The organism is Planococcus sp. 11815, from assembly GCF_051096385.1.
GTDB lineage: Bacteria > Bacillota > Bacilli > Bacillales_A > Planococcaceae > Planococcus > Planococcus citreus.
Genome location: NZ_CP096991.1, coordinates 87501 through 202843 on the forward strand (window position 1 = coordinate 87501; position 115343 = coordinate 202843).

The following is a 115343-nucleotide window of genomic DNA, read 5'->3' on the forward strand; positions in this document are numbered from 1 at the left end:
ATACTCCCTAGTGACCGATAGTGAACCAGTACCGTGAGGGAAAGGTGAAAAGCACCCCGGAAGGGGAGTGAAATAGATCCTGAAACCGTGTGCCTACAAGTAGTTAGAGCCCGTTAATGGGTGATAGCGTGCCTTTTGTAGAATGAACCGGCGAGTTACGATTGCATGCAAGGTTAAGGTGAGAAGCCGGAGCCGCAGCGAAAGCGAGTCTGAATAGGGCGAGTGAGTATGCAGTTGTAGACCCGAAACCAGGTGATCTACCCATGTCCAGGGTGAAGGTAAGGTAACACTTACTGGAGGCCCGAACCCACGCACGTTGAAAAGTGCGGGGATGAGGTGTGGGTAGCGGAGAAATTCCAATCGAACCTGGAGATAGCTGGTTCTCTCCGAAATAGCTTTAGGGCTAGCCTCAAGAAGAGAATCCTGGAGGTAGAGCACTGTTTGGACTAGGGGCCCATCCCGGGTTACCGAATTCAGACAAACTCCGAATGCCAGTGATTTATGCTTGGGAGTCAGACTGCGAGTGATAAGATCCGTAGTCAAGAGGGAAACAGCCCAGACCACCAGCTAAGGTCCCCAAATATCCGTTAAGTGGAAAAGGATGTGGCGTTGCTTAGACAACCAGGATGTTGGCTTAGAAGCAGCCATCATTTAAAGAGTGCGTAATAGCTCACTGGTCGAGTGACACTGCGCCGAAAATGTACCGGGGCTAAACGGATTACCGAAGCTGTGGATGGACATCGTAGATGTCCGTGGTAGGAGAGCGTTCTAAGGGCGTTGAAGTCAGACCGGAAGGACTGGTGGAGCGCTTAGAAGTGAGAATGCCGGTATGAGTAACGAAAGACGGGTGAGAATCCCGTCCACCGAATGCCTAAGGTTTCCTGAGGAAGGCTCGTCCGCTCAGGGTTAGTCGGGACCTAAGTCGAGGCCGATAGGCGTAGACGATGGACAACAGGTTGATATTCCTGTACCACCTCCCCGCCGTTTGAGTAATGGGGGGACGCAGAAGGATAGGGTGAGCGTGCCGTTGGTTGTGCACGTCCAAGTTGTGAGATGAGAAACGAGGCAAATCCCGTTTCTATGTACATCAAGCAGTGATGGCAAGAGGTTTAACCTCAGAGTCCCTGATTTCACACTGCCAAGAAAAGCCTCTAGCGAGGCGGGAGGTGCCCGTACCGCAAACCGACACAGGTAGGCGAGAAGAGAATTCTAAGGTGAGCGAGTGAACTCTCGTTAAGGAACTCGGCAAAATGACCCCGTAACTTCGGGAGAAGGGGTGCTCTGGTAGGGTGTTAAAGCCCGAGAGAGCCGCAGTGAATAGGCCCAGGCGACTGTTTAGCAAAAACACAGGTCTCTGCAAAACCGTAAGGTGACGTATAGGGGCTGACGCCTGCCCGGTGCTGGAAGGTTAAGGGGAGTGCTTAGCGCAAGCGAAGGTGCGAACCGAAGCCCCAGTAAACGGCGGCCGTAACTATAACGGTCCTAAGGTAGCGAAATTCCTTGTCGGGTAAGTTCCGACCCGCACGAAAGGCGTAACGATCTGGGCACTGTCTCAACGAGAGACTCGGTGAAATTATAGTACCTGTGAAGATGCAGGTTACCCGCGACAGGACGGAAAGACCCCGTGGAGCTTTACTGTAGCCTGATATTGAATTTTGGTGCAACTTGTACAGGATAGGTAGGAGCCAGAGAACCCGGAGCGCCAGCTTCGGGGGAGGCGTCGGTGGGATACTACCCTGGTTGTATTGAACTTCTAACCCACAAGCCTTAGCGGCTTGGGAGACAGTGTCAGGCGGGCAGTTTGACTGGGGCGGTCGCCTCCTAAAGAGTAACGGAGGCGCTCAAAGGTTCCCTCAGAATGGTTGGAAATCATTCGCAGAGTGTAAAGGCACAAGGGAGCTTGACTGCGAGACGGACAGGTCGAGCAGGGTCGAAAGACGGACTTAGTGATCCGGTGGTTCCGCATGGAAGGGCCATCGCTCAACGGATAAAAGCTACCCCGGGGATAACAGGCTTATCTCCCCCAAGAGTCCACATCGACGGGGAGGTTTGGCACCTCGATGTCGGCTCATCGCATCCTGGGGCTGTAGTCGGTCCCAAGGGTTGGGCTGTTCGCCCATTAAAGCGGTACGCGAGCTGGGTTCAGAACGTCGTGAGACAGTTCGGTCCCTATCCGTCGCGGGCGCAGGAAATTTGAGAGGAGCTGTCCTTAGTACGAGAGGACCGGGATGGACACACCGCTGGTGTACCAGTTGTTCTGCCAAGAGCATCGCTGGGTAGCTATGTGTGGCCGGGATAAGTGCTGAAAGCATCTAAGCACGAAGCCCCCCTCAAGATGAGATTTCCCATTGCGCAAGCAAGTAAGATCCCTCAAAGACGATGAGGTAGATAGGTTCGGGGTGGAAGCGTGGCGACACGTGCAGCTGACGAATACTAATCGATCGAGGACTTAACCAACAAACTGAACATGCGTTTCCAATGTCGATTTATCCGGTTTTGAAAGAACAAGAATTTTTGTCTCCGGGCAAAAAAAGACTTGTAAAACTCGCCAGAGTTGGTATAATAAGACTTGTCTTTCAAAAACCTTATAGTCCAGTGATGATGGCAAAGAGGCCACACCCGTTCCCATCCCGAACACGGAAGTTAAGCTCTTTTGCGCCGATGGTAGTTGGGGGTTTCCCCCTGTGAGAGTAGGACGTCGCTGGGCATACATACGGAGGATTAGCTCAGCTGGGAGAGCATCTGCCTTACAAGCAGAGGGTCGGCGGTTCGATCCCGTCATCCTCCACCATTTTCACTCCATGCCGGAGTAGCTCAACTGGTAGAGCAACTGACTTGTAATCAGTAGGTTGAGGGTTCAAGTCCTTTCTCCGGCACCACTCATGTTTGAGCCATTAGCTCAGTTGGTAGAGCATCTGACTTTTAATCAGAGGGTCGAAGGTTCGAATCCTTCATGGCTCACCATTTTAATTTCATAATTGCCACGCGGGTGTGGCGGAACTGGCAGACGCACTAGACTTAGGATCTAGCGCCTTCGGGCGTGGGGGTTCGACTCCCTTCACCCGCACCAAGCGGAAGTAGTTCAGTGGTAGAACGCCACCTTGCCAAGGTGGAGGTCGCGGGTTCGACCCCCGTCTTCCGCTCCAATTTTTTATCTGTCCAATGCCCCGCCGGGGTGGCGGAACTGGCAGACGCACAGGACTTAAAATCCTGCGGTAGGTGACTACCGTACCGGTTCGATTCCGGTCCTCGGCACCAACTGTTTTATCAAATTTTATATTATGCGCCCGTAGCTCAATTGGATAGAGTACTTGACTACGAATCAAGCGGTTAGAGGTTCGAGTCCTCTCGGGCGCGCCATATTTTTGTCATCATCCTATTTAGTCGGGAAGTAGCTCAGCTTGGTAGAGCACTTGGTTTGGGACCAAGGGGTCGCAGGTTCGAATCCTGTCTTCCCGACCACTTTATGGGGCCTTAGCTCAGCTGGGAGAGCGCCTGCCTTGCACGCAGGAGGTCAGCGGTTCGATCCCGCTAGGCTCCACCATTTATTCCATTGAACCTTGAAAACTGAACAGCAAAACGTCAACAATACAGTCGCGAGTGATCGCGGCAAACGTACTGATCAGCTTCGGCAGATCAAGCGAATCGCGCGTCTTTCGGGACGGCGATACGCCAGCAACTATTGAGCAATCAATACTACTCTATAATGGAGAGTTTGATCCTGGCTCAGGACGAACGCTGGCGGCGTGCCTAATACATGCAAGTCGAGCGGAGATAGTGGAGCTTGCTCCATTATCTTAGCGGCGGACGGGTGAGTAACACGTGGGCAACCTGCCCTGCAGATCGGGATAACTCCGGGAAACCGGTGCTAATACCGAATAGTTTGCGGCCTCTCATGAGGCTGCACGGAAAGACGGTTTCGGCTGTCACTGCAGGATGGGCCCGCGGCGCATTAGCTAGTTGGTGAGGTAACGGCTCACCAAGGCCACGATGCGTAGCCGACCTGAGAGGGTGATCGGCCACACTGGGACTGAGACACGGCCCAGACTCCTACGGGAGGCAGCAGTAGGGAATCTTCCGCAATGGACGAAAGTCTGACGGAGCAACGCCGCGTGAGTGAAGAAGGTTTTCGGATCGTAAAACTCTGTTGTGAGGGAAGAACAAGTACCAAGTAACTACTGGTACCTTGACGGTACCTCACCAGAAAGCCACGGCTAACTACGTGCCAGCAGCCGCGGTAATACGTAGGTGGCAAGCGTTGTCCGGAATTATTGGGCGTAAAGCGCGCGCAGGCGGTCCTTTAAGTCTGATGTGAAAGCCCACGGCTCAACCGTGGAGGGTCATTGGAAACTGGGGGACTTGAGTGCAGAAGAGGAAAGTGGAATTCCACGTGTAGCGGTGAAATGCGTAGAGATGTGGAGGAACACCAGTGGCGAAGGCGACTTTCTGGTCTGTAACTGACGCTGAGGCGCGAAAGCGTGGGGAGCAAACAGGATTAGATACCCTGGTAGTCCACGCCGTAAACGATGAGTGCTAAGTGTTAGGGGGTTTCCGCCCCTTAGTGCTGCAGCTAACGCATTAAGCACTCCGCCTGGGGAGTACGGCCGCAAGGCTGAAACTCAAAGGAATTGACGGGGGCCCGCACAAGCGGTGGAGCATGTGGTTTAATTCGAAGCAACGCGAAGAACCTTACCAGGTCTTGACATCCCGCTGACCGCCTAGGAGACTAGGCTTTCCCTTCGGGGACAGCGGTGACAGGTGGTGCATGGTTGTCGTCAGCTCGTGTCGTGAGATGTTGGGTTAAGTCCCGCAACGAGCGCAACCCTTGATCTTAGTTGCCAGCATTCAGTTGGGCACTCTAAGGTGACTGCCGGTGACAAACCGGAGGAAGGTGGGGATGACGTCAAATCATCATGCCCCTTATGACCTGGGCTACACACGTGCTACAATGGACGGTACAAAGGGCTGCAAACCCGCGAGGGGGAGCCAATCCCAGAAAACCGTTCTCAGTTCGGATTGCAGGCTGCAACTCGCCTGCATGAAGCCGGAATCGCTAGTAATCGCGGATCAGCATGCCGCGGTGAATACGTTCCCGGGCCTTGTACACACCGCCCGTCACACCACGAGAGTTTGTAACACCCGAAGTCGGTGGGGTAACCCTTACGGGAGCCAGCCGCCGAAGGTGGGACAGATGATTGGGGTGAAGTCGTAACAAGGTAGCCGTATCGGAAGGTGCGGCTGGATCACCTCCTTTCTAAGGATAATATCGGAACCGATCTTCGGATCGGGTTGACGTTTTGCGTTCAGTTTTGAAGGTTCAGGAATCAACTCTGTTGATTTGTGTTTCTTCTATATAATAGATGATTTCTCAAGAGGGCCTATAGCTCAGCTGGTTAGAGCGCACGCCTGATAAGCGTGAGGTCGGTGGTTCGAGTCCACTTAGGCCCACCATATTTCCTCTTAGGGGCCTTAGCTCAGCTGGGAGAGCGCCTGCCTTGCACGCAGGAGGTCAGCGGTTCGATCCCGCTAGGCTCCACCAATACTTGTTCTTTGAAAACTGGATAGATCGACATTGATTAAGAAACAAGCATCAAGTAGCGTGATCGCTTTGCGATCAACTTATTTTTTTTGACCATTCAGTGGTTAAGTTAATAAGGGCGCACGGTGGATGCCTTGGCACTAGGAGCCGAAGAAGGACGGCACTAACACCGATATGCCTCGGGGAGCTGTAAGTGAGCTGTGATCCGGGGATTTCCGAATGGGGAAACCCACTGTTCGTAATGGAGCAGTATCCATGTGTGAATACATAGCACATGAGAAGGCAGACTCAGGGAACTGAAACATCTAAGTACCTGAAGGAAGAGAAAGCAAATGCGATTCCCCAAGTAGCGGCGAGCGAAACGGGATCAGCCCAAACCAGAAGGCTTGCCTTCTGGGGTTGTAGGACACTCTATACGGAGTTACAAAGGAACGGATTAAGCGAAGCGACCTGGAACGGTCCGCAAGACAGGGTAATAGCCCCGTAGCTGAAAGTTCGTTCCCTCCAGAGTGGATCCTGAGTACGGCGGAACACGAGAAATTCCGTCGGAATCCGGGAGGACCATCTCCCAAGGCTAAATACTCCCTAGTGACCGATAGTGAACCAGTACCGTGAGGGAAAGGTGAAAAGCACCCCGGAAGGGGAGTGAAATAGATCCTGAAACCGTGTGCCTACAAGTAGTTAGAGCCCGTTAATGGGTGATAGCGTGCCTTTTGTAGAATGAACCGGCGAGTTACGATTGCATGCAAGGTTAAGGTGAGAAGCCGGAGCCGCAGCGAAAGCGAGTCTGAATAGGGCGAGTGAGTATGCAGTTGTAGACCCGAAACCAGGTGATCTACCCATGTCCAGGGTGAAGGTAAGGTAACACTTACTGGAGGCCCGAACCCACGCACGTTGAAAAGTGCGGGGATGAGGTGTGGGTAGCGGAGAAATTCCAATCGAACCTGGAGATAGCTGGTTCTCTCCGAAATAGCTTTAGGGCTAGCCTCAAGAAGAGAATCCTGGAGGTAGAGCACTGTTTGGACTAGGGGCCCATCCCGGGTTACCGAATTCAGACAAACTCCGAATGCCAGTGATTTATGCTTGGGAGTCAGACTGCGAGTGATAAGATCCGTAGTCAAGAGGGAAACAGCCCAGACCACCAGCTAAGGTCCCCAAATATCCGTTAAGTGGAAAAGGATGTGGCGTTGCTTAGACAACCAGGATGTTGGCTTAGAAGCAGCCATCATTTAAAGAGTGCGTAATAGCTCACTGGTCGAGTGACACTGCGCCGAAAATGTACCGGGGCTAAACGGATTACCGAAGCTGTGGATGGACATCGTAGATGTCCGTGGTAGGAGAGCGTTCTAAGGGCGTTGAAGTCAGACCGGAAGGACTGGTGGAGCGCTTAGAAGTGAGAATGCCGGTATGAGTAACGAAAGACGGGTGAGAATCCCGTCCACCGAATGCCTAAGGTTTCCTGAGGAAGGCTCGTCCGCTCAGGGTTAGTCGGGACCTAAGTCGAGGCCGATAGGCGTAGACGATGGACAACAGGTTGATATTCCTGTACCACCTCCCCGCCGTTTGAGTAATGGGGGGACGCAGAAGGATAGGGTGAGCGTGCCGTTGGTTGTGCACGTCCAAGTTGTGAGATGAGAAACGAGGCAAATCCCGTTTCTATGTACATCAAGCAGTGATGGCAAGAGGTTTAACCTCAGAGTCCCTGATTTCACACTGCCAAGAAAAGCCTCTAGCGAGGCGGGAGGTGCCCGTACCGCAAACCGACACAGGTAGGCGAGAAGAGAATTCTAAGGTGAGCGAGTGAACTCTCGTTAAGGAACTCGGCAAAATGACCCCGTAACTTCGGGAGAAGGGGTGCTCTGGTAGGGTGTTAAAGCCCGAGAGAGCCGCAGTGAATAGGCCCAGGCGACTGTTTAGCAAAAACACAGGTCTCTGCAAAACCGTAAGGTGACGTATAGGGGCTGACGCCTGCCCGGTGCTGGAAGGTTAAGGGGAGTGCTTAGCGCAAGCGAAGGTGCGAACCGAAGCCCCAGTAAACGGCGGCCGTAACTATAACGGTCCTAAGGTAGCGAAATTCCTTGTCGGGTAAGTTCCGACCCGCACGAAAGGCGTAACGATCTGGGCACTGTCTCAACGAGAGACTCGGTGAAATTATAGTACCTGTGAAGATGCAGGTTACCCGCGACAGGACGGAAAGACCCCGTGGAGCTTTACTGTAGCCTGATATTGAATTTTGGTGCAACTTGTACAGGATAGGTAGGAGCCAGAGAACCCGGAGCGCCAGCTTCGGGGGAGGCGTCGGTGGGATACTACCCTGGTTGTATTGAACTTCTAACCCACAAGCCTTAGCGGCTTGGGAGACAGTGTCAGGCGGGCAGTTTGACTGGGGCGGTCGCCTCCTAAAGAGTAACGGAGGCGCTCAAAGGTTCCCTCAGAATGGTTGGAAATCATTCGCAGAGTGTAAAGGCACAAGGGAGCTTGACTGCGAGACGGACAGGTCGAGCAGGGTCGAAAGACGGACTTAGTGATCCGGTGGTTCCGCATGGAAGGGCCATCGCTCAACGGATAAAAGCTACCCCGGGGATAACAGGCTTATCTCCCCCAAGAGTCCACATCGACGGGGAGGTTTGGCACCTCGATGTCGGCTCATCGCATCCTGGGGCTGTAGTCGGTCCCAAGGGTTGGGCTGTTCGCCCATTAAAGCGGTACGCGAGCTGGGTTCAGAACGTCGTGAGACAGTTCGGTCCCTATCCGTCGCGGGCGCAGGAAATTTGAGAGGAGCTGTCCTTAGTACGAGAGGACCGGGATGGACACACCGCTGGTGTACCAGTTGTTCTGCCAAGAGCATCGCTGGGTAGCTATGTGTGGCCGGGATAAGTGCTGAAAGCATCTAAGCACGAAGCCCCCCTCAAGATGAGATTTCCCATTGCGCAAGCAAGTAAGATCCCTCAAAGACGATGAGGTAGATAGGTTCGGGGTGGAAGCGTGGCGACACGTGCAGCTGACGAATACTAATCGATCGAGGACTTAACCAACAAACTGAACATGCGTTTCCAATGTCGATTTATCCAGTTTTGAGCGAACAAGCTCAAGAGTCCAGTGATGATGGCAAAGAGGCCACACCCGTTCCCATCCCGAACACGGAAGTTAAGCTCTTTTGCGCCGATGGTAGTTGGGGGTTTCCCCCTGTGAGAGTAGGACGTCGCTGGGCAAGTAGAAAGGCCGTTACCGGTTCATTCCGGTAGCGGTCTTTTTTGTATTTCAAATTAAAAAAAGGATTGAAAATATAGTATAAAGGGAAAAAAGAACTGAGGTGAAAACTTATGAAAGCTGGTTATTACAAAGTGAAAACGGTCGAGAAAAGAACAGCATTATTAGTTTCATTAAAAGATTCTGCTGAACAATATACTTACCCCATTGCAGATTTTACTCATGATGTAAATAAAGGGGATATAGTAGAAGTTTGGCAAGAAGGCACCCGTTGGAGAACCAAGTATGTCGAAGAAAAAACTCGTTCGGTATCTAGTCATACTAAAGATTTTATGAAACGGATGATGGACGAAGAATGAGGAGTCTCGGGATATTCTACCCGAGACTTTTTCTATCTCAAACTAAGTATTTGATATCCGTAAAACGCTTATGTATAATTAAGTCAAATATAGTCAAAGTCAATCATTAGCGCATTTAAACGCTAAAGAGGTGAAAGCGATGCGGAATATTTCAGATATAATTGAAGGTTATTTAAAAGAGATTATCGAAATAAGCGGTAAGGATCATATTGAAATTAAACGAAGTGAGGTTGCTGAGAAATTTCAATGTGTTCCATCCCAAATTAATTATGTGATAAATACCAGATTCACATTAGATCGTGGATACTTAGTTGAAAGTAAGCGTGGTGGCGGAGGATATATTCGTATTAAGAAAGTACGCCTTCATAAGAAGTCAGATTTAATTGCTCAAATTATTAATAGGCTTGAAACTGGTGCTTCACAAACCATGGCCGAAGATATTGTGTGGAGGCTTTTAAGTGAAGATGTTATATCAAAGCGTGAAGCTAAATTGATTTTGAGTGCCATTGATCGTTCTACTCTCGGGCTGCCTCTTCCTGTACGAGATGAAGTACGAGCGCGGATTCTAGTGGCAATGCTGTTTACTATTCAATATGAGTCGAACGGGCAAGGAGTGATCAAGTGATTTGTGAACAATGTGGAGAACGGCCAGCTACAGTCATCGTGAAGCAAAACCAGCAGGGCCATTTAACAGAAAGACACCTCTGTCACGTTTGCGCGGCAGAAAATCATAATATCAGTTTTTCTTTTGACCAAGACCCAATGGCGATCCATAATCTATTAGCTAATTGGTTTCCGAAGCAGCAAGCCGCTGTGAGTCCTGTAAGAAAGGAAGTTCCAGCTTGCCCGTCTTGTGGATTTACTTTCCAAAAGTTTTTGAGTCTTGGTAAATTCGGCTGTGCTGAGTGTTATAGCACTTTCTCACCTCAGTTAATTGAGATTTTGAAACGAGTGCAAAATGGAAATACAGAACACACAGGGAAGATTCCTGCTTCTTATGGAACGACGTTGAAAATTAAAAAAGAAATTGAAGAATTGAGAAAGCAAATGCAGGCTGCGATACAAGATGAGAACTTTGAAGAAGCTGCAAGGCTACGAGATCAAGTAAAGGCCTTGAATGAAAAGCTTGAAGGAGGTGGGGACGTTGGCGATTGACCGTTTCCTTCAACCCCGTGCGAGCAGTTGGATGGCTAATAACGGTGAACATGTTGATATAGCTATGAGTACGAGAATCCGATTGGCACGGAATTTAGACGAGTTTAAATTTCCATATGCATTTTCCGAGGATGAGGCGTTGAAAGTTGATAAAGCCGTTTCCTCGGTATTACTGGATAAGGGAAAGGAAGTTGGATACGGGTTTACTCATATCAATATTGAGGAATTAAATGACCTGCAGCGTGAAGTGTTGGTAGAAAAACATTTAATTAGCCCTTATTTAGCGAACAGTCAGCATTCCAGTGCCGTATTATTATCGGATGAAGAAGAGCTTAGCATTATGGTCAATGAAGAAGATCATATGCGGATTCAAAGTTTGCAGTCAGGCTTTCATTTGCAGGAAGCATATGACATAGCGAATAAAATGGATTCGCTTTTGGAAGAAAATCTTTCATACGCTTTTCATGAGAAATTTGGTTATTTGACCAGTTGCCCTACAAACACCGGTACAGGAATGCGTGCTTCTGTCATGCTTCATTTGCCAGCTTTAACGATGTCCCATCAAATCAACCGGATCATCCCGGCTATATCCCGTCTGGGGATGGTTGTTAGAGGGATTTACGGAGAAGGAAGTGAAGCGCTTGGTAATGTATACCAGATTTCTAACCAAGTAACATTGGGGAAATCGGAGTATGAGATTTTGCAGGATTTGCAAAACATGACCGAGCAGATTATTGAACAGGAACGAAGAGCAAGGGAAGCGTTGAATGCGAATTCTCCGCTGCTCCTTGAAGATAGGGTGTACCGGTCGTTAGGTGTCCTGACTCACGCCCGTCTGTTGAATACGGAAGAAGCCGCTACCTGTTTATCAGATGTGAGACTTGGCATCGACCTTCATCTAATTACGGATGTAGACATGTCGATACTGAATGAATTGATGGTCTTTATGCAACCTGCGTTTTTGCAGCAGTATGCGGGACGACCATTGGAAGCGAAGGAACGTGACCTGGCCCGGGCGGAATTGTTCCGGGAGAGGTTAGCTGATAACGGGATAAATACAAAAGGAGAGGATTTTGCATGATGTTCAACCGATTTACACAACGCGCACAAAAAGTTCTTCAATTAGCCCAAGAAGAGGCAATCCGTATGAAGCACGAATCAATCGGAACTGAGCATATTTTGCTTGGTTTGATCCGAGAAGGCGGCGGAATCGCTGCAAAAGCACTTGAAGCAATTGAAGTGAATACACAATTGATCGAAGACGGTGTCAAAGAACTGGTCGGTGTCGGAGAAAAAGATGTCGGTCCGATTGTTCATTATACGCCGCGGGCTAAAAAAGTGATCGAGCTGTCGGTTGATGAATCCCGCAAGCTTGGCCACTCTTATATCGGAACAGAGCATTTATTGCTTGCTTTAATCCGTGAAGGCGAAGGAGTCGCTGCACGTGTACTTGGAAATGCCGGTGTCAGCTTGAATAAAGCGCGCCAGCAAGTATTGCAGCTGCTTGGCAGCAACGAGCAAGCATCGACTGGCACGAGCCCAAATGCTTCTGCCAATACACCAACTTTGGATGGCTTGGCACGCGACTTGACGCAAGTTGCGCGCGAAGGTAGCTTGGATCCGGTGATTGGGCGCAGTGACGAAATCACGCGTGTGATTGAAGTATTGAGCCGCAGAACGAAAAACAACCCGGTATTGATCGGGGAGCCTGGCGTTGGTAAAACAGCCATCGCAGAAGGGCTTGCACAACAGATTGTTAACAATGAAATTCCAGAAACATTGCGCGATAAACGCGTGATGGTGCTTGATATGGGGACAGTCGTTGCCGGAACGAAATACCGCGGTGAATTTGAAGACCGTTTGAAAAAGGTAATGGATGAAATCCGCCAAGCGGGCAATGTCATTCTCTTCATCGATGAGCTTCATACATTGATCGGGGCTGGCGGAGCTGAAGGAGCGATCGATGCTTCGAATATCTTGAAACCATCGCTTGCACGTGGTGAATTGCAGTGCATCGGTGCCACCACGCTGGATGAGTACCGCAAGTACATCGAGAAAGATGCAGCACTTGAACGCCGTTTCCAGCCGATTCAAGTGGATGAGCCGACGGTTGAGGAATCAATCGAGATCATTAAAGGCTTGCGCGACCGTTACGAAGCGCATCACCGCGTGAAAATTACTGATGAAGCGATTGTTGCGGCAGCGAAAATGTCTGACCGTTATATTTCCGACCGTTTCTTGCCGGATAAAGCGATCGATTTGATCGATGAGGCCGGTTCGAAAGTGCGTTTGCGTTCGTATACGACTCCACCCGATTTGAAAGAGCTTGAAGCCCGTCTTGAGGCTGCGCGTTCTGAAAAGAATGAAGCGGTGCAGAGCCAGGAATTCGAAAAAGCGGCTTCTCTTCGTGATGCCGAGCAGAAGTTGAAAGATGAGCTCGACCAGACGAAGAAAGAATGGAAAGAAAAGCAAGGCAAAGAAGAGTCTGAAGTGACAGTAGAAGATATCGCAAAAGTCGTCTCTATGTGGACAGGCGTGCCGGTATCGAGATTGGCGCAGACAGAATCCGATAAATTGCTTAATTTGGAGCAGATTCTTCATAGCCGTGTAATCGGCCAAGATGAAGCGGTGACTTCGATTTCGAAAGCGATTCGCCGTGCGCGTGCCGGGTTGAAAGATCCGAAGCGTCCGATTGGCTCGTTCATTTTCCTAGGGCCAACAGGCGTTGGTAAAACCGAGCTTGCGAAAGCTTTGGCGGAGTCGATGTTCGGGGATGAAGATGCGATGATCCGCATCGATATGTCCGAGTACATGGAACGCCATACGACTTCACGCCTTGTCGGTTCGCCTCCAGGCTATGTCGGCTATGAAGAAGGCGGCCAACTGACGGAGAAAGTCCGCAGAAAGCCATATTCAGTGGTCTTGCTTGATGAAATTGAGAAAGCTCACCCTGAAGTCTTCAATATCCTCTTGCAAGTGCTTGAAGATGGGCATTTGACAGACTCCAAAGGTCGCCGTGTCGATTTCCGTAATACGGTTATCATTATGACGTCGAACGTCGGTGCACAGGAATTGAAATACAATAAGTATGTTGGCTTTAACTTGGAAGATTCGAAGACGGATTATAAAGACATGAAGGGCAAAATGCTTGCGGAATTGAAGAAAGCGTTCCGTCCTGAATTCTTGAACCGTGTCGATGATATGATTGTCTTCCATTCACTTGAAAAGAACGATTTGCGCAAGATTGTCGAGCTGATGACACAGCAATTGACGGACCGTTTAAAAGAACAGGACATCGATTTGGAGCTGACAGAAGCAGCGCTTGATAAAATTGCCAAAGAGGGGTATGATCCGGAATACGGAGCACGTCCTTTGCGCCGCTCACTTCAAAAACATGTCGAAGACCGTTTGTCTGAAGAGTTGTTGAAAGGTACAGCAATTGCCGGGCAAAAAATCATTTTCGATGTACAGGGTGATGAATTCATTGTCCGTACGAATGAAGGGGCCGTAGAGAAATCGTAACGATATCCCGCCCGCCGGATATGTCTCCGGCGGGCTTTTTCTATATATAGGAGGTAACTATGGCAAAGAAAAAAATAAAGTTCATCTGCCAATCCTGCGGTTATGAGTCTGCAAAATGGATGGGGAAATGCCCAGGTTGTGCGGCATGGAATACGATGACAGAAGAAACGGAAGTTGCAGCACCGAAAGGCACAAGGGGCGCATTCCAGCATAGCGCCCCGCAAATTGCCCAAAAAGCGACACCGATCAATTCGATTGAAACGAAAGAAGAGCCAAGGACGAAAACGGAAATGGAAGAATTGAACCGCGTGCTCGGCGGCGGGATTGTTTCCGGTTCGCTTGTTTTGATTGGGGGCGACCCGGGGATCGGGAAATCAACTTTGCTGTTGCAAGTCTCGGCGCTTCTTGCGAAAGCTGGCAAGAAAGTGTTGTATATTTCAGGTGAGGAGTCAATTCGCCAGACGAAAATGCGTGCGGAGCGGCTGGATGCGGTTTCGGGAGACTTGTTGATTTTTGCGGAAACCAATTTGGAGCTGATCCATCATACAATTGAGGAAGTAGAGCCGGATTTCGTTATTGTCGATTCGATTCAGACGGTTTATCATCCGGAAGTGACATCAGCGCCCGGCAGCGTGACGCAAGTGCGTGAAAGCACGGCGGAATTGATGCGGGTGGCGAAAACGAAAAACATCGCGATTTTCCTGGTCGGCCACGTGACGAAAGAAGGGCAGATTGCCGGGCCTCGTATTTTGGAGCATATGGTCGATACAGTACTTTATTTTGAAGGGGAACGGCATCACACATACCGTATTTTGCGCAGTGTCAAAAACCGCTTCGGTTCGACGAACGAAATTGCGATTTTTGAAATGCTGCAAGGTGGATTGAAGGAAGTATTGAATCCGTCCGAGTTGTTTTTACAGGAACGTTCAAGCGGGACAGCGGGATCGACGGTTGTCGCTTCCATGGAAGGAACACGGCCGATATTGGTGGAAATCCAGGCGCTGGTGACGCCGTCGAGCTTTAATTATCCGAAGCGGATGGCGACTGGGATTGACCAAAACCGGGTATCATTATTAATGGCGGTGCTTGAGAAGCGTGTCGGCTTGATGCTGCAGTCGCAGGATGCATATATTAAAGTGGCGGGCGGCGTGAAGCTGGATGAGCCGGCGATCGATTTGGCAGTGCTCGCGAGTATTGTCTCGAGTTTCCGGGATATTGCACCGAAAGTGGATGATTGTATTATCGGTGAAGTCGGGTTGACCGGAGAGGTGCGCCGTGTGTCGCGCATTGAACAGCGCGTGCAGGAAGCGGCGAAACTGGGCTTTAAGCGTGCCATCATCCCGAAATCGAATATGGGCGGTTGGGATTTTCCGGAAGGAATCCGCGTCGTTGGTGTTGAAACTATAAACGAGGCGCTGAAGGAATTATTCCCTCAACAATAAGGGGGCAGCAATGCCTCTTTTTTTCTATTATTGGAAGGGTAAGGTTATGCAGAGAGTTTCATAATTAAAACGTGTATAATATCAAGAGAAGGAGGTGGAATAGATGCTTCGAAAAATTATTCAGCTATTGTTTTTATTAGTAGGCGCTACGGTTGGAATTTTGTTTTTGCCATATGCTTTTGAACTTATTTCTATCTCTAATAATCCTTGGATCAACAACCCGTATGTCGCTGCCATTATCGGTGCTGCGATTTTTTATGTATTGTCATTATTGTTTGTCGATTCGATTGTCCATTTCATGAAATGGATGGAGGGCAAACTGCTCCATGCCCCGACAGCGGATTTACTGTTTGGCTCGCTTGGGATGATTATTGGCTTGGTGGTTGCCTTTTTGATCGGCTTTGCCTTAAATACCATTGATGTGCCATTAATTGCGACAGTGGCGCCGATCATTCTTTCCGTTGTTCTCGGCTATTTGGGATTCCAGGTCGGTTTCCAAAAACGCGATGAACTGACGGGGATGCTCGCGCCTGCCAAACTTTCTAACGGCAAAAAGCCGGAAGATGAACCGGTGGAAAAATCGGTGTATAAATTGCTCGATACGAGCGTCATCATCGATGGGCGGATTGCGGATATTTCAGAGACCGGATTTATGGAAGGGACGTTCGTCGTGCCGCAATTTGTCATTGCAGAGCTTCAGCACATTGCGGATTCGTCCGACACGTTGAAGCGTACACGCGGCAGACGGGGACTCGATATCCTGAAGCGCCTGCAGACAGAGCGCGTAGGGGCGATCATGATTACGGAAGAGGATTTTGGCGATGCGGCTGAAGTCGATATGAAGCTCATGCGCGCAGCCCAGAAAATGGGCGGGAAAGTTGTGACAAATGATTTTAATTTGAATAAAGTGTGTGAGCTCCATAATGTGCCGGTCTTGAATATCAATGATCTCGCCAATGCCGTGAAGCCTGTCGTCATACCGGGCGAGGAAATGCACGTGGTCGTCATTAAAGATGGCAAAGAGCAAAATCAAGGGGTCGCGTATTTGGATGATGGCACGATGATTGTCATCGAAGAAGGCAAAGGCCATATTGGCGAAGCGATCGACGTCGTAGTGACAAGCGTATTGCAGACTTCTGCAGGACGGATGATTTTTGCCAAGCCTAAAGGTCTGGCTGTGAAGAAAAATGGATCAAAAAAATAAAGGATGTCTGTCATGAAATATACAGTCGTATTGCCTGCTGCTGGCAGCGGGAAACGAATGAAAGCCGACCGCAATAAATTATTGCTTGAACTCTCCGGCAAACCGATTTTCATTTATACATTGGAAGTGTTCGACCGGGACCCAGATTGTGAGGGCATGTGGCTTGCGGTTAAAGAAGATGAGCGCGAACTGATCGAGAAGTATGTCGAGCATTATGGAATCAAGAAAGTCAAAGGCTATGCAGCAGGTGGAGCGGAGCGGCAAGACAGCGTGCGCGCGGGCCTTGAAATGGCAAGACAATCCGAAGTCGTGCTCGTGCATGACGCTGCGCGGCCGTTCATCAGCCCAGCTGTCATTCGCGAGTTGGTGGAGCGGGCAAATGAATCTGGCGCTGCGATTGCCGGCGTGCCGGTAAAAGACACGATCAAAAAAGTTCGCGAAGGCGTCATTACCGAAACGGTGGATCGTGCGGAGCTGTGGATGATCCAGACGCCGCAGGCATTCCGTTACAAACTCTTGATGGAAGCGGCGCAACGGGCGCAAGCCGACGGGTTCCTCGGGACGGACGAGGCGATGCTTGTCGAACGGACGGGACACCCGGTGCAGATTGTCGAAAGTACGTATGAGAACGTCAAGATGACGACACCGGATGATTTGATTTATGGAAAAGCGATTCTTGAGAGTCGATTACAGGAGGAATAATCATGATACGAATTGGACAAGGATACGATGTGCATCAATTGGCAGAAGGGCGCCCGTTTATTTTAGGCGGCGTTGAAATCGAACACGACCGCGGGCTTCTCGGCCATTCGGATGCGGATGTGCTATTGCATACGATCACGGACGCAGCACTCGGCGCAATCGGCGGGGGAGACATCGGCAAGCATTTCCCGGACACTGACCCGGAATTTAAAGATGCCGATTCCAAGAAATTGCTGACGCATATTTGGGAATACGTCAAAGAGCAGGGTTATGAACTCGGCAATGTCGATTGCACGGTCATTGCGCAAAAACCGAAGCTTGCGCCTTATATCGAGCAAATACGCGCATCGATTGCGGAGCTATTGGAAGCGGATATTTCGCAAGTGAACGTCAAAGCGACGACATCCGAACATCTCGGCTTTACCGGCCGGGAAGAGGGAATCGCGGCGCTCGCGGTCATTTTATTGAATCAGCGCCCGCTTTCGCTGGACGTTCCGGAGTGATAGAATAACTAAAGGATTAAGGCAATTTTAGGAGGAAACCAAATGACACAAGAAACACGCGTACGCTATGCACCGAGCCCGACCGGCCATTTACATATCGGCGGAGCCCGCACAGCGCTATTTAATTATTTATATGCTCGCCATATGAATGGCAAATTCATCGTCCGCATCGAAGACACGGATACTGCCCGCAATATTGAAACGGGCGTCATGTCCCAGATTGACAACTTGAAATGGCTCGGCATCGAGCACGACGAGTCGATCGACGTGGGCGGAGAATACGGCCCATATCGCCAGATGGAGCGTTTGGATATTTACAAAAAATATGCTGATGAGCTATTGGAAAAAGGCGATATCTACAAATGCTTCTGTACGCCGGATACGCTTGAGAAAGAACGTGAAGCCCAGCGCGCCTCTGGTGTTGCGGCACCTCAGTACAGCGGGACTTGCCGCAATTTGACGGCCGAAGAAGTGGCTGAAAAAGAAGCGGCTGGCGAGACCTATTCCCTTCGCATGAAAGTGCCGGCGGACGTCACGTATAAATTCGATGACATGGTGCGCGGCGAGATTTCATTCGAATCAAAAGATGTCGGCGACTGGGTTGTCGTGAAGACGAACGGCATTCCGACGTATAACTTCGCAGTGGTCATTGATGACCATTTGATGAAGATCACCCACGTATTCCGTGGCGAAGAGCATTTGTCGAACACGCCGAAACAGCAAATGGTCTACGATTCGTTCGGCTGGGATCATCCAACTTACGGACACATGACCTTGATCGTCAACGAAGATCGCAAGAAGCTATCGAAGCGCGACGAGTCGATTATCCAGTTCATTTCCCAGTACAAAGACCTTGGCTATATTCCGGAAGCGCTGTTTAACTTCTTTGCGCTGCTCGGCTGGTCTCCAGAAGGCGAAGAAGAGATCTTCTCGAAAGAAGAATTGATCCGCATTTTCGACACCGAGCGTTTGTCGAAATCGCCGTCGATGTTCGATAAGCAAAAATTGACGTGGATGAACAACCAATACATCAAGCAAATGTCGCTTGAAGAAGTGGTGGGACTAGCATTGCCGCATCTTCAAAAAGCAGGCAAGCTGCCGGAGGAATTATCGGAAGAGCAAGCGCAGTGGGCAGAGAAATTGATCGCCTTGTACCATGACCAATTGAGCTTCGGTGCAGAAATCGTCGAGTTGTCCGACTTGTTCTTTACGGACGATCTTCATTACGGCGAAGCCGAAAAAGAAGTCTTGAGTGGCGAACAAGTACCGGAAGTCATGGCGGCTTTCAAAGAGCAGCTAGCTTCTTTAGACGCGTTCGAACCGGCTGAAATCAAATCCGCGATCAAAGCGGTACAAAAAGCGACTGGCCATAAAGGGAAAAACCTCTTCATGCCGATCCGCGTCGTAACGACAGGGCAGACACACGGCCCGGAATTGCCGGATGCGATTTCGCTTCTAGGCAAGGAAAAAGCGATTGCGCGCGTTGCCCAATACGCAGGGGCATAAAGTTTTGACTTATACGCATAAGCGTGTACAATGAATTTACCAATTATCAAAACGTTGACGGGAAGAAGTAAGGAAAGCATGCTCCAAAGAGAGGGTCATCACCGGCTGTAAGTGACCTGTGCCGCTGCGTTCCTGAAATGCCTCCCCGAGTGCTGAGTCGAAACGAGTAGACCAGACGTTTGCCTGCGTTAAAGGCTTCGAGAGAAAAGGACATGTCCTTTTAATCAGAGTGGAACCGCGCGGGAAAGCGTCTCTGTCAAGCAATTGACAGGGGCGCTTTTTATATTGGAACAGAAAGGAGAATGCCGGATGTGGAAATTATTGAAAGAAGATATTGATGTTATTTTTGAACAAGACCCTGCTGCCCGCAGTTATTTTGAAGTGGTGCTGACGTATGCCGGACTGCATGCCATCTGGGCCCACCGTTTGGCGCATTTCTTCTTCAAGAAGAAGCTGTTTTTCATCGCGAGGGCGATTTCCCAGATCAGCCGCTTTTTCACAGGAATTGAAATCCATCCAGGCGCCGTCATCGGCCGTCGGTTGTTTATCGACCATGGCATGGGTGTCGTCGTCGGGGAAACCTGTGAAATCGGAAACGATGTGACGCTTTATCAAGGCGTTACACTTGGGGGAACCGGTAAAGAGCGCGGGAAACGCCATCCGACACTCGCAGATAACGTGCTGGTCGCGACAGGCGCCAAAGTGCTCGGCTCGATTACGGTAGGCGAAAACTCCAAAGTCGGAGCGGGATCGGTCGTTTTGAAAGACGTGCCGCCGAATTCGACGGTTGTCGGCATCCCAGGAAAAGTCGTCATTCAGGACGGCGTTAAAGTAAAGAACAGAGACTTGAACCACCAGAACATGCCGGATCCGGTCATGGATAAATGCGATGGCATGGAAATGAAAATCGCTGCCTTGCAGCGTGAAGTGGAACAATTGAAAAGAGAAAATAACCAGCAGCAGGAAGAAGGGAAGTTATTATGAGTATCCAGATTTTTAATTCATTGACGCGCCAAAAAGAAGCGTTCGTGCCGCTTGAAGAAGGCAAAGTGAAAATGTATGTGTGCGGCCCGACTGTCTACAACTACATCCATATCGGCAACGCGCGTCCGGTCATTGTTTATGATACAGTGCGCCGTTACTTGGAATACCGCGGGTACGACGTAAAATATGTATCGAATTTCACGGATGTCGACGATAAATTAATCAAAGCGGCAAATGAACTTGGCGAGGAAGTGCCGGAAATTGCAGAACGCTTTATCACTGCATATTTCGACAACACGAAAGCACTCGGCTGCGCAGAAGCAGATGTCCATCCGCGTGTTACGGGGCATATGCCGCAAATCGTGGAGTTTATTGAAGCGCTCATCGAAAAAGGCTATGCCTATGAATCGCAAGGCGATGTGTATTACCATACACGTAAATTCGATGGATATGGGAAATTATCCCATCAGTCGGTAGATGAATTGAAAGTCGGCGCCCGTATCGAAGCTGGCGATAAAAAACAGGATGCCCTGGATTTCGTATTATGGAAAGCGGCAAAACCTGGCGAAATTTCCTGGGAAAGCCCATGGGGCAAAGGACGCCCGGGCTGGCATATCGAATGCTCGGTGATGGCAAGGGAACACCTTGGCGATACGATCGATATCCATGCCGGCGGGCAGGATTTGACGTTCCCACACCATGAAAATGAAATCGCCCAATCGGAAGCTTATACGGGCAAGCCGTTTGCGCGTTATTGGATGCATAACGGGTATATTAATATTGAAAACGAAAAAATGTCCAAGTCCTTGAATAACTTCGTATTGGTCAATGACATTCTAAAAGAACTTGACCCGCAAGTATTGCGTTTGTTTATGCTGTCGGTTCATTATCGCCATCCGATCAATTACTCCAAAGGATTGGTAGAAGACGCAAAAGCCGGGATGGAGCGGATCCGTACGGCGTATGGCAATGTTAAACACCGCTTGGAGAATTCAGCCGGCCTTGGCGACCATAACGATATTTGGCTGTCGAAAATCGAAGCGATCAAGCAGGAATTCATCGAAACAATGGACGATGATTTCAATACGGCGAATGCCATCTCAAAGCTGTTCGACCTGTCGAAACTTGCGAATACTTACTTGCTTGAGAAACAGACGGCTGAACCGGTTCTTCAAACTTTCATCGATGTGTTCGATGAGTTGGTGGAAGTTCTTGGCTTGCCGTTTGCGCAATCGGAGCTTTTGGATGCGGAAATTGAAGCATTATTGGAAGAGCGTATCGAAGCACGCAAAAACCGTGATTTCGCAAGATCGGATGAAATCCGCGACCAATTGAAAGAACAGAACATCATTTTGGAAGATACAGCGCAAGGTACACGCTGGAAGAGAGGCTAATCGGCATGGTATTGAGAAAACAAGACGTTGATCAATTGAATGCCTTGGCACTCGCTTATATGGGAGATGCCGTTTACGAGACGGCAGTGCGTGCACACTTGCTTCACGCGGGCCGCGTCAAGCCGAATATCCTTCACCGGTCTTCGACGGCGTTCGTTTCGGCTAAGTCCCAGGCGTTCATTTTGAAGCGCTTTGTTGATGAAGGCGTCCTGACTGAAACGGAGCTTGCCATCATGCGGAGGGGCCGCAATGCAAAATCCGGTTCGGTACCGAGAAATACCGATGTCCAGACCTATAATTTCAGCACCGCCTTTGAAGCGGTGCTCGGCTGGTTGTATTTAAAAGAAGAGCAGGAGCGGCTGGATGAGTTGATCAATTATGCCATCAGTATCGCTGAAGAGCCGAGAGGAGTGGTCAAATGACGGAGGAAACACCTGAAATCATCGGAGGCAAAAATCCGGTGCTAGAAGCGTTGCGCGCCAAGCGCGACATCAATAAAATCTGGGTCGCGGAAGGCGTCCAGAAAAAAGGCATTGCAGAACTTCTGCAATTGGCAAAAGAACAAAAAGTACTGGTGCAGTTTGTCCCGAAGAAGAAAATCGATGGGCTGACTGATACCAATCACCAGGGAATTGCCGCAGCAGTCGCGGCGTACCGCTATGCAGAACTGGAAGAGTTGTTCGCGAAAGCCCAGGACAAGCAAGAAGATCCGTTCTTCCTCATCCTCGATGAACTGGAAGACCCGCATAATCTTGGGTCGATCATGCGCACGGCAGATGCCGTGGGCGCCCACGGCTTGATCATCCCGCAGCGCCGTGCAGTCGGTTTGACCGGCGTCGTAGCGAAATCATCGACCGGGGCGATTGAGCACGTGCCGGTTGTGCGCGTTAATAATTTGTCTCAGACGGTCGATGAATTGAAAAAGCGCGGCGTATGGATCGCCGGCACCGACGCCAAAGAATCGGTGGACTACCGGCGCATGGATGCGACCTTGCCGCTTGCCGTCATCATCGGCAGCGAAGGCAAAGGCATGAGCCGCATCTTGCGCGATAAATGCGACTTCCTTTATCAATTGCCGATGGTCGGCCATGTGACTTCGTTGAATGCATCGGTGGCTGCCAGCCTGTTGATGTATGAAGTCTACCGCAAGCGCCATCCAATCGGGTGATGCCATGAATATTCTGCTGGTAGATGGTTATAACATCATTGGCGATTGGGCAGAACTAACAGCGCTGAAGAAAGAACGCCTGGCAGACGCGCGCGACCGGTTGATCGAACGGATGGCCGAATATCAAGGGTTCAAAGGGTGGCGCGTCATCATTGTGTTCGATGCCCATCTGGTGCCCGGCATCGAAGCGAAAAATTTGCACAGCGAAGTGGAAGTCATTTTCACCCGTTCCAGCGAGACGGCCGATGAACGGATTGAAAAGCTGGCGATCAGCCTGAATAGCCGGCGCGACCAAATTTACGTCGCCACATCCGACTCGACCGAACAATGGGTGATTTTTGCTAAAGGAGCTTTGCGCATCTCCGCGCGTGAATTGGAAATCGAGATGGAGGAAATTGACAAGCGCATTGCAAAGAAAGTGCGTGAGATCCAAGAGCAGCGCTCCATCTCCAAGATTCCACTTGAAGGAGAAGTGGCAGAAATTTTCGAAAAATGGCGACGAGGCCTCAAATGAACTGTTGACGCTCAAATTTTTCTTCCTGTATACTGGAAATATCGAGGCTCACCCAATCGGAGGGATCACCCGTGGAAAATTTTGAGCAAGTTCGCAACCGTAACTTTACTGAAATGGCAGATGAAGAACTTGTCGGTCTGGTCCATAGCGGCAACACGGAAGCCTTGGATTTTCTTATCACCAAGTTCCGTCCGTTTGTGCGGATGAAAGCCCGTTCCTATTTTCTCATTGGCGCAGATAAAGAAGACATCATCCAAGAAGGCATGATCGGCTTGTACAAAGCGATCCGTGACTTCAGGAGCGATAAACTGTCTTCATTCCGCGCATTTGCAGAGCTATGCATCGTCCGCCAGATCATCACGGCGATCAAGACAGCCACTCGCCAGAAGCATATCCCGCTGAATTCCTATGTCTCTCTCGACAAGCCGATCTACGATGAAGAGTCGGACCGGACATTGATGGATGTGCTTGCCGGAAGCGGCGCGGACGACCCGGAAGAATTGATGATCCATAATGAAGAATTCCGGTACATGGAAGGCAAAATGGATGAAGTGTTGAGTGAACTGGAACGTGAAGTGTTGACGCTATATCTCGATGGGCAGTCTTATCAGGAAATCTCTGAAAAGCTGGAACGGCATGTAAAATCAATCGATAATGCCTTGCAGCGGGTCAAGCGGAAACTTGAGCGGCATCTGCAGGCGAGTGAAAGCCGGTCCTCGTAAGTACTATTGACAGCAAGTTTTTATGATGATACTCTTGAAAAAGCTGTAAAATAGAGCAAGGTGAGAATAATGGCTAAAAAAATCGTGTTGAGCTGCTCGAAATGTGCTTCCCGCAATTATGCGGTACCTGCGAAAGCGGATTCAAGCACACGTTTGGAACTCAAAAAATTCTGTGCTCATTGCAACGAGCATACCGTGCATAAACAAACGAAATAGTATTACTTTGAATGCCGGACGATATAGAGTGATTTTGAAATTCGGAGGTTTTTACGATAATGGGTAACATTGGCGATTTCTTTAAAAATGTCGTTTCGGAAATGAGAAAAGTCAGCTGGCCAAAACGCAAGGAATTGACGCGCTATACAATCGTCGTCTTGTCAACGGTCATCTTCATGGCTCTTTTCTTCGCATTGATCGATACCGGCATATCGGAATTATTCCGTTGGTTCCTGGCACTGTAACACAGTCATAAGAATAACGAAAAATAGCCCGTCATTCCATGGAACGGGTTTTTTCATTTGTAAAAAAGGAGGGATGGACGCTTAGTCCGCTCGAATATGGAGAAAAATTGGTATGTAGTCCATACGTATTCCGGTTATGAAAATAAGGTAAAAGCGAACCTGGAAAAGCGCGTAGAAACAATGGGAATGGAAGATTTGATCTTCCGCGTCATCATCCCTGAAGAACAGGAAACAGATTTCAAAGACGGCAAAAAACGCACAGTCATGCGCAAAACCTTCCCGGGTTACGTGCTAGTAGAACTAGTCATGACAGATGAGTCCTGGTATGTCGTCCGCAATACGCCGGGTGTGACCGGATTTATCGGTTCATCGGGCGGGGGAGCAAAACCGACACCACTTCTTGAAGAGGAAGTCGATTTCATCCTCAAGCAGATGGGCATGACCGAACGCAAAGTGGATATCGATTTTGCAGTCGCGGATACAGTCGAAGTCATGGAAGGGCCATTCGCCAACTTCCAAGGGAAAGTCGAAGAGATCGACGATACAAAAGGCAAAGTCAAAGTGTCGATCGACATCTTCGGGCGCGAAACGAAAATGGAGCTCGATTTCGAGCAGGTCCAAAAAGTATAACAACGCCTCTTGCTATTTTTTTGCAATGGTGGTATCATTTCATAGGTCAGACTGCCAAAGCGCAGCATCTGTACAAACCAATTAATTCTATCAACGAAAATCAAGTTGACGGACAGATATGAGTGGGAGGGGCAACCCTATTACCACATCACGGACTTAAGGAGGTGTGTTTCGTGGCTAAAAAAGTAGTTAAAGTCGTAAAATTGCAGATCCCTGCAGCAAAAGCTAACCCAGCGCCGCCAGTAGGACCAGCACTAGGTCAAGCAGGCGTCAACATCATGGGCTTCTGTAAAGAATTTAACGCGCGTACTGCTGAACAAGCAGGACTTATTATTCCGGTTGAGATTTCGGTATTTGAAGACCGTTCATTTACTTTCATTACGAAAACTCCGCCAGCTGCAGTTCTATTGAAGAAAGCAGCAGGTATTGAATCAGGTTCAGGTGAACCGAACCGCAATAAAGTAGCGACTGTGAAACGCGACCAAGTTCGCGAAATCGCAGAAACTAAAATGCCAGATCTAAATGCCGCTTCAGTTGAAGCTGCAATGTTGATGGTTGAAGGTACTGCTCGCAGCATGGGCATTACAATCGAAGACTAATTTCAAGAAGTTGTTTTTGGATGGGTTGCGCAGTTCAACGCGAACAGCGCAGCCCTTAATCGTGGGAGGTTCAATCCGTTAGACCACAACAAGGAGGACGTTTAAAATGGCTAAAACAGGCAAAAAGCTGCAAGAAGCAGCAAAACTGATCGACCGTTCTAAGCTCTACGAAGCGAAAGAAGCTATCGAACTTGCAAAAAAGGCAAGCACAGTTAACTTCGACGCTACTGTAGAAGTCGCTTTCCGCCTAGGAATCGACACGCGTAAAAATGACCAGCAAATCCGTGGGGCAGTCGTGCTTCCAAACGGTACTGGTAAAACTCAAAGCGTTTTGGTTTTCGCTAAAGGCGATAAACTGAGAGAAGCTCAAGAAGCAGGCGCTGACTATGTCGGCGATGCTGAGTACATCCAAAAAATCCAACAAGGCTGGTTCGAATTCGACGTTATCGTCGCTACTCCGGACATGATGGGCGAAGTTGGTAAACTTGGACGCGTTCTTGGACCAAAAGGCTTGATGCCAAACCCGAAAACAGGAACTGTTACATTTGATGTAGCGAAAGCTGTTGAGGAAATCAAGGCTGGTAAAGTGGAATACCGTGCAGAAAAATCCGGTATCATTCACGCGCCGATCGGCAAAGTGTCTTTCGAAGACGACAAACTTGCTGAGAACTTGCAAGCAATCTATGACGTGATCTTGAAAGCTAAGCCATCTGCTGCTAAAGGCACGTACATGAAATCACTAAACGTAACGACTACAATGGGACCTGCTGTCAAAGTAGACCCTGCAAAAGTAGTAGTTAAATAAAATATTGACATTCTTTCACAACTTCGCTATACTGGCGAAGTTGTGAAATAACCATTTGTACCGCAGACAGTAGGGGCGGCTTGCCGCTTAATGAATCCCTGCCGAGGACATGATGAATTCAGATTCCATCTTAATTGATGCTGATTTTATGCCTCTGTGTCTGTACTGGACCAGAGGCTTTTCTTATGGACGGACGGTATGAATGACAAATCTATAGGAGGTGCCCACATGAGCAAAGCAATTGAAACGAAAAAAGTTGTTGTGCAAACAATCGCTGACAAATTCAACGCTGCTGCATCGGTTGTCGTTGTTGACTATCGCGGTTTGAACGTTGCCCAACTTACAGAACTTCGTAAACAGCTTCGTGAGGAAGGCATCGAGTTTAAAGTTTACAAAAACTCCATGACTCGCCGCGCGACAGAAGTTCACGGCCTTGAAGCGATCAACGAACACTTCACAGGACCGAACGCTATCGCATTCTCGAACGAAGACGTCGTTGCTCCAGCGCGAATCATCAACGATTTCGCAAAAGGCAACGAAGCACTAGAAATTAAAGCCGGTATCATCGAAGGCAATGTTGCATCTGCAGATGAAATGAAAGCTCTTGCTGAACTTCCATCACGCGATGGCCTATTGTCTATGCTACTCAGCGTACTACAAGCTCCAGTCCGCAACTTCGCTGCTACTACAAAAGCAGTTGCAGACCAAAAAGAAGAACAGGGCGCTTAATCTCTTAGCATCCTGAGTACGACAAAAAATTACCTATCATAGGAGGAAATTATAATGACACAAGAACAAATTCTAGAAGCAATCAAAGAAATGACAATTCTTCAACTTAACGACCTAGTAAAAGCAATCGAAGACGAGTTCGGCGTAACTGCTGCTGCTCCAGTTGCTGCAGCTGCTGCTGGTGGCGCTGCTGAAGAAGAGCAAACTGAGTTCGACGTAATCCTTAACTCTGCTGGCGACCAAAAAATCAAAGTCATCAAAGTTGTTCGCGAAGTTACAGGCCTTGGCTTGAAAGAAGCGAAAGGTCTTGTTGACGAAGCTCCTAAAGCTCTTAAAGAAGGCGCTACTAAAGAAGAAGCTGAAGAAATCAAAGCTAAACTTGAAGAAGTTGGCGCTTCTGTAGAATTTAAATAATTCACCTATATTATAAGAAAGAAAGCTCGTCAGTATTCACCGACGGGCTTTTTCTTCTTTTTAAATCCAATCCAGTGAGAACTTGAGATTGTATGATGGAAGGAGGGCTCCGTATGTCCCAACACTATTATTCCAAAAATCCTCAAACTAAAAGCAAACCCCAAGAGTGGACCTACACATTGCGGGGCGAGACGTTCCGGTTTCAAACGGATTCAGGCGTTTTCAGTAAAAATGATGTCGATTTCGGTTCGCGGCTATTGATTGAGGCGTTTGATGAACCGTCTGTAGAAGGGCCTATCCTCGATGTGGGTTGCGGGTATGGACCGATCGGAATGGCTATCGCCAAAGCATTTCCACAAAGACATGTGCACATGGTGGACATTAATGCCAGAGCCATTGAACTCGCACAAAAAAACACCGTGTTAAACGGTGTTGAAAATGTTTCAGTCTATGAAAGCGACGGCTTGTCCAATGTTGAGCAACAAGGATTCGGCGCTATTTTAACAAATCCGCCAATTCGTGCGGGTAAAGAGACGATTTTCCGGTTTTATGAAGAAGCGTATGCAAAACTTCTGGCTTCCGGATCGTTATGGGTTGTCATACAGAAAAAGCAGGGAGCCCCTTCGACTCAGGAGAAATTGCAGGAGTTGTTTGGCGACGTCCGGGTCGCTAATAAGAAGAAAGGTTACTTTATTTTCGAGGCCAGAAAAGTTTGACTTGACAAAACGCCTGTGATATTATAATAAAATGCAAAAAATATTATTTTGAGGTCGTTTGCCCTTTTTCGGGCAGAGCATGGCGGCCAGTTTTAACATGTGTAAACCGAAAATGAGCTCATATGCGGTCTCGTTTTCTTTTTGTCTTTTCGATATCATACACTATTTTACAGATATCGCAAAGTCCTATAATCGTTTTATTGAGGGGTGAATAAGTTGACAGGTCAACTAGTTCAGTACGGTCAGCATCGTCAACGCAGAAGTTTTTCGAGAATCAGTGAAGTTCTAGATCTCCCGAATCTGATTGAGATCCAATCGTCTTCTTACGAATGGTTCTTAGAAGAGGGGCTTCGTGAAATGTTCCGCGACATTTCACCAATCGAAGATTTCACAGGAAACCTTTCCTTGGAATTCGTCGACTACAGCCTAGCGGATCCTAAGTACCCGGTTGATGAATCGAAAGAACGGGACGTTACTTACGCAGCACCACTTCGCGTAAAAGTGCGTCTTCACAACAAAGAAACGGATGAAGTGAAAGAACAGGATGTCTTCATGGGTGATTTCCCATTGATGACGGAGACTGGAACTTTCGTCATCAACGGCGCAGAGCGCGTCATCGTTTCGCAATTAGTCCGCTCGCCAAGTGTTTATTTCCACGACAAGACAGATAAAAACGGCAAACGAGGTTTTGGCGCTACTGTCATTCCAAATCGTGGTGCATGGCTTGAGTATGAAACCGATGCAAAAGATGTCGTATACGTACGTATCGACCGCACACGCAAATTGCCTGTAACGGTTCTTCTGCGTGCATTAGGCTTTGGTTCCGATCAGGAAATCATTGAATTGCTCGGCGATAACGAGTATTTGCAAAACACTTTGGAAAAAGATAACACCGAAAACACGGAAAAAGCGCTTCTTGAAATTTACGAGCGCCTTCGTCCTGGAGAGCCACCGACAGTAGAGAGCGCTAAGAGCTTACTTTACTCGCGTTTCTTCGACCCAAAACGCTATGACTTGGCGAATGTCGGCCGTTACAAGATGAACAAAAAGCTTCATATTAAAAACCGCTTGTTTAATCAGACGATTGCAGAAACACTCGTCGATCCTGAAACGGGCGAAATTTTAGTAGAAGCTGGAACTGTTATTGACCGCCGTGTCCTTGACCGCTTGATCCCTAATTTGGAGAATGGCGTTGGTTTCCATACCGTTTCCCAAGCTGGAGGCGTTCTTGAAGACGACGTAACACTTCAATCCATTAAAATCTATGCGCCAAATGACGATGAGCAAAAAGAAATCACTGTCATCAGCAATGCATATATCGAAGACAAGATCAAAAACGTAACGCCTGCGGATATCATCTCGTCTATCAGCTACTTCTTCAACTTGCTGCATGGCGTCGGCAACACAGATGATATTGACCACCTAGGTAACCGTCGTCTGCGTTCAGTTGGCGAACTTCTACAGAACCAATTCCGTATCGGTTTGTCCCGTATGGAGCGCGTGGTGCGCGAGCGTATGTCGATCAACGACACGCAATCGATCGTACCGCAGCAATTGATCAATATCCGCCCGGTTATTGCATCGATTAAAGAGTTCTTCGGCAGCTCCCAATTGTCCCAGTTCATGGACCAAACGAACCCGCTTGCTGAATTGACGCATAAACGCCGTCTATCTGCGCTTGGGCCCGGTGGTTTGACACGTGAACGCGCCGGCTTTGAAGTGCGTGACGTTCACTACTCTCACTACGGCCGCATGTGCCCGATCGAAACGCCTGAGGGCCCGAACATCGGCTTGATCAACACGCTTTCAACATTTGCCAAAGTGAATAAATTCGGATTCATCGAAACACCTTATCGCCGCGTCGATCCGGAGACGAATAAAGTCACCGACCAAATCGACTATTTAACGGCTGATGAAGAAGACAACTATGTTGTCGCTCAGGCGAATTCGCGCTTGAATGAAGACGGATCGTTTGTCGAAGAAGAAGTCGTTGCCCGCTTCCGCGGTGAGAACACTGTTTACAGCCGTTCTAGCATCGATTATATGGATGTTTCTCCAAAACAAGTCGTGTCTGTTGCGACTGCTTGTATTCCGTTCCTTGAAAACGATGACTCCAACCGTGCATTGATGGGAGCGAACATGCAACGTCAAGCTGTGCCTCTATTGAATCCAGAAGCTCCGTTTGTCGGAACTGGCATGGAGCACTTGGCTGCACGTGATTCAGGTGCTGCCGTAATCGCGAAGCATGGCGGAATTGTCGAATTCGTTGAAGCGAAAGAAATCCGCGTTCGCCGCATCGAAAACGTAGAAGGCAATGAAGTCAAAGGCGATGTGGATACGTACCGCCTGCAAAAATTCATCCGTTCAAACCAAGGTACCAGCTATAACCAGCGCCCGATCGTCAAAGTCGGCGATCGTGTAGAAAAACGCGATATCCTGGCCGATGGACCTTCAATGGAACGCGGCGAAATGGCACTTGGCCGTAACGTGCTTGTCGGATTCATGACTTGGGATGGCTTTAACTATGAGGATGCGATCATCATGAGTGAGCGCCTCGTTAAAGATGACGTCTACACGTCAGTCCATATTGAAGAATACGAATCCGATTCCCGTGATACAAAACTCGGGCCTGAAGAAATCACGCGCGATATCCCGAACGTCGGCGAAGATGCTTTGCGCAACTTAGACGACCGCGGCATCATCCGTGTCGGTGCTGAAGTGAAAGATGGCGACATCCTAGTCGGTAAAGTAACGCCTAAAGGGGTTACGGAACTGACAGCGGAAGAACGCCTGCTTCATGCAATCTTCGGTGAAAAAGCGCGTGAAGTACGCGATACTTCCTTGCGTGTGCCTCACGGTGCAGGCGGGATCGTACTTGATGTGAAAATCTTCAACCGTGAAGACGGCGACGAATTGCCGCCGGGCGTCAACCAATTGGTACGTGCTTATATTGTCCAAAAACGGAAAATCTCCGTCGGGGACAAGATGGCCGGACGTCACGGGAACAAAGGTGTTATTTCCCGCATCTTGCCGGAAGAAGACATGCCGTTCATGCCGGATGGCACGCCGATCGATATCATGTTGAACCCGCTTGGTGTTCCGTCCCGTATGAATATCGGGCAGGTGCTTGAACTTCACCTTGGGATGGCTTCTCGTTCCCTAGGCCTTCACATGGCATCATCCGTATTTGATGGCGCGAATGAAGAAGATGTCTGGGAAACAATGGAAGAAGCCGGGATGCCACGCGACGGAAAAACCATCCTTTATGATGGCCGCTCCGGTGAGCCATTCGACAACCGCGTATCTGTCGGGATCATGTACATGATTAAACTGGCACACATGGTTGACGATAAACTCCATGCACGTTCAACTGGACCTTACTCACTCGTTACGCAACAGCCACTCGGTGGTAAAGCGCAATTTGGCGGTCAGCGTTTCGGGGAGATGGAAGTTTGGGCACTTGAAGCATACGGTGCTGCGCATACACTCCAAGAAATCTTGACAGTTAAATCAGATGACGTGGTCGGCCGTGTGAAAACGTACGAAGCGATTGTCAAAGGTGAAAGTGTTCCAGAACCAAGCGTTCCGGAATCCTTCAAAGTATTGATCAAAGAGCTTCAAAGTTTGGGCATGGACGTTAAGATGCTCACAATCGACGATGAAGAAATCGAATTGCGCGATTTGGATGAAGAAGACGATCTTCAACCTGCAGATTCACTGAATATCCTGCCGATCGCTGACGAAGAATCACCAGTAGGCACGATTGAATAACGTATATATAGAAAAAACCGTCCGGCATAGCGCCGGGCGGAAACTTATCGATTTAGCCATAAACGAGGAAGAGCCGTACAGAAACTCGAGACAAAAGGGAGGTAGGCTCCTTGATAGATGTAAATAATTTTGAGTATATGAAAATCGGATTGGCATCACCCGATAAAATTCGCTCATGGTCCTATGGGGAAGTCAAGAAACCAGAAACAATCAACTACCGTACGTTAAAGCCTGAAAAAGACGGTTTGTTCTGTGAACGTATTTTCGGTCCTACAAAAGACTGGGAATGCCATTGCGGAAAATACAAACGCGTCCGTTATAAAGGCGTCGTCTGTGATCGCTGTGGCGTCGAAGTAACCCGTTCAAAAGTGCGCCGTGAGCGCATGGGCCATATCGAGCTTGCAGCACCGGTTTCCCATATTTGGTATTTCAAAGGAATTCCAAGCCGCATGGGTCTTATCTTGGATATGTCCCCGCGTTCTTTGGAAGAAGTTATCTATTTTGCTTCTTATGTAGTCATCGATCCGGCGGATACGCCGCTCGAGAAAAAACAATTGCTTTCCGAAAAAGAATATCGCGCATACCGTGATAAATTCGGCAAGAAGTTCCAAGCAGCAATGGGTGCTGAAGCGATCAAACGTTTGCTTCAGGAAATTGACTTGGAACGCGAAACAGATGCGTTGAAAGAAGAACTAAAATCTGCACAAGGCCAGCGCCGCACACGTGCGATCAAACGCCTTGAAGTAGTAGAGTCTTTCCGCAACTCTGGAAACAACCCGGATTGGATGATTTTGGATGTCCTTCCTGTCATCCCGCCGGAATTGCGTCCGATGGTTCAGCTAGACGGTGGCCGTTTTGCGACTTCTGACTTGAACGACCTTTACCGCCGTGTCATCAACCGCAACAACCGCCTCAAGCGTTTGCTTGACCTTGGTGCGCCAAGCATCATCGTTCAGAACGAAAAACGCATGCTTCAAGAAGCGGTTGATGCCTTGATCGACAATGGCCGTCGCGGCCGTCCGGTTACAGGTCCTGGTAACCGCCCATTGAAATCTCTTTCTCATATGTTGAAAGGGAAACAAGGGCGTTTCCGCCAGAACTTGCTCGGAAAACGTGTCGATTACTCGGGACGTTCTGTAATCGTCGTAGGGCCGAACTTGAAGATGTATCAATGCGGCTTGCCTAAAGGCATGGCAATTGAACTCTTTAAGCCGTTCGTCATGAAAGAATTGGTTGAACGCGGTCTCGCGCACAACATTAAGAGCGCGAAGCGTAAAATCGAACGTCTCCATTCGGAAGTTTGGGATGTACTTGAAGATGTTATCAAGGAGCACCCGGTTCTATTGAACCGCGCACCGACACTTCACAGACTCGGTATCCAAGCATTTGAACCGACACTTGTCGAAGGTAAGGCCATCCGCCTTCACCCACTCGTTTGTACGGCTTATAACGCCGACTTTGATGGTGACCAAATGGCTGTCCACGTACCGCTTTCATCTGAAGCGCAAGCAGAAGCTCGTCTTCTAATGCTTGCAGCACAGAACATCTTGAACCCGAAAGATGGAAAACCGGTCGTAACGCCTTCACAGGATATGGTTCTTGGAAACTATTACCTGACGCTGGAGCGCAAAGGCGCAACAGGCGAAGGGGCTACGTTCTCCGGATCCGAAGAAGTATTGATTGCTTACCAAACTGGACATGTGCATCTGCACACGCGTATCGCGGTTCAGGCTGGATCTGTAAACAACCCGACGTTTACGGAAGAACAAAACAAAATGCTTCTTTTGACGACAGTCGGAAAAGTGATTTTCAATGAAATTCTTCCGGAATCGTTCCCTTATATCAATGAACCGACCGATTACAACCTGCAAGTGGAAACGCCAGCGAAATACTTCGTCCCAACAACGACGGATGTTCGCAAGCATATCCAGGAGTCAGAACTTGTAACGCCGTTCAAGAAGAAGATTCTTGGGGAAATCATTGCAGAAGTGTTCAAACGTTTCCATATTACGGAAACTTCGCGGATGCTTGACCGCATGAAGAGCCTTGGATTCAAATATTCTACACAAGCCGGCATCACGGTTGGTGTGGCGGATATCGTCGTTTTGCCAGACAAAGGTGAAATTTTAGTTGAAGCCCAAAACAATGTAGATAAAGTGATGAAGCAATTCCGCCGTGGTTTGATTACGGAAGAAGAGCGCTACACACGCGTTATCTCATATTGGAGCAATGCAAAAGATATCATCCAGGAAAAACTGATGGCATCCCTTGATACGCTAAACCCGATCTACATGATGAGTGATTCCGGAGCCCGTGGTAACGCGTCCAACTTCACGCAGCTTGCGGGTATGCGCGGACTCATGGCCAACCCGGCCGGCCGCATCATCGAACTTCCGATCAAATCTTCATTCCGTGAAGGTCTGACGGTACTCGAATATTTCATCTCGACTCACGGTGCACGTAAAGGTCTTGCCGATACAGCATTGAAAACAGCTGACTCCGGTTACTTGACTCGCCGTCTTGTCGATGTTGCACAAGATGCTATCGTACGCGAAAATGATTGCGGAACTGACCGTGGTTTATTGGTTGGTGCACTCATGGAAGGCACGGAAGTTATCGAAGAGCTTGAAGAACGGATTGTCGGCCGTCATGCTAAGAAAACGGTCCGTCATCCAGAAACAAAAGAAGTGATTGTAGAAAGAGACGCACTTATTACGCAAGACTTGGCGCGCCTCGTAATCGAAGCCGGCATCAAAGAAGTGACGATCCGCTCTGCTTTCACTTGTAATACAAAACACGGCATTTGCAAAAAATGCTACGGTACGAACCTTGCTACAGGCGACGAAGTGGAAGTCGGCGAAGCAGTCGGAATCATCGCTGCCCAGTCAATCGGTGAGCCAGGTACGCAGCTTACAATGCGTACATTCCACACAGGCGGTGTAGCAGGAGACGATATCACACAAGGTTTGCCGCGTATCCAGGAAATCTTCGAATCCAGAAATCCGAAAGGGCAAGCTGTTATTTCTGAAATCACCGGTACGATTACCGAGATTGATGAAATTCGCGAAGGCCAGAAGGAAATCACGATTCAAGGCGATGTGGAAACACGCAAATACTTGGCGCCTTATAATGCACGTTTGAAAGTTCAAGTAGATGATACGATTCAGCGCGGTGAAGTGCTGACAGACGGTTCTATCGATCCGAAGCAATTGCTTCAGGTCAAAGAAGTTCAATCTGTTCAATTGTATCTATTGAAAGAAGTTCAAAAAGTTTACCGCATGCAAGGGGTAGAAATCGGCGATAAGCACGTTGAAGTTATGGTTCGTCAAATGTTCCGTAAAGTCCGCGTCATTGAAGCCGGAGATACTGACTTGCTGCCAGGCTCTCTTCTTGATATTCACCAGTTCACAGAAGCGAATGAAAAAGCAGTGCTTGCCGGCAATATGCCAGCAACTAGCCGACCTGTCATCCTTGGGATCACGAAAGCTTCCCTGGAAACAGAATCATTCTTGTCTGCTGCATCCTTCCAAGAAACGACTCGTGTCCTTACCGATGCGGCGATTAAAGGAAAACGCGACGAGCTTCTCGGACTGAAAGAGAATGTCATTATCGGAAAACTGGTTCCAGCAGGGACTGGCATGCAACGCTACCGCCAGATCGAAATCGAGCAGAGCGAAAAAGCTCAGCAAGAAGAGATTGTCGGAAGCGAATCATAAGTTAAAAAAACTAATCCGGGAGAGCGATGAGCTCCCCCGGACTTTTTTTGCAATTTTGGTTGACAGTAACGCATAGTGAATGATAGTATATTAAGGGTTGATGATTATCGATCTTTGCATGTCAGGAACATGATCGTCAGGTACTAAGCAAAAACAGTAAAAGCGTTCAGCTTTGCTGGATGTAGCCATGATGGCATTACTGGATACCGGTTTTTGTGTGAAATCACAAAGACTTTGTTTTTTACCCAAAAATGAACCACCTGGATATGTGGTATTAGAACACCTTTTGAGAGGAGGAAAAATCGATGCCTACAATTAACCAATTGGTTAACAAGCCTCGTAAACCAAAAAGCACTAAATCAGACTCACCAGCGTTGAACAAGGGGTATAACAGCTTCAAGAAAGCACAGACTAACTTGAGCGCTCCACAAAAACGCGGCGTCTGCACACGTGTTGGAACGATGACACCGAAAAAACCAAACTCCGCATTGCGTAAATACGCGCGTGTACGTTTGACAAACCAAATTGAGGTCAATGCATATATCGGCGGCGAAGGTCACAACCTTCAAGAGCACAGTGTTGTTCTTATCCGCGGAGGACGCGTAAAAGACCTTCCGGGTGTACGTTACCACGTTGTACGCGGCGCACTTGATACTGCTGGAGTAAACGGCCGTATGCAAGGACGCTCTAAATATGGAACAAAACGCCCTAAAGCAAAAAAATAATAACAATGAATTAACGATAGTTTTCGTTGAAAGGAGGAACATACATGCCTCGTAAAGGTCCTGTAGCTAAACGTGACGTGTTGCCAGATCCGATTTATAGTTCGAAATTGGTAACTCGTTTAATTAACAAATTGATGGTTGACGGAAAAAGAGGTACTTCACAAAAGATCCTCTACGGTGCGTTCGAACTAATTAAAGAACGCAGCGGGAAAGATCCGATCGAAGTATTCGAACAAGCGTTGGAAAACATCATGCCGGTTCTTGAAGTTCGCGCTCGCCGTGTTGGTGGAGCTAACTACCAAGTACCAGTTGAAGTTCGTCCAGAACGCCGTACGACTCTTGGACTTCGCTACCTAGTGAACTACTCACGTCTACGTGGGGAAAAAACTATGGAAGAGCGTCTAGCTAACGAAATCCTAGATGCTGCTAACAACACTGGTGCTTCCGTCAAAAAACGTGAAGATATCCACAAAATGGCAGAAGCCAACAAAGCATTTGCTCATTACCGCTGGTAAATTCTTGCGAAACTTAAAATCTTATTTCGAGACGGAAGGAGAAAGACCATATGCCTAGAGAGTTCTCCTTAGACCATACACGTAATATCGGAATCATGGCTCACATCGATGCCGGTAAAACGACTACTACGGAGCGTATTTTGTATTACACAGGCCGTATCCACAAAATCGGCGAAACGCATGAAGGTGCTTCTCAAATGGACTGGATGGAGCAGGAGCAAGAGCGTGGAATCACGATCACATCTGCTGCGACAACAGCTTCATGGGAAGGCCACCGCGTTAACATCATCGATACTCCAGGACACGTAGACTTCACAGTTGAAGTTGAACGTTCACTGCGCGTACTTGATGGTGCTGTAACGGTTCTTGATGCCCAATCAGGCGTTGAGCCCCAAACAGAAACTGTATGGCGTCAAGCGACAACATACGGAGTACCGCGTTTGGTATTCATTAACAAAATGGATAAAATCGGCGCTGACTTCCTGTATTCAGTAGGCACTCTTCACGATCGCCTGCAAGCTAACGCACACCCGATTCAATTGCCAATCGGCGCAGAAGACGAGTTCTCAGGGATCATTGACCTTGTAAACATGACCGCGCGCTTCTATGCGAACGATTTGGGAACTGAAATCACTGAAGGCGAAATTCCTGAAGAGTACAAGGAGCTTGCTGACGAGTGGCACACGAAACTACTCGAAGGCGTTGCTGAGCTTGATGAAGACTTGATGGAAAAATACCTTGGTGGCGAAGAAATTACTGTTGATGAACTTAAAGCTGCAATCCGTAAAGGAACGCTTGACGTTGAGTTCTATCCAGTAGTTTGCGGAACTGCTTTCAAAAACAAAGGGGTTCAATTGATGCTTGATGCAGTAATTGATTACCTCCCATCACCACTAGATGTACCGCCAATGACAGCACTTCGTCCGGATTCAGACGAAGAAGTATTGCGTAAAGCATCTGAAGACGAGCCTTTCTCTGCTCTGGCATTTAAAGTAATGACAGACCCATATGTAGGGAAATTGACGTTCTTCCGTGTTTACTCTGGTACTTTGAAATCTGGTTCATACGTACAAAACTCTTCAAAAGGCAAGCGTGAGCGCGTAGGACGTATCCTGCAAATGCACGCCAACTCCCGCGAAGAGATCGCTGAAGTATATTGCGGGGATATCGCTGCTGCGATCGGCCTAAAAGATACTTCTACAGGCGATACGCTATGCGACGAAAAAGACCAAGTAATTCTTGAGCGCATGGTCTTCCCGGAACCGGTTATCTCACTTTCAGTAGAGCCGAAATCCAAAGCGGACCAAGACAAGATGGGCCAAGCCCTTGCGAAATTGCAAGAAGAAGACCCAACTTTCCGTGCGCATACAGACCAGGAAACTGGTCAAACGATCATCGCAGGTATGGGTGAGCTTCACCTTGATATCCTAGTTGACCGTATGAGACGCGAATTCAACGTTGAAGCAAACGTCGGAGCTCCTCAGGTATCTTACCGTGAGACATTCCGCCAGTCTGCAAAAGTTGAAGGGAAGTTCGTACGTCAATCCGGTGGCCGTGGTCAGTTCGGACACGTTTGGATCGAATTCTCTCCAAACGAAGAAGGCGCTGGCTTTGAGTTCGAAAATGGAATTGTCGGTGGTGTTGTTCCACGTGAATACATCCCAGCAGTTGAAGCGGGTCTTCGCGACTCTCTTGATAACGGTGTAGTTGCCGGTTATCCATTGGTAGACATTAAAGCACGTTTGTTCGACGGATCTTACCATGATGTTGACTCCAACGAGATGGCGTTTAAAGTTGCTGCTTCAATGGCACTGAAAAACGCTGTATCAAAAGTTAACCCGGTAATCCTTGAGCCGATCATGAAAGTTGAAATTGTAATCCCTGAAGAATACCTTGGCGATATCATGGGTGACGTTACGTCTCGCCGTGGACGCGTAGAAGGTATGGACGCTCGCGGAAACGCACAAGTTGTCCGTTCAATGGTTCCACTTTCTGAAATGTTCGGTTATGCAACAAACTTGCGTTCTAACACGCAAGGACGCGGTGTGTTCTCTATGCACTTCGATCACTATGAAGAAGTGCCGAAATCCATCGCTGAAGAAATTATCAAGAAAAATAAAGGCCAATAATTGAATTTTGACCTTTAATCAAGTATAAATAGTTTGTACGCCCAATCTGCGGTTTATTTCGGCAGCTTGGGTACTCAAACTACTACTATTAACTTACATTCTGAGGAGGATTTTTCTAATGGGTAAAGCTAAATTTGACCGTTCTAAAACACACGCTAACATTGGTACAATCGGACACGTTGACCATGGTAAAACAACTTTGACTGCAGCAATCGCTACAGTTCTTGCTAGAGCATCAGGCGGGGAAGCTCGTTCTTACGACCAAATCGATAACGCACCTGAAGAAAAAGAGCGCGGTATCACAATCAACACTTCTCACGTTGAGTACGAAACTGAAACACGCCACTATGCACACGTTGACTGCCCAGGTCACGCTGACTATGTTAAAAACATGATCACTGGTGCTGCACAAATGGACGGCGGGATCCTAGTAGTATCTGCTGCTGACGGCCCAATGCCACAAACTCGTGAGCACATCTTGCTTTCACGTCAAGTAGGCGTACCTTACCTTGTAGTATTCATGAACAAATGCGACATGGTAGACGACGAAGAGCTTCTTGAGCTAGTTGAAATGGAAGTTCGCGACCTATTGTCTGAATATGACTTCCCTGGCGATGACATCCCAGTCATCAAAGGTTCTGCGCTTAAAGCCCTTGAAGGCGAGCCAGAATGGGAAGAAAAAATTCTTGAGTTGATGGCTGCTGTTGATGAGTACATCCCAACTCCAGAACGCGACACTGACAAGCCATTCATGATGCCAGTTGAGGACGTATTCTCAATCACTGGCCGTGGTACAGTTGCAACTGGCCGTGTTGAGCGTGGACAAATCAAAGTCGGCGACAACGTTGACATCATCGGTATCAACGAAGAAGCTAAATCTACAACTGTTACAGGTGTAGAAATGTTCCGCAAATTGCTTGACTATGCTGAAGCTGGCGACAACATTGGCGCACTTCTTCGCGGAGTTTCCCGTGACGACATCCAGCGTGGACAAGTTCTTGCTAAACCAGGCACAATCACTCCACATACAACTTTCAAAGCTGAAGTTTATGTTCTTTCAAAAGAAGAGGGTGGACGTCACACTCCATTCTTCACAAACTACCGTCCGCAGTTCTACTTCCGTACAACTGACGTAACTGGCGTTTGTAACCTTCCTGAAGGAGTAGAAATGGTTATGCCTGGCGATAACATCGAAATGGATGTTGAGCTTATCTCACCAATCGCTCTTGAAGAAGGTACTAAGTTCTCTATCCGTGAGGGTGGACGTACTGTAGGCGCTGGCGTTGTAGCTTCTATCCAGAAGTAATTCGCCTGTGCTTAAATCCCCCAACTCATTATGAGTTGGGGGATTTTTTTGTGTTCTTTTTTAACTAAAGATGAACATTGCGTGGCAGTGAGATGAGGTTTAAAGGCTGAATGATCCATGAGCATGCCGAAGAATTTTTATTAAAATCTATTAGTTAAGAGAAGCTTATCCTTTTTTTATACGCAATATATCGCATTTTCATAAAATATTCAAACTTTTTTAAAAACATTTTAAACCGCGCCACGACAACAATGTAAACGGATACAAATGATTTCAATGTTCAGAATTAGCAAAAAAATCGCATTTTGTTTGTTGACACCCTTTGGAATAGGCGATATGATAGCAACAATTTAACAGAACAAAGCATTTACAGCGCAATCCCCATAAAAAATTTCGGAGAAAGAAGTGGACATCATGACTGAACAAGTAATCTATATGAATGGTGAATTTGTAAAAAAAGAAGATGCCAAGGTTTCGGTTTATGATCATGGCTTCCTATATGGCGACGGAGTTTTCGAAGGCATTCGTTCATACAACGGAAATGTCTTTCGTTTAGAAGAACATCTGGAGCGCCTTTACGATTCGGCTAAATCAGTGATGCTTGAAATTCCGCATACTTTCGAAGAAATGACGCAGCTGGTCGTAGAAACGCTCCGGCAAAACAAATTGAAGGATGCGTATATTCGCTTAGTCGTCTCACGCGGAGTCGGGAATCTCGGGCTCGATCCATTCAGTTGTGCAAAGCCGAATGTCATCGTCATCGCAGAGCCGCTTTCTTTATTCCCGAAAGCCTTATACGACAGCGGCATTGAAATCGTCTCGGTTGCTTCCAGAAGAAGCCGCTCAGACGTCCTTAGCCCGAAAGTGAAATCACTGAACTATATGAACAACATCCTAGTGAAGATTGAAGCTAGCCTGGCGGGTGTCTCTGAAGCACTCATGCTGAACGATCAAGGCTATGTGGCTGAAGGATCGGCCGATAATATCTTCATTGTCCGCAAAAACAAATTGCTGACGCCTCCTGGTTATGTAGGGGCGCTTGAAGGGATTACGCGCAACGCCATCATGGAAGTCGCAGCTGAAAAAGGTTACCAAATGGAAGAAGGCGTCTTTACCAGACACGATGTCTATGTCGCAGACGAAGTGTTCCTGACAGGGACGGCAGCAGAAGTCATCGCCGTCATCAAAGTGGATGGACGCGTGATCGGCGACGGCAAGCCAGGACCTGTCACGAATGACCTGTTAGAAGCATTCCGTGAGCTGGTGCAGCAAGACGGCGTTAAAGTGTATAACGAAGAACATCTAAACGTAGTATAAATTCATATGATCAATTCAATGACGAGGTTAAAGCAAATGGAATACAGCATTCACAGAGAGCCGGGGCGGTGGAAGCCGGCAATGCTGCCAGATGCGACATCCCCTCTGAGTGGAATGCTGAACGGCTTCGGCCTTTTAGGTGTTCCCGGTGACTGCAAGCGACGAGTTATCGTTATCAGCGGATAAGCAATTATCCAAGAGGCTGCAAATCGCAGTGAAATAGGGTGGTACCATGAAGCTTTTTCATCCCTATGCAAAGAAGATGTCTTCTTTGTGTAGGGATGGAAAAGCTTTTTCATTTGCTACTTCCGAAGACTTAAGAAGAAGGAGGCGGAAAGATTGGGAGTAAACGTAAAGGTCAGAGAAGAACTCAAACAAGGATTATCCGGCAGCGGGGCAGACGTATTAATTCAATCATTGAAACAGCAGGGTGTTGAGATCATTTTTGGCTACCCAGGAGGTGCGGTTCTGCCAATCTACGACGCTTTGCATCGTAACCCGATCCGTCACATATTAGCGAGACACGAACAAGGTGCGATCCATGCGGCGGAAGGCTACGCCAGAGTTTCCGGAAAAGCAGGAGTGGTCATTGCAACGTCAGGCCCTGGGGCGACGAACCTCGTCACCGGGATTGCGGATGCCATGCTCGATTCATTGCCACTCGTCATCTTCACCGGGCAAGTTGCTACATCGGTCATCGGAACAGATGCTTTCCAAGAAGCGGATATCGTCAGCATCACACAGCCGATCACAAAGCATAATTACCAAGTGAAAAAAGCGGAAGACTTGCCGCGGATCATTAAAGAAGCATTCTTCATCGCTTCAACAGGGCGCCCGGGACCGGTCGTCGTCGATATCCCGAAAGACGTGTCGACGATGCTGTTCGCTGGAAGTGAAGAACAGGCGGATGCAGATGTGTACTTGCCAGGCTATCAACCGACCATCTCGCCGAATTATCTGCAGATCCAAAAAGCAGTGCAATTGCTGTCCAAAGCGAAAAAGCCTGTGATTCTAGCGGGTGCCGGGGTATTGGCAGCGAGAGCTTCCGAAGAGCTTCAAGCATTTGCAGAACATCATCAAATCCCGATCGTGAACACCCTGCTGGGGCTTGGAACAGTCGGTGGCGACCATGAATTGTTCCTCGGCATGGGCGGCATGCACGGAACGTATGCAGCGAACACGGCAATTTGCGAATGTGATGTCTTACTCAACATCGGGGCCCGTTTTGACGACAGGCTCACCGGCAATTTGGCATCATTCGCGCCGAACGCAGAAGTTATCCATATCGATATCGATCCTGCAGAAATCGGGAAGAACGTTCCGACAGCCATTCCGATCGTGTCGGATGCCAAAGCAGCATTGGTCGAGCTATTGAAAAGCAATTTCGAAAGCCCGGACACAGAAGAATGGCGCGGCAAGCTCAATGCTTACCAAGAAGCTTACCCGCTTCAGTATCACCAAAAAGAACGAAAAGGCATCATGCCTCAACAAGCCGTCGAATTGATTCATCGTTTGACTGGAGGCGACGCGATCGTCACGACGGATGTCGGACAGCACCAAATGTGGACGGCTCAGTATTACCGCTTCAACAACCCGCATAACTGGGTGACATCCGGCGGGCTTGGAACGATGGGCTTCGGTTTCCCGGCAGCGATCGGGGCGAAGTTCGCAAGACCGGAAGAAACGGTGGTGGCTGTCGTCGGCGATGCCGGCTTCCAGATGACTTTACAGGAATTGTCGCTATTGCAGGAATACCGCTTGCCGGTGAAAATCGTCATCTTGAACAATCAAAGCCTTGGGATGGTTCGCCAGTGGCAAGAAACCTTCTATGAGGAACGTTATTCCCAATCGATGATGCCCGTGCAGCCGGATTTCGTAAAACTGGCAGCCGCTTATGATCTCGACGGCTATAAAGTCGAAACGATGGAAGAAGCGGAAGAAGTATTCAAAAAAGCGTTTGAATCAGATGGCCCAGCGCTCATCGATTGCCGGGTAATCCAACTTGAATGTGTGTACCCGATGGTAGCGCCAGGCAAAGGGCTCAACGAAATGATCGGGGTGAAAGGCGAATGAAGCGAGTAATCACAACGACGGTCATCAACCAGAGCGGCGTCTTGAACCGAGTCACCGGGCTGTTGATGAAACGCCAATTCAATATTGAAAGCATTTCAGTCGGACATACCGAGCAAGCAGGCATATCCAAAATGACTTTCGTCGTCAATGTGGAAGATAAAGGGAAGCTGGAGCAATTGCTCAAACAGCTGCAAAAGCAGATCGACGTGTTGAAAGTCAATGACATTACCGATAAGGCGATGGTCATGAGAGAACTCGCATTGATTAAAGTGGTCGCACCGCCCGCAGCGCGCAGCGAGATCTACAGCATCGTCGAACCTTTCCGCGCGACAGTGGTCGATATGAGCAAAAACGTCACCACGTTCCAAGTAACAGGCGACCCTGAGAAAATCGAAGCCTTCATCGATTTGATGAAGCCATACGGCATCAAAGAATTAACAAGAACCGGAGTATCCGCTTTTGTCAGAGAAACGCAAAAAGCCCATACACCGCAATTGAACATCCTTTAAACTAAAACCCCAAACCCTGAGGAGGAAATTAAAAATGGCAAAAATGTATTATAACCAAGACGTAAACGACCAGGCACTAAAAGGACAAACAATCGCGGTGATTGGCTACGGTTCACAAGGCCATGCCCATGCACAAAACTTAAATGATTCTGGATTCAAAGTAGTGGTCGGCGTAAGGCCCGGCAAATCATTCGATCAGGCAAAAGCAGACGGCCTGGAAGTGGCGACAGTAGCGGAAGCCGCGCAAGCAGGCGACGTCATCATGGTACTCGTGCCGGATGAGCGCCAGACGCAAATCTACGAAGAATCGATCAAGCCGCATCTCACGGCTGGAAAATCACTCGTCTTTGCACACGGGTTCAATGTTCATTTCAACCAAATCGTGCCGCCGAAAGATGTGGACGTGTTCCTTGTCGCCCCTAAAGGCCCGGGACATCTTGTCCGCAGAACGTTCGAAGCAGGAGCAGGCGTACCGGCATTGTTCGCAGTACATCAAGATGTCTCCGGCAATGCAAAAGATACTGCTTTAGCTTACGCAAAAGGCGTCGGCGCTGCACGTGCGGGAATCTTGGAGACGACGTTCAAGGAAGAAACAGAAACGGATCTATTCGGTGAACAAGCTGTTCTTTGCGGCGGGGTGACTTCACTCGTCAAAGCCGGATTCGAGACATTAGTGGAAGCAGGCTATCAGCCGGAACTGGCATACTTCGAATGCTTGCACGAACTGAAATTGATTGTTGACCTCATGTATGAAGGCGGCATGTCCGGCATGCGCTACTCGATCTCCGATACAGCGCAATGGGGTGACTTCGTCTCCGGCCCGCGCATTGTCGATGCCGATACAAAAGCCCGCATGAAAGACGTCTTGACGGATATCCAAACCGGCAAGTTCGCCAAAGGCTGGTTGCTTGAGAACCAATTGAACCGCCCCGAATTCACGGCGATCGAAAACGCGGAAGCGGAACACCAAATCGAACAAGTCGGTCGCGAGTTGCGTGCCATGATGCCATTCGTCAATGAAAACAAAAAACCAAAAGAGGTGGCTGCTAATGTCTCAAATTGATATTTTCGATACGACACTACGGGACGGAGAACAGTCGGCCGGGATCAACTTGAATACAGCTGAGAAAATCGAAATCGCCCGCCAGCTCGAACGTCTAGGCGTGACGATTATCGAATCGGGGTTCCCGGCTTCATCGCCAGGAGACTTCGACGCAGTGCAGCGGATAGCCGGTACGGTGAAGAACTCTATCGTAACGGGACTGTCCCGCTCCATGAAAGCGGATATCGACCGGACATGGGAAGCCTTGAAGGGAGCGGAACAACCGCATATCCACATCTTCTTGGCAACGTCCCCTATCCATATGGAACATAAATTGATGAAATCACCGGAACAGGTCGTCGACATCGCCGTCGAATCTGTCCGTTATGCGAAGAAATTCTTCCCGCTCGTCCAGTGGTCAGCGGAAGATGCCTCAAGATCCGACCCGGAATTCTTGGCGCACATCATCAAGAAAGTCATCGAAGCAGGCGCGACGACAGTCAATCTGCCGGATACGGTAGGTTATGCGACACCTGAAGAATACGGGGCGATGTTCCGTTATATGACGGAAAACGTACCGGGCATCGAAAACGTCAAGCTGTCCGCGCATTGCCATAACGATTTGGGCATGGCGACAGCGAACACGCTTGCTGCGATTGAAAACGGCGCGACGCAAGTCGAAGGCACGATCAATGGCATCGGTGAACGCGCAGGGAACGTCGCGTTGGAAGAAATTGCCGTGGCGCTCCATATCCGCAAGCAATTCTACGAAATCGAAACCGGCATTAATTTGAACGAAATTAAACGCTCGAGCCAATTGGTCAGCCAATTGACCGGCAGCATCATCCAGCCGAATAAAGCAGTGGTCGGGAAGAACGCTTTTGCCCATGAATCAGGCATCCACCAGGACGGCATGCTGAAAAACCCGTTGACCTATGAAATCATCACGCCGGAATTGATTGGCGATGCTGCGACTGAACTGGTGCTTGGCAAACATTCCGGCAGACACGCATTCCGCGACCGTGCGGTGAAGATGGGCTTCGAATTGCCTGACGCTAAATTGAATGAAGCATTTATCGAGTTCAAGAAACTTGCGGACCGCAAAAAACAGATCACAGAAGACGATTTGTTTGTGTTGCTAACAGACCAGCAAATCAATGACACCGAAACACCTATCTATGAGCTGGAAAGCGTGCAGGTTCAGTACGGCACAGCGAACATCCCGACGGCGACAGCATCCGCCATTGGCCCGGACGGCACCGCGATTCACGAAGCGGCAACCGGATCCGGATCGGTCGAAGCGATATTCAATACACTTGAACGCATCGTCGAAGGCAAAGTGCACATCCTGGACTACCGTGTAACATCTATCGGCAAAGGCCGCGATGCACTCGGCGAAGCCGTTATCAATATGAGCTATGACGGAGAGACCGTAACAGGCCGCGACGTCGCACAGGATGTGTTGGAAGCGACCGCAAAAGCCTATTTCAACGCAGTGAACCGCCAGCTCGTGAAACAAGGAAATAAAACGAAAATCCAAGCAGTATAAAAAGCAAACCCACAGAGGAGGAATTACTATGGAAAAGACAATCGCAGTATTGCCAGGAGACGGCATCGGACCAGAAGTAACAGAGGCGGCAGTAAAGGTGCTAAAATCCATTGCGATGCGCTATGGGCACACATTCCATTGGAAATTCGCGGCGATCGGGGGAGCGGCGGTCGATGAATCCGGCAGCCCGCTGCCGAAAGAAACCGTTGAAGCGTGTGAAGCGAGCGATGCCATCCTCCTCGGTGCGGTAGGCGGCCCGAAATGGGACAACAATCCCGCAGAACAGCGCCCGGAAAAAGGGCTGTTGAATATCCGTAAACACTTCGATTTGTTTGCCAACGTCCGTCCAGTCAAGGCGGTACCGGCACTTCTCGGATCTTCCCCATTAAAAGAAGAGATCGCGCGTGAAGTGGACATGGTCATCGTCCGCGAATTGACTGGCGGCTTGTATTTCGGTGAACCGAAACGCCATAATGAAAAATCCGCAGTCGATACACTCGTCTACACGCGAACAGAAATTGAGCGCATCGTCGACCAGGCATTCGAAATGGCCCGTTCGCGCCGCGGCAAATTGGCTTCCGTCGACAAAGCAAACGTCCTGGAATCGAGCAAGCTTTGGAGAAAAGTCGTTGAAGAACGCAAGGCCGGTTATCCGGACGTGGAAGTTGAGCATATGCTGGTCGATTCGGCTGCCATGAAATTGATCACTAACCCACGGGCATTCGATGTCTTGGTCACAGAGAATATGTTCGGCGATATCTTGAGCGACGAAGCATCGGTCATCACCGGCTCACTCGGCATGCTGCCGTCAGCGAGCATCCGTTCAGATGGCTTCGGCTTGTATGAACCGGTACACGGCTCGGCACCGGATATCGCAGGGCAAAACAAAGCGAACCCATCGGCTGCGATGTTGTCGGCAGCGATGATGCTGCGCCAGTCGTTCGGCATGGATTCAGAAGCATCGTCGATTGAAGATGCGGTCATGAGTGTCCTTGAAGATGGTTATTGCACAGGCGATTTGTCAGCTTGCGGCAATAAAGTCATCTCAACGGAACGCTTCGTGGAAAAAGTCATCGAAGAATTGGAACGGGAATTCGTGTCGGAACACATCATGTTTTCCTACGTGTAAATGGAAGGGGCACTCTGCTATGGCAAAAACGATTATTGAAAAAATCTGGGAACAGCATATTGTATTCGAAGAGCCGGGAAAACCCGACCTGTTGTATATCGACCTTCATCTCCTGCATGAAGTTACTTCCCCGCAGGCGTTTGAAGGCTTGCGCCTGAACGGCCGAAAAGTGCGGCGTCCGGATCTGTGCTTTGCGACGATGGACCATAACGTGCCGACGCGCAATCGCTCAGTGATCAAAGACCCGATTTCCCGCAAGCAAATCAAGACGCTTCAGGAAAACTGTGATGAGTTCGGGGTGCCGCTTGCTGGGATCAATCACCCCGACCAAGGCATCGTCCACGTCATCGGGCCGGAACTCGGCCTTACACAACCCGGCAAGACGATTGTCTGCGGCGATAGCCATACGTCCACTCACGGAGCATTCGGCGCGTTGGCATTCGGCATCGGCACAAGTGAAGTAGAGCATGTGTTGTCGACGCAGACGCTTTGGCAGTCCAAGCCGAAAACGATGGAAATCCGCATCGACGGAGAGCTTGGCTTCGGTGTTTCCGCAAAAGACGTCATTCTCGCGATCATCTCGAAATACGGCGTCGATATGGGGACAGGGCATATCATTGAATACACCGGGGAAGCGATCCGCAATTTATCGATGGAAGAACGCATGACGATCTGCAATATGTCCATCGAAGCGGGTGCACGCGCCGGCCTTGTCAGCCCAGACGAAACAACAGTCGAGTATTTGCGCGGCAGAAGAAACGTCCCAGAAGGTGATGCGTTCGAACAAGAAGCCGAACGTTGGCTGGCGCTCGCGACAGATGAAGGCGCGAGCTACGACGTGTCGCACACGATCCATGCGGACGACATTTCTCCATTCGTTACATGGGGCACCAACCCGTCGATGGGTTCAGGTATTGCCGAACACGTGCCGACAGCGGCAGATTACGACAAGCAAGAAGACCGGGATGCTTTGCGCCAAGCGCTTGCTTATATGCAATTGGAAGAAGGCGCCCCGTTGTCATCCATCGCGATCCAGCATGTCTTTATCGGCTCATGCACGAATGCCCGCCTCAGCGATTTGCGGGCAGCGAGTGAAATTGTCAAAGGCAGAACGGTGCATCCGTCGGTGACGGCGATTGTCGTACCGGGCTCTGAAACCGTCAAGCGTGCAGCTGAAGCGGAAGGGCTTGACCGAGTGTTCTTGCAGGCAGGCTTTGAATGGCGCGAGACAGGCTGCAGCATGTGCCTGGCAATGAATGAGGATGCTGTTCCGTCAGGCGAGCGTTGCGCATCCACTTCGAACCGCAATTTTGAAGGGCGCCAAGGCGCAGGCTCCATGACGCATTTGGTGTCACCTGTGATGGCGGCAGCTGCGGCGATTGAAGGTCATTTGACGGATGTCCGCAATTATATGAAAGAACCTGTGCCCTCGGCATAACGGAAGGAGGAACTGAATTTGAAACCCATCAATGAAATCTCGAGCGTCTTAACGCCGCTCGACCGCAAAAACGTCGATACCGACCAAATCATTTCAAAGGAATTCCTCAAGCGCATCGAGCGCACAGGGTTCGGGAAGTATTTGTTCTATCATTGGCGCTTTCATTCAGACGGCACGCCTAATCAAGATTTTGTCTTGAACGACCCCCGCTTCCAAAGCTCCGAGATCCTTGTGGCGCAGGAAAACTTCGGCTGCGGCTCGTCTCGTGAACACGCGCCATGGGCCATACTGGACTACGGTTTCCGTGTCGTCATCTCGCCGAGTTATGCGGATATCTTCTATAATAACTGTGTGAAGAATGGCATCTTGCCGATCCGCCTCGAAGAAGCGGAAGTGGCTGCCTTGCTGGAAAAAGGCAAACAGGCGCCTTACCGTCTTGATGTCGACTTGAAACACCAAACGGTGACAGCAGAAGACGGCGCCAGCTATTCATTCGACATCGATCCGTACTGGAAAGAAATGCTGTTGAACGGCTGGGATGAAATCGCCTTGACGATTCAATACGATTCCTATATCCAGGCATACGAAGAAAAAACGCAGCAAGCCCAATAAAGCACTGCCGCTCTTTGCCTTTGGGCAGGGAGCGTTTTTTTTGTGCCATTCAGGAGCGGTTTTGCTGTGTTGACATCATTGTACAGATTTGTTACTTTAGTAAAGGACTTTAACGCTTTAGCAAACTAAAGGAGAAATGAACAATGAATGCAGTTATTATCGCCGTTTTAGTGATGCTCATATTGAGCTTGCTTCGTGTCAACGTCGTCTTTGCCTTATTGATCGGCGCACTCGCCGGAGGGCTTAGCGGAGGGCTTAGCTTCACTGAAACTTTGACTTCCTATACAGATGGTCTTGGTGCAGGGGCGACCATTGCACTGAGCTACGCCATGCTCGGCGGATTCGCTGTTGCGATTTCGCGTACCGGCATACCGGAATTGCTCGTTGCCGGTGTATTGAAACTGGTCAATAAAGAAGGGGAGGCGACGCGCGAGAACTTAGCGAAGGCGCTTATCATCTTTGCGCTGTTCGCGATGGCGATCTTCTCGCAAAACCTGATTCCTATTCACATTGCCTTTATCCCGCTCTTGGTGCCGCCGATTCTGCACATTCTGAATGAATTGCGCATCGACCGCCGCCTTATCGCCTCGGTGCTGACATTCGGCCTGACGGCGCCATATATTTTATTGCCGTATGGCTTCGGGTTGATCTTCCATGAGATTCTCGCCACGCAGATGGAACTCGCGGGCATGCCGATCGATATGGCGGATATCCCGAAAGCGATGGCATTGCCAGTCGCTGGCCTATTCCTCGGCTTAGTCGTTGCGGTTTTCATTTCTTACCGCAAGCCGCGTGATTATCGGACTGTGGAAGCAGCTACTACTATAGAAGAAACTCCAAAACGGACCGCTTCCGTTAAAGACATTATCGTGACGGTGATCGCCTTGATCGCAGCGCTCTTCGCACAGATCCAAAGCGACTCGATGATCATCGGCGCACTTGCCGGGATTCTCATCCTTTACGTCTTCGGTGCAATGAAATGGAAAGAAGCGGACGATGTTCTGACGGCAGGCATGCGCATGATGGCCTTCATCGGTTTTGTCATGATCTCGGCGAACGGATTCGCTTCGGTCATCCAAGCGACTGGTGCCATCGATTCGCTCGTTGAAAATGCCGCGAGCATCTTCGGCGACAATAAAGGCCTAGCAGCACTCGCGATGTTGATCGTCGGGCTGTTCGTCACGATGGGCATCGGATCGTCGTTCTCGACGATCCCGATCATCGCAGCGATATTTGTTCCGCTAAGTGTCGAGTTCGGTTTCTCGACGATGGCGATCATCGCTTTGATTGGGACAGCAGGCGCGCTCGGCGATGCCGGGTCGCCAGCTTCCGACTCGACGCTTGGGCCGACAGCTGGCTTGAACGTCGATGGCCAGCACAATCACATCTGGGATACGGTCGTCCCGACGTTCATCCATTACAATATCCCGCTCGTGTTATTTGGCTGGATTGCAGTCATGTTCCTGGGATGAGTCCGAAAGATTTCGACTATTACCGTATCGGTTGAAACTGAAAAGAATCCTGCTATACTAGTAAAAGCGAATGAAAAAGAATTTCGTGCAAAGTCTTGCGGAATTCTTTTTTATTTTGTATAATGGTGAATGTTGGTCTTTGACTGCGAAGAAGCGAGAGGTTACCGACACACCCGGCCGCTTTGCCATGGCGAGTGTGAGGAAAATTTTCGTGGAGAAGTCTATCCCAAAAATAGGCGAAAAGGGAGGGAAAATAATGGCAAAACAAAAAATTCGTATCCGTTTGAAAGCATATGATCACAGAATCTTGGATCAGTCTGCTGAAAAGATTGTTGAAACTGCTAAACGTTCAGGTGCTAGCGTATCGGGTCCGATACCGTTGCCGACTGAGAAGTCTGTTTACACAATCTTGCGAGCTGTCCACAAATATAAAGATGCTCGCGAACAATTCGAAATGCGCACACACAAACGTCTGATCGATATCGTTAATCCGACACCACAGACTGTTGACGCGCTAATGAAACTGGATCTACCATCCGGCGTTGATATTGAAATCAAACTATAATTGGTAAACGAAAATAATAAACATAAAATTTTGCAGGAGGTGTGACGACATGACCAAAGGAATCTTAGGTAGAAAAATCGGTATGACGCAAGTTTTTGCTGAGAACGGTGATTTGATCCCTGTAACTGTAATCGAAGCTGCTCCAAACGTAGTGCTTCAGAAAAAAACAGTTGAAGTGGATGGCTACGAATCGGTACAACTTGGTTTTGATGACAAACGCGAGAAGCTTTCGAACAAACCAGAGAAAGGCCACGTAGCGAAAGCAAACACTGCTCCTAAGCGCTTCATTCGCGAACTTCGCAATGTAAACTTAGCTGATTACGAGATTGGTCAGGAAGTCAAAGTAGATGTATTCGCAGAAGGCGATGTAGTAGATGTAACAGGAACTACGAAAGGTAAAGGTTTCCAAGGTGTTATTAAACGCCACGGACAATCACGCGGACCAATGACTCACGGTTCACGTTACCACCGTCGTCCTGGTTCAATGGGGCCTGTTGCTCCGAACCGCGTATTCAAACAGAAGAAATTGCCTGGTCAAATGGGCGGCAACACGGTCACTATCCAAAACCTTCACATCGTGAAAGTGGATGCTGAGCGCAACTTGCTTCTTATTAAAGGGAATGTTCCTGGCGCACGTAAATCATTAATCCGTGTTAAGTCGGCTATCAAAGCTAACTAATCACATTTAAGGGAAGGAGGAAACAAGAATGCCTAAAGTAGCGTTACTAAACCAAACTGGTTCACAAGTTGGCGACATCGAATTGAACGATCTTGTCTTCGGCATTGAACCAAATGAATCTGTACTTTTCGATGCAGTCGTTGCACAACGTGCTTCATTGCGTCAAGGTAACCATAAAGTAAAAAACCGTTCTGAAGTAGCTGGTGGCGGAAGAAAGCCATGGAAGCAAAAAGGAACTGGACGTGCCCGTCAAGGTTCGATCCGTTCACCACAATGGCGCGGAGGCGGAGTCGTATTCGGCCCAACACCACGCAGCTATAGCTACAAACTTCCGAAAAAAGTCCGTCGCTTGGCTCTTCGTTCTGCATTGTCTTCGGCTCTAGCAAACGAAAACCTGATGGTACTTGAAGGATTGGCTTTCGACGCACCGAAAACTAAGGAATTCACGAAACTCGTGACTGACTTGTCTGTCGGCAAGAAAGCATTATTCGTAACAGCTGACCTTGATGAGAACGTGGCACTATCTGCACGCAACATCAAAGGCATGACAGTTGTTCCGGCAAACGGAATCAACGTATTGGACTTGCTTGGCCATGACAAAGTTGTCATGACTAAAGGAGCCGTAGAAAAAATCGAGGAGGTGCTTGGTTAATGGAAGCACGTGACATTCTAAAGCGTCCAGTCATTACCGAGCGTTCTTCTGAGGTAATGGCGGAGAAGAAGTACACTTTTGAAGTGGACGTTCGCGCTAACAAAACTCAAGTTAAACATGCAGTTCAGGAAGTCTTCGGCGTTCAAGTTGAGAAAGTCAACATCATGAACTACAAAGGCAAATTCAAACGCATGGGCAAACACGCAGGCTACACGAACAAACGCCGTAAAGCGATCGTGAAATTGACTGCTGATTCAAAAGACATCGAACTATTCGAAATGTAATTGCATAAGTTCTGAACAAGAACTAATCAAAGAAGGAGGGAAACAACGTGGGGATTAGAAAATATAAACCTACCACTAACGGTCGTCGTAACATGACTAGTTCGGATTTCGCTGAAATCACAACGAACAAGCCTGAAAAGTCGCTTTTGCAACCGACGAAGCGTAAAGGCGGCCGTAATAACCAAGGTAAAATCACTGTACGCCACCACGGGGGCGGACATAAGCGCCAATACCGCGTAATTGATTTTAAACGTAACAAAGATGGCATTCCAGGTCGCGTTGCTACGATCGAATACGATCCGAACCGTTCTGCGAACATCGCACTTATCCATTACGCTGACGGAGAAAAACGTTACATCCTTGCACCTAAAGGTGTTCAGGTTGATACGCAAATCATGTCAGGACCAGAAGCAGACATCAAAGCAGGTAATGCTTTGCCGTTGCTTAACATCCCAATGGGTTCTACAATCCACAACATCGAGTTGAAACCAGGCGGAGGCGGCCAATTGGTACGTTCTGCAGGAGCTTCAGCACAGGTGCTTGGTAAAGAAGGAAAATACGTAACAGTTCGCTTGCAATCAGGTGAAGTTCGCATGATCCTTGCTACTTGCCGCGCAACTATCGGCGCTGTCGGTAACGAGCAGCACGAATTGATCAACATCGGTAAAGCAGGACGTAACCGCTGGAAGGGCAATCGTCCAACTGTCCGCGGATCTGTTATGAACCCGAACGATCACCCACACGGTGGTGGTGAAGGACGTTCGCCAATCGGACGTAAATCTCCAATGTCTCCATGGGGCAAACCAACTCTTGGATACAAAACACGTAAGAAAACGAACAAATCCGATAAATTCATCGTACGTCGCCGCAAAAAATAATTTGATTTCGCTGCGGTTCACCGAAAGAACCGTGGTGCAATCACGAAGGGAGGATCCCAAATGGGTCGCAGCTTGAAAAAAGGACCTTTTGTAGACGATCATCTTATGAAGAAAGTCGAAGCGCAAAAGGAATCTGAGAAAAAACAAGTGATCAAAACTTGGTCTCGCCGTTCTACAATTTTCCCGACATTCATCGGGCTAACAATTGCAGTATACGATGGCCACAAACACATCCCTGTATACGTGACTGAAGATATGGTAGGCCATAAACTTGGTGAATTTGCCCCAACGCGCAAATACGCAAGCCATGGTGCAGACGATAAGAAAACAAGACGTTAATTGAGAGGAGGATTTCCCCATGCAAGCAAAAGCTGTTGCTAGAACAGTACGTATTGCTCCTCGTAAAGTCCGTTTAGTAGTAGATTTAATCCGAGGCAAGCAAATCGGTGAAGCGGTCGCAATTTTGAACCACACTCCTAAAGCAGCATCCATTGTTGTTGAGAAGTTGTTGAAATCTGCAGCTGCTAACGCTGAACACAATTACGAAATGAACATCGAGAACCTTGTCATCAGCGAAGTATTCGTTGACGAAGGGCCGACTTTGAAGCGTTTCCGTCCACGTGCAATGGGACGCGCAAGCGCGATCAACAAACGCACAAGCCACATCACACTAGTGGTATCTGAGAAGAAGGAGGGATAATTCGTGGGACAAAAAATTCATCCAATTGGAATGCGAATCGGAATCATCCGTGATTGGGAGTCGAAATGGTACGCTGAAAAAGACTACGCGACACTCCTTCACGAAGATTTGAAAATCCGTGAATACATCGAAACACGTTTGAAAGAAGCTTCAGTTTCGAAAATCGAAATCGAGCGCGCTGCAAACCGTGTGAACGTTACAATCCACACTGCTAAGCCAGGTATGGTAATCGGTAAAGGTGGCTCTGAAGTAGAAGTACTTCGTACGCAACTGAACGCGATGACTGGCAAGCGTGTCCACATCAACATCGTAGAAATCAAAAGAGCTGACCTTGATGCGAAATTGGTCGCTGAAGGAATCGCACGCCAGCTAGAAAACCGTGCATCTTTCCGCCGTGCTCAAAAACAAACGATCCAACGTACTATGCGTGCAGGCGCTAAAGGGATCAAAACTCAAGTATCTGGACGTCTAGGCGGAGCTGACATTGCCCGTGCTGAGTCCTATAGCGAAGGAACTGTTCCGCTCCATACATTGCGCGCAGACATCGACTATGCGCACGCTGAAGCAGACACTACTTATGGTAAGCTTGGCGTAAAAGTATGGATCTACCGCGGTGAAGTCCTTCCAACCAAGAAGAATTCTGAGGAAGGAGGCAAATAATATGTTATTGCCAAAACGCGTAAAATATCGTCGTGAACACCGTGGCAAGATGCGCGGAGAAGCGAAAGGCGGCAAAGAAGTCGCATTCGGCGAATATGGCCTGCAGGCTCTTGAGTCTTCATGGATCACTAACCGCCAAATCGAATCTGCCCGTATCGCTATGACACGTTACATGAAACGTGGCGGTAAAGTCTGGATCAAGATTTTCCCTCACAAGCCATACACGAAAAAGCCTCTTGAAGTACGGATGGGTTCCGGTAAAGGTTCACCTGAAGGCTGGGTAGCGGTAGTAAAAACTGGTAAAATTATGTTCGAAATCGCTGGAGTATCTGAAGAAGTTGCACGCGAAGCATTGCGTCTTGCCTCTCACAAATTGCCAGTGAAAACGAAATTCGTAAAACGCGAAGAAATTGGTGGTGAATCGAATGAAAGCTAATGAAATCCGTGACCTAACCACTGCTGAAATCGAACAAAAAGTGAAATCACTGAAAGAAGAGCTTTTCAACCTTCGCTTCCAATTGGCTACTGGTCAATTAGAAAATACGGCTCGCATCCGCGAAGTACGTAAAGCGATTGCCCGTATGAAAACTGTGATTCATGAAAGAGAACTCAGTGGCAACAACTGATAATTCGAGAGGAGGTTGCAAGTATGTCTGAGCGTAACCAACGCAAAGTATACACAGGCCGCGTCGTGTCTGACAAAATGGACAAAACCGTTACAGTAATGGTTGAAACTCAAAAAAAGCACGCGCTTTATGGCAAACGTGTAAAATACTCTAAGAAATTCAAGACTCATGATGAGAACAACGAAGCGAAAATGGGCGACATCGTTCGCATCATGGAAACTCGTCCGCTATCAGCTACAAAACGTTTCCGTTTAGTGGAAATCGTCGAAAAAGCTGTCATCATCTAATTTAAATAAGTTCGGAATCCTAAAAGTTCCGGAGGGAGGTTACCTAAGTGATCCAACAGGAAAGTCGTTTAAAAGTTGCAGACAACTCGGGTGCTCGTGAAGTACTTACGATTAAAGTGCTTGGTGGTTCTGGTCGCAAGACAGCAAACATCGGTGACGTAATCGTTTGTACCGTGAAAAAAGCAACACCAGGTGGCGTTGTTAAGAAAGGTGAAGTCGTTAAGGCTGTCATCGTTCGCACGAAAAGCGGAGCTCGCCGTAAAGACGGTACTTACATCAAATTTGATGAAAATGCATGTGTGATTATCCGCGACGATAAAGGTCCACGCGGAACACGTATCTTCGGACCAGTTGCACGTGAACTTCGTGACAACAACTTCATGAAGATCGTTTCACTTGCTCCTGAAGTTCTATAAAACATCCAACGTGCGATACCAAGGAGGTGCGACAGAATGCATGTAAAAAAAGGCGATACAGTTAAGGTCATCTCTGGTAAAGACAAAGGCAAAACAGGAGTTGTTTTGACTGCTCTACCTAAGAAAGACCGTGTGCTCGTTGAAGGTGTTAACATCGTCAAAAAGCATACAAAACCGAACCAGGCAAGCCCGCAAGGCGGAATTGTCAGCCAAGAAGCTGCGATCCACGTTTCTAACGTGATGGTAGTTGACCCTAAATCCGGCGAGCCGACTCGCGTAGGATACAAAATGGAAGACGGCAAAAAAGTTCGTGTTGCAAAAAAATCCGGTGAAAAATTAGATAAATAAAATTCCTGAATGAGGGGAGGTACAAACATGAACCGCCTACAAGAAAAATATGTGAACGAAATCACTCCTGCTCTAGTGAGCAAGTTTGAATATTCCTCAGTAATGCAGGCACCAAAAGTTGACAAGATCGTTATCAACATGGGTGTCGGTGAAGCTGTACAAAACACAAAATCACTTGATTCTGCTGTTGAAGAATTGCAGACGATCACTGGTCAAAAGCCAGTCATCACAAAAGCTAAGAAATCTATCGCTGGCTTCCGCCTTCGTGAAGGTATGCCAATCGGATGTAAAGTTACACTACGCGGTGAGCGTATGTATGACTTCCTGGATAAATTGATTGCTATCTCACTACCACGTGTTCGTGACTTCCGTGGCGTATCGAAAAAATCTTTCGACGGACGCGGCAACTACACACTTGGTGTGAAAGAACAATTGATCTTCCCTGAAATCGATTATGATAAAGTTTCTAAAGTACGCGGTATGGATATCGTAATTGTGACAACTGCGAACTCTGATGAAGAAGCTCGTGAGTTATTGACACAATTCGGTATGCCGTTCCAAAAGTAAAGATGAGGGAGGCGTAAACGTGGCTAAAAAATCGATGATTGCTAAACAAAAACGCACGCCAAAGTATAAAGTACAAGAGTACACTCGCTGTGAACGATGCGGACGTCCGCATTCAGTACTGCGCAAATTCAAACTTTGCCGTATTTGTTTCCGTGAACTTGCATATGTGGGACAAATTCCTGGCGTCAAAAAAGCCAGCTGGTAATCCCCTAAATTGGGAAGGAGGTAAATGTAATGACAATGACAGATCCGATTGCAGATATGCTGACACGCATTCGTAATGCAAACATGGTTCGTCACGAGAAATTGGAGCTTCCGGCTTCCAACGTGAAAAAAGACATCGCTGAAATCCTGAAGCGTGAAGGTTTCGTACGTGACGTAGAATATGTTGAAGATGATAAACAAGGCATGATCCGCATTTTCCTTAAATACGGTGCCAACAACGAACGCGTCATCACTGGCTTGAAACGCATTTCAAAACCAGGACTACGTGTATACGCTAAAACTGACGAGGTGCCTCGTGTACTAAACGGTCTTGGAATCGCTCTAGTATCGACATCACAAGGTTTGGTAACTGATAAAGAAGCCCGCGCGAAAAAAGTCGGCGGCGAAATCATAGCTTACGTTTGGTAAGAAGCAACAAACGAATGGAGGTGCAACAGAATGTCACGTGTAGGTAAAAAACCAATCGAGGTTCCTGCTAACGTTACCGTTACTGTCGAAAACGACAATAACGTAACTGTAAAAGGGCCTAAAGGCGAGCTTACTCGCTCGTTTAACTCAGATATCACAATCACGCAGGAAGATAATGTTTTGACATTGTCACGCCCATCAGATTCCAAAGACCACCGCACAATCCACGGCACAACCCGTGCATTGCTCGCGAACATGGTTACTGGAGTATCTGAAGGCTTCTCCCGCTCACTTGAACTAGTCGGTGTAGGTTACCGTGCCCAGCTACAAGGCAAGAAATTGGTCTTGAACGTTGGATACTCTCATCCGGTGGAATTCACTCCGGAAGAAGGAATCGAAATCGAAGTACAAGGCAACACGAAAGTCGTCGTTAAAGGGATCAACAAAGAGATGGTCGGAGCACTTGCTTCAAACATCCGTGCTACTCGCCCGCCAGAGCCGTATAAAGGCAAAGGGATCCGTTACGAAGACGAAAAAGTTCGCCGCAAAGAAGGTAAAACAGGTAAATAATGCTGCTTAGGCAGGCTGAAAGGAGTGACCTCAGTGATTACGAAACTCGATAAAAATGCATCCCGTAAAAAACGTCACGCTCGCGTACGTTCTAAAATCACGGGAACAGCTGAACGTCCACGCTTGAACGTTTTCCGTTCAAACAAATACATCTACGCTCAATTGATCGACGATGTAAACGGCGTAACGCTTGCTAGCGCATCATCTGCAGATAAAGATTTTTCTCTTGAAACAAAAGGCAACGTCGAAGCGGCTGCTCAAGTCGGCGAAACGATTGCAAAACGCGCAGTAGAAAACGGCTTGAAATCAGTTGTTTTTGACCGCGGTGGTTATCTATATCATGGCCGTGTGAAAGCTTTGGCTGAATCTGCCCGTGAAAACGGCTTAGAATTCTAAAAGAAGGAGGGACCCATATAATGCGTCGTATTGATCCAAACAAACTTGAACTTGAAGAACGCGTAGTTACGATTAACCGCGTAGCGAAAGTTGTAAAAGGTGGACGTCGTTTCCGTTTCTCCGCATTGGTTGTTGTAGGCGACAAAAATGGTAAAGTCGGTTTTGGTACTGGGAAAGCACAAGAAGTTCCAGAAGCAATCCGTAAAGCTATTGAAGATGCGAAGAAGAACTTAATCGAAGTACCTATGGTTAAAGGTACTACTCCACATCTAGTAACTGGGCGCTTCGGTGCCGGCTCGATTCTTATCAAACCTGCTTCACCAGGTACTGGTGTTATTGCTGGTGGTCCTGTTCGTGCGGTACTAGAGCTTGCAGGAGTACAAGACATCTTGTCTAAATCTCTTGGTTCTAACACACCGATCAACATGGTCCGTGCTACTATCAACGGTTTGACTCAACTGAAGAGCGCTGATGAAGTTGCAAAACTTCGCGGCAAAACTACAGAAGAGTTATTCCAATAAGGGAGGGAAATTAGATGGCTACTAAACTAGAAATTACCCTCACTAAGTCAGTGATCGGTTCAAAACCGACACAACGTAAAACAGTCCAGTCACTAGGCCTGCGCAAGATGCATCAAACAGTTGAGCACCAAGACAACGCGGCAGTTCGCGGAATGCTTGATAAAGTCGCTCACTTAGTTACTATTAAAGAAGTTTAATCCCTGATTTCTATAGAAGGAGGTGCCAACCACATGAAACTTCACGAATTAAAACCAGCAGAAGGTTCACGCAGCTCACGCAAGCGTATCGGACGCGGAATCGGTTCAGGTACTGGTAAAACAGCCGGTAAAGGTCACAAAGGTCAAAAAGCCCGTTCAGGCGGCGGTGTCCGTCCAGGATTCGAGGGTGGTCAAAACCCATTGTTCCGTCGTTTGCCGAAGCGTGGATTCACGAACATCAACCGTAAAGACTACACTGTTGTAAACCTTGACGTGTTGAACCGTTTTGAAGAAGGCACAGAAATTACACCTGCATTGTTGATCGAAACAGGTGTTGTGAGCAAGGAGCGTTCTGGTATCAAGATCCTTGGTAACGGAAGCTTGGACAAGAAATTGTCCGTACAAGCCCACAAATTCTCTGCATCAGCTAAAGAAGCTATTGAAGCTGCCGGCGGTCAAACCGAGGTGCTTTAATGTTTCAGACAATCTCTAATCTTATGCGCGTATCTGATATTCGAAATAAAATTTTCTTTACTTTAGCAATGCTCATCATCTTCCGTATCGGGACATTCGTTCCGGTGCCGAACGTTGATGCGTCAGTACTCCAAGCTACTGATCAGATGGGTCTGATCGGCTTCTTGAATACTTTCGGTGGAGGCGCCCTTGCCAACTTCTCGATTTTGGCGATGGGAATCATGCCTTATATCACAGCATCGATCATCGTGCAGCTTCTGCAAATGGATGTTGTGCCGAAATTTGCTGAGTGGGCGAAACAAGGCGAAGTCGGAAGACGGAAACTTGCTCAATTCACTCGTTACTTTACAATCGTTCTTGCGTTTATCCAGGCGATCGGCATGTCTTATGGTTTCAATCAAATGTACGGAGGTACATTGATCCAAGACGATTCGATTGCGACGTATGTAGTAATCGCCATCGTACTGACAGCAGGAACAGCATTTCTATTGTGGCTTGGTGAGCAGATCACGGCAAAAGGCGTGGGGAACGGTATTTCGATTATCATCTTCGCAGGGATTGTCGCTGCAGTACCAGGAGCAATCAACCAACTTTATGCGCAGCAGATCCAAGGAGCTGGCGACCAGCTTCCGATCAACATTGCCATTATGGCATTGCTTGCACTCGCAGTTGTTGCAATTACTGTATTGGTCATTTACGTCCAACAAGCGTTGCGTAAAATCCCGATCCAGTATGCCAAACGTGTCGCTGGCCGTGGCCAGAGCTCGAATGGGCAGCAAACGCATTTACCTTTGAAAGTAAACGCGGCCGGAGTTATCCCGGTAATCTTTGCAGTGGCGTTCATCATCACGCCGCAAACTATCGCTTCTTTCTTTGGTGCCAACGCGTTTACGGAGGCAATCCAGAATACGTTTGATTACACGCGTCCTGTCGGCATGATCATTTATGTCGCCTTGATCATTGCATTCACGTATTTCTATGCATTCATTCAGGTTAATCCTGAAAACGTGGCGGACAACTTGAAAAAGCAAGGTGCATATATTCCGGGAATCCGTCCGGGTAAAAATACGCAAGATTATTTAACAAGTGTGCTTTACCGCTTAACGTTTGTGGGAGCGATCTTCCTCTCCGTTATCTCGGTTCTGCCAATTTTCTTCATCAATATCGCAAACCTGCCTCAATCTGCACAGATTGGCGGCACCAGTTTGCTGATTGTCGTCGGGGTAGCCCTGGAGACGATGAAGCAATTGGAATCACAACTTGTGAAACGTCATTACAAAGGCTTTATGAAATAATCAATGGAGAGGAACGTGAAAACGTTCCTTATCCACTTGTCTGAGGGGGCAAAACGTATGAACATTGTGTTGATGGGTCTACCAGGTGCCGGCAAAGGCACGCAAGCAGACGAAATTGTCAAGAAGTACGACATCCCTCATATTTCGACAGGCGACATGTTCCGTGCAGCTATCAAAGGCGGCACGGCGCTGGGCCTGGAAGCAAAGTCGTTCATGGATCAAGGTGCCTTGGTGCCTGACGAAGTGACGATCGGTATCGTCCGAGAGCGACTCAGCCAACCGGACTGTGAGAAAGGCTTCCTCTTGGACGGCTTTCCACGCACAGTCCCTCAAGCTGAGGCGCTGGAATCTCTTCTGGCTGATCTTGGCAAACGAATCGAGCATGTCGTAAACATCCAAGTTGAACAAGACGAATTGATTGCACGTTTAACAGGCCGTTGGATTTGCAAAGTTTGTGGAACTGCTTACCATACTGTCTTCAATCCTCCTGCTGTTGCAGGTGTGTGCGATAAAGATGGTGGAGAGCTCTACCAACGCGAAGACGACAAGCCTGAAACCGTCACGAAGCGTTTAGAAGTTAACATGCAACAAACTCAGCCGCTTCTCGACTTCTATGAAGACAAGAACGTGCTGACCAATATAGATGGACAGCAGGACATTGATAAAGTATTTGCTGACATTGATGCTCTTCTAAAGGGCGACCGAGGTTAAGTCCCGGCGCCGGGCGCAGTTAGTTGCCTCCATGTGGCTTTAAGGAGCACCGGAGATATGAATTTTCGAGAGCTGCAAAAGCAAACAAGGCTTGATTATATGAAACCGGTGAGGCTCGTTGCTCCGTGCAATTCCGCACCGGAGGTAGTATAATGGGTTTCGTGGAAGCATCTGTGTAACGGGTTTGGAACTCATCCAAGGCAGTCCGGGCAGTCGAGGATACGTGGGTCAGACTGGCTCAACCGGAACCCCCGAACTCCGCTGTCATAAGTGGGGAGAGGAACCCGGAGAAGGTCTTTCAAATGTCACTCATGAATTCCTGGTGAATGGATAAGAATTATTCAATCAGCAAATACTGTTTGAAGATGAGTACCTGATTTGTATACAGAAGGGAGACTGGGTCGATGGCGAAAGACGATGTAATTGAAATCGAGGGAACAGTCATTGAGACTTTGCCCAACGCGATGTTTAAAGTGGAGCTTGAAAATGGCCATACGATTCTTGCGCACGTATCAGGCAAGATTCGCATGCATTTCATCCGCATTCTGCCAGGAGATAAAGTAACAGTAGAACTTTCTCCTTACGATTTAACACGCGGTCGCATCACATACCGTTTTAAATAATCTTTTGCACTCCGGACTACTAAGGAGGTTGGGTTAGATGAAAGTGAGACCATCTGTTAAGCCGATCTGCGAAAAATGTAAAGTTATTCGCAGAAACGGTAAAGTAATGGTAATCTGTGAAAATCCGAAACACAAACAAAGACAAGGTTAATAAAGAAGGAGGTGCATCGCACACATGGCACGTATTTCTGGTGTTGACATTCCGCGCGACAAACGCGTTGTAATTTCATTGACTTATATCTACGGTGTTGGGAAAACGACTGCTCAGAAAGTTCTTTCTGGTGCTGGTGTTTCTGAAGAGACTCGCGTTCGCGATCTTACAGAAGACGAGTTGAACAATATCCGTGAACAATTGGATCAGTACAAAATCGAAGGTGACCTTCGCCGTGAAGTTTCCATGAACATCAAACGTTTGATGGAAATCGCTAGCTTCCGTGGTATCCGCCACCGTCGCGGTCTTCCGGTTCGTGGTCAAAATACGAAGAACAACGCGCGTACGCGTAAAGGTCCTCGTAAAACTGTAGCTAACAAGAAAAAATAATCAGTAAAGGAGGTTGTTTCTTAACATGGCACGTAAACAACAAACTCGTAAGCGTCGTGTGAAAAAGAATATCGAATCCGGTATTGCTCACATCCGCTCAACATTCAATAACACAATTGTTACGATCACTGATATGCAAGGTAACGCAGTATCATGGTCTTCGGCTGGGGCTCTAGGATTCCGTGGTTCACGTAAATCCACTCCATTCGCTGCCCAAATGGCTGCTGAAACTGCTGCAAAAACTTCCATGGAACATGGTTTGAAAACTTTGGAAGTAACTGTTAAAGGTCCTGGTTCAGGTCGCGAAGCTGCTATCCGTGCGCTTCAAGCTGCTGGATTGGAAGTTACTGCAATTAGAGACGTAACTCCAGTTCCTCACAACGGCTGCCGCCCGCCAAAACGCCGTCGCGTATAATCGTTGGTCTGAGTAGGATTTTTGAACATCACGACTTACTAAATGTGTTCTGAATCGTAGCGAAAGTCTGTGACTATCGAATTCTTATGCAACGAAAATACCGACGTTTTGAAGGAGGGTAAACTGAATGCTCGAAATAGAAAAACCAAAAATTGAAACGGTTGAGATCGACAGCAATGCCAAATATGGCAAATTCGTTGTTGAACCCCTTGAGCGTGGATATGGTACCACTTTAGGTAACTCCTTACGTCGAATCCTACTTTCATCTTTACCTGGCGCAGCTGTTACTTCGATCCAAATTGATGGCGTTTTGCATGAATTCTCCACTGTCGAAGGTGTAGAAGAAGATGTAGCCTCTATCATTTTGAATATCAAGAAGCTCGCTTTGAAAATTTACTCTGACGAAGAAAAAGTCATTGAAATTGATGTAAAAGGTGACGGAACGGTTACGGCTGCAGATATCACTCACGATAGTGACGTGGAAATTCTGAATCCGGATCTATATATTGCAACAATCGCGAAAGACGGCCACTTGCGCATGCGCATGTATGCTAACCGCGGCCGTGGGTATGCCCGTGCAGATCAGAACAAACGTGAAGATCTTCCGATCGGCGTCATCCCGATTGACTCTATTTACACGCCAGTTTCACGCGTCAATTTCCAAGTGGAAAATACCCGTGTGGGCCAACTCGCTCATTTCGATAAATTAACCCTCGATGTCTGGACAGATGGAAGCATCGGTCCCAAAGAGGCAATTGCGCTTGGCGCGAAAATTTTCACTGAACATCTGAACATCTTCGTAGGATTGACGGATGAGGCTCAAACAGCTGAAATCATGGTTGAAAAAGAAGAAGACCAAAAAGAGAAAGTGCTTGAGATGACTATCGAAGAGCTTGATCTTTCTGTTCGTTCTTATAACTGCCTGAAACGTGCTGGCATTAACACTGTCCACGAATTGGCCAACAAGTCGGAAGACGACATGATGAAAGTTCGTAACCTCGGACGCAAATCACTTGAAGAAGTGAAAGTGAAGTTGGAAGATCTAGGTCTTGGCCTTCGTAAAGAAGACTGATTGCCCGATTCTTTCTGAACTATTCAACAAAGGAGGGAAACTTCAATGAGAAAACTTCAACGTACAAGTTCTCAACGTAAAGCGCTTTTGCGTGACCTTACGACTGACCTAATCGTTCACGAGCGCATTCAGACAACTGAAGCCCGTGCTAAAGAAGTCCGTTCAACTGTAGAAAAAATGATCACGCTTGGTAAGCGCGGAGACATCCACGCACGCCGTAAAGCTGCAGCATACATTCGCCGTGAACTCGTGACTTCGACTGACGAAGAAGGCAACGAAAACACAATCTTTGCTTTGCAAAAATTGTTTGATGATGTAGCACCACGTTACGCTGACCGTCAAGGCGGCTACACGCGCATCATGAAAATGGGGCCTCGTCGCGGAGATGGCGCACCAATCGTAATTATTGAATTGGTTTAATCAGTTGAAGAGGGTTCATAGCCCTCTTCTTTTAGCATCATGATTTATACGACAATATGAAAAGCTGAGTGTTATGATGAGCGAGCCTTCGGGCGGCGTCTCGTCTAGCTCTACGCACCTCATTCAACCGGCGGCTTAAGCACCCGCAGGAGCCATAGAGACAGAAAAGCGCATACTCTGAATGAGGTGCGCGCTTTTTTTATTTAATGATCAATTAATTTTCAGTGTTGATATTCCATAGAAGGGAATATGAGCAGTGTAAGTTAAGCGTGGCTAAAGAATTCCCGTTTTACAGCACATAAGAGCAGAGTAGAGAAAGTTTAGAGGAGGCTTCAACACATGAAAGGAACCATTTTGTCATTTGAACAAGTGACATTCACATACGTACCGGAAGACGAGTCGGTCAAGCCGGCCGTCTCGGACCTATCGTTCTCGATTGGCGAAGGCGAATGGGTGGCGCTTGTCGGACACAACGGCTCGGGCAAGTCGACAATCGCCAAATTGATGAACGGCTTATTGTTCCCGCAGCAAGGAACAGTCAAAGCGATGGGACTGACAATGTCTGAAGAAAGCTTGTGGGACATCCGCTCGCAGATGGGCATGGTGTTTCAAAATCCAGACAACCAATTCGTCGGGGCAACGGTGCAGGATGACGTAGCGTTTGCGCTCGAAAATAACGGCGTCCCTCATGAAGAAATGGTGGTGCGTGTCCGCGAATCTTTGCAGCAAGTGAAGATGGCGGATTACCTTGACCATGAACCGCATCACTTATCCGGCGGGCAAAAGCAGCGCGTGGCAATTGCCGGGGCACTGGCTTTGCGTCCGCGGCTGCTCATTTTGGATGAAGCCACATCGATGCTCGACCCGCAAGGCCGCCGGGAGGTCATCGAGACGATCCGTGAGCTTCGTGAAGCGACGGGCCTCACTGTGTTGTCGATTACCCATGACCTGGAGGAAGCCGCGCTCGCTGACCGTGTGCTGGTGATGAGTGCCGGGCATAAACAAATGGAAGGCACACCCGATGAAGTATTTTCTTCCGGCGAAGAGCTGACGGAGATGGGGTTGGATCTGCCATTTGCGATGCGGATGGCCGGGTTACTGAAACAAGCCGGAGTGCCGATGACCGGCGAATCTATGACAGAACATGAGCTGGTGGAGGAATTATGGACATATTACTCAAGCAAGTAGGATATAGCTATGCAAAAGACACCCCTTTTGAAAAGCGTGCGTTGACGGATGTCACGCTGCACATACCTTCGGGCTCTTACACAGCGATCATCGGGCATACGGGTTCCGGGAAATCGACCGTGCTGCAGCATTTGAATGCCTTACTGCAGCCGACAGAAGGCAGTGTGCTGATCGGCGAGCGGAAAATCGAAGCAGGGACAAAAGCGAAAAATTTGCGAGAGGTGCGAAAAAAAGTCGGCATCGTCTTCCAGTTTCCCGAACAGCAGCTGTTTGATGAAACAGTCCTGAAAGACATCATGTTCGGCCCGCTGAACTTCGGTGTGCCAGAAGAGGAAGCGCGCATACGGGCCATCGCATTGGTCGAACAGCTTGGACTTCCGGAAGATGTGCTGGAGAAATCACCTTTTGACTTATCGGGCGGGCAAATGCGCCGCGTCGCCATAGCAGGCGTTCTGGCAATGGAGCCGGATGTCTTGGTACTCGATGAACCGACAGCAGGACTTGACCCGCGCGGACGCCGGGAAATCATGGATTTGTTTTACCGCCTGCATCAAGAGAAGGGCTTAACGACTGTGCTTGTCACACATAGCATGGAAGATGCGGCGCGTTATGCGGATACAGTGGCCATCATGCACAGCGGCAAATGCGTCGCGACAGGCGATGTGCGCGAAGTCTTCGCCAATGAAGAGCAGCTCGGCGATTACCGGCTGGAGCCGCCGCGCACCGTGCGCATGCAGCGGGAGTTTGAAGAGAAAACCGGCTTAACTCTTGATGAGCTAGCGCTGACCGAAGAGGCGTTGGCGCAGTCCATTGCGCAAGCGCTCAAGGAAGGGCGTGAGCTGAAATGATGGAAAAAATGATTTTCGGACGCTTTATCCCGGGGGATTCGGTCGTCCACCGGCTGGACCCAAGAGCCAAAATCCTGTTCGTCTTTTTGTTCATTGCGATCGTTTTTATCGCGAATAATGCTATTACGTATGCGATTTTGCTCGGATTTACATTACTTTCCGTGTTTTTATCGAAAATCCGGCTATATTTCTTAATTAACGGCTTGAAACCTGTCTTCATCTTAATGGCCTTTACGTTTTTCCTGCATTTATTCTTTACCGAAGGCGGGGCATTGCTTTTCAGTGTCGGTTTTGTAGATGTCTATGAAGAGGGGCTGCGGCAAGGGATATTCATCTCGATCCGTTTCCTGGTCTTGGTGTTCATGACCAGTATCCTGACATTAACGACTTCACCGATTTCGATCACGGATGGCATAGAAGTATTGCTTGGGCCATTCAAGCGCGTTAAACTGCCGGTCCACGAACTGGCGTTGATGATGTCGATTTCACTGCGGTTCATCCCGACCTTGATGGATGAAACCGGAAAGATCCTAAAAGCGCAAATGGCACGCGGCTCGGATATTGGTTCTGGCCCGATCAAAGAACGTATCAAAGCCGTCGTGCCGCTATTGATTCCGTTGTTTGTCAGTGCCTTTAAACGGGCAGAAGATTTAGCGACTGCCATGGAAGTGAGAGGCTACCGCGGAGGCGAAGGCCGTACGCGTTACCGCCAGCTCAACTGGCGCATTATGGACACATTGAGCCTATTGCTGCTCGTTGGATTTGCCGGATTGCTCTGGTATTTCCGGAGTTAACCAAAAGAGATGGCGATTCACTTAATTGGATTACGAAAGCTGCATTAAAAGGAGAGACCTCATGAAACGAATGAAAGCGACAATTGCCTATGACGGCAGCGGATTTGCAGGCTACCAAATCCAGCTGAAAACCCGTACCGTTCAACTGGAGCTGTTGCGCGCGTTGAAAGAATTGCATAAAGGCGAACCGGTCGAAGTGGTGGCAAGCGGACGGACAGACTCCGGGGTGCATGCGACAGGGCAAGTGATCCATTTCGATACGCCGTTTTCCATGCCGAAAGAGTCCTGGGTGCGTGCGCTCAATGTGCGCCTGCCCCAGGACATCCAAGTCTATGATATCGAAGAAGCAGATGCGGATTTCCATGCCCGCTACCACGCCAAAGGCAAGATTTACCGGTATAAATGGAACCGCGGCAAGCTCATCAACCCGTTCAGCCGCAACCATCTCGTCCACGTGCCGCAGCAAATCGATGTGGGACGCATGGAAAAAGCGGGGCAAGCGTTTATCGGCACCCATGATTTTTCCAGTTTTTGTGCGGCGAATACCAATGTCGTCGACAAAGTAAGAACGATCTGGCGGATTGATTTTGAAGAACATGGCGAGGAATTGCATATGGTCATCGAAGGATCCGGTTTTCTTTATAACATGGTGCGCATTATTGCAGGCACTTTGCTCGAAGTCGGATTAAATAGAAGAGAACCGGAAGAATTGGCTGACATCATTGCGGCTTGTGACCGCGACGCTGCCGGCAAAACCGCAGCAGCACACGGTTTATACTTGGAAAAAGTGCATTACTGAAGGCGAAGCAACTTTTCCTGGTGTTTTTCTAAATGTCCTTGACTTAAAGCGTAATCCGTTATATGATGATGTATGGTATTTTCATTACCCCCACGATATGCCCCGGAAGGTTATTTGTGTTAAGGGATAAGGAAAACACGGAACAACGGAACCAACATGGAACACTTGGAACTGAATTCTAAAAAAATGAGACGATTCATTAGGAGGACAATATACATGCGTACAACATTCATGGCTAAAGGTCACGAAGTAGAGCGTAAATGGTTGGTTGTCGATGCAGAAGGGCAAACTCTTGGACGTTTGGCTTCTGAAGTCGCTTCAATCTTGCGCGGGAAATACAAACCAACATTCACACCGAACGTCGACACTGGCGATCACGTCATCATCATCAATGCTGACAAAATCCACTTGACTGGTAAAAAACTTACCGACAAAATCTACTACCGCCACACGCAATACACAGGCGGACTTAAGCAGCGCACAGCACTTGAAATGCGCACGAAATACCCTACAAAAATGCTTGAACTAGCGATCAAAGGCATGCTTCCAAAGAACTCTTTGGGCCGCCAAACATTCAAGAAATTGCATGTATACGCTGGACCAGAGCACAACCACCAAGCACAACAGCCTGAAGCTTACACGCTTCGCGGATAATAATCAGTAAATAAGAGGAGGATACACCTTTGGCACAAGTTCAATATATCGGTACAGGTCGCCGTAAAAACTCAACAGCTCGCGTACGTTTGGTACCAGGAGATGGTACGATCACAATCAACAACCGTGACGTATCTGACTACGTTCCATACGAAACGCTTGAGCAAATCATCAAACAACCACTAGTAACTACTGAAACTCTTGGTAGCTACGATGTATTGGTAAACGTAAAAGGCGGCGGGTTCACTGGACAAGCCGGCGCAATCCGTCACGGAATCGCACGCGCTCTACTTACAGTAGACCCAGAATTCCGCGGAGCACTTAAATCTGCTGGATTCCTAACACGTGACCCACGTATGAAAGAACGTAAAAAATACGGTCTTAAAGCGGCACGTCGCGCACCTCAGTTCTCAAAACGTTAATTTTACCTTTCAAAAGCACTTTCCGGTTTTCCGGAAGGTGCTTTTTTGTGTGTTGGCGAACTCTATAGTAAACCAAAAAGGAGTGGATGGAATGAACCGCATTAATTTGATCTGCCTGGGCGTTCAGGATATGGAAAGGTCTGTGAAGTTTTACCGGGATGAACTGGGCTTCCAAACGGATGAAAAGAGTGATAAACCGGACATCATTTTCTTCAACACTTCAGGTACCAAATTGGAGCTATATCCTTTAGAGGAATTGGCAAAAGACATCGACGCAGAAAATCCGCCCGTGAAAACCGGCTTCTCTGGAATCACCTTGGCCTATAATGCCAAATCACGGGAGGAAGTGGACCAAGTCATGGAATTAGCGAGAAAAGCGGGAGCGGTGATCGTGAAACAACCTGTTGATGTCTTTTGGGGAGGGTATTCGGGTTATTTCCAAGACCCCGATGGCTACTACTGGGAAGTCGCATATGGCCCTGATTTCACATTTGATGCACACGACATGCTCGACTTCGACCGCAATGAATAGAGGCATAGAAGATGCCACGCAGCGAAAAGCCTGAATGGATTTAAAAACGCTTTCACTATGTTATACTGGACTGTAGCAAAAGTGATAAGGAGTGTAGTGGAATGTTAAGTGAAACACAAGTGCGAGAAGCAGTCGGAGCTCTAGAAGATCCGTTTTTACATAGAACCCTGTCGGAAACAAACGGCATCTTGTCGGTAAAAATCAAAGAAGAGAAAAAATACGTCAGTGTGAAATTGGCCATCGCCAAAACGAACACGCCGGAACAAATGCAGCTTCAGATGAAAGTGGTCGATGCCATCAAGGGAGTTGGCGCTGACTCTGTCGGCATCCGTTTCGAAGAATTGCCGCCAGAAGCATTGGCACAGTTCCGCGGGACCGCGAATGAGTCTGAAGCACAAGACTTATTGTCTCCATTGAACAAAGTGGAATTCATCTCTATCGCCAGCGGTAAAGGCGGCGTCGGGAAATCGACCGTTTCCGTCAACTTGGCGATTGCGCTTGCGCGTGCAGGCAAAAAAGTTGGGCTCGTTGACGCAGATATCTACGGCTTCAGTGTGCCGGACATGATGGGCATCGATAAAGCACCGGTTGTCCGTGGCGATACGATCATCCCGGTCGAGCGCTTCGGCGTCAAAGTGATTTCCATGGGCTTCTTCGTCGAAGACAATATGCCTGTCGTATGGCGTGGCCCAATGCTCGGGAAAGTTTTGGACCAGTTCTTCCGCGATGTGGAGTGGGGAGATCTTGATTACCTACTATTGGACTTGCCGCCAGGGACAGGGGATGTCGCACTCGATATCCACCAAATGCTTCCTGCTTCTAAAGAAATTGTCGTCACAACGCCGCATCCAACCGCAGCATTTGTAGCAGCACGTGCAGGAGCGATGGCTTTGCAAACCAATCACGAAGTATTGGGAGTCGTCGAGAACATGTCGTGGTTTGAAAGCCAAGGATCCGGCAAAAAAGAATACATCTTCGGAAAAGGCGGCGGGGCAAAGCTCGCTGAAGAATTACAATCTCCATTGCTCGGACAGATTCCGCTTGGCCAGCCGGACTGGGATGAAAATGATTTCGCTCCATCTGTCTACGCAGAAGATCACCCAACCGGAAAGATTTATGGAGAGATTGCCCAACAAGTCCTCCAGCAATTCGCGAATAAAGAGAACAAGCAATAAAACATACTATCCGGAAACCGGCTTTCGGTTTCCGGATTTTTATATAGGCAGTAAAAGACTTTCAAGGTTTGTTCACAACTCCTCCTGCAGATAGAAGGGTTTGTTGATACAATCGAAAGGAACTTTAAATTAACGGAGGCAATATACGTGACTATACGAAATTGGGTTAAGTTTGCATTGACTGCATTATTGATAGGCGGAGGGATTACCGGGCTTCTCGGAATTTTCATCCGCTGGAACGATGTCTTCGCCGAAGCTGCACGGAATGGGCAATGGGGAGAATTCATCGCGGGCTTTGTCTGGATGATTGTCGTCGGACTCACCATGAGCTTGATTGCGCAGATGGGCTTCTTCGCCTATTTGACGATTCACCAGTTCGGCCATAATATGTTCCGCTCGCTGCGGCTATGGAATTGGGTACAGCTCTTGATCATCGCCATCGTCATCTTCGACTTGATTGTGTTCCGTTTCCTGCCGAACGTCGAGACGGGCGGGCAAGGATTCCTTTATGGAACACTGCTATTCATTTTATTGGCAGTATCGCTCACAACAGCGTACTTCAAAGCGAAATGGACAGCGAAGTCAGCATTCATTTCAGCGTTGTTTTTCATGATTGTCGTTACGACACTGGAATGGCTGCCGGCTTTAATGGTAAGAGCGGGTAATGTAGACAGCTGGGTAACCTTGTTGTTGTTCCCATTGCTTGCAGTGAACGCTTACCAACTTCTTGCCTTGCCGAAGTATAACGAGAAGTCTGAAGAGGACCGTTTGAAACTTGAAGCTCGCCGGGCTGCGAGAAAAGCACAGGCTGCTGAAGGAAAGAAATGATTTTTCAGAAAAGTCCCGCTTTCTGCCTCTAGGGCAGGGAGCGGGATTTTTTGTTTTAAATGACTTTTTCGTCTGCAGCAAGAAACGCTTTACCTATAGGGTTTAGAGGATGTTTTGAATAGATTTTAAGAAGCTGAAAAGTTCTTTTGAAAAAAGTTTGGTAAATCCGTTGACATATATTTAAACATGCTTTAATATAATAAAAGTCGTCAGGAACGACAGCAAACATGAACCTTGAAAACTGAACAGCAAAACGTCAACAATACAGTCGCGAGTGATCGCGGCAAACGTACTGATCAGCTTCGGCAGATCAAGCGAATCGCGCGTCTTTCGGGACGGCGATACGCCAGCAACTATTGAGCAATCAATACTACTCTATAATGGAGAGTTTGATCCTGGCTCAGGACGAACGCTGGCGGCGTGCCTAATACATGCAAGTCGAGCGGAGATAGTGGAGCTTGCTCCATTATCTTAGCGGCGGACGGGTGAGTAACACGTGGGCAACCTGCCCTGCAGATCGGGATAACTCCGGGAAACCGGTGCTAATACCGAATAGTTTGCGGCCTCTCATGGGGCTGCACGGAAAGACGGTTTCGGCTGTCACTGCAGGATGGGCCCGCGGCGCATTAGCTAGTTGGTGAGGTAACGGCTCACCAAGGCCACGATGCGTAGCCGACCTGAGAGGGTGATCGGCCACACTGGGACTGAGACACGGCCCAGACTCCTACGGGAGGCAGCAGTAGGGAATCTTCCGCAATGGACGAAAGTCTGACGGAGCAACGCCGCGTGAGTGAAGAAGGTTTTCGGATCGTAAAACTCTGTTGTGAGGGAAGAACAAGTACCAACTAACTACTGGTACCTTGACGGTACCTCACCAGAAAGCCACGGCTAACTACGTGCCAGCAGCCGCGGTAATACGTAGGTGGCAAGCGTTGTCCGGAATTATTGGGCGTAAAGCGCGCGCAGGCGGTCCTTTAAGTCTGATGTGAAAGCCCACGGCTCAACCGTGGAGGGTCATTGGAAACTGGGGGACTTGAGTGCAGAAGAGGAAAGTGGAATTCCACGTGTAGCGGTGAAATGCGTAGAGATGTGGAGGAACACCAGTGGCGAAGGCGACTTTCTGGTCTGTAACTGACGCTGAGGCGCGAAAGCGTGGGGAGCAAACAGGATTAGATACCCTGGTAGTCCACGCCGTAAACGATGAGTGCTAAGTGTTAGGGGGTTTCCGCCCCTTAGTGCTGCAGCTAACGCATTAAGCACTCCGCCTGGGGAGTACGGCCGCAAGGCTGAAACTCAAAGGAATTGACGGGGGCCCGCACAAGCGGTGGAGCATGTGGTTTAATTCGAAGCAACGCGAAGAACCTTACCAGGTCTTGACATCCCGCTGACCGCCTAGGAGACTAGGCTTTCCCTTCGGGGACAGCGGTGACAGGTGGTGCATGGTTGTCGTCAGCTCGTGTCGTGAGATGTTGGGTTAAGTCCCGCAACGAGCGCAACCCTTGATCTTAGTTGCCAGCATTCAGTTGGGCACTCTAAGGTGACTGCCGGTGACAAACCGGAGGAAGGTGGGGATGACGTCAAATCATCATGCCCCTTATGACCTGGGCTACACACGTGCTACAATGGACGGTACAAAGGGCTGCAAACCCGCGAGGGGGAGCCAATCCCAGAAAACCGTTCTCAGTTCGGATTGCAGGCTGCAACTCGCCTGCATGAAGCCGGAATCGCTAGTAATCGCGGATCAGCATGCCGCGGTGAATACGTTCCCGGGCCTTGTACACACCGCCCGTCACACCACGAGAGTTTGTAACACCCGAAGTCGGTGGGGTAACCCTTACGGGAGCCAGCCGCCGAAGGTGGGACAGATGATTGGGGTGAAGTCGTAACAAGGTAGCCGTATCGGAAGGTGCGGCTGGATCACCTCCTTTCTAAGGATAATATCGGAACCGATTCTCACGAATCGGGTTGACGTTTTGCGTTCAGTTTTGAAGGTTCACTCCGCAAGGATTGACTTTCAAACTTGTTCTTTGAAAACTGGATAGATCGACATTGATTAAGAAACAAGCATCAAGTAGCGTGATCGCTTTGCGATCAACTTATTTTTTTTGACCATTCAGTGGTTAAGTTAATAAGGGCGCACGGTGGATGCCTTGGCACTAGGAGCCGAAGAAGGACGGCACTAACACCGATATGCCTCGGGGAGCTGTAAGTGAGCTGGGATCCGGGGATTTCCGAATGGGGAAACCCACTGTTCGTAATGGAGCAGTATCCATGTGTGAATACATAGCACATGAGAAGGCAGACTCAGGGAACTGAAACATCTAAGTACCTGAAGGAAGAGAAAGCAAATGCGATTCCCCAAGTAGCGGCGAGCGAAACGGGATCAGCCCAAACCAGAAGGCTTGCCTTCTGGGGTTGTAGGACACTCTATACGGAGTTACAAAGGAACGGATTAAGCGAAGCGACCTGGAACGGTCCGCAAGATAGGGTAATAGCCCCGTAGCTGAAAGTTCGTTCCCTCCAGAGTGGATCCTGAGTACGGCGGAACACGAGAAATTCCGTCGGAATCCGGGAGGACCATCTCCCAAGGCTAAATACTCCCTAGTGACCGATAGTGAACCAGTACCGTGAGGGAAAGGTGAAAAGCACCCCGGAAGGGGAGTGAAATAGATCCTGAAACCGTGTGCCTACAAGTAGTTAGAGCCCGTTAATGGGTGATAGCGTGCCTTTTGTAGAATGAACCGGCGAGTTACGATTGCATGCAAGGTTAAGGTGAGAAGCCGGAGCCGCAGCGAAAGCGAGTCTGAATAGGGCGAGTGAGTATGCAGTTGTAGACCCGAAACCAGGTGATCTACCCATGTCCAGGGTGAAGGTAAGGTAACACTTACTGGAGGCCCGAACCCACGCACGTTGAAAAGTGCGGGGATGAGGTGTGGGTAGCGGAGAAATTCCAATCGAACCTGGAGATAGCTGGTTCTCTCCGAAATAGCTTTAGGGCTAGCCTCAAGAAGAGAATCCTGGAGGTAGAGCACTGTTTGGACTAGGGGCCCATCCCGGGTTACCGAATTCAGACAAACTCCGAATGCCAGTGATTTATGCTTGGGAGTCAGACTGCGAGTGATAAGATCCGTAGTCAAGAGGGAAACAGCCCAGACCACCAGCTAAGGTCCCCAAATATCCGTTAAGTGGAAAAGGATGTGGCGTTGCTTAGACAACCAGGATGTTGGCTTAGAAGCAGCCATCATTTAAAGAGTGCGTAATAGCTCACTGGTCGAGTGACACTGCGCCGAAAATGTACCGGGGCTAAACGGATTACCGAAGCTGTGGATGGACATCGTAGATGTCCGTGGTAGGAGAGCGTTCTAAGGGCGTTGAAGTCAGACCGGAAGGACTGGTGGAGCGCTTAGAAGTGAGAATGCCGGTATGAGTAACGAAAGACGGGTGAGAATCCCGTCCACCGAATGCCTAAGGTTTCCTGAGGAAGGCTCGTCCGCTCAGGGTTAGTCGGGACCTAAGTCGAGGCCGATAGGCGTAGACGATGGACAACAGGTTGATATTCCTGTACCACCTCCCCGCCGTTTGAGTAATGGGGGGACGCAGAAGGATAGGGTGAGCGTGCCGTTGGTTGTGCACGTCCAAGTTGTGAGATGAGAAACGAGGCAAATCCCGTTTCTATGTACATCAAGCAGTGATGGCAAGAGGTTTAACCTCAGAGTCCCTGATTTCACACTGCCAAGAAAAGCCTCTAGCGAGGCGGGAGGTGCCCGTACCGCAAACCGACACAGGTAGGCGAGAAGAGAATTCTAAGGTGAGCGAGTGAACTCTCGTTAAGGAACTCGGCAAAATGACCCCGTAACTTCGGGAGAAGGGGTGCTCTGGTAGGGTGAATAGCCCGAGAGAGCCGCAGTGAATAGGCCCAGGCGACTGTTTAGCAAAAACACAGGTCTCTGCAAAACCGTAAGGTGACGTATAGGGGCTGACGCCTGCCCGGTGCTGGAAGGTTAAGGGGAGTGCTTAGCGCAAGCGAAGGTGCGAACCGAAGCCCCAGTAAACGGCGGCCGTAACTATAACGGTCCTAAGGTAGCGAAATTCCTTGTCGGGTAAGTTCCGACCCGCACGAAAGGCGTAACGATCTGGGCACTGTCTCAACGAGAGACTCGGTGAAATTATAGTACCTGTGAAGATGCAGGTTACCCGCGACAGGACGGAAAGACCCCGTGGAGCTTTACTGTAGCCTGATATTGAATTTTGGTGCAACTTGTACAGGATAGGTAGGAGCCAGAGAACCCGGAGCGCCAGCTTCGGGGGAGGCGTCGGTGGGATACTACCCTGGTTGTATTGAACTTCTAACCCACAAGCCTTAGCGGCTTGGGAGACAGTGTCAGGCGGGCAGTTTGACTGGGGCGGTCGCCTCCTAAAGAGTAACGGAGGCGCTCAAAGGTTCCCTCAGAATGGTTGGAAATCATTCGCAGAGTGTAAAGGCACAAGGGAGCTTGACTGCGAGACGGACAGGTCGAGCAGGGTCGAAAGACGGACTTAGTGATCCGGTGGTTCCGCATGGAAGGGCCATCGCTCAACGGATAAAAGCTACCCCGGGGATAACAGGCTTATCTCCCCCAAGAGTCCACATCGACGGGGAGGTTTGGCACCTCGATGTCGGCTCATCGCATCCTGGGGCTGTAGTCGGTCCCAAGGGTTGGGCTGTTCGCCCATTAAAGCGGTACGCGAGCTGGGTTCAGAACGTCGTGAGACAGTTCGGTCCCTATCCGTCGCGGGCGCAGGAAATTTGAGAGGAGCTGTCCTTAGTACGAGAGGACCGGGATGGACACACCGCTGGTGTACCAGTTGTTCTGCCAAGAGCATCGCTGGGTAGCTATGTGTGGCCGGGATAAGTGCTGAAAGCATCTAAGCACGAAGCCCCCCTCAAGATGAGATTTCCCATTGCGCAAGCAAGTAAGATCCCTCAAAGACGATGAGGTAGATAGGTTCGGGGTGGAAGCGTGGCGACACGTGCAGCTGACGAATACTAATCGATCGAGGACTTAACCAACAAACTGAAACGCAAGTTTCCCACAATGTCGATTTATCCAGTTTTGAGCGAACAAGCTCAAGAGTCCAGTGATGATGGCAAAGAGGCCACACCCGTTCCCATCCCGAACACGGAAGTTAAGCTCTTTTGCGCCGATGGTAGTTGGGGGTTTCCCCCTGTGAGAGTAGGACGTCGCTGGGCAATCATCTTTTTTTACTTTGTACCGAGATTTCCTTTTACCTTGCTTCCATAGCTCAGCAGGTAGAGTGCTTCCATGGTAAGGAAGAGGTCACCGGTTCGAACCCGGTTGGAAGCTTTTGATTCATTAAAGTTTCTTTACATCGGAAACTGTTTTCTTTATAATTTTTTTGTAAGGCCCCTTGGTCAAGCGGTTAAGACACCGCCCTTTCACGGCGGTAACACGGGTTCGAATCCCGTAGGGGTCACCATTCACGGAGGATTAGCTCAGCTGGGAGAGCATCTGCCTTACAAGCAGAGGGTCGGCGGTTCGATCCCGTCATCCTCCACCATGTATCCATTTAGGCTATTAATCGAATAACGGTGGGGTAGCGAAGTGGCTAAACGCGGCGGACTGTAAATCCGCTCCTTCGGGTTCGGCAGTTCGAATCTGCCCCCCACCACCAGTTTTTTATTGCTTTGGGGTATAGCCAAGCGGTAAGGCAACGGGTTTTGATCCCGTCATGCCCTGGTTCGAATCCAGGTACCCCAGCCATTTTTTATTTTGAGCCATTAGCTCAGTTGGTAGAGCATCTGACTTTTAATCAGAGGGTCGAAGGTTCGAATCCTTCATGGCTCATTTATCTTTGCGCATTTTTCGCGCGGGGCCTTAGCTCAGCTGGGAGAGCGCGACGCTGGCAGCGTCGAGGTCAGGGGTTCGAGCCCCCTAGGCTCCATTGTTCCATGTGCAATCCATGTGTAAAAAGCCCGTATCCATTCAATTGGATACGGGCTTTTTTTAGTTTCCGATATATTCCGATTGTGGCCGGAAAATCACGTTATCGTGCTGCTGTTCGATGGCATGGGCAGTCCAGCCGACGATCCGTGCGATGCTGAAGGTTGGGGTGAATAGTTCAGGCGGCATTTGAATGGACCTCATAATCGCTGCTGCATAAAATTCTACATTGGTATAAAGGGCACGTCCTGGTTTTCGTTCATTTAGCAATTGGGTGATTTTATTTTCGGCTATGACTGCAAGGTTCAGCCAAGGGTCTTCTTGCTGCAGCTGCTGGCATTTTTCACGGAGCAGAATAGCGCGCGGATCTTCTGTACGATATACACGGTGACCGAAGCCCATGATTTTCTCACCTTGTGCCAGTTTTTGTTCAATGACTGGATTAATCCTTTCGGGATACTGGATTTCATCAAGCAATTCAAGCACACCGGACGGAGCGCCTCCATGTAAAGGACCCTTCATCGTACCGATTGCAGAAACGATGGCAGCGCTTAAGTCGGATTCGGTGGAAATGGTGACACGGCCAGCAAAAGTGGATGCATTCATGCCGTGTTCCATCGTTAAGTTCAAATAGGTTTCCAAGGCTTCAGTTTGTGCGTGTGTCGGTACTTGCCCTTTGATCATCCATAGATAGTTTGCAGTATGGCCCAGGTCGCTTCTTGGCGTGACGAATTCCTGTCCGGTGCTTTGCCGGTATAGAAGAGCCGTCATTACCGGAAGTGCAGCAGTAAGGGCAATGGCTTGCTGTTGGCTCGCCAATTCTTTGAATTCGGCATGCTGATAAGCCGAGACGAGGGTCCGCATTCCGTCCATCAACGAAGTCTCTTTTGGCAGGGCCTGTGTGATACTCATGAGATAATTCGGCAAACGACGATAGGATTTTAATTGTTCCGTGAGGCTTGCGAGTTCTTCTTTTGAAGCATGATGGCCATGCCAGAGAAAGTAAGCTGTTTGTTCGAAGTTTTTTCCTACAATTACTTCATTGACCAATTTTCCACGGTAACGGAGTTCACCCTTATCCCCTTCGACAGATGCAATGGCAGTTTGAACGGCGACAATGCCTTTAAGGCCTTTTTGAAACATGGAAATTCCTCCTTTTTTTCAAGTATAAGTTGCAGCTTTAATTATGAAAATTAAAGATTTATAATTAAGATAATTAAAAAAACTAATTGAAAGGAGATATGAAATGGAGATGCAATGGCTGAGAACCTTTGCAGATGCTGCGGAAACCTTGAATTTCCGTAAGACGTCCGAACGCTTGATGCTGTCACAGCCGAGTGTGACGGTGCATATTCGGCAATTGGAAGAGTATTTGGGGATTCGCTTGTTCGATCGCATCAAGAACCGTGTGTTGTTAACTGAGGAAGGGCGCCATTTTAAACAGCAGACAGAAACATTGATAGAAAAATTCGATTCGACAGCCGATGAGCTTCAATCATTTGCCCAAGGCTACCGGCGAAAATGGACCATCGCAATCTCTCCGTTAATGGCAGAGACGGTGCTGCCATATATCCTAAAGTCGTTTACGAAAGCACATCCGGACCTTGAGCTGGTTATTCGTGTGGAAGAGTCGGAAGCGATTGAAGTACTGGTAGAGAGCGGGGAAGTGTCTGCTGGCATATCGGCTTTGCTGCCGGTAAAACGAGTGATTCTCCATGAAGTGGTTTATGAAGATCCTTTACTGCTCATTGTGCCGAGGGATGCTTATGATGATGAACGGGGCCCAGTGGTTTCGGGAGAAGAGGTATTGCAGCGGAACTTTATCTTCACGCATCATCATCCCGTTTTTTGGGAAGAGCTGCTGGTGAAATTGCGCGTGCAGCTGCCGGGCATCCGTACGATGAAAGTGACGCAGGCCTATATTGCGAAAAAGTTTATCCAGGAAGGGCTCGGCGTTTCATTTTTGCCGAAGTCGATGGTGCGCCGTGAGCTGATTGAAGGGCGTTTGATGGAAGCGCGTTTTGACTTGTTCCCGTTGCCCACTGTTGCGACGTATTTCCTGTCCCTCAGCATGGGGGAACTGGAGAAAGATTTTTTGAGCCGTGTGCAATCGGTTTATTTCCGGTGAGTTGAAGAAGCGATAGTTTTATTGAAAATGGCGAATTTGACGGATGCACTGGTATACTGCAGATAAGGAGGGGATGGATATGTATATTGAACAGCGTAATATTCGGCTTCGTTTGCTGAAACGTGAGGATTTTGAGGCATTATGGGCGCTTTATACACCGGACATCTTCGAATATATGCTGACTAAGGTGGAACGTTTCGAAGATTTAGAAGCGTGGTTATCGGCTGGAATGAACCAATCCAATGTCCTGGTATTTGCCGTGGAGCTTCCGGAAAGTGGTGAGATTGTCGGCACCACCCGCATTTATTCGATTGACGATACGAACAAGAGTTGTGAAATTGGAGCGACTTTCTATAGCGAAAAAGCACAGCGCACCCATGTCAATACGGCCGTCAAACATGCGCTGCTAGGCTATTGCTTCGAAGAACGGGAGATGATCCGCGTCCAGTTCAAAACCGATGCTGAAAATATCCGTTCCCAAAAATCGATCGAACGGATAGGAGCGGTGAAAGAAGGGCATTTGCGCAACGAACGAATCCGCTCGACAGGTGAACCAAGAGATGCCATTGTCTATTCCATCATTGATCGTGAATGGCCGGAAGTGAAAAAATCACTGGAAGAAAAAATGAATAAATATTCGGAATAATGTCAGGTTGAGCCAAGAGAACCTCAGAGGGTACAATAAATGTATCTTACTGAGGGGGTATAAAATAATGAATAAATTAAATGTTTCTATTATAGGTGTACCAATGGACCACGGGCAAATGCGCCGCGGCGTCGATATGGGGCCAAGCGCAATCCGTTACGCGGGCGTAGTGGACCGTATTGAAAATCTCGGGCATGAAGTAAATGACGAAGGCGATATCCAAATCCGCAAAGCGGACGGCAAAGTGGATGAAAACACCAATTTGCGCAATATGGACGTAATTACCGAAGCGACAGAAGCACTTGGAGAAACCGTTTCAGGCGTAGCCAAAGCCGGGAATTTTCCATTAGTATTGGGTGGCGACCATAGTATTGCGATCGGAACGCTTGCCGGCATTTCAGAGCATTACGAGAATTTGGGCGTCATCTGGTATGATGCGCATGCGGATATGAACACGAGTGAAACGTCGCCATCAGGCAATATTCACGGCATGCCGCTTGCGGCGAGCTTTGGGCATGGCCATGAGAAATTGACGAACATCCGCGGTTACTCGCCAAAAGTGAAGCCGGAAAACATTGTCATCATCGGGGCGCGTTCTGTCGATCCAGGTGAGCGTGAATTGATCAAAGAGCACGGCATCAAAGTGTTCAGCATGCACGAAATCGACAAAATGGGCATGGATCATGTTATGCAGGAGTCGATCCGCTATTTGCGTGAAGAGCGTAAAACGGACGGTGTCCATTTGTCGCTCGACCTCGATGGCATCGATCCGATGTATACACCAGGTGTCGGTACGCCGGTACCAGGCGGCATTAGTTACCGCGAAAGCCATTTGGCGATGGAAATGCTGTTTGATGCAGGATTGATCACTTCTGCAGAATTTGTTGAAGTCAACCCGATCCTCGATGAAAAGAACCGTACAGCAGATGTGGCGGTCGCATTGATCGGTTCATTGCTTGGTGAAAAATTAGTATAAGAATAAAGCGACTGTCCGGAATTTCCGGGCAGCTTTTTTTAATTTTGCGGAATGTATAGGGGATTAGGAAGAAGGGTGTAGGACTGTCAGACAGCACATTGCATGATTCTTATCAGCGAAATAATAAACTGATGAATTCATTCAAAGAACTGGAAATTGGCTGGTTTTTTCTGGGGATGGTTTGATAGGATAGAAGAAGAGAAAAAAATGAAACCTTTTCAGAACTGGACCGTATATAAAAGACAGCCGCATGGCGGAGGGAAATGAGATCATGGATGCGTTAGTGAATAAACGAATAAAACGAGTCATGAAGGGCGACCAAGACGCATTTGCCGAAATCGTGGAGCTGTATCAACATCAGTTGTTCCAGATTTGCTACCGCATGCTCGGCAACCGGCATGAAGCGGAAGATATTGCACAGGAAGCATTTACGCGGGCCTATGTGAACATACACACCTTCGACCAGAACCGTAAATTTTCCACGTGGCTTTACCGCATCGCCACCAATCTGTGCATTGACCGGATCCGCAAGAAAAAGCCGGATTATCATTTGGATGCGGAAGTCAAAGGCACGGAAGGCTTGAATATGTATTCGAAGATTGCCAATGATGAAGAGCTTCCGGAAGAAGAATTGATGCGGATGGAAGTTCAGGAGCGGGTGCAGTACGAAATAAGCCGCTTGCCGGATAAGTACCGGGCAGCGATTGTGTTAAAATATATCGAGGAATTGCCGCTGGCCGAAATCAGCGAGATCCTGGATTTGCCGCTTGGCACGGTGAAAACGCGGATACACCGCGGGCGCGAAGCACTTCGCAAGCAATTGAGCAATTTGTAGGAGGCGAGCATGATGAATGCGTGTCCGGAAAAAGTCATTCGCATGATGGACGATTACCTCGACGGGGAAATCAGCCCATCAGAGGAAAAAGAACTGAAAGATTACTTGCAGAGCTGCAGCGACTGCAGAAAAATATATCAAGAACTGACCAAAACCATTGCGTTTGTCCAAAGCGCTTCACACGTCCAGGCACCGTCGGACTTTGTGCAAAAGACGATGGCCGGTTTGCCGAAAGAATCACAGCGCGTCGGGATGAAACGCTTTATGCGTCATCACCCGCTGATGATCGCGGCAGCACTTTTCGTCTTGTTGATGAGTGCGGCGATGATGTCGAGCTTTAGCGACGACCAGCAGTTTTCATTTACCAAACAAGAGAACTTGGTAGTTGAAGGGCAGACCGTCGTCGTGCCGGAAGGCCAAACGGTTGTCGGGGATTTGACGATCCGCAATGGCGATTTGCGCGTGGACGGGGAACTTGAAGGCGACGTGACGATTGTCAACGGCCAGTACATGGCATCGAGTGGCGTCATTAACGGTGAAATCGAGGAAATCGACCAAGTATTCGAGTGGCTCTGGTATACGATCAAAGGGACATTCCAGGATGCGGTCAGCTTTTTTGGCGGCAATGACCAATCAATAGACGAGTAAAGCCCATCCATTCAATGGATGGGCTTTTTGCATGGGGGCAGATGTCTCGGGATATGATATACTTAAACTATATGTACATGGAGAAAAGCGAGGGTTGCAGATGCCTTTTTTGGAAAACTTCAATGACCAGACGCCGCTTCAGATGATCGGAAATGTTATCGACATCCTGTTGGTCTGGTTCGTTATTTACAAACTTATTACTGTCATCAAGGGAACGAAGGCTGTCCAATTATTAAAAGGAATCTTCTTTATTATCATCGCGCGTCTTGTGACCCAGGCGCTCAACCTGGAAACGCTTGGTTGGATTATGCAGCAAGTGCTCGAATGGGGTTTTCTTGCCATCATCATCATCTTCCAGCCTGAATTGAGACGCGCACTCGAACAGCTCGGGCGCGGGAAACTGTTCTCGAGCAGTACGCTTAATGAAGAATCCGAGCGCAACCGCTTGATTGAAGCGATGAGCAAATCGGTCAGCTATATGGCAAAGCGCCGCATCGGGGCACTCATTTCGATCGAGCGTGAAACCGGGCTCAGCGAATACATAGAGACGGGCATTCCGATGAATTCGGACATCACTTCCGAATTGATGATCAATCTATTCATTCCGAACACGCCGTTGCATGACGGTGCGGTCATCGTCCAGAAGAACCGCATCGCTGCGGCAGCCTGCTATTTGCCGCTGTCCGAGAGCCCGTTCATTTCGAAAGAGCTGGGGACGCGCCACCGTGCAGCACTCGGCATCAGTGAAGTGACGGATGCCATCACCATTGTCGTATCGGAAGAGACCGGGGCGATCAGTTTGACGGCGAACGGCGATTTGCACCGCAATTTGTCGCTCGAAGACTTTGAAGTGAAGCTCCGCCGTATCTGGTTCGGTGTCGAACAACAACAGACGGCAAGTTCTTGGTGGAATTGGAGGGGGAAAAAGAATGGATAAGATGATGGACAATCCGTGGTTTCTTCGGATCATGGCATTATTCCTGGCCTTTCTGCTCTTCTTTTCCGTCCAGACGGAAAATAATACGACCACCACTGAAACTGGAAGAGTGTCGGAAATGATCGAAGACGTGGAACTGCAAGTGTATTACGATGAAAGCTTGATGGTCAGCGGCGTGCCGGATACGGTCGACCTGTATTTGAGCGGACCGGCAAGCATTATCCAGACGACGCGCCAGCTCGATGACTATACCTTATTCATTGATTTGCGCAGCCTGCCTTTAGGGGAGCATCAAGTGCCGATTCAGACAGAAAACCTATCGGAACAACTGAGTGCACGCGTGGACCCGGCATTCGTTAATGTCGTGCTCGAGGAGCGGGTGTCCCAGGAATTCGATATCGACGCTGAAATGAACGAGCGCTTGCTGGCGGAAGGATTTGTCCTGGACGGCCTGTCTGTCGAACCGGATACTGTGACCGTTACGGGACCGCAAAGCGTCATCAATGCCATCAGCTTTGTCAAAGCGACAGTGACCGGTGAACCGGAAATCAAAGAATCTTTCACTGCTGAAGCGCGTGTCCGCGTGCTGGCAGAAGATTTGACGAAACTGGACAATGTCACGATCGAGCCGGAATCCGTGGCGGTTGACGTTACGGTAGAGGAATACAGCCGTGAATTGCCGGTACGCATCGAATCGACTGGCGATCCGCAAACAGGTATCACCATCAACTCCTGGACGCCTACAAGTGAACAAGTACGGGTCTTTGGGCCGCGTAGCGTAGTGGATGCGATGGAGGAATATGTCATCGAAGTGGAAGCGAATAGCGTCACGGCCTCCGATACGACGGTGACAGTGGAATTGCCGATTCCATCGGGCGCGTCCGGGGTTTCTCCAGGAGAGATGCAAGTAGAAGCAGACATTTCAGTGGATGAATCTTTGATCGTACCGGAAGAGTTGGAAAATCCGGAAATTGCCGAAAGTAACGAAGAATAAAATAGCTAAAAATGTAAAATTAGGTTAATATAAACAAATCATAATACAGAGTGATTGAAGGAGCGAAAAGCATGGGAAAATATTTTGGGACCGATGGTGTACGAGGGGTAGCCAATAGCGAATTGACGCCGGAACTGGCATTTAGGCTTGGGCGTTTTGGCGGCTATGTCTTAACGAAAAGCTCAAAGGAAAAACCGAAAGTGCTCGTAGGGCGGGATACACGAATTTCCGGGGAAATGCTTGAAAACGCATTAGCGGCTGGATTATTGTCAGTCGGTGCAGAAGTCATGCGCCTCGGCGTCATCAGCACTCCAGGTGTTTCATATCTGACACGCGTCATGAGCGCGGAAGCGGGAGTCATGATTTCTGCTTCCCACAACCCGGTCGCAGATAATGGCATCAAATTCTTCGGTTCAGACGGCTTTAAATTGTCGGACGACCAGGAAGCGGAAATTGAAGCATTACTCGATGCAGAAACAGACGATCTGCCACGCCCAACTGGCGGAGACCTTGGCAGCATCACCGAATATTTCGAAGGCGGCCAAAAGTACCTCCAGTATTTGAAGCAAACAGTGGACGAGGAATTCGACGGCATCCACGTGGCGCTTGACTGCGCGCATGGTGCGACATCGACATTGGCGACTCACGTATTTGCCGATTTGGACGCGGACATTAGCTCAATGGGCGCTTCGCCGAACGGCTTGAACATCAACGAAGGAGTCGGATCGACACATCCTGAAGCACTTGCGAAGCTGGTCGTGGATAAAGGTGCCGATGTTGGCCTTGCCTTTGATGGCGACGGTGACCGTTTGATCGCGGTAGATGAAAAGGGAACGATTGTCGACGGCGACCAGATCATGTATATTTGCGCGAAGCATTTGAAATCAGAAGGCCGCTTGAAACAGGATACAGTCGTTTCAACAATCATGAGCAATATGGGCTTCTACAAAGCGCTTGAAGAAAACGGCATGAAGAGCGTCAAGACGGCTGTCGGCGATCGCTATGTAGTGGAAGAAATGAAGAAGAATGAATACAATTTGGGCGGCGAACAGTCGGGCCATATCATTTTCCTTGATTACAACACGACAGGCGATGGATTGTTGTCAGGCCTTCAATTGGTGAACATCATGAAAATCACGGGCAAGAAATTGTCTGAGCTGGCGAATGAAATGACGATTTTCCCGCAAAAACTGGTGAACATCCGCGTGACGGACAAACACGGCGTGACAGATAATGCTGTCGTTGCCGAGAAGATTGCGGAAGTGGAACGCGACATGGACGGCGATGGCCGTGTGCTGGTGCGTCCTTCCGGAACCGAGCCATTGGTGCGCGTCATGGTCGAAGCGCCTTCTGCAGAAGCGTGCGAAGAGTACGTAGAGCGGATTGCGGCGGTTGTACGTGAAGAAATGGGCATGAAATAAATAAGCTAAAGGCCAGAGCATCCGCTCTGGCCTTTTTTTATGGGCAAAATGATACGACGTTGAGTGTAGAATTAGGAGATATATGAAAGTGGATAGTGGAGCTGTTAGTGGAAGAGATTACGCTTCAAGGGGCGCTTTAGGCCCGCAGGATGCGGGTCATGCAGCCGATGTGACAGGACGTCGCGTTATCGGCTGCCCGGAGTCGACATCCTTCGCTCCACGCCTAGATGTAGAGTAGAAATGAAATCGAGATGAGATATAGTAAATGCTTGTGCTGGAGATTGCGCTACAAGGGGCACGCTTGCCGAGGGGCGGGTGTTGAGCCAACGTGCATTCGCACGTTTGTCTCGCCAGCCCGCGCGGTCCCTCCGGCGTCGGCCCCTTTTCGCTCCATCTCTAAGTGTAGTGTGGAAATCAAATTCAACTGTCATTGAAATTAGCATGAATAGTTTTAGACAGTTTTGTAGTCGCATAAAAAATAGCTAGTTAACCATCTTTTCCACTATCAACTCCAGCTAGGTCTCTTCTTACAGATGAAACAATCATCGGCCATAACGCCACACTCACACATCCCACTAAGCATCGACAACCAGTGGATGCAATAAAAGAAGCTGAAGCTCAGTTGCTCAAAGCAATCAATGAAATCTAATAGCCGAACCGCGCACAGGGACGAGCCGGAGCAATAAGACAAGTGTTCTTCTTGGCTTATTGCGGGAGGCATGCCCAAAGCGGGAGGCGGCTGTTTGACGATGAAAGGGTCAATGATAACTTCTTCTCATTCGCTTGTCCGACTTACTCCACAAGATTTTCATTAGCTGAAACCTTTTCGGTTATTTATCGTCATTTCAAGGGGCTGCGCCGTCAAAAGTTTACCAAGGAATTCAAAAAGATAGGTTTTGGTATTTTCGGCAAAAATACATATTGAAAAGCTAGCATGCTTGTCCTCACAGGTTTTCGGACCGCCTGTAAGTTGTTTAGAGCTGAAAATAGTTAGAAAACGTGAGGAGCTATGAACCAGCCGCTGGAAGATGACTGTGTGGATTGTCCTAAGGGAAGTTGTGCGTTGATTGACGGAATTGTAAGGAGCGGTTATGATTAGGGAGTCGGTTTAGCGCCGATGCAAAAGGGGGATAGAGGTAAGTGCGAAGGAAACCAATTATAGCGCCTGTACTGAAGAACTCGGACGGACCAGTCAGTCTTCAGTAGACGAGGAGGAGGAGTATCGAGATTTCGGCGGATACCTCCCGGCCGCGAAGCCCGGTCGTTATGTGCATGCTTAAAACAGTCGAGTGATCGATTGGACAACCAGCTTGCACGGGCTCACAACAAAGCGTTTGCGAACGCTTATTTTGACATTTAGAAAATTGGAGGAATATAAATTATGTGTGGAATTGTCGGGTATATTGGAGAACAGGATTCAAAAGAGATTTTATTGAAAGGCTTGGAGCGTCTGGAGTACCGTGGATATGATTCAGCGGGGATTGCAGTACGCAACGGCGAAGGCATCAAAGTATTCAAGGAAAAAGGCCGCATTGCAGATTTGCGCGGAGTCGTGGAAGACGATGTAACTGGAAACACAGGAATCGGGCATACACGTTGGGCAACGCACGGCAAGCCAAGCAAAGTTAACGCTCACCCGCATCAGAATACATCAGACCGCTTCACGATTGTTCATAACGGCGTTATCGAGAACTACCACCACATCCAGCGCGACCATTTGGAAGGCGTGGAAATGGAGTCTGATACGGATACGGAAATCATCGTGCAATTGATCGGCAAATTCGTTGAGGAAGGCATGACGACACAAGAAGCGTTCAGCAAGGCTTTGAAATTGATGAAAGGCTCGTACGCAATCGCTTTGCTTGATGCAGAAGAAGAGCAGACGATCTATGTAGCAAAAAACAAGAGCCCGCTTCTTGTCGGACTTGGCGAGAACTTCAATGTCATCGCATCTGATGCAATGGCGATGCTGCAAGTGACAGACCAGTTCGTTGAATTGATGGACAAAGAAGTCGTCATCGTGAAAAAAGAAAGCGTACAGATCTTGACGCTCGACGGCGAAGAAGTGGCACGCGACCCATTCACAGCAGAAATCGACATGAGCGATATCGATAAAGGCACATATCCGCATTACATGCTGAAAGAAATCGATGAGCAGCCAGCGGTTATGCGCAAAATCATCCAAGCTTACCAAGACGAGAATGATCAATTGACGATCGACTCCGGGATTTTGGATGCTTTGGAATCAGCAGACCGCCTGTACATCATTGCTGCAGGCACGAGCTACCATGCAGGCTTGATCGGCAAGGAATACTTGGAGAAAATGGCAGGCATTCCAGTAGAAGTGCACGTAGCGAGCGAATTCGGCTACAACATGCCGCTTCTTTCTGAAAACCCGTTGTTCATCTTCATTTCCCAGTCCGGCGAAACAGCGGACAGCCGCCAAGTATTGGTGCGCATCAAGGAATTGGGCCATCCATCACTGACGGTCACTAACGTGGCAGGCTCTACGCTTTCGCGTGAAGCGGACCATACTTTATTGTTGCATGCAGGCCCTGAAATTGCGGTAGCATCGACAAAAGCGTATACAGCGCAGTTAGCTGTACTTTCAATCCTTGCAGCAGTAACGGCAGAACGCCGCGGCCGTGATATCGGTTTCGATTTGGTCCAGGAAATGGGCATCGTGGCGAACGCTGTGCAAGCACAAGTCGATATGAAAGAAGAACTTGAACAAATCGCAACGGATTACCTTTCGACTACACGCAATTGCTTCTTCATCGGACGTTTGATGGATTATTTCGTCGGCCTTGAAGGCGCATTGAAACTGAAAGAAATCTCTTACATCCAAGCAGAAGGCTTTGCTGGCGGGGAACTTAAGCACGGCACGATCGCATTGATCGAAGAAGGTACACCGGTCATCGCGCTCGCGACGCAAGAATCCGTTAACTTGAACATCCGCGGAAACGTCAAAGAAGTGGCGGCACGCGGCGCAAATACGTGCATCATCTCCATGGAAGGCTTGAATGAAGAAGGCGACAGCCACGTCTTGCCGAAAGTCCATGAATTGTTGACGCCGCTTGTATCGGTCATCCCGCTTCAGTTGATCAGCTATTATGCTGCTCTACACCGCGATTGCGATGTCGACAAGCCGCGCAACTTGGCAAAATCCGTAACAGTTGAATAAGCAATGAGCGAACTCCCGCATCCGTGCGGGGGTTTTTTTATTTCCTGGGGAAAATATTGGAATCCGCCAAAAGCCGTATCGTTTTTGTCGGGTGTAAAAAAACGGGGGCATCTATAATGAAAGCAGGAAGGAGGCAGGAAATATGCTGAAACAAATGAATGAAGCGCTTGCCTATATTGAAGCGCATTTGGAAGAGGAGATCGACGAACGCGAGCTAGAGCGCATAGCCGGCACTTCCATTTACCATTTTCGCCGGATGTTCTCTTTCCTGTCAGGCTTCACATTGAGCGAGTATATGAGAAAGCGGCGGCTGTCGAACGCCGCAGCGGACTTGCACGCTGGCATGAGTGTGACGGAAGCAGCGTTCAAATATGGCTATGATTCAGCCGATGGATTCTCGCGTGCTTTCAAGGAATGGGCAGGGATCAATCCTTCAACGGTCCAAAAGAGCGGCATGTTGAAGTCGTTCCCAAAACTGACCTTCCAGTTAACTGTAAAAGGAGGAGTAGAAATGGAATACCGCATCGAAGAAAAACAGGCGTTCACTATTATTGGCGTGAAGAAACGAGTAGCGATCCAATTCGAAGGGGAAAATGAAGAAATTATGACGCTTGCCAAAAGCATCTCAGCGGAACAACGTGAGGAAATGCGCAGTTATGCAGATATGGAACCGCATCAAGTGATCAATGCATCATTCAATTTTGACGAAGGGCGCATGGATGAACAAGGCAGTTTGGATCACATGATCGGCTTTTTGACGATGAAAAATGTCGAGCCTGGTAACGGACTTGACCGAGTCGAAGTGCCCGCACTTACGTGGGCGGTGTTTACAGCAGAAGGGGAATTTCCACGTGTGATGCAAGAGACTTGGGGAAAAATCGTCTCCGAATGGCTGCCATCGTCCGGCTATGAACTGGCCGAAGCTCCGGAAATTTCATTTACGGGTGATTTGTCGGATCCCGCCCATGTGAAAAGCGAAATTTGGATGACGGTGAAAAAACCGGTTCCAAATGAGTAATAGAAATAAACAGGAACGCATAAAGAAAGAATATTCAATCTTTTAATTGAAAAGAAATGATTTTTCTCCTATGATGAAAGGGCATCGAGATCTGCATACATGCGGCACGAGAGGTTCATCATAAAGGAGGCGGAGTTATGACGAAAATAGGCATCATTACCGGCAGCACACGTCCTGGGCGCAATAGTTTGCAAGTGGCGGAATGGGTGAAAGGCATCGCCGACCAGCGCGGGGATGCGGAATATGAAATCGTGGATTTGGCTGAATACAATCTGCCGATGTATGCAGAGCCGGTTTCTGCGGCGTATAGCCAGGACTATCAGACGCCTGAAGCCATTCCATGGGCGCAAAAGATTGCGGAGTTGGACGGTTATGTATTCATTTGCCCGGAGTACAACCATGGCGTTACGTCAGCGTTAAAGAATGCCATCGATTATTTGTACATCGAATGGAATAATAAGGCGGCAGGCATTGTCAGCTATGGGTCAGCAGGCGGCGTCCGGGCAGCGGAATCCTTGCGCATCATCATGGCGGAACTGCAAGTGGCCACGGTGAGGGCCCATCCTGCCATGTCCTTGTTTACGGATTTCGTGAAAATGAGTGAATTTAAGCCGGCAGCAGTCCACGAAAAATCGGTCAATGCCATGCTTGACCAAGTGAACGCTTGGACAAACGCATTGGAACCTTTACGCAAAGGATCCAACGAATAACACTTTCCCTTCTATCCTGGATGACAGACGCGAACAATGGCGTCTGTCATCCAGGATTTTATTTTTGTTGAGAATGAAAGCTGCGATATCATTTTAACCGGTATGGAAGAAAGTGTATTATGAAAAGAGACAACAAAGAGTTTGCAGGAAATGAGGAATTTGAGTGGGGAAAATAACAGAAAAAAGAACAAACAAGCGCGCCAAGAAAATCTTGCGGGCCATTGCGGTCATCATCGGCGGATTTATTACCGCATATGGGCTCGAAGCTGTATTGATTCCGAACAATGTATCCGATGGCGGCGTGACGGGGCTGAGCATCGTCGGTTCACAGCTGACCGGCATGCAACTCGGGATTTTAATCGGCTTGCTGAATATCCCATTCGTCTATCTCGGATACAAACAGATCGGTAAGAGTTTTGCCATCTATTCGGTGATCGGCATTGCCGCGTTGGCATACGGGACGACTATCATGCACCATGTCCCGCCGATTGTTGAAGGCGATTCGCTGCTCGTGACCGTGGTCGGGGGCATCATCATCGGTTTCGGCATGGGGCTTGCTTTGCGCAACGGCGGCGCGTTGGACGGCATCGATATGCTCGCGGTATTGCTGTCACGGAAATTGCCGTTTGGCACGAGTGATTTGATTTTATTCCTGAACTTATTCGTCTTTATCGTCGTGTCGACGGTTTTCGGATTGCAAGGAGCGTTCTTGTCGGGGATCGCTTATTTCATTGCCTCCAAAGTGATCCATATGGTGGAGGAAGGCTTGAGCGGTTCGAAGACGTATAAGATCATCACAAGCGAGCCCGAGAATATGGTCGAGACGATCCGCGACCGATTGGGGCGCAGTGCTACATACAATTTGGTCAAAGGGGCGTATACCAACGAGGACTATAAGGAAATCACGTGCATCATCAACCGCCTTGAAGATAGCAAGATGAAGGAAATCATTTACGAAATCGACCCGCAGGCTTTTGTGGCGGTGTATGACGTCGCTGAAGTGAAAGGCGGCAATTTCAAAAAGCGCGATATCCATTAATGAAACAGGGGGAGACGATATGATCATCGGATTGCATCACGCACAAATTACCATCCCAAAAGGGGCAGAAGCGGAAGGAAAAGCGTTTTATTGTGAGCTATTGGGCTTGCAGGAAATCGATAAGCCAGAAGCATTGAGAGGACGCGGCGGCTTTTGGCTCGTGGTCGGCCGTCAGGAAGTGCATGTCGGGACTGAAGACGGCTTTGACCGTTTGGGGACAAAAGCGCATCTCGCGTATCAAGTGGAAGATATACACTATTGGCGCGAGCGGCTGGAAACGAACGCTGTTGAAATTCTGGAGGCGGTGCCGATTCCGGGATTTGCGCGTTTTGAATTCCGCGATCCGTTCGGCAACCGTGTGGAAATGATTCAATCCGTGGAGGAGAGCAACCAATGAAAATTATTGCTGGGTCAAATCAACAAGACAGTGAATTCATCAGAAAAAAAGTGATCGAACACAATATGAAAAACTTGCCGGACGAGGTCAAGACACCGGTGGAGCATCTGAATTTTGTGCTGAAAGACGATGACGGGACAATCATGGGCGGCCTCACCGCTACTACGTTCTGGCAGCATTTGCATGTCGATTTTTTGTGGGTGGATGACAGCCTGAGAGGGCAAGGTCAAGGCAGTGCATTGCTTGAGCAGATGGAGCAGGCGGCGAAAGAAAAAGGTTGCCGCTTGATCACGCTCGATACGTTCAGCTTCCAGGCGCCTGATTTCTACAAACGAAACGGCTACGAAGTGTTCGGCATGCTTGAAGACCACCCAAAAGGATTCAGCCAGTATTTTCTGCAAAAACGACTAGAGAATTAAAGCACAAGGCCGGCCTGAATGCAGGCTGGTTTTTTCTATGGAAAAAATTTCATTCACTAACTTGTAATGCAAGGGTTTATCGTTTATGATGATTTTATAACACTTGCATTGCAAGGTAGCGGAGTGACAAAGAAAGGGTTGATGCGCAAAGTGGCGGATTCTACACAAATGCTCAAAGGGATTTTAGACGGCTGCATCTTGTCGATTATCGAAGAAGGCGAGATTTACGGCTATGAACTGGCCGAAAAGCTGCAGAGTTACGGGTTTCAATCATTCAGCGAAGGCAGCATCTATCCGCTATTATTGCGGATGCAAAAAGAGGGGCTCGTGTCGAGTGTGCAACGGAAATCGACAGCCGGGCCGAAGCGTAAATATTATTCATTAACGGAAGCGGGACAAGCGGAACTGGAGCAATTTCTTGGGCGCTGGGCTGATTTGAAGCAATCGGTCGATGCGGTCATCACTAAAGGAGGGCAATGATATGCTATCTGCAAAATCTGAACAATTCCTGATTGAACTGCGCATGTATTTGGTGCAGCGGGGAAAAAGCGATGAGGACATCAACGAAGTGGTTGATGAACTAGAAAGCCATTTGATCGAATCGGAGAAACACGGCAAAAGTGTCGAGAGCATCGTCGGGAAAAACCCGAAACAGTATATGAAGAGCATCGGGGCGACGCTGCCGATTGCGGCGAAAGAATTGATGGTCCTCATTCCAGCGACGGTGTTGGTGATTCTCGCGTATTTGGCATACATCCCGGCTTTGTCAGGGGATTTCAACTTATCGCAAACGGTACTTTGGGGCATCATTCCGGTCGTCTTGAGCCTTGTTATCTACAGTTTCTTGATTTTCAAAGTGTTTCCGAAGTTTCACGATCAGCCGGTAAAGCTCGGCGTGATCGCGGTAACTATTTCAACTTTGGTCATCGGCTTTTGGGTGGCATTTTATTTATGGATGGTTCCAGAGAATACAGCGGCTTACTTCACGGCAACGGCTGAACAGAATTATATGATTGTCGCCGTCTGCCTTGTCGCGTTTATCGCCTATGCGCTGTACACGAAATCCTGGATTACGATTATCGTCGCGGCGTTAATGAGTGCGGGGCCGCTTGCGGAAAAATGGATCCCTCAGGATGTAAATGAAGATCCGGTATACATCGCCATGACTATCGGGATTTTCGTCTTGATTGGCATTGCCTTCATCTGGTTGTTGATGCGAAAACGTCGTAAAACCGCTTGAACGATGAGTTAGAGCAGGGCTTATCTTCGCTGAAAAAAAAAGAGCTGCCAGAGCAGCTCTTTTTTCTTATAAATCAATTAAATGGTACCGGCTTCGAATGATTCGTCGCTGATTTCGCCGACGATTTCCTCGAGAATGTCTTCCATTGTCACAAGGCCTGCGATGCGTCCGTCTTTTCCGGTAATGACGGCCATATGCGTCCGGCTTTGCTGCATGCTCGAGAGCACTTTTTGGATCGGCGTGTTTTCCGGGAAGCTTGGCATCGGATGCAGGAACGATTCCGGTGTCTGGGTTCTGCCGGCCGCCATGCTCGTCAGCAATTCTTTGGTGTTGATGAATCCGAGCAGACGGTTCGGGTCTCCACCTTCTGTCACAGGATAGCGTGTATACTCATGACCATCGAGTACCTTGAAAAGTTGTTCCTGTGTCAAAGAACTCTCAACCGACACGATTTTCTCTTTCGGGATCATGATGTGCTTGACGATGCGCTCGTCAAAATCGAAAATATTTTTCAAATACGTCAGCTCAGTTTGGTTGATCTCGCCGCTTTGGTAGCTTTCAGCCATGATCAATTTCAATTCCTCTTCGGAATGTGCTTCCGTATGGCCGCTCGGTTCCACTTTGAACAAGCGTAAAAACAAGCGTGCCGAACCGTTCAACAACCAGATGAATGGGCCCATGATTTTCCCGAACCAGTACAATGGCGGGGCGAGCAATAAAGTCATGCGTTCTGCATATTGAATGGCCAAAGTTTTCGGGGCCAGTTCGCCGATGACAACGTGCAAAAAGGTCACGATGCTAAGGGCAATGGCGTACGACAAGATGGTCGCGATGGCAGGGGATAAATTGAACTCCTCAAACAGTGGATGCAATAAGCGCTCAACGGTCGGTTCCCCGAGCGCCCCGAGAATCAATGCCGTGATTGTGATGCCGAGCTGGCAGGCAGAAAGGTAATAATCGAGTTTATCTGCCACTTCTTTGGCGCGCACGGCTTTTTTATTGCCTTCTGAGATCAATTGGTCGATCCGTGACATTCGTACTTTCAAAATAGCGAATTCGGCGCCGACAAAAAACGCAGTCGCCAAAATCATTAAAGCTACGAGCAATAAGTTAATTATTATTTGTCCATCCAAGTTGGATCCCCCAGAATCGGGGGCTCACCTCCAGTTAGTCGATTTGGTCTTGAGATTTTTTCGGTTTTTGCTTAAACAAAACTTGTTTGATTTGTTGGTGGTCCATATCGGTGACGGTCCATTCCGTATTTTTATACGTCAACGGCTCGCCAATTTCGATTTCTCCGGTCGTGCGGTAGTGGATCCAGCCGCCGATCGTGTCGATGTCCTGGCTATTGTCGAAGTCTACGCCAAAACGTTCTTCGAGTTCTTTCAATAACACGCGGCCATTCAGTACGTACTCGCGATCTGCAATTTTCTTGATTTCCGGCTCTTCGTCTTCGTCAAATTCGTCGCGGATTTCGCCGACAATTTCTTCGAGGATGTCTTCGAGCGTGAGCATGCCGGCGGTCCCGCCGTATTCATCCGCCACAATTGCTAGGTGGACGCGGGCATTCTGCATGCGCAGCAAGGCACCTTGCAAATCCGTCATCTCGAATACGGTTGGAACATCGCGGACAAAATCATGAAGCTTCCAATCACGCCCCGCGACGATTTGCGGCAGCATTTTCTTGGCGCTGACAAAACCGATGATCCGGTCCTTGTCGCCGTCTTCTGTTACGGGATAGCGCGTGTAATTATGTTCATCGAGCACATCGATGATTTCTTGAGATGGCATATCGAGGTCGAGCGTTACGAGCTCGGTCCGTGGCACCATGATATCTTTTGACGAACGTTCATCGAATGTGAAGACATTTTCCATATAAGACAACTCATTTTGATTGATGGTACCGCCTTCATAGCTTTGCGCCATGACGATTCTCAACTCGTCTTCCGAATACGCCTGCTCATGGCCTGGCTGGACGCCGAAAACTCTGAGCAATAGGCGGGCTGCTCCGTTCAACGCCCAAATGAAAGGCTTCATGATTTGGCCGAACCAATACAGCGGTGGAGCCAACAGCAGCGACATTTTTTCAGCGTATTCGATGGCGAGCGTTTTCGGCGCCATTTCTCCGAGCACCACATGAAGATACGTCACCAATAGGAAAGCAATCGCATAGGAAGCGGCGGATGCGACCGAATCCGACACTTGGAAAAAGTCGAAGACCGGATACATGAGCCGTTCGACGGTCGGTTTCCCGAGCGCCCCGAGGCCGAGTGCTGTGACCGTGATGCCGAGCTGGCAGGCGGACAGGTAATAATCCAAATTGCCGGCGACTTCTTTGGCGCGCACGGCTTTTTTATTGCCTTCTGCAATGAGCTGGTCCAAGCGCGACATGCGGATTTTGACGACCGCGAATTCAGCACCGACGAAAAAGGCGGTCAAAGCGAGCAATAGTACAAGCAAAGCTAGATTCAATAATGTGATTATGTCCACGTAAGATTCCCTAAAAAGGGATTCACCTCCATAAATAGTTCAGCCGGCGTCCGTAATTTTCCACGGGGCATGGCTGATGTTATTCAAAATGGCCGCTTACGATGACAGGTGAACTCCGTTCGTTGAAATGAGGCGGTCCGCACGGGTGCAACTGTTCATGCAAAACGGTGTAAAGCGGATGCTTCGTTTGAGTGCATAAATAAGTGTCGCTATTCCCTTCCCAATGGTTTCCCCTCCTTCAGTGATTAAGAAGTATAATACCATATTAATGACAGGAATCTGCAAAATATTCAGGAGAATGATGGATAAACAATCCCGAAAATTGGCGATATTATGTAGTAGCTTTTTTGTTTTTTTATGCTATACTTTTTTTAACAACTCAATAGACCTTGACATCACGTCAAAGGGGAGTAGCTATGGGGAAACCTATTTCACAGTCGTCATTACATGGATCGTATCCATCGGTTGTGATAGCAAAATCATTTTGCTTAGCAAGACCTTTGCCTTCTATAGGCAGGGGTCTTTTTTGTTGTCAAAATTAAGGAGGTTTTTCAGTTGGAAGCAATTTTATTGGAGTATTTATGGGTGCTGCTCGTCTTAGTGGCACTTGAAGGTTTGCTTGCTGCGGACAATGCCGTCGTCATGGCGGTCATGGTCAAGCACTTGCCGAAAGCGCAACAGAAAAAAGCATTGTTCTACGGGTTACTCGGAGCGTTCGTGTTCCGTTTTGCGGCTTTATTCATGATTACTTTGCTCGTCGATGTGTGGCAGATCCAGGCACTCGGTGCAGCGTATCTATTGTTTATTGCGTTTAAGCATATTTACGATCAGCGAAAAGGCAAAGAACACACCATCGAGCCGGAAGCGACAAAAGGTTCTGGCTTCTGGATGACGGTATTGAAAGTAGAACTGGCGGACATCGCGTTCGCAGTCGACTCGATGCTCGCAGCGGTGGCGCTTGCGATCACCTTGCCGCATCTTGGTTCCATGGAAATCGGCGGCATCAACGGTGGCCAGTTCGCTGTCATGCTGACGGGTGGTTTGGTCGGACTCGTCATCATGCGTTTTGCGGCGCATAAATTCGTCAAACTGTTGGCGAACTATCCGCAGCTTGAAACGACAGCTTTCGTCATCGTCGGCTGGGTCGGCGTGAAATTGACCGTGTTGACGCTCGGGCACGAAGGCGTCGGCATCTTGCCGTACGATTTCGCTCACTCGACAGAATGGAAATTGATCTTCTGGGGCGTTCTTCTTGCCATCGTGGCAGTCGGCGCACTTGTCAGCATCAAGAAAAAGCGCGAACAAAGCGCTGCGTAATTCCGGCTGGCCCGGTTGCAAGCAAAGTTCCTGCATGATAAAATCAACTCAATTCTGAAATGAAACGAGTTGATGGGTGGACAATGCGTAACTAACCTATATTTTTAGTCATTTGAAATAGTTATTTTTCGAAGGCAAAAACATAGGATTAGTCTGCCCATTTCATCCATAAGGTGTTGTAGTTTATTTGACACACCCAAAATGTACTGGCTAATCCTTCCAAATTTAGATTTGGGAGGATTTTTTAATTCTCCCTGTCCAAAACGAGAAGGGGTGGTTCTGCATGACAGAACTAATGAAATTATTGAACGTATCCTTGGAAATCGAACAACAACTATTATTCGAGGACGTGACGGCGAACATCATGAGCGACGACCGCATCGGCATCATCGGGAAAAACGGCGCTGGAAAAACGACGCTGTTGCGGCTGATTTCCGGCGACATCGCACCGGCCAGTGGACAGTTGATTCAAGGCGCACCGGATATGAGCGTGCGGGCAGTCGAACAGGAATTGCCGGATTACGCTTTTGAAGACGTGACGAAAGCGGAACAAGCGCTATTGAACAGATGGAAAGTCCCGTTCCGCGATTTTGCTCAATTGAGCGGAGGCGAAAAACTAAAGGCGAGGCTTGCGAAAGGCTTAGCACAGCCAGCGGATCTTTTGCTATTGGATGAGCCGACCAATCATCTGGACGCACAAGGCACAGCCCATTTGCTGCGCGAATTAAACGCTTATCCAGGCGCCATCGCGATCGTCTCGCACGACCGCTATTTCCTCGATCAAATCGCAACGAAGATCTGGTCGATTGAAAATGGCAAGATCCACAGCTATAACGGCAATTACAGCGATTATATTGAATTCCGCGAACAACAGCGTAAAAATCAACAGCACGCCTATGACATACAACAAAAACGCGTCGACCGGATCGAAAGCCAGATGAAGCAGCTTTCCTCCTGGTCTGAATCGGCGCATGCCAATTCCACCAAGCAGGAAGGCTATAAGGAATATTACCGGGTCAAAGCCAAAAGCATGGACGCGCAAGTGAAATCAAAGCAAAAACGCCTGGAGAAGGAATTGGCGAACGCGGCGGTCGACGCTGTCGAACCGGAATACGAGGTGTACTTTGCTTTCCGTGCCAATCCGAAAGCCGGGAAACGCTTTTTGGAAGTGAAAAAGCTAGAGAAATCGTTTGGCGACATGCCATTATTCAAGAACGCTTCGTTTACAGTCCAGCACGGGGAGAAAATCGCGGTTGTCGGCGCAAACGGCAGCGGCAAGACAACGTTTTTGAAAATGCTGGCGGGCGAAGAGCCGCTAAGTGAGGGGGAGCTTTGGCTATCGCCTTCTGCCTCTATCGGCTATTTGACGCAAGACGTCTTTGATTTGCCGCTTGAGCGGACGCCTGCCGAATTATTTGAGCAGTTCACGTTCAAAGAGCGGGGGCGTGTGCAGAACTTATTGAAGCATTTAGGCTTCCGCAAAGAGCAATGGCTGGAGCCGATCCGAGAGATGAGCATGGGCGAGCGGGTCAAATGCAAATTGATGAAATTCATCTTGGAAGATAAAGACGCCCTATTGCTCGATGAGCCGACCAATCATTTGGATTTGCCGTCGCGCGAACAATTGGAGTCGACCTTGGCGGACTACCGAGGCACGCTTCTCGTCGTATCGCATGACCGCTATTTGCTCGACAAGGCGACGGATGGCAAACTGGTGTTTGAAGGCGGAACGATCCGCAAGCAGCTCGGGGAAGCGCCGCCAAAAGAAGCGCTTGGCAGCACCGGTGAACTTCGGCTGAAACTCGAGACGGAGCGTCAAGCCGTACTCGGCAAACTGAGCTTCATGCAGCCGAAAGACAAGGGCTACGCAGAACTCGACCGGCGCTTTATGGAATTGACGAAGCATTTGAAGGAACTGGAGTAGACAGCGATAACGAAAAAGAGACGGCCGCGGCCGTCTCTTTTTTTATGCCAAACGCCCGTCTTTCATGGTAATGACGCGGTCCGCGTAGGCGAGCATGTCTTCTTCGTGGGTGACCATCAAGGTGGCGATGTTCAATGTTTTCGTCAGTTGCTGAAGCAATTCCATCACTTCGTGAGACTTGATGGAGTCCAAACTTGCCGTCGGTTCATCCGCGAACAAAAGCTTGGGCTGGTGGACGATGGCCCGAGCGATGGCGACTCGCTGCTTTTCGCCGCCGGACAGCGAAGCGGGATAGGCGGTTTTCCGGTGGTCCATGCCGACCGACTGGAGTATTCGCGCGGCTTCATCGCGGCGTTGTTTTTTCGAAAGCAGGGAGCCGGCTGTCTCGAGCATGAGCAGCAATTGTTCTTCGGCCGTGAGAAACGGCACGAGGTGCGCGGACTGGAACACAAAGCCAAACGATTCCGCACGGATTTGGCGAATCTGTTCTTGGTTCATGGCGGTCAATTCCTCGCCGTCAAAATGGATCTCGCCGCCGGAAGCGAGCTGAAGCCCCGCCGCGATCGTCAGAAGCGTGCTTTTGCCGGAGCCCGATGCGCCAACGAGTGCGGTGATTTCGCCTTGTGTCAGCGACAAGTCGATACCTTTTAAAATCTCTTCTGCTACCTCACCCGTTTTGAAAGTCTTTCGGATGTCTTGTGTCGTGAAAATCATGCTTATCCTTCTCCTTGTTGAATGACTTGAAGCGGCTTGGCTTTGCGAATCTGAAGGCCCGATAAAGTGGCCCCGGCAAATCCGATAACAAAGAACACCGCTGTTAATTGCAGCGTGGCATCAATCGGCAAGTGGAACGGCATTTCGCCTGGTGCCAGTGTCTCAAACACTTGGCTGACGGCGATCGATAAGATGAGTGCCATCGCAGTAATGACGAGCATCTGTGTCCAGATCATGCGGAACAAGGCTCCAGTCTTTACGCCGATCGCTTTTAAGATGCCGTACAGCCCGAGCTTCTGGATGTTCATCATATAGAAGAAAATCGCGAACAGCATGCCGCTGATAACCACTAAAAACCAAACAATCATCGACAGCGATAATTGCTCGGCGCTATAGCTCGGCAAAGTGTTGAGGAATTCTTCTATAGAGAAGCTTTGCAGGCCAGGAATTGCGCCGGGTTGTGCCATCTCTGGAAGGAACAGCATTTGCGGGTCTTCCGTGCGGTACATTTCCGCAAAGTCGTCCGGATGGATAAAAGCGACAGGTGTATGGCTGTATTTCGCGCCGTCGGTAAAGCCTGTAACGGTAAATTCGCCATCCAACTGGCTGTTGGTAAAGATATCGCCTTTTTGGATGCTGTCTTCTTCGAGCGAACGGTCGAGGATGATTTTGCCTTTTTTGACATCCGGAAATTCAGCCGAACCGGTCGATGTGGCGAATGCGACGCTTTGCTGTTCGTCTTGTTCATTCAATAAAAAACCCATCTGGATGGAGAATGCAAACGCGCCGTCGTTTTCCGACATGGCTGATTGCTGAGTTTCTGTGTCGATTGCGGATAAGGCGTGGGTTTCTTCCGCCGCCGTTTCCATATAGATCGTTCCGTCTGGCAAGTTCTTGATCAATGCGGCATTGTCTTGTGACAAGCCGTTCGCAAGCCCTGAGATGATAAAGGTCAATAAGCTGATCAAAAAGACAATCGATCCGAGGATCACGAATTTCGTTTTGCTTTTCTTCATTTCTTTCCATGCTAAGTTCACGTTGTTCGCCTCCGTTTTGGTGTACTTTCAGTCTATAGAGGCAAGATGAATGGAAGGTGAACGGGCGTTGACAGTTTGGAATAAAAAAAGCCCTCCGGTTGTGGAGGGCTTTGAATCTATACAGATGATGAGGCTGGAAGAATAACAGTTACGGTGGTGCCAGCACCTGGCGCGCTGTCGAGTTCGATCCGGCCGCCGTGGAGTTCGATGATTTCCTTGGCGATCGATAGGCCAAGGCCGGAGCCTTTTTGGCCGCGGGTGCGGGCTTGGTCCGCGCGGTAAAAGCGCTCGAAAGCATGTTTCGTTTCGTCCTCTGTCATGCCGATGCCGTGATCGCGTACCGTGACATAAATATGGTTCTCACTCTGCGTAAGGGTTACGTCGACCGAGCCGCCCTGTTCACTGTATTTCACTGCATTGGTCAATAGGTTTTCCCAGACGGTTTGAAGCAGCACCGCGTTGCCTAGAGTATAGGCTGGGGTGAGCTGTGCGGACAGCGCCAGTTCTTTGTTGTCGAACGCATAGCGCAAATGGCTAAGTGTCGCATGCAATTGCTCGTGAAGTGCAACGGTCTCGAGCGCTTCAGGTGTTTCCTTGTCGACGGACGCCAAGGTCAAGAGTTGGGTCGTCAGCAGAGACAAGCGCGCCGTCTCTTCGCGGATAATGTCTGCGTAGTGCTGCTTGTCGGAATCGCTGATGCCTGGTTTCTCTAACAAGCCGAGATAGCTTTGAATCGTATGAAGCGGCGACTGGATATCATGTGAGACATTATGGACGAATTCCTTGCGCTTGACGGTCGACTGCTCAATGCGCGAACGCATCAACCGGAACTGGTCGGCGAGGCGGCCGATTTCATCCCTCCGGTCGATCGCGAGCGGCACGTCAAAGGTTTCCGTCGCCATTTTCTCGGTCGCTTCGGTCAATTTCGTGATCGGCTGGATCAATAAACGCGCAACCAACAGCATGCCAAGAAAACTTAACAGCACAATGCCAACGGCCAGGCCGCCGAACAGTAGATGAAGCTCCTGGAACAATAGCTCGATGTCGGGACGCAGGAATAAAGCATAGGATTCACCGCCGAGCGTCACGGGGACGCCGATGGAATTTTGCAGTTCATTGGCGAAAAAGCCGGTGACGAAAGTTTGGCGTGGAAAATCACGGATGCCGTTGAAGGTGTCGCCGCCGAGCACGTGCTGGACATCTTCTTGGGCGATCGTTTCATCGCGGAATTTGCCGCCGAAGCGCGAAACATCGCTGCCATCGGTCAAATACAATTGATAGCCGGCGTCACCGAGAACGTCGAGTGTGCTTTCCACTTGGTTCGGCGGCAGGCTGTTCAAATGGCCGGCAAACGATTCGGCAATCGCGAGGTTTTTGTCGTTATTGTCTTCTTTCAAAAATTGGTGATACAGCGTGTTCATCGCGAAAAACGAAATGGCGCTGCTGATGAGCATCGTCAGGAATGTGAACCAGATGAATTTGACATACAAGCTCATGAATCGGCCTCCAGTTTATAGCCGACGCCGCGCACCGTGACAATCTTGACATCCGGTGCGAATTGCTCGAGCCTGGTGCGCAGCCGTTTGATGTGGACGTTGATGGTCTGTTCGTCCCCTTGAAAATCGAGCCCCCATACGCTTTCGATAATGGCGTCTCGCGTAAATACGTGGCGCGGTTTCGAGGCGAGCAAGGCGAGCAGCTCAAATTCTTTTAATGGGATAAACGACAAGCCGTTCGGCGAGCGCAGTTCGTAGCTTTTTAAGTCGATTGTTAAAGACCCTGCCGTAAGGGTATTGTTTTCGGGGTGGTCGTAACGGCGCAAAATCGCTTTGACACGGAACAGCAATTCTTTGGATTCGAACGGTTTGACCAAATAATCATCGGATCCGGCAAGAAAACCGCGTTCCTTGTCTTCGATGTGGTGGCGCGCTGTCAAGAGGATGACCGGGATATCGTAGTCTGTGCGGATGCGTTCGGTTAATTCAAAACCGTCGATTCCGGGCATCATGACATCGACAATCGCCAGGTCTACTGGTTGCTGTTCGAGACGCGCCAATGCCTGTTCACCATTTTCGGCGGATATCACTTCGTAGCCATGTTGCCGGAGCTCCCCGGCGACAAACTGAAGCATATGTAAATCGTCATCTACTGCAAGAATACGGATCATGTAAAACCCTCCTTGCCTATTAGTATAGGACATCGTGCGAAAAGGCGTTAGATTTTCCTTTCCTGGATGAAGTTGGCTTGTATAATGGAAAGAAAACAACTGCAGTGTAACTGATGTCGCTGTGAATAAGGGGTGCGGGCAATGTGTGGAATTTCACGGCATAATGAACAAGATTGCTTAGGATGCAGGCTGGCAAACGGCGAACTGCCGGTGCACATGGTGTATGAAAACGAGTGGGTCGCGTGTTTTTTGGACCACGATCCGTTCAATGAAGGGCATGTGCTCATTTTACCGAAAGCCCATTACCGGTTTATCGACGAGATGGACAGCGAGACGGCACTTGCCATTTTAAACGCTTCACAAGTAATGAGCCGGACCATCAGGGAACTTTACGCACCGTTTGGCATTACGCAAACGCAAAATGGCGGCGGGGCCGATGAATTAACGCATTTTCATTTGCACATCGTGCCAAGAGAGAAAAATCAGCCCTTCGCGAGTTTCTATACAGGAGATGAGTGGGACAATGAAGCGTTAAAGAACCAACTGGCCGATACGCGCACTCAATTGGCGGTGGCTGTTGAAAAGCAACTCTCGGGGTTTCCCGGGAAATAATGCGCAGCGAAGACGAAGGAGACTGTTATGCCAAAACGAATCGATGAACAAGCACTCCATCAACAACATTACGCGGAAATCCGCAATAAAGTGGCAAGTGATCCCTATGCCAAGTCGCTCGGCATCCGCTTGACGAAATTCGAAGAGACGCTGGCCGAGGCGGAGCTGGTCGTGCAAGATCATATGGTCAATGCGTACGGAACTGCGCACGGTGCGGTCATTTACGCACTCGCTGACCATGTCATGTCGGTCGCAAGCAATGCGCACGGCAAAGCATCGGTCGGTTTGTCGACCAATGCCCAGTTTATCCAAGCAGCAAAACCGGGAGACCTGTTGACGGCGCGCGCGATCGAGACGAAGCGCAATTTTCGCGTCGGTTTCTACCGCATCGACGTGCTGCTCGGAGACGAGATCATCGCGACGGTTGACGGGGTAGCGTACCGGAAAGATCAGTATTTCGTGGAAACGGAAGACGAATGAATCTTCGGATAGGAAGGGGGGCGTGGATATGCTATTGACGATTCAACCGGAAGAGCTGACCGAGCGCTGGTATGATGTGTTCGAACAAATTGAATGGACAGAAGTATTGCTGTTTTTGTTTTACGTGGCATGTATTTTTCTCGTCAGGGCGGTTGTGCTCGGCATTTCTCGCCGCTTAAGCACCAATCGGGTCTTCCGCCACGTTGACCCTGTGCTCCGGAGCTTGTTGAACTGGGCCACAACCTATGGGATTTTGCTGTTTATGATTTTTTATTTTTCCAATTCGGGCTGGATGTTCGATCGCCTGTTTGAAATCGGCAATGTCGAAATCACGGCGTTCCTATTAATCCTTGTCGTCTTGATTGTTTCGCTTGCCAACCGGGCGTCGAAAATCATCACGCGTTATATTTTGCCGAATGTCTATCAGCGCTACCACTTGGACCGTGGCATGAGCTACACATTCGATAGGATGTTCCACTATACGGTGATGGCCATCGCCATCGTCGTCAGCTTGACGACGGTCGGGTTGGATTTAAGTGCCTTGACAGTGTTCGCCGGTGTGCTTGGCGTCGGGATCGGTTTTGGTCTGCAGAACATCGCCTCGAACTTCATTTCAGGGATCATCTTGCTGTTCGAGCGGCCAATTAAAGTCGGCGACCGGGTGATCATCGATGATTTGATCGGCGATGTCGATAAAATTTCGATGCGCTCGACCGTCATCAAGACGATTCACAATGAACACGTCATCGTGCCGAACTCCTATTTCCTGGAGGAGCAAGTGGTTAACCGTTCCTACGGCGATCCGCGCATGCGGCTTGTGGTTCCGGTCGGTGTCGCATATGGGACGGATGCCGACAAAGTGAAAAGAGTATTGCTTCAAGCTGCACAAGAAGAAGAACAAGCAGGCGGTGTCGTCTTGTCAGATCCGGCACCGTTCGTCAATTTTGCAGCGTTCGGCGAGTCGTCGCTCGATTTTGAGCTGATGGTCTGGATCGACAACTCGAACCAGGTCATCGCCACAAAAAGCGCATTGAATTTCCGCATCAACCGCCTGTTTGCAGAACACGAGATTGAAATCCCGTTCCCTCAGCGCGATCTGCATATAAAGAGCATGCCCGAGATGAAGCAGCAATGAAAACCTTCCAGCGTCATGGATTTTAAATCCGCTTCAAACAAGAGGAGGCACAACAGATGAATGAATTTGCAGAGTACTTGGCGAAGATCGACAACCCGGATCACCGCGAACGGGTCGAAGAAGTGTTGAAATGGGTCATGGAAACCTATCCTCAGCTCGTTCCGCGTGTTGCGTGGAATCAGCCGATGTTCACCGATCATGGCACCTTTATCATCGCGTTCAGCACCGCGAAAAAACATATGGCGGTGGCACCGGAAAAAGCAGCGATCGACCGCTTCGAGCAGGACATTGAAGCAGGCGGCCATTCGAGCACGAAGCAATTGATCCGCATGAGCTGGGACAGCCCTGTCGATTACGCATTGCTGGGTAAACTGATTGAATTCAATATCGAAGACAAAGCGGATTATGAGAAGTTTTGGCGGTAAATAAAACTATTCTGTAACGAGAGGGTTTGGGATTTTCCTCTCATGACTTGATTAGGACAATGAAAAAAGGAAGAGACCGTGGTCTCTTCCTTTTGTTATGAAGCCGTCTTCGCCGCAAGCGGTGCTGCCGCCGGCTTGCCGAAATAATAGCCTTGGAATAATTCGTAGCCTTGTGCTTTCAGCCACAGGAAATCTTCTTCGGTCTCGATGCCTTCTGCAAGCGGCGTTGAGCCGACTGCCTGGGCTTTCTCGAGGAAGCTCTGTGCGACTGCTTGCTTAGCGGAATCGTTCGCCACGCCATCGACGTATTTCATATCGAGCTTCATGAAATGCGGCTTCAATTCGTCGAGCACTTCAGCGGTGCTATAGCCTTCACCGACATCGTCGAGTGCGTATTGAAAGCCTCTCGATTTGTAATAGCCGAGGATGCGCTTCAAATGCTCGAGGTCATCGACTTTCTCGGATTCGACGACTTCGAACACCAATTGGTTCGGGTCGACGCCTGTCTGGTGGGCCAGGTCGATTGTCGAACGCAGGCAAAACTCCGGCGAGTAAATCGAAGTCGGGATAAAATTGATGAACGCTTTTTCACCGGACAGTTGGCCGGCCGCGCGAACGGCGGTCATCCGGCAGACGCGGTCAAGTGCATACAAGCGGCCGCGGCTTTTCGCTGCAGGGAAGATGGTGTTCGGGTAAATGACTTGCCCGTCGGCGTCATGGAACCGTGCGAGCATTTCATAGGCGAAGATGTTGCGGTCTTGATCGACGATCGGCTGGAAATGGGAAACGATGCGTTCGTTTTGGATGACTTCATCGATCCATTCCATATCGAATACTTGGTGCATGTCGGTAATCGGCTGGTAACTTTCCTGGTTGATGCGGAATTCAGCCAATTCGGTTTCCAGCAGGTCTTCACAAAAACTCAAAAATTCACGAGCGCCGAACTCGCCCATGCGCAGCCGGCTGTCTTTCAAAGAGACGTCCAAGCCTTGGCGTTCTAAATGATCTATGGCAATGGGAATAATGGAATGGTTTAATTCACCGCTTAGGCGAATATCAAATGTCAGTGTCGAGACAGAACAATTATTGCAGTTCAAACATGCTCCCCCTTAAATTTGTGGTAATTAAAGTATATCGGATGTGACTTAATTCACAAGAATTTTTTACAAAATTAGCTTATAAGGCATAAAAGGCAAAGTATATAACAAAAAATGGTTACCTTTATGATATTGCTTTATTGCTGCGAGTCGGAAGCTTTGCCTAGCTTCCTGTGAAAACGCTAAAATGGGAATATTAACTTTTCGGGAGGCGATAGGATGAATGAAGAAATAATGTTTCGGCAATGGAAAACCTGGCGCGGCATGATCATCAAACTGTTGGATAAGATGAGCGAAGAAGAAGCAGACCAAATGCCGACGCCGTTCCGCAACTCGATCCGCTGGAACGCGGGGCATCTGGCCACGGGAATCGATAGTTTCGTTTCGAAATCACTCGACACGGAGCCGTTTTTGCCGCAACGCTATAAAGAATTATTCGCCAGCGGCACATCCCCGCAAAATTGGGAAGGCGACGTGCCGTCATTAGAAGAACTTAAGCAAGTGCTGCGCGACCAGCCCGACCAAATCGAGCGTGTGACCGCCGGCAAACTCGATAGTAAATTGCTCGAGCCGTTTCTTGGCATGGAGACGCTCGGGGAAGTCCTGGCGTTCATGATTTCACATGACGCGCTTCATCTCGGAACGATGAGCGCTATCCGCAAAACGATCAAAATTCAATAACTAGACAAAAGCCCCGACTGAATCTGCAGTCGGGGCTTTGTTACAGGAGTATGTCATTGTCATTTCCATGGTCATATCGGCGTGCCTGCCCTTATACAAAGTGGTATACTGAAAGCAATTCATTGGAAAAGGTGGCAGGCAGAATGTCTTCATTTAAGGAGTTTTGCGGATATATCACAGCGAGCCCGCGTACGCTCGCTGAACAAGTAGTGGACCGGGTGCTTGCGAAAATCGACCAGGACATCCCGGCAGAGGAACGCTTACGCGCGGTGGAAATGTACGAAGAATTGCTTGGCTATCTCGGCGAGACCATCGGCAATGAAGCCGACCTTGAGGTGCCGGATGCACTCATCGAGTGGAGCAAGCAAAATGCAGAAATGCAAGTATCTTCCGGCGGCAAGATTTCGGAGATCGTCGTGCGTTATCCACCGACGCGCGTCGTCATGGCGGAATTGTTCACGGAACTGAGCGTCAAATCAGGGCTCAGCCTGGAAGAGAATGCGCTGGTCATCAAACGCATCAACACCTTGCTCGATGTCAGCCTGAACGAAACCTTCTTTGCGTTTGAACGGCTTCAGGAAAAATACGAAGCGGAAATGCAAAGCGAGATGATTGCGCTGTCGGCACCGATCGTTCCAGTCGCGGACGATGTCGTCGTCTTGCCGTTGATCGGCTATCTCGACAGCTACCGGGTCAACCACATTTTGACGAATGTTATCCCACGCATTGCGGAAATGGATGTATATCACGTCATCACGGATTTCTCGGGCGTGTTGAAGATTGACGACCAGACCGCAGAAGCGATCCACCATATCGGCAGCACGCTCAGCTTGATGGGCATCCACGTCGTCGTGGCGGGGCTGCGTCCGGACTTGGTGCAGACTATCGTCCAGTCGGGTATTCAATTAGCATCCGCGGATGCCTATGCGACCGTCAAGCAAGCGCTGGAAAGCTTGGAAAAAGTCGAATCGTAAGCAAAGCCGGACTCTATAGGGGGTCCGGTTTTTTCGTGGGGTTTAGTAAAAATTTCCGTGAAACTGCCGATAATAAAAGAGAGAGCTTAGTAGGTTGGATGTGTATGGAAATGTAAATATTTTCATTTAAGCATTCAAAAGGTATTGTGAGAAACGTAATAATAAGCTATCGTTTGGAATAAATAATTCATCTTGATTTCAAAGTAAAAACTTATAGCGGAGGCCCTTCATGAACGAAACCGAACAATTGGAACAGCGCATCCAGGAGCTGATGGCGTTATGGGATGCATCGAAAGAGCTCAATTCCCATCTTGAGCAGGATAAAGTGTTCGACAATATTCTGCAGCAGATGATGCACGTCATCGGAGCGGAAGCTGGCACTTTGTGGATTGCGGATACAGACGGGCAGCACTTGCAGGCCGTGTCCGCATTCGGTGCGGCTGCCGAAGAAATTCTCGATGTGAAAGTGCCGAGAGGGCAAGGCGTCGTATGGAAAGTGCTCGAAACGGGCCAGGCCGAACGCATTGAAGACGTCACGCGGCACGCCGATTGGAACGAACGGATTGACCGGGAGAGCGGATTCATCACGAGCTCTCTCTTGACGGTTCCGTTGATTGTTAAAAGCCAATTGCTCGGCTCTTTGCAATTGCTCAACAAGCGGGACGGCGAATTTTTTACCGAACATGATCTGCGCCTAGCAGAAGCGCTGGCGCATCAATCCGCGCTCGCGCTGCACAATAGCCAAATGTACGATGAGCTCAACCGCATGCTCATCAGCATGATCCGCACGCTCGCGACGCTGCTCGATGCGCGCGACCCTTACACGGCCGGGCATTCGGGACGCGTCGCGAATTACGCCTTTTGGATCGCGCAGAAAATCGGCATGGCGCCTTCCGAATGCGAAGAACTGTATAAAGCGGCGCTGCTTCACGATATCGGGAAAATCGGCATCCGCGATGACTTGCTGCAAAAACCCGGCCGTTTAACGAAAGACGAATTCCACGCAATCCAACAGCATACGGTGATCGGTGCGGGAATTCTCGCGAACATGGAGCCGCGGCATGCGATGGAGCGAGCGGTGGAAACAGCAAAATCCCACCATGAGCGCCTGAACGGCAGCGGCTATCCAGAAGGGCTAAAAGGCGATGCGATCCCGCTGTTCGCACGCATTGTTGGCGTCGCGGATACCTTCGATGCAATGACCACCGTCCGCCCCTACAGCAAAGGGTTCACTCCGCAAGAAAGCGCAGAAGAATTGTTGCGCTTCCGAGGCGAGTTGTTCGAAGCGGAATTGGTCGATGCGATGATTTCAATCTTAGAAGAATGCGATTACGACTTAAGCACGTATAAAACAGAGCGGAGATACCGGATATGAGCATGTTTGATTATTTACTACTGGGCCACTTAGTCGGCGATTTTTTGTTGCAGACTTCGTGGATGGCGAAACACAAAGCGACCCAGTGGCTGCCGCTCCTGGCGCATGTGTCGGTGTACACGGCGGTCATCGCGTTGTTTGGTTTATTTGCAGGCGGCTTGTCGCTTCCGGCGATTGCGCTCGTCTTCATAAGCCACATTGCGCTCGACCGGCGGCGCTTTGTCCAGTTTTGGGTCAAGCGCATCCAAATGACCACAGGATCCGAAAGCAGATGGCTCACAATTGTCGCGGACCAGATTTTCCACCTATTGTTTCTGGCTTTGGCGATCGCATGGACATAGGAGTGAACGATGATGAAATTGAAACCGAAAGTCTACATACTGGAACAGGAATTTCCGATTGACCGTGAAATGGCGTGGCAGCTGCTCGCCGACAATAACCAGATGAATGACGCGATCGGCTTGTTTCCTGTATCGTTCGGGCAGGCGAAAACGGAGACAGGCGGCGTGTTTTACCGGGAAGCGGCAGCGAAAGTGATGGGGCTGGTGCCGATGAAATGGCAGGAGTTTCCATTCGAATGGCAGGAACAGGAGTATTACACGGTCGAGCGGCGATATTTGTCGGGCCCGCTGCTGTATTATAAATTGAAAGTCGAATTGTCCGATGCAGCGAGTGGGGGCATGCAAACGAAAATCCACTTAACGGCCGAGTTCGCGCCGCGCAATGCACTCGCTTATCCAGCCATCCAGACGACTGGGCTGCCGGCGGTCAAAAAGATCATGCTGTATTTGGAGAATGTCCAACTGGATGCACAGTCATCCAGACTAGCGAAACCGGCCGCACCGAAAGTGAACCATGCCGAACTCGAACGGTTGTCGAATGATTTGCGCGCTTTTCCAGTCGCAGAGGAATTTATTGCTCAGCTAAAAGCGCATCTCGGTGAAAGCAGCGACCAAGACGCGGCGCAATTGGTGCCAAGCCAACTCGCGAAGCTTTGGGAGATGGATAGTGAGAAAGTGTTGAGGGGCTTGTTATACGCAACGAAAACAGGACTCTCGGAAATGAGCTGGCATGTCATTTGCCCAAATTGCCGCGTGTCCAAAGATGACCACCGCAGTTTGTCCGAACTCGAGCAGCAATTCCATTGCGACCTGTGCGGCGTCTTGTACGATGTGAACTTCGACCAATCCGTCGAGCTGCAATTCGCGGTGCATCCGAACATCCGCCAAGCCTATGCAGAAGTGTATTGCGTCGGCGGCCCGGTGATTACGCCGCATATTAAAGCACAGCGCATTCTGCATCCGGGAGATCATACGGAATTTTTGCTAGCGGATCAGGCGTCAATGCGCTTGAGGGTGCTGCAAAAAAATGATCAAGTGCCAGTCGGGCAGAAGGGTTCGTTCCGTTATACGGAAGCGGGATGGATAGAGGAAGCTCGGGAAGCATCGAACATTTCCGTCATCAACGACAGCGAAAAAGACATTGTCGTCGCGCTGGAAAATGCCGACTGGAGCAAAGACACGGTGACGGCGGCGAAAGTGACCGCCATGCAGGAATTCCGCGATTTGTTTTCGTCGGAAGTGCTGGCGCCGGGGCAGAAAATCGCCATCGGCCAGGTAACGATCCTCTTCACGGATCTGAAGGGCTCGACTGCATTGTACGAAGAAGCGGGAGACGCCAATGCCTACGGACGCGTGCGCGGCCATTTCGATTTTTTGACCGAACACATCAAACAGAATTCCGGCAGCGTCGTCAAGACGATTGGAGACGCGGTCATGGCGGTGTTCTCGAAACCCGCGGACGGCGTCAAAGCGGCGCTCGCGATCCAGGAAAAACTGGACGCTTTTAACGAACAAACAAATGATACACTGCTACTGAGGCTCGGCCTCTTTAGTGGGCCGGCGATTGCTGTCAATTCGAATGATCGGTTCGATTATTTCGGCCGCACCGTGAATCTAGCGGCGCGTGTGCAGGGGCAGGGAGATGCGGGGGAAGTAATCCTGAGCCAGGAGTTGCTCGAACAGCCAGACGTGGCGGCGCTAGTGGATGTACAAGGCTTATCGATCGAGTCGTTCACCGCTGAACTAAAAGGCATTACAGGCGAACAGCAATTGGTGCGTTTGCGCATGCAAGAAATGGCTCATATAGAAGCAGGCTAAATCAGGTTCATATAGAAAGGAAGTCAGCCATGAAAATCCAGACAGAACAATTCGGCGAGCTCGAACTCGAAGACAACCGTTTATTGACATTCGAACGCGGCATCCCGGGATTCGAAGACGAAACGACATTCGTCTTACTTCCTGCAGACCCATCAGGCGACTCGCCGTTCTTTTTCCTCCAGTCAACGGAACACGCGGCAATTAGTTTCTTCATGGCGGACCCGTTCGTTTTTTTGCCGGACTACGAAGTGAAGCTCGATGACACTTTGACCGGGCAACTGAAACTAGAAGACCCGTCTGATGGGATCGTCTTAGTGACCGTCACGCCGAACAAACAAATTGGTGACGCGACAGCGAACTTGAAAGCGCCGGTCGTCATCAATAATAAAAAGCAGCTCGGCAAGCAGATCGTCCTTAACAACCCGAACTACCAAGTGAAACATCCGCTGTTCCAACAAGCGGCAAGGCAGGTGTAAGCGATGCTCGTACTCGGACGCAAAGTCGGCGAATCGATCGTCATCGACGACAATATCGAAATCACGGTCACTTCCATCGAAGGCGACCTCATCAAACTGGGCATTTCCGCACCGAAAGAAATTCCGATTCATCGGAAAGAGATTTATTTGGAGATTCAAGAAGAGAACAAGAACGCGGTGTCGAATGTGATTGATATTAGTGATTTTTTGAAAATGAAAAAGTGATTCGAAGTTTTGCACGTAATTGGATGATTTTTAATTTTGAAAATTTTATTAAGAGGTTGATATTGAGATATAAAGTAAAAGAGATTACCAATTAAAAGTGACGGAGGGGAGAGGTATCATGTTTCAAAAAGATATTTTAGTAGCTGTAGACTGTTCTACGTGGCGTGACC

At 49.0% G+C, this 115343-nt stretch carries 115 protein-coding genes, 18 tRNA genes, 8 rRNA genes and 2 other annotated features (2 of these 143 cut by a window edge); of the genes, 133 read left to right on the plus strand and 8 right to left on the minus strand.

Going from position 1 to position 115343, the window contains the following annotated elements; genetic code table 11:
• The 103 genes from M1Q06_RS00395 to M1Q06_RS00905 all read left to right on the plus strand — a co-directional run.
• A 23S ribosomal RNA gene (locus M1Q06_RS00395) occupies positions 1 to 2457 on the plus strand (it extends 476 nt beyond the left edge of the window).
• 134 nt (positions 2458 to 2591) lie between these two features.
• Positions 2592 to 2707, plus strand: a 5S ribosomal RNA gene (rrf, locus tag M1Q06_RS00400).
• A gap of 8 nt (positions 2708 to 2715) precedes the next feature.
• Positions 2716 to 2791 (plus strand) — tRNA-Val (locus tag M1Q06_RS00405).
• A gap of 12 nt (positions 2792 to 2803) precedes the next feature.
• A tRNA-Thr gene (locus tag M1Q06_RS00410) sits at positions 2804 to 2879 on the plus strand.
• Between the two features lie 9 nt (positions 2880 to 2888).
• Positions 2889 to 2964: transfer RNA gene (locus M1Q06_RS00415), tRNA-Lys, on the plus strand.
• 21 nt (positions 2965 to 2985) lie between these two features.
• Positions 2986 to 3070 (plus strand) — tRNA-Leu (locus M1Q06_RS00420).
• Position 3071: 1 nt separating this feature from the next.
• Positions 3072 to 3146 (plus strand) — tRNA-Gly (locus tag M1Q06_RS00425).
• A gap of 23 nt (positions 3147 to 3169) precedes the next feature.
• Positions 3170 to 3258, plus strand: a tRNA-Leu gene (locus M1Q06_RS00430).
• A gap of 25 nt (positions 3259 to 3283) precedes the next feature.
• Positions 3284 to 3360 (plus strand) — tRNA-Arg (locus M1Q06_RS00435).
• Positions 3361 to 3385: 25 nt separating this feature from the next.
• Positions 3386 to 3462 (plus strand) — tRNA-Pro (locus M1Q06_RS00440).
• 6 nt (positions 3463 to 3468) lie between these two features.
• Positions 3469 to 3544: transfer RNA gene (locus tag M1Q06_RS00445), tRNA-Ala, on the plus strand.
• Positions 3545 to 3703: 159 nt separating this feature from the next.
• Positions 3704 to 5254, plus strand: a 16S ribosomal RNA gene (locus tag M1Q06_RS00450).
• A gap of 120 nt (positions 5255 to 5374) precedes the next feature.
• Positions 5375 to 5451: transfer RNA gene (locus tag M1Q06_RS00455), tRNA-Ile, on the plus strand.
• 12 nt (positions 5452 to 5463) lie between these two features.
• Positions 5464 to 5539 (plus strand) — tRNA-Ala (locus M1Q06_RS00460).
• Positions 5540 to 5641: 102 nt separating this feature from the next.
• Positions 5642 to 8574, plus strand: a 23S ribosomal RNA gene (locus M1Q06_RS00465).
• 60 nt (positions 8575 to 8634) lie between these two features.
• Positions 8635 to 8750, plus strand: a 5S ribosomal RNA gene (rrf, locus tag M1Q06_RS00470).
• The 16S, 23S and 5S rRNA genes sit together here with 11 tRNA genes alongside, the layout of an rRNA operon.
• A 112-nt stretch (positions 8751 to 8862) precedes the next feature.
• Positions 8863 to 9108 carry a hypothetical protein gene (locus M1Q06_RS00475; protein WP_121301273.1) on the plus strand — a complete coding sequence of 82 codons (246 nt, stop codon included), beginning with the start codon at positions 8863 to 8865 and terminating at the stop codon, positions 9106 to 9108.
• 139 nt (positions 9109 to 9247) lie between these two features.
• Entirely contained in the window at positions 9248 to 9733 is a 486-nt protein-coding gene (locus M1Q06_RS00480) for a CtsR family transcriptional regulator (protein ID WP_058382202.1), read from the plus strand.
• Positions 9730 to 10263, plus strand: a complete 534-nt coding sequence (locus tag M1Q06_RS00485; RefSeq protein WP_121301274.1) for a UvrB/UvrC motif-containing protein — start codon at positions 9730 to 9732, stop codon at positions 10261 to 10263. The genes M1Q06_RS00480 and M1Q06_RS00485 overlap by 4 nt, the downstream gene beginning before the upstream one ends.
• Complete coding sequence (locus M1Q06_RS00490) at positions 10253 to 11344, plus strand: protein arginine kinase (protein ID WP_121301275.1); 1092 nt, start codon at positions 10253 to 10255, stop codon at positions 11342 to 11344. The genes M1Q06_RS00485 and M1Q06_RS00490 overlap by 11 nt, the downstream gene beginning before the upstream one ends.
• A complete protein-coding gene (locus M1Q06_RS00495; protein ID WP_112233950.1) occupies positions 11341 to 13785 on the plus strand; it encodes an ATP-dependent Clp protease ATP-binding subunit in 2445 nt (814 codons plus the stop codon). Before M1Q06_RS00490 ends, M1Q06_RS00495 begins: the two co-directional genes overlap by 4 nt.
• Before the next feature lie 59 nt (positions 13786 to 13844).
• Positions 13845 to 15227: a DNA repair protein RadA gene (gene radA / locus M1Q06_RS00500; RefSeq protein ID WP_058382198.1), complete on the plus strand. Its 1383-nt coding sequence runs from the start codon at positions 13845 to 13847 to the stop codon at positions 15225 to 15227.
• Between the two features lie 103 nt (positions 15228 to 15330).
• Positions 15331 to 16431: a PIN/TRAM domain-containing protein gene (locus M1Q06_RS00505; protein WP_101189178.1), complete on the plus strand. Its 1101-nt coding sequence runs from the start codon at positions 15331 to 15333 to the stop codon at positions 16429 to 16431.
• 12 nt (positions 16432 to 16443) lie between these two features.
• On the plus strand, positions 16444 to 17133 hold the full coding sequence (gene ispD / locus M1Q06_RS00510) for a 2-C-methyl-D-erythritol 4-phosphate cytidylyltransferase (protein WP_121301277.1): 690 nt from the start codon (positions 16444 to 16446) through the stop codon (positions 17131 to 17133).
• 2 nt (positions 17134 to 17135) lie between these two features.
• Positions 17136 to 17636 carry a 2-C-methyl-D-erythritol 2,4-cyclodiphosphate synthase gene (ispF, locus tag M1Q06_RS00515; RefSeq protein ID WP_434400928.1) on the plus strand — a complete coding sequence of 167 codons (501 nt, stop codon included), beginning with the start codon at positions 17136 to 17138 and terminating at the stop codon, positions 17634 to 17636.
• Positions 17637 to 17678: 42 nt separating this feature from the next.
• Positions 17679 to 19142 carry a glutamate--tRNA ligase gene (gltX, locus tag M1Q06_RS00520; RefSeq protein WP_434400930.1) on the plus strand — a complete coding sequence of 488 codons (1464 nt, stop codon included), beginning with the start codon at positions 17679 to 17681 and terminating at the stop codon, positions 19140 to 19142.
• Between the two features lie 45 nt (positions 19143 to 19187).
• Positions 19188 to 19400: a binding site (T-box leader), on the plus strand.
• Between the two features lie 51 nt (positions 19401 to 19451).
• Positions 19452 to 20126 (plus strand): serine O-acetyltransferase, encoded by a 675-nt coding sequence (cysE, locus tag M1Q06_RS00525; RefSeq protein WP_434400932.1) that lies wholly within the window; start codon positions 19452 to 19454, stop codon positions 20124 to 20126.
• Positions 20123 to 21520 (plus strand): cysteine--tRNA ligase, encoded by a 1398-nt coding sequence (cysS, locus tag M1Q06_RS00530; protein WP_121301279.1) that lies wholly within the window; start codon positions 20123 to 20125, stop codon positions 21518 to 21520. The genes cysE and cysS overlap by 4 nt, the downstream gene beginning before the upstream one ends.
• A gap of 5 nt (positions 21521 to 21525) precedes the next feature.
• Entirely contained in the window at positions 21526 to 21942 is a 417-nt protein-coding gene (locus tag M1Q06_RS00535; RefSeq protein ID WP_121301280.1) for a Mini-ribonuclease 3, read from the plus strand.
• On the plus strand, positions 21939 to 22688 hold the full coding sequence (gene rlmB, locus M1Q06_RS00540; protein WP_434400935.1) for a 23S rRNA (guanosine(2251)-2'-O)-methyltransferase RlmB: 750 nt from the start codon (positions 21939 to 21941) through the stop codon (positions 22686 to 22688). Before M1Q06_RS00535 ends, rlmB begins: the two co-directional genes overlap by 4 nt.
• Before the next feature lie 4 nt (positions 22689 to 22692).
• Positions 22693 to 23202, plus strand: coding sequence for an NYN domain-containing protein (locus M1Q06_RS00545; RefSeq protein WP_121301282.1), 510 nt, complete (start codon positions 22693 to 22695; stop codon positions 23200 to 23202).
• A gap of 113 nt (positions 23203 to 23315) precedes the next feature.
• Positions 23316 to 23924 (plus strand): RNA polymerase sporulation sigma factor SigH, encoded by a 609-nt coding sequence (sigH, locus tag M1Q06_RS00550; protein WP_232787237.1) that lies wholly within the window; start codon positions 23316 to 23318, stop codon positions 23922 to 23924.
• Between the two features lie 69 nt (positions 23925 to 23993).
• Positions 23994 to 24140, plus strand: coding sequence for a 50S ribosomal protein L33 (gene rpmG / locus M1Q06_RS00555; RefSeq protein WP_058382187.1), 147 nt, complete (start codon positions 23994 to 23996; stop codon positions 24138 to 24140).
• 59 nt (positions 24141 to 24199) lie between these two features.
• On the plus strand, positions 24200 to 24385 hold the full coding sequence (secE, locus tag M1Q06_RS00560; RefSeq protein ID WP_058382186.1) for a preprotein translocase subunit SecE: 186 nt from the start codon (positions 24200 to 24202) through the stop codon (positions 24383 to 24385).
• A gap of 96 nt (positions 24386 to 24481) precedes the next feature.
• Positions 24482 to 25015: a transcription termination/antitermination protein NusG gene (nusG, locus tag M1Q06_RS00565; RefSeq protein WP_058382185.1), complete on the plus strand. Its 534-nt coding sequence runs from the start codon at positions 24482 to 24484 to the stop codon at positions 25013 to 25015.
• A gap of 173 nt (positions 25016 to 25188) precedes the next feature.
• Complete coding sequence (rplK, locus tag M1Q06_RS00570) at positions 25189 to 25614, plus strand: 50S ribosomal protein L11 (protein WP_058382184.1); 426 nt, start codon at positions 25189 to 25191, stop codon at positions 25612 to 25614.
• Positions 25615 to 25720: 106 nt separating this feature from the next.
• Positions 25721 to 26419, plus strand: a complete 699-nt coding sequence (rplA, locus tag M1Q06_RS00575) for a 50S ribosomal protein L1 (protein WP_434400939.1) — start codon at positions 25721 to 25723, stop codon at positions 26417 to 26419.
• Positions 26420 to 26461: 42 nt separating this feature from the next.
• Positions 26462 to 26612: a sequence feature (ribosomal protein L10 leader region), on the plus strand.
• A 35-nt stretch (positions 26613 to 26647) separates the two neighbouring features.
• On the plus strand, positions 26648 to 27148 hold the full coding sequence (rplJ, locus tag M1Q06_RS00580) for a 50S ribosomal protein L10 (protein ID WP_101189186.1): 501 nt from the start codon (positions 26648 to 26650) through the stop codon (positions 27146 to 27148).
• Between the two features lie 54 nt (positions 27149 to 27202).
• Positions 27203 to 27562 (plus strand): 50S ribosomal protein L7/L12, encoded by a 360-nt coding sequence (gene rplL / locus M1Q06_RS00585; protein WP_434400941.1) that lies wholly within the window; start codon positions 27203 to 27205, stop codon positions 27560 to 27562.
• Between the two features lie 113 nt (positions 27563 to 27675).
• A complete protein-coding gene (locus M1Q06_RS00590; protein WP_434400943.1) occupies positions 27676 to 28278 on the plus strand; it encodes a class I SAM-dependent methyltransferase in 603 nt (200 codons plus the stop codon).
• Positions 28279 to 28494: 216 nt separating this feature from the next.
• Complete coding sequence (gene rpoB / locus M1Q06_RS00595; RefSeq protein ID WP_121301285.1) at positions 28495 to 32049, plus strand: DNA-directed RNA polymerase subunit beta; 3555 nt, start codon at positions 28495 to 28497, stop codon at positions 32047 to 32049.
• 110 nt (positions 32050 to 32159) lie between these two features.
• Positions 32160 to 35765 carry a DNA-directed RNA polymerase subunit beta' gene (gene rpoC, locus M1Q06_RS00600; RefSeq protein WP_211652849.1) on the plus strand — a complete coding sequence of 1202 codons (3606 nt, stop codon included), beginning with the start codon at positions 32160 to 32162 and terminating at the stop codon, positions 35763 to 35765.
• A 305-nt stretch (positions 35766 to 36070) separates the two neighbouring features.
• Positions 36071 to 36490, plus strand: a complete 420-nt coding sequence (gene rpsL, locus M1Q06_RS00605) for a 30S ribosomal protein S12 (protein ID WP_068459672.1) — start codon at positions 36071 to 36073, stop codon at positions 36488 to 36490.
• A 44-nt stretch (positions 36491 to 36534) separates the two neighbouring features.
• Positions 36535 to 37005, plus strand: coding sequence for a 30S ribosomal protein S7 (gene rpsG / locus M1Q06_RS00610; RefSeq protein WP_058382176.1), 471 nt, complete (start codon positions 36535 to 36537; stop codon positions 37003 to 37005).
• Between the two features lie 50 nt (positions 37006 to 37055).
• Positions 37056 to 39134, plus strand: coding sequence for an elongation factor G (gene fusA, locus M1Q06_RS00615; RefSeq protein ID WP_434400947.1), 2079 nt, complete (start codon positions 37056 to 37058; stop codon positions 39132 to 39134).
• 118 nt (positions 39135 to 39252) lie between these two features.
• Positions 39253 to 40440 carry an elongation factor Tu gene (tuf, locus tag M1Q06_RS00620; protein ID WP_121301287.1) on the plus strand — a complete coding sequence of 396 codons (1188 nt, stop codon included), beginning with the start codon at positions 39253 to 39255 and terminating at the stop codon, positions 40438 to 40440.
• Positions 40441 to 40854: 414 nt separating this feature from the next.
• Complete coding sequence (gene ilvE / locus M1Q06_RS00625) at positions 40855 to 41757, plus strand: branched-chain-amino-acid transaminase (RefSeq protein ID WP_058382173.1); 903 nt, start codon at positions 40855 to 40857, stop codon at positions 41755 to 41757.
• A gap of 339 nt (positions 41758 to 42096) precedes the next feature.
• The gene (ilvB, locus tag M1Q06_RS00630) at positions 42097 to 43830 is read left to right on the plus strand and encodes a biosynthetic-type acetolactate synthase large subunit (RefSeq protein ID WP_434400950.1); all 1734 of its coding nucleotides are present in this window, start codon (positions 42097 to 42099) and stop codon (positions 43828 to 43830) included.
• Positions 43827 to 44339 carry an acetolactate synthase small subunit gene (gene ilvN / locus M1Q06_RS00635; RefSeq protein ID WP_058382171.1) on the plus strand — a complete coding sequence of 171 codons (513 nt, stop codon included), beginning with the start codon at positions 43827 to 43829 and terminating at the stop codon, positions 44337 to 44339. Before ilvB ends, ilvN begins: the two co-directional genes overlap by 4 nt.
• Positions 44340 to 44373: 34 nt before the next feature.
• Positions 44374 to 45402 carry a ketol-acid reductoisomerase gene (gene ilvC / locus M1Q06_RS00640; RefSeq protein WP_058382170.1) on the plus strand — a complete coding sequence of 343 codons (1029 nt, stop codon included), beginning with the start codon at positions 44374 to 44376 and terminating at the stop codon, positions 45400 to 45402.
• Positions 45389 to 46930 (plus strand): 2-isopropylmalate synthase, encoded by a 1542-nt coding sequence (locus tag M1Q06_RS00645; protein WP_434400952.1) that lies wholly within the window; start codon positions 45389 to 45391, stop codon positions 46928 to 46930. Before ilvC ends, M1Q06_RS00645 begins: the two co-directional genes overlap by 14 nt.
• 28 nt (positions 46931 to 46958) lie before the next feature.
• Positions 46959 to 48059: a 3-isopropylmalate dehydrogenase gene (leuB, locus tag M1Q06_RS00650; protein WP_434400954.1), complete on the plus strand. Its 1101-nt coding sequence runs from the start codon at positions 46959 to 46961 to the stop codon at positions 48057 to 48059.
• A gap of 19 nt (positions 48060 to 48078) precedes the next feature.
• Positions 48079 to 49497, plus strand: a complete 1419-nt coding sequence (leuC, locus tag M1Q06_RS00655; RefSeq protein WP_434400956.1) for a 3-isopropylmalate dehydratase large subunit — start codon at positions 48079 to 48081, stop codon at positions 49495 to 49497.
• A gap of 18 nt (positions 49498 to 49515) precedes the next feature.
• Entirely contained in the window at positions 49516 to 50109 is a 594-nt protein-coding gene (leuD, locus tag M1Q06_RS00660; RefSeq protein ID WP_121301293.1) for a 3-isopropylmalate dehydratase small subunit, read from the plus strand.
• Positions 50110 to 50252: 143 nt separating this feature from the next.
• Complete coding sequence (locus M1Q06_RS00665; protein ID WP_434400958.1) at positions 50253 to 51581, plus strand: Na+/H+ antiporter family protein; 1329 nt, start codon at positions 50253 to 50255, stop codon at positions 51579 to 51581.
• 256 nt (positions 51582 to 51837) lie between these two features.
• Positions 51838 to 52146 (plus strand): 30S ribosomal protein S10, encoded by a 309-nt coding sequence (gene rpsJ / locus M1Q06_RS00670; protein ID WP_068459695.1) that lies wholly within the window; start codon positions 51838 to 51840, stop codon positions 52144 to 52146.
• A 49-nt stretch (positions 52147 to 52195) separates the two neighbouring features.
• Positions 52196 to 52825 (plus strand): 50S ribosomal protein L3, encoded by a 630-nt coding sequence (rplC, locus tag M1Q06_RS00675; protein ID WP_058382164.1) that lies wholly within the window; start codon positions 52196 to 52198, stop codon positions 52823 to 52825.
• Positions 52826 to 52853: 28 nt separating this feature from the next.
• Complete coding sequence (rplD, locus tag M1Q06_RS00680) at positions 52854 to 53477, plus strand: 50S ribosomal protein L4 (protein WP_068459697.1); 624 nt, start codon at positions 52854 to 52856, stop codon at positions 53475 to 53477.
• Positions 53477 to 53761, plus strand: a complete 285-nt coding sequence (rplW, locus tag M1Q06_RS00685) for a 50S ribosomal protein L23 (RefSeq protein ID WP_058382162.1) — start codon at positions 53477 to 53479, stop codon at positions 53759 to 53761. The genes rplD and rplW overlap by 1 nt, the downstream gene beginning before the upstream one ends.
• Before the next feature lie 47 nt (positions 53762 to 53808).
• Complete coding sequence (rplB, locus tag M1Q06_RS00690) at positions 53809 to 54639, plus strand: 50S ribosomal protein L2 (RefSeq protein WP_058382161.1); 831 nt, start codon at positions 53809 to 53811, stop codon at positions 54637 to 54639.
• A 60-nt stretch (positions 54640 to 54699) separates the two neighbouring features.
• Positions 54700 to 54978 carry a 30S ribosomal protein S19 gene (rpsS, locus tag M1Q06_RS00695; protein WP_058382160.1) on the plus strand — a complete coding sequence of 93 codons (279 nt, stop codon included), beginning with the start codon at positions 54700 to 54702 and terminating at the stop codon, positions 54976 to 54978.
• Positions 54979 to 54997: 19 nt separating this feature from the next.
• The gene (gene rplV / locus M1Q06_RS00700; RefSeq protein ID WP_058382159.1) at positions 54998 to 55339 is read left to right on the plus strand and encodes a 50S ribosomal protein L22; all 342 of its coding nucleotides are present in this window, start codon (positions 54998 to 55000) and stop codon (positions 55337 to 55339) included.
• A 3-nt stretch (positions 55340 to 55342) separates the two neighbouring features.
• A complete protein-coding gene (gene rpsC, locus M1Q06_RS00705; RefSeq protein WP_068871364.1) occupies positions 55343 to 55999 on the plus strand; it encodes a 30S ribosomal protein S3 in 657 nt (218 codons plus the stop codon).
• Between the two features lies 1 nt (position 56000).
• Entirely contained in the window at positions 56001 to 56435 is a 435-nt protein-coding gene (rplP, locus tag M1Q06_RS00710; protein ID WP_058382157.1) for a 50S ribosomal protein L16, read from the plus strand.
• Positions 56425 to 56625 (plus strand): 50S ribosomal protein L29, encoded by a 201-nt coding sequence (rpmC, locus tag M1Q06_RS00715; RefSeq protein WP_058382156.1) that lies wholly within the window; start codon positions 56425 to 56427, stop codon positions 56623 to 56625. Before rplP ends, rpmC begins: the two co-directional genes overlap by 11 nt.
• A 23-nt stretch (positions 56626 to 56648) precedes the next feature.
• Positions 56649 to 56912: a 30S ribosomal protein S17 gene (gene rpsQ / locus M1Q06_RS00720; protein ID WP_121301295.1), complete on the plus strand. Its 264-nt coding sequence runs from the start codon at positions 56649 to 56651 to the stop codon at positions 56910 to 56912.
• Positions 56913 to 56959: 47 nt separating this feature from the next.
• Positions 56960 to 57328: a 50S ribosomal protein L14 gene (gene rplN, locus M1Q06_RS00725; protein WP_033542790.1), complete on the plus strand. Its 369-nt coding sequence runs from the start codon at positions 56960 to 56962 to the stop codon at positions 57326 to 57328.
• 36 nt (positions 57329 to 57364) lie between these two features.
• Entirely contained in the window at positions 57365 to 57676 is a 312-nt protein-coding gene (gene rplX, locus M1Q06_RS00730) for a 50S ribosomal protein L24 (RefSeq protein ID WP_058382154.1), read from the plus strand.
• A gap of 27 nt (positions 57677 to 57703) precedes the next feature.
• Positions 57704 to 58243, plus strand: a complete 540-nt coding sequence (rplE, locus tag M1Q06_RS00735; protein WP_058382153.1) for a 50S ribosomal protein L5 — start codon at positions 57704 to 57706, stop codon at positions 58241 to 58243.
• A 19-nt stretch (positions 58244 to 58262) separates the two neighbouring features.
• Positions 58263 to 58448, plus strand: coding sequence for a type Z 30S ribosomal protein S14 (locus tag M1Q06_RS00740; protein ID WP_068489164.1), 186 nt, complete (start codon positions 58263 to 58265; stop codon positions 58446 to 58448).
• 29 nt (positions 58449 to 58477) lie between these two features.
• Complete coding sequence (gene rpsH / locus M1Q06_RS00745; protein WP_058382152.1) at positions 58478 to 58876, plus strand: 30S ribosomal protein S8; 399 nt, start codon at positions 58478 to 58480, stop codon at positions 58874 to 58876.
• Positions 58877 to 58906: 30 nt separating this feature from the next.
• Positions 58907 to 59446, plus strand: coding sequence for a 50S ribosomal protein L6 (rplF, locus tag M1Q06_RS00750; RefSeq protein ID WP_121301296.1), 540 nt, complete (start codon positions 58907 to 58909; stop codon positions 59444 to 59446).
• A gap of 33 nt (positions 59447 to 59479) precedes the next feature.
• Positions 59480 to 59842, plus strand: coding sequence for a 50S ribosomal protein L18 (gene rplR / locus M1Q06_RS00755; RefSeq protein WP_058382150.1), 363 nt, complete (start codon positions 59480 to 59482; stop codon positions 59840 to 59842).
• Positions 59843 to 59862: 20 nt separating this feature from the next.
• On the plus strand, positions 59863 to 60363 hold the full coding sequence (rpsE, locus tag M1Q06_RS00760; protein WP_058382149.1) for a 30S ribosomal protein S5: 501 nt from the start codon (positions 59863 to 59865) through the stop codon (positions 60361 to 60363).
• Between the two features lie 14 nt (positions 60364 to 60377).
• Positions 60378 to 60560 carry a 50S ribosomal protein L30 gene (rpmD, locus tag M1Q06_RS00765; RefSeq protein ID WP_058382148.1) on the plus strand — a complete coding sequence of 61 codons (183 nt, stop codon included), beginning with the start codon at positions 60378 to 60380 and terminating at the stop codon, positions 60558 to 60560.
• Positions 60561 to 60593: 33 nt separating this feature from the next.
• On the plus strand, positions 60594 to 61034 hold the full coding sequence (rplO, locus tag M1Q06_RS00770) for a 50S ribosomal protein L15 (protein ID WP_058382147.1): 441 nt from the start codon (positions 60594 to 60596) through the stop codon (positions 61032 to 61034).
• A complete protein-coding gene (gene secY, locus M1Q06_RS00775; protein WP_112233917.1) occupies positions 61034 to 62329 on the plus strand; it encodes a preprotein translocase subunit SecY in 1296 nt (431 codons plus the stop codon). The genes rplO and secY overlap by 1 nt, the downstream gene beginning before the upstream one ends.
• Positions 62330 to 62386: 57 nt before the next feature.
• Positions 62387 to 63040 (plus strand): adenylate kinase, encoded by a 654-nt coding sequence (locus M1Q06_RS00780; protein WP_121301297.1) that lies wholly within the window; start codon positions 62387 to 62389, stop codon positions 63038 to 63040.
• A 404-nt stretch (positions 63041 to 63444) separates the two neighbouring features.
• A complete protein-coding gene (gene infA / locus M1Q06_RS00785) occupies positions 63445 to 63663 on the plus strand; it encodes a translation initiation factor IF-1 (protein WP_050613653.1) in 219 nt (72 codons plus the stop codon).
• A 37-nt stretch (positions 63664 to 63700) separates the two neighbouring features.
• The gene (gene rpmJ, locus M1Q06_RS00790) at positions 63701 to 63814 is read left to right on the plus strand and encodes a 50S ribosomal protein L36 (RefSeq protein ID WP_006828951.1); all 114 of its coding nucleotides are present in this window, start codon (positions 63701 to 63703) and stop codon (positions 63812 to 63814) included.
• A gap of 24 nt (positions 63815 to 63838) precedes the next feature.
• On the plus strand, positions 63839 to 64204 hold the full coding sequence (gene rpsM / locus M1Q06_RS00795) for a 30S ribosomal protein S13 (RefSeq protein ID WP_058382144.1): 366 nt from the start codon (positions 63839 to 63841) through the stop codon (positions 64202 to 64204).
• Between the two features lie 25 nt (positions 64205 to 64229).
• Positions 64230 to 64619 (plus strand): 30S ribosomal protein S11, encoded by a 390-nt coding sequence (rpsK, locus tag M1Q06_RS00800; protein ID WP_058382143.1) that lies wholly within the window; start codon positions 64230 to 64232, stop codon positions 64617 to 64619.
• A 127-nt stretch (positions 64620 to 64746) separates the two neighbouring features.
• Complete coding sequence (locus tag M1Q06_RS00805) at positions 64747 to 65691, plus strand: DNA-directed RNA polymerase subunit alpha (protein WP_058382142.1); 945 nt, start codon at positions 64747 to 64749, stop codon at positions 65689 to 65691.
• A 45-nt stretch (positions 65692 to 65736) separates the two neighbouring features.
• Positions 65737 to 66111: a 50S ribosomal protein L17 gene (gene rplQ / locus M1Q06_RS00810; protein WP_058382141.1), complete on the plus strand. Its 375-nt coding sequence runs from the start codon at positions 65737 to 65739 to the stop codon at positions 66109 to 66111.
• 339 nt (positions 66112 to 66450) lie between these two features.
• A complete protein-coding gene (locus M1Q06_RS00815; protein ID WP_434400972.1) occupies positions 66451 to 67299 on the plus strand; it encodes an energy-coupling factor ABC transporter ATP-binding protein in 849 nt (282 codons plus the stop codon).
• A complete protein-coding gene (locus tag M1Q06_RS00820) occupies positions 67275 to 68147 on the plus strand; it encodes an energy-coupling factor ABC transporter ATP-binding protein (RefSeq protein ID WP_434400974.1) in 873 nt (290 codons plus the stop codon). The genes M1Q06_RS00815 and M1Q06_RS00820 overlap by 25 nt, the downstream gene beginning before the upstream one ends.
• The gene (locus tag M1Q06_RS00825; RefSeq protein WP_121301300.1) at positions 68144 to 68941 is read left to right on the plus strand and encodes an energy-coupling factor transporter transmembrane component T family protein; all 798 of its coding nucleotides are present in this window, start codon (positions 68144 to 68146) and stop codon (positions 68939 to 68941) included. The genes M1Q06_RS00820 and M1Q06_RS00825 overlap by 4 nt, the downstream gene beginning before the upstream one ends.
• Before the next feature lie 61 nt (positions 68942 to 69002).
• Entirely contained in the window at positions 69003 to 69740 is a 738-nt protein-coding gene (gene truA / locus M1Q06_RS00830) for a tRNA pseudouridine(38-40) synthase TruA (protein WP_434400976.1), read from the plus strand.
• Between the two features lie 216 nt (positions 69741 to 69956).
• On the plus strand, positions 69957 to 70394 hold the full coding sequence (gene rplM / locus M1Q06_RS00835) for a 50S ribosomal protein L13 (RefSeq protein WP_058382136.1): 438 nt from the start codon (positions 69957 to 69959) through the stop codon (positions 70392 to 70394).
• A gap of 29 nt (positions 70395 to 70423) precedes the next feature.
• Entirely contained in the window at positions 70424 to 70816 is a 393-nt protein-coding gene (rpsI, locus tag M1Q06_RS00840; RefSeq protein ID WP_058382135.1) for a 30S ribosomal protein S9, read from the plus strand.
• 91 nt (positions 70817 to 70907) lie between these two features.
• On the plus strand, positions 70908 to 71348 hold the full coding sequence (locus M1Q06_RS00845) for a VOC family protein (protein ID WP_434400979.1): 441 nt from the start codon (positions 70908 to 70910) through the stop codon (positions 71346 to 71348).
• Positions 71349 to 71449: 101 nt separating this feature from the next.
• Positions 71450 to 72523, plus strand: a complete 1074-nt coding sequence (locus M1Q06_RS00850; protein ID WP_121301303.1) for an Mrp/NBP35 family ATP-binding protein — start codon at positions 71450 to 71452, stop codon at positions 72521 to 72523.
• Between the two features lie 147 nt (positions 72524 to 72670).
• The gene (locus M1Q06_RS00855; RefSeq protein WP_434400981.1) at positions 72671 to 73351 is read left to right on the plus strand and encodes a KinB-signaling pathway activation protein; all 681 of its coding nucleotides are present in this window, start codon (positions 72671 to 72673) and stop codon (positions 73349 to 73351) included.
• Positions 73352 to 73728: 377 nt separating this feature from the next.
• A 16S ribosomal RNA gene (locus M1Q06_RS00860) occupies positions 73729 to 75279 on the plus strand.
• Positions 75280 to 75469: 190 nt separating this feature from the next.
• Positions 75470 to 78401: ribosomal RNA gene (locus M1Q06_RS00865) — 23S ribosomal RNA — on the plus strand.
• 64 nt (positions 78402 to 78465) lie between these two features.
• Positions 78466 to 78581 (plus strand): 5S ribosomal RNA (gene rrf, locus M1Q06_RS00870).
• 42 nt (positions 78582 to 78623) lie between these two features.
• Positions 78624 to 78696 (plus strand) — tRNA-Thr (locus tag M1Q06_RS00875).
• A gap of 58 nt (positions 78697 to 78754) precedes the next feature.
• Positions 78755 to 78829: transfer RNA gene (locus tag M1Q06_RS00880), tRNA-Glu, on the plus strand.
• 5 nt (positions 78830 to 78834) lie between these two features.
• A tRNA-Val gene (locus M1Q06_RS00885) sits at positions 78835 to 78910 on the plus strand.
• A 30-nt stretch (positions 78911 to 78940) separates the two neighbouring features.
• A tRNA-Tyr gene (locus tag M1Q06_RS00890) sits at positions 78941 to 79024 on the plus strand.
• A 14-nt stretch (positions 79025 to 79038) separates the two neighbouring features.
• A tRNA-Gln gene (locus M1Q06_RS00895) sits at positions 79039 to 79113 on the plus strand.
• Between the two features lie 11 nt (positions 79114 to 79124).
• Positions 79125 to 79197: transfer RNA gene (locus tag M1Q06_RS00900), tRNA-Lys, on the plus strand.
• A 24-nt stretch (positions 79198 to 79221) separates the two neighbouring features.
• Positions 79222 to 79294: transfer RNA gene (locus M1Q06_RS00905), tRNA-Ala, on the plus strand.
• 62 nt (positions 79295 to 79356) lie between these two features.
• On the opposite strand, the gene M1Q06_RS00910 is transcribed toward M1Q06_RS00905, so the two are convergent.
• A complete protein-coding gene (locus M1Q06_RS00910) occupies positions 79357 to 80436 on the minus strand; it encodes a citrate synthase/methylcitrate synthase (protein WP_434400983.1) in 1080 nt (359 codons plus the stop codon).
• A 103-nt stretch (positions 80437 to 80539) separates the two neighbouring features.
• Between M1Q06_RS00910 and M1Q06_RS00915 the strand changes: the two genes are divergently transcribed.
• The 16 genes from M1Q06_RS00915 to M1Q06_RS00990 all read left to right on the plus strand — a co-directional run bounded on the left by M1Q06_RS00915 (position 80540) and on the right by M1Q06_RS00990 (position 95885).
• Positions 80540 to 81421 carry a LysR family transcriptional regulator gene (locus tag M1Q06_RS00915; RefSeq protein ID WP_434400985.1) on the plus strand — a complete coding sequence of 294 codons (882 nt, stop codon included), beginning with the start codon at positions 80540 to 80542 and terminating at the stop codon, positions 81419 to 81421.
• Between the two features lie 79 nt (positions 81422 to 81500).
• Positions 81501 to 82067, plus strand: a complete 567-nt coding sequence (locus M1Q06_RS00920) for a GNAT family N-acetyltransferase (RefSeq protein ID WP_241663169.1) — start codon at positions 81501 to 81503, stop codon at positions 82065 to 82067.
• A 67-nt stretch (positions 82068 to 82134) separates the two neighbouring features.
• Positions 82135 to 83043, plus strand: a complete 909-nt coding sequence (rocF, locus tag M1Q06_RS00925) for an arginase (RefSeq protein WP_121300648.1) — start codon at positions 82135 to 82137, stop codon at positions 83041 to 83043.
• 271 nt (positions 83044 to 83314) lie between these two features.
• Positions 83315 to 83878 (plus strand): RNA polymerase sigma factor SigW, encoded by a 564-nt coding sequence (gene sigW / locus M1Q06_RS00930; protein ID WP_101189215.1) that lies wholly within the window; start codon positions 83315 to 83317, stop codon positions 83876 to 83878.
• 12 nt (positions 83879 to 83890) lie between these two features.
• Positions 83891 to 84526, plus strand: a complete 636-nt coding sequence (locus M1Q06_RS00935; protein ID WP_121300649.1) for a zf-HC2 domain-containing protein — start codon at positions 83891 to 83893, stop codon at positions 84524 to 84526.
• A 100-nt stretch (positions 84527 to 84626) separates the two neighbouring features.
• On the plus strand, positions 84627 to 85463 hold the full coding sequence (cdaA, locus tag M1Q06_RS00940) for a diadenylate cyclase CdaA (RefSeq protein WP_121300978.1): 837 nt from the start codon (positions 84627 to 84629) through the stop codon (positions 85461 to 85463).
• Positions 85456 to 86457: a CdaR family protein gene (locus M1Q06_RS00945; RefSeq protein WP_121300650.1), complete on the plus strand. Its 1002-nt coding sequence runs from the start codon at positions 85456 to 85458 to the stop codon at positions 86455 to 86457. Before cdaA ends, M1Q06_RS00945 begins: the two co-directional genes overlap by 8 nt.
• 71 nt (positions 86458 to 86528) lie before the next feature.
• The gene (glmM, locus tag M1Q06_RS00950; RefSeq protein ID WP_121300651.1) at positions 86529 to 87878 is read left to right on the plus strand and encodes a phosphoglucosamine mutase; all 1350 of its coding nucleotides are present in this window, start codon (positions 86529 to 86531) and stop codon (positions 87876 to 87878) included.
• A 1381-nt stretch (positions 87879 to 89259) separates the two neighbouring features.
• Positions 89260 to 91062, plus strand: coding sequence for a glutamine--fructose-6-phosphate transaminase (isomerizing) (gene glmS, locus M1Q06_RS00955; protein WP_121300653.1), 1803 nt, complete (start codon positions 89260 to 89262; stop codon positions 91060 to 91062).
• A 142-nt stretch (positions 91063 to 91204) separates the two neighbouring features.
• Positions 91205 to 92080, plus strand: coding sequence for an AraC family transcriptional regulator (locus M1Q06_RS00960; protein WP_434400990.1), 876 nt, complete (start codon positions 91205 to 91207; stop codon positions 92078 to 92080).
• A gap of 137 nt (positions 92081 to 92217) precedes the next feature.
• Entirely contained in the window at positions 92218 to 92790 is a 573-nt protein-coding gene (locus tag M1Q06_RS00965; protein ID WP_434400992.1) for an NADPH-dependent FMN reductase, read from the plus strand.
• 172 nt (positions 92791 to 92962) lie between these two features.
• Positions 92963 to 93829, plus strand: coding sequence for a YitT family protein (locus M1Q06_RS00970; RefSeq protein ID WP_434402787.1), 867 nt, complete (start codon positions 92963 to 92965; stop codon positions 93827 to 93829).
• Positions 93830 to 93848: 19 nt separating this feature from the next.
• A complete protein-coding gene (locus M1Q06_RS00975; RefSeq protein WP_434400994.1) occupies positions 93849 to 94226 on the plus strand; it encodes a VOC family protein in 378 nt (125 codons plus the stop codon).
• Positions 94223 to 94645: a GNAT family N-acetyltransferase gene (locus tag M1Q06_RS00980; RefSeq protein ID WP_121300658.1), complete on the plus strand. Its 423-nt coding sequence runs from the start codon at positions 94223 to 94225 to the stop codon at positions 94643 to 94645. Before M1Q06_RS00975 ends, M1Q06_RS00980 begins: the two co-directional genes overlap by 4 nt.
• 150 nt (positions 94646 to 94795) lie before the next feature.
• Entirely contained in the window at positions 94796 to 95125 is a 330-nt protein-coding gene (locus tag M1Q06_RS00985; RefSeq protein ID WP_068459767.1) for a PadR family transcriptional regulator, read from the plus strand.
• A 1-nt stretch (position 95126) separates the two neighbouring features.
• Positions 95127 to 95885 (plus strand): DUF1129 family protein, encoded by a 759-nt coding sequence (locus tag M1Q06_RS00990; protein WP_434400996.1) that lies wholly within the window; start codon positions 95127 to 95129, stop codon positions 95883 to 95885.
• Between the two features lie 77 nt (positions 95886 to 95962).
• Here the strand turns inward: M1Q06_RS00990 and M1Q06_RS00995 are convergent, their stop codons facing one another.
• Entirely contained in the window at positions 95963 to 97018 is a 1056-nt protein-coding gene (locus tag M1Q06_RS00995) for a hemolysin family protein (RefSeq protein ID WP_112232712.1), read from the minus strand.
• Positions 97019 to 97052: 34 nt separating this feature from the next.
• Complete coding sequence (locus tag M1Q06_RS01000; RefSeq protein ID WP_434400998.1) at positions 97053 to 98375, minus strand: hemolysin family protein; 1323 nt, start codon at positions 98373 to 98375, stop codon at positions 97053 to 97055.
• Positions 98376 to 98930: 555 nt separating this feature from the next.
• Here M1Q06_RS01000 and M1Q06_RS01005 point away from each other — a divergent pair.
• Positions 98931 to 99692, plus strand: a complete 762-nt coding sequence (locus tag M1Q06_RS01005) for a TerC family protein (protein ID WP_434401000.1) — start codon at positions 98931 to 98933, stop codon at positions 99690 to 99692.
• Positions 99693 to 99975: 283 nt separating this feature from the next.
• Positions 99976 to 101616, plus strand: a complete 1641-nt coding sequence (abc-f, locus tag M1Q06_RS01010; protein ID WP_434401002.1) for a ribosomal protection-like ABC-F family protein — start codon at positions 99976 to 99978, stop codon at positions 101614 to 101616.
• Between the two features lie 42 nt (positions 101617 to 101658).
• On the opposite strand, the gene M1Q06_RS01015 is transcribed toward abc-f, so the two are convergent.
• The 4 genes from M1Q06_RS01015 to M1Q06_RS01030 form a co-directional block, all read right to left on the minus strand.
• Entirely contained in the window at positions 101659 to 102330 is a 672-nt protein-coding gene (locus M1Q06_RS01015; protein ID WP_434401004.1) for an ABC transporter ATP-binding protein, read from the minus strand.
• A gap of 2 nt (positions 102331 to 102332) precedes the next feature.
• Complete coding sequence (locus tag M1Q06_RS01020; protein ID WP_434401006.1) at positions 102333 to 103367, minus strand: ABC transporter permease; 1035 nt, start codon at positions 103365 to 103367, stop codon at positions 102333 to 102335.
• A gap of 116 nt (positions 103368 to 103483) precedes the next feature.
• The gene (locus tag M1Q06_RS01025) at positions 103484 to 104863 is read right to left on the minus strand and encodes a sensor histidine kinase (RefSeq protein ID WP_434401008.1); all 1380 of its coding nucleotides are present in this window, start codon (positions 104861 to 104863) and stop codon (positions 103484 to 103486) included.
• Complete coding sequence (locus M1Q06_RS01030; protein WP_434401010.1) at positions 104860 to 105534, minus strand: response regulator transcription factor; 675 nt, start codon at positions 105532 to 105534, stop codon at positions 104860 to 104862. Before M1Q06_RS01030 ends, M1Q06_RS01025 begins: the two co-directional genes overlap by 4 nt.
• A gap of 141 nt (positions 105535 to 105675) precedes the next feature.
• Between M1Q06_RS01030 and M1Q06_RS01035 the strand changes: the two genes are divergently transcribed.
• From M1Q06_RS01035 to M1Q06_RS01050, 4 genes are read left to right on the plus strand one after another with little or no spacing between them, the layout of a single operon-like run.
• Positions 105676 to 106146 (plus strand): HIT family protein, encoded by a 471-nt coding sequence (locus tag M1Q06_RS01035; RefSeq protein WP_434401012.1) that lies wholly within the window; start codon positions 105676 to 105678, stop codon positions 106144 to 106146.
• A 27-nt stretch (positions 106147 to 106173) separates the two neighbouring features.
• The gene (locus tag M1Q06_RS01040) at positions 106174 to 106626 is read left to right on the plus strand and encodes a PaaI family thioesterase (protein WP_434401014.1); all 453 of its coding nucleotides are present in this window, start codon (positions 106174 to 106176) and stop codon (positions 106624 to 106626) included.
• A 28-nt stretch (positions 106627 to 106654) separates the two neighbouring features.
• Positions 106655 to 107761, plus strand: a complete 1107-nt coding sequence (locus tag M1Q06_RS01045; protein WP_434401016.1) for a mechanosensitive ion channel family protein — start codon at positions 106655 to 106657, stop codon at positions 107759 to 107761.
• Between the two features lie 56 nt (positions 107762 to 107817).
• Entirely contained in the window at positions 107818 to 108186 is a 369-nt protein-coding gene (locus M1Q06_RS01050) for an iron chaperone (protein ID WP_121300670.1), read from the plus strand.
• Positions 108187 to 108281: 95 nt separating this feature from the next.
• Here M1Q06_RS01050 and M1Q06_RS01055 read toward each other — a convergent pair whose 3' ends face one another.
• Positions 108282 to 109283, minus strand: a complete 1002-nt coding sequence (locus M1Q06_RS01055) for an EAL domain-containing protein (protein ID WP_434401018.1) — start codon at positions 109281 to 109283, stop codon at positions 108282 to 108284.
• Between the two features lie 219 nt (positions 109284 to 109502).
• Between M1Q06_RS01055 and M1Q06_RS01060 the strand changes: the two genes are divergently transcribed.
• The 8 genes from M1Q06_RS01060 to M1Q06_RS01095 all read left to right on the plus strand — a co-directional run.
• Positions 109503 to 109964 (plus strand): DinB family protein, encoded by a 462-nt coding sequence (locus tag M1Q06_RS01060; protein ID WP_121300672.1) that lies wholly within the window; start codon positions 109503 to 109505, stop codon positions 109962 to 109964.
• A gap of 143 nt (positions 109965 to 110107) precedes the next feature.
• Entirely contained in the window at positions 110108 to 110938 is an 831-nt protein-coding gene (locus tag M1Q06_RS01065) for an STAS domain-containing protein (RefSeq protein WP_434401020.1), read from the plus strand.
• A gap of 229 nt (positions 110939 to 111167) precedes the next feature.
• Complete coding sequence (locus M1Q06_RS01070; RefSeq protein WP_434401022.1) at positions 111168 to 112313, plus strand: HD domain-containing phosphohydrolase; 1146 nt, start codon at positions 111168 to 111170, stop codon at positions 112311 to 112313.
• Positions 112310 to 112654, plus strand: a complete 345-nt coding sequence (locus M1Q06_RS01075) for a DUF3307 domain-containing protein (RefSeq protein WP_434401024.1) — start codon at positions 112310 to 112312, stop codon at positions 112652 to 112654. The genes M1Q06_RS01070 and M1Q06_RS01075 overlap by 4 nt, the downstream gene beginning before the upstream one ends.
• 9 nt (positions 112655 to 112663) lie before the next feature.
• Entirely contained in the window at positions 112664 to 114472 is a 1809-nt protein-coding gene (locus M1Q06_RS01080; RefSeq protein ID WP_434401026.1) for an adenylate/guanylate cyclase domain-containing protein, read from the plus strand.
• Between the two features lie 29 nt (positions 114473 to 114501).
• A complete protein-coding gene (fliW, locus tag M1Q06_RS01085) occupies positions 114502 to 114948 on the plus strand; it encodes a flagellar assembly protein FliW (protein ID WP_434401028.1) in 447 nt (148 codons plus the stop codon).
• A 3-nt stretch (positions 114949 to 114951) separates the two neighbouring features.
• On the plus strand, positions 114952 to 115173 hold the full coding sequence (gene csrA / locus M1Q06_RS01090; RefSeq protein WP_058382099.1) for a carbon storage regulator CsrA: 222 nt from the start codon (positions 114952 to 114954) through the stop codon (positions 115171 to 115173).
• 118 nt (positions 115174 to 115291) lie between these two features.
• On the plus strand, positions 115292 to 115343 hold the beginning of the coding sequence (locus M1Q06_RS01095; RefSeq protein ID WP_434401031.1) for a hypothetical protein. It continues 1016 nt past the right edge of the window; only the first 52 of its 1068 coding nucleotides appear in the window; it begins with the start codon at positions 115292 to 115294; its stop codon lies beyond the right edge, outside the window.

Excerpts from the sequence above, each read along its gene's own strand:
- cysS (WP_121301279.1), top strand. The coding sequence starts at position 20,123 with ATGAGTATCCAGATTTTTAATTCATTGACGCGCCAAAAAGAAGCGTTC.
- rplM (WP_058382136.1), top strand. The coding sequence starts at position 69,957 with ATGCGTACAACATTCATGGCTAAAGGTCACGAAGTAGAGCGTAAATGG.
- rplW (WP_058382162.1), top strand. The coding sequence starts at position 53,477 with ATGGAAGCACGTGACATTCTAAAGCGTCCAGTCATTACCGAGCGTTCT.
- M1Q06_RS00505 (WP_101189178.1), top strand. The coding sequence starts at position 15,331 with ATGCTTCGAAAAATTATTCAGCTATTGTTTTTATTAGTAGGCGCTACG.
- gltX (WP_434400930.1), top strand. The coding sequence starts at position 17,679 with ATGACACAAGAAACACGCGTACGCTATGCACCGAGCCCGACCGGCCAT.
- M1Q06_RS00965 (WP_434400992.1), top strand. The coding sequence starts at position 92,218 with ATGACGAAAATAGGCATCATTACCGGCAGCACACGTCCTGGGCGCAAT.
- rpsH (WP_058382152.1), top strand. The coding sequence starts at position 58,478 with ATGACAATGACAGATCCGATTGCAGATATGCTGACACGCATTCGTAAT.
- leuC (WP_434400956.1), top strand. The coding sequence starts at position 48,079 with ATGGCAAAAACGATTATTGAAAAAATCTGGGAACAGCATATTGTATTC.
- M1Q06_RS00980 (WP_121300658.1), top strand. The coding sequence starts at position 94,223 with ATGAAAATTATTGCTGGGTCAAATCAACAAGACAGTGAATTCATCAGA.
- M1Q06_RS01025 (WP_434401008.1), bottom strand. The coding sequence starts at position 104,863 with ATGAGCTTGTATGTCAAATTCATCTGGTTCACATTCCTGACGATGCTC.
- M1Q06_RS01045 (WP_434401016.1), top strand. The coding sequence starts at position 106,655 with ATGCTATTGACGATTCAACCGGAAGAGCTGACCGAGCGCTGGTATGAT.
- ilvN (WP_058382171.1), top strand. The coding sequence starts at position 43,827 with ATGAAGCGAGTAATCACAACGACGGTCATCAACCAGAGCGGCGTCTTG.
- M1Q06_RS00665 (WP_434400958.1), top strand. The coding sequence starts at position 50,253 with ATGAATGCAGTTATTATCGCCGTTTTAGTGATGCTCATATTGAGCTTG.
- rplQ (WP_058382141.1), top strand. The coding sequence starts at position 65,737 with ATGAGAAAACTTCAACGTACAAGTTCTCAACGTAAAGCGCTTTTGCGT.
- M1Q06_RS00975 (WP_434400994.1), top strand. The coding sequence starts at position 93,849 with ATGATCATCGGATTGCATCACGCACAAATTACCATCCCAAAAGGGGCA.
- glmS (WP_121300653.1), top strand. The coding sequence starts at position 89,260 with ATGTGTGGAATTGTCGGGTATATTGGAGAACAGGATTCAAAAGAGATT.
- infA (WP_050613653.1), top strand. The coding sequence starts at position 63,445 with ATGGCGAAAGACGATGTAATTGAAATCGAGGGAACAGTCATTGAGACT.
- rplV (WP_058382159.1), top strand. The coding sequence starts at position 54,998 with ATGCAAGCAAAAGCTGTTGCTAGAACAGTACGTATTGCTCCTCGTAAA.
- rpmJ (WP_006828951.1), top strand. The coding sequence starts at position 63,701 with ATGAAAGTGAGACCATCTGTTAAGCCGATCTGCGAAAAATGTAAAGTT.
- M1Q06_RS00545 (WP_121301282.1), top strand. The coding sequence starts at position 22,693 with ATGAATATTCTGCTGGTAGATGGTTATAACATCATTGGCGATTGGGCA.
- rpsS (WP_058382160.1), top strand. The coding sequence starts at position 54,700 with ATGGGTCGCAGCTTGAAAAAAGGACCTTTTGTAGACGATCATCTTATG.
- M1Q06_RS01080 (WP_434401026.1), top strand. The coding sequence starts at position 112,664 with ATGATGAAATTGAAACCGAAAGTCTACATACTGGAACAGGAATTTCCG.
- fusA (WP_434400947.1), top strand. The coding sequence starts at position 37,056 with ATGCCTAGAGAGTTCTCCTTAGACCATACACGTAATATCGGAATCATG.
- M1Q06_RS00475 (WP_121301273.1), top strand. The coding sequence starts at position 8,863 with ATGAAAGCTGGTTATTACAAAGTGAAAACGGTCGAGAAAAGAACAGCA.
- secE (WP_058382186.1), top strand. The coding sequence starts at position 24,200 with ATGGGTAACATTGGCGATTTCTTTAAAAATGTCGTTTCGGAAATGAGA.
- M1Q06_RS00945 (WP_121300650.1), top strand. The coding sequence starts at position 85,456 with ATGGATAAGATGATGGACAATCCGTGGTTTCTTCGGATCATGGCATTA.
- M1Q06_RS00780 (WP_121301297.1), top strand. The coding sequence starts at position 62,387 with ATGAACATTGTGTTGATGGGTCTACCAGGTGCCGGCAAAGGCACGCAA.
- M1Q06_RS00850 (WP_121301303.1), top strand. The coding sequence starts at position 71,450 with ATGTTAAGTGAAACACAAGTGCGAGAAGCAGTCGGAGCTCTAGAAGAT.
- rpsM (WP_058382144.1), top strand. The coding sequence starts at position 63,839 with ATGGCACGTATTTCTGGTGTTGACATTCCGCGCGACAAACGCGTTGTA.
- leuB (WP_434400954.1), top strand. The coding sequence starts at position 46,959 with ATGGAAAAGACAATCGCAGTATTGCCAGGAGACGGCATCGGACCAGAA.
- M1Q06_RS01015 (WP_434401004.1), bottom strand. The coding sequence starts at position 102,330 with ATGATTTTCACGACACAAGACATCCGAAAGACTTTCAAAACGGGTGAG.
- rplA (WP_434400939.1), top strand. The coding sequence starts at position 25,721 with ATGGCTAAAACAGGCAAAAAGCTGCAAGAAGCAGCAAAACTGATCGAC.
- ilvE (WP_058382173.1), top strand. The coding sequence starts at position 40,855 with ATGACTGAACAAGTAATCTATATGAATGGTGAATTTGTAAAAAAAGAA.
- rpmD (WP_058382148.1), top strand. The coding sequence starts at position 60,378 with ATGGCTACTAAACTAGAAATTACCCTCACTAAGTCAGTGATCGGTTCA.
- ilvC (WP_058382170.1), top strand. The coding sequence starts at position 44,374 with ATGGCAAAAATGTATTATAACCAAGACGTAAACGACCAGGCACTAAAA.
- rplX (WP_058382154.1), top strand. The coding sequence starts at position 57,365 with ATGCATGTAAAAAAAGGCGATACAGTTAAGGTCATCTCTGGTAAAGAC.
- rlmB (WP_434400935.1), top strand. The coding sequence starts at position 21,939 with ATGACGGAGGAAACACCTGAAATCATCGGAGGCAAAAATCCGGTGCTA.
- rpsK (WP_058382143.1), top strand. The coding sequence starts at position 64,230 with ATGGCACGTAAACAACAAACTCGTAAGCGTCGTGTGAAAAAGAATATC.
- glmM (WP_121300651.1), top strand. The coding sequence starts at position 86,529 with ATGGGAAAATATTTTGGGACCGATGGTGTACGAGGGGTAGCCAATAGC.
- cysE (WP_434400932.1), top strand. The coding sequence starts at position 19,452 with ATGTGGAAATTATTGAAAGAAGATATTGATGTTATTTTTGAACAAGAC.
- M1Q06_RS01030 (WP_434401010.1), bottom strand. The coding sequence starts at position 105,534 with ATGATCCGTATTCTTGCAGTAGATGACGATTTACATATGCTTCAGTTT.
- rplP (WP_058382157.1), top strand. The coding sequence starts at position 56,001 with ATGTTATTGCCAAAACGCGTAAAATATCGTCGTGAACACCGTGGCAAG.
- ispF (WP_434400928.1), top strand. The coding sequence starts at position 17,136 with ATGATACGAATTGGACAAGGATACGATGTGCATCAATTGGCAGAAGGG.
- M1Q06_RS01040 (WP_434401014.1), top strand. The coding sequence starts at position 106,174 with ATGCCAAAACGAATCGATGAACAAGCACTCCATCAACAACATTACGCG.
- rpmC (WP_058382156.1), top strand. The coding sequence starts at position 56,425 with ATGAAAGCTAATGAAATCCGTGACCTAACCACTGCTGAAATCGAACAA.
- M1Q06_RS00590 (WP_434400943.1), top strand. The coding sequence starts at position 27,676 with ATGTCCCAACACTATTATTCCAAAAATCCTCAAACTAAAAGCAAACCC.
- M1Q06_RS00535 (WP_121301280.1), top strand. The coding sequence starts at position 21,526 with ATGGTATTGAGAAAACAAGACGTTGATCAATTGAATGCCTTGGCACTC.
- M1Q06_RS00920 (WP_241663169.1), top strand. The coding sequence starts at position 81,501 with ATGTATATTGAACAGCGTAATATTCGGCTTCGTTTGCTGAAACGTGAG.
- M1Q06_RS00495 (WP_112233950.1), top strand. The coding sequence starts at position 11,341 with ATGATGTTCAACCGATTTACACAACGCGCACAAAAAGTTCTTCAATTA.
- nusG (WP_058382185.1), top strand. The coding sequence starts at position 24,482 with ATGGAGAAAAATTGGTATGTAGTCCATACGTATTCCGGTTATGAAAAT.
- rplF (WP_121301296.1), top strand. The coding sequence starts at position 58,907 with ATGTCACGTGTAGGTAAAAAACCAATCGAGGTTCCTGCTAACGTTACC.
- rplJ (WP_101189186.1), top strand. The coding sequence starts at position 26,648 with ATGAGCAAAGCAATTGAAACGAAAAAAGTTGTTGTGCAAACAATCGCT.
- M1Q06_RS00910 (WP_434400983.1), bottom strand. The coding sequence starts at position 80,436 with ATGTTTCAAAAAGGCCTTAAAGGCATTGTCGCCGTTCAAACTGCCATT.
- M1Q06_RS01060 (WP_121300672.1), top strand. The coding sequence starts at position 109,503 with ATGAATGAAGAAATAATGTTTCGGCAATGGAAAACCTGGCGCGGCATG.
- M1Q06_RS00990 (WP_434400996.1), top strand. The coding sequence starts at position 95,127 with ATGCTATCTGCAAAATCTGAACAATTCCTGATTGAACTGCGCATGTAT.
- secY (WP_112233917.1), top strand. The coding sequence starts at position 61,034 with ATGTTTCAGACAATCTCTAATCTTATGCGCGTATCTGATATTCGAAAT.
- ispD (WP_121301277.1), top strand. The coding sequence starts at position 16,444 with ATGAAATATACAGTCGTATTGCCTGCTGCTGGCAGCGGGAAACGAATG.
- rpmG (WP_058382187.1), top strand. The coding sequence starts at position 23,994 with ATGGCTAAAAAAATCGTGTTGAGCTGCTCGAAATGTGCTTCCCGCAAT.
- M1Q06_RS00820 (WP_434400974.1), top strand. The coding sequence starts at position 67,275 with ATGGACATATTACTCAAGCAAGTAGGATATAGCTATGCAAAAGACACC.
- M1Q06_RS00480 (WP_058382202.1), top strand. The coding sequence starts at position 9,248 with ATGCGGAATATTTCAGATATAATTGAAGGTTATTTAAAAGAGATTATC.
- fliW (WP_434401028.1), top strand. The coding sequence starts at position 114,502 with ATGAAAATCCAGACAGAACAATTCGGCGAGCTCGAACTCGAAGACAAC.
- rpsJ (WP_068459695.1), top strand. The coding sequence starts at position 51,838 with ATGGCAAAACAAAAAATTCGTATCCGTTTGAAAGCATATGATCACAGA.
- sigH (WP_232787237.1), top strand. The coding sequence starts at position 23,316 with ATGGCAGATGAAGAACTTGTCGGTCTGGTCCATAGCGGCAACACGGAA.
- M1Q06_RS00645 (WP_434400952.1), top strand. The coding sequence starts at position 45,389 with ATGTCTCAAATTGATATTTTCGATACGACACTACGGGACGGAGAACAG.
- rpsQ (WP_121301295.1), top strand. The coding sequence starts at position 56,649 with ATGTCTGAGCGTAACCAACGCAAAGTATACACAGGCCGCGTCGTGTCT.
- M1Q06_RS00960 (WP_434400990.1), top strand. The coding sequence starts at position 91,205 with ATGCTGAAACAAATGAATGAAGCGCTTGCCTATATTGAAGCGCATTTG.
- rpsG (WP_058382176.1), top strand. The coding sequence starts at position 36,535 with ATGCCTCGTAAAGGTCCTGTAGCTAAACGTGACGTGTTGCCAGATCCG.
- rplL (WP_434400941.1), top strand. The coding sequence starts at position 27,203 with ATGACACAAGAACAAATTCTAGAAGCAATCAAAGAAATGACAATTCTT.
- sigW (WP_101189215.1), top strand. The coding sequence starts at position 83,315 with ATGGATGCGTTAGTGAATAAACGAATAAAACGAGTCATGAAGGGCGAC.
- M1Q06_RS00805 (WP_058382142.1), top strand. The coding sequence starts at position 64,747 with ATGCTCGAAATAGAAAAACCAAAAATTGAAACGGTTGAGATCGACAGC.
- abc-f (WP_434401002.1), top strand. The coding sequence starts at position 99,976 with ATGACAGAACTAATGAAATTATTGAACGTATCCTTGGAAATCGAACAA.
- rplD (WP_068459697.1), top strand. The coding sequence starts at position 52,854 with ATGCCTAAAGTAGCGTTACTAAACCAAACTGGTTCACAAGTTGGCGAC.
- rocF (WP_121300648.1), top strand. The coding sequence starts at position 82,135 with ATGAATAAATTAAATGTTTCTATTATAGGTGTACCAATGGACCACGGG.
- rpsL (WP_068459672.1), top strand. The coding sequence starts at position 36,071 with ATGCCTACAATTAACCAATTGGTTAACAAGCCTCGTAAACCAAAAAGC.
- M1Q06_RS00935 (WP_121300649.1), top strand. The coding sequence starts at position 83,891 with ATGAATGCGTGTCCGGAAAAAGTCATTCGCATGATGGACGATTACCTC.
- M1Q06_RS00915 (WP_434400985.1), top strand. The coding sequence starts at position 80,540 with ATGGAGATGCAATGGCTGAGAACCTTTGCAGATGCTGCGGAAACCTTG.
- M1Q06_RS01035 (WP_434401012.1), top strand. The coding sequence starts at position 105,676 with ATGTGTGGAATTTCACGGCATAATGAACAAGATTGCTTAGGATGCAGG.
- M1Q06_RS01065 (WP_434401020.1), top strand. The coding sequence starts at position 110,108 with ATGTCTTCATTTAAGGAGTTTTGCGGATATATCACAGCGAGCCCGCGT.
- M1Q06_RS01075 (WP_434401024.1), top strand. The coding sequence starts at position 112,310 with ATGAGCATGTTTGATTATTTACTACTGGGCCACTTAGTCGGCGATTTT.
- tuf (WP_121301287.1), top strand. The coding sequence starts at position 39,253 with ATGGGTAAAGCTAAATTTGACCGTTCTAAAACACACGCTAACATTGGT.
- M1Q06_RS01050 (WP_121300670.1), top strand. The coding sequence starts at position 107,818 with ATGAATGAATTTGCAGAGTACTTGGCGAAGATCGACAACCCGGATCAC.
- M1Q06_RS00845 (WP_434400979.1), top strand. The coding sequence starts at position 70,908 with ATGAACCGCATTAATTTGATCTGCCTGGGCGTTCAGGATATGGAAAGG.
- rplE (WP_058382153.1), top strand. The coding sequence starts at position 57,704 with ATGAACCGCCTACAAGAAAAATATGTGAACGAAATCACTCCTGCTCTA.
- rplC (WP_058382164.1), top strand. The coding sequence starts at position 52,196 with ATGACCAAAGGAATCTTAGGTAGAAAAATCGGTATGACGCAAGTTTTT.
- rpsE (WP_058382149.1), top strand. The coding sequence starts at position 59,863 with ATGCGTCGTATTGATCCAAACAAACTTGAACTTGAAGAACGCGTAGTT.
- M1Q06_RS00815 (WP_434400972.1), top strand. The coding sequence starts at position 66,451 with ATGAAAGGAACCATTTTGTCATTTGAACAAGTGACATTCACATACGTA.
- truA (WP_434400976.1), top strand. The coding sequence starts at position 69,003 with ATGAAACGAATGAAAGCGACAATTGCCTATGACGGCAGCGGATTTGCA.
- csrA (WP_058382099.1), top strand. The coding sequence starts at position 114,952 with ATGCTCGTACTCGGACGCAAAGTCGGCGAATCGATCGTCATCGACGAC.
- cdaA (WP_121300978.1), top strand. The coding sequence starts at position 84,627 with ATGCCTTTTTTGGAAAACTTCAATGACCAGACGCCGCTTCAGATGATC.
- radA (WP_058382198.1), top strand. The coding sequence starts at position 13,845 with ATGGCAAAGAAAAAAATAAAGTTCATCTGCCAATCCTGCGGTTATGAG.
- M1Q06_RS01070 (WP_434401022.1), top strand. The coding sequence starts at position 111,168 with ATGAACGAAACCGAACAATTGGAACAGCGCATCCAGGAGCTGATGGCG.
- rplO (WP_058382147.1), top strand. The coding sequence starts at position 60,594 with ATGAAACTTCACGAATTAAAACCAGCAGAAGGTTCACGCAGCTCACGC.
- M1Q06_RS00825 (WP_121301300.1), top strand. The coding sequence starts at position 68,144 with ATGATGGAAAAAATGATTTTCGGACGCTTTATCCCGGGGGATTCGGTC.